Genomic DNA, 115343 nt, shown 5'->3' on the forward strand with positions numbered 1-115343 from the left:
AGCGAGGACGTCCCCGAAGAACGCACTGCCCCCCAGCCGGAAATCACCGAAGCTGATGATCACACTGCCCATTATCGCAATTACTGCGGACAGAATGGTTTTTACCGATATCTTCTCCTTAAAGAAGAAGTATGTACCTGCGAATGCGAATATCGGCTGCAGTGTCACCAGAACGGTCGAGCTTGCAACCGATGTATAATTCAATGATTCAAACCAGAAGATGAAATGGAACGCTAAAAAGATTCCTGCCAGGGTGGAAAAAACCCAATCCCTTTTTGTCAGAACCCTGATTTCCTTCCGGTATTTCAATAAAAAAACGGGAAGCATGAAGATCACCGAGAAAAACATCCTATAGAATGCGGTGACTCCGGCTTCAGCACTCACCAATTTTACAAATATGGCAGAAAGGGCAACAGAAATTACACCTATGATAATAGGGATTGCCGGATGGACAGCAGGCTTGTTCATGAACAACACTTCACTTTCTATCAATGACAGCGATTGAAAAAGATTGAGAATGGTTATAGCAATCAGTATAGCACAGCCGGTTGTTCTGCACATTCAGCAAATAAAACAGCCGGCTGCTGCCTGACCGGACTTTCCCATCTGGCTTGCTATACTATTGCCACTAGCGACTTAAAAGGAGACTGATGTAATGAATGGTTGGATCGGATTACTGAAAAACGGAAACAGATCCGCTCTCATGGCGGCAATCGTCAATTTAATAATCTCTGTATTGAAAGCAGGCGCCTTCTTTCTTACCGGCAACGTCGCAATGTATGCGGAGATGATGCACTCATTGGGTGACGCCGCAAATCAGCTGTTTGTCTATACGGGATCCGCTCTATCCAAAAAGGCCCCGACCCCGAAGTTCCCCAACGGGTTCGGACGTATCGTCAATCTGGTCTGCCTGGGCGCCGTCCTTGTCGTTGCCATTCTTTCCTATGAAACGATCATCGGAGGTATCCATCACATTTTGCACCCTGCGGAGAGCACCGGACTCCTCATTAACCTCGGTGTATTAGGGCTAGGCATTGTTCTGGAATCATTCGTGCTCTACAAAGCTTCCAAGGAAGTGATGCACGATGCAGGACTGGCCCATAATGGGATCTCTTCCCTACCAAAGAGCTTTGCTCATCTGTCCAAAGCGAAGCCCCCGACAAAGTTGGTATTCATGGAAGATCTGGTGGCAACGAGCGGAGGTGTCATTGCATTCATCGCTGTCCTGCTGGCCCACTTCCTCGGATGGACAGCAGCCGAAGGGATTGCATCCATCGCAATCGGTGGGATGATGTTTTACGTCGTCGGCAAGGTGTTCCTTGAAAACGCGCGCGGAGCAATCGGCGAGACGGATGAGGAAATGCTGGCCCATATCGCACATCTGGTTGCCGAAGACCCCGACATAGTCGACATCCAGCGTGTGGAAGTTGTGAAAGAAGGGGAAAGCCTGCATGTTGAAATCGTCGCGGAAGTCTCTACTGCCAATACAGTGGAATATGTGCTCGCTGTGAAAGATCGCCTGATGACTCTCGTGCTGTCACAGAAAGGAATACAGGACGTGATCATTTCGCTGATCGGTGATGACGGCATCCAGTCCTGGAACGACACGAACAGCTCCCGTCTCATCGAAAACCGAAAAAAATTACCAGAATAAAAAACGGACCGGATCGCCAAATTTTGAATTGGCGCCGGTTCGTTTTTTTATAGTGAATTTGTCAGAATCTGAACAACATCCTGTTTGGACAGCTTGGCGAAATTGCCGAGCGGGCCATTGACAGCTGCTTTTTCTGCCATCAGCTCGATTTTTGAATCATCGATGTCGTAGTCCGCAAGCTTGCGCGGCGCACCGATCGATGACCAGAACGCTTCCAGTTTCTCAATGCCTTCGATTGCTATTTCCTCATCTGACTTCCCTTCTGGGTCCACACCGAATGCATTCACTGCGAGCTGTGCGTACCGTTTCGGGTTCAGATGCATCGTATAGCGCATCCACTCAGGGAACAGGATTGCAAGTCCTCCGGCATGCGGGATGTCGTAGACTGCCGATACTGCATGTTCGATGTCATGGGTTCCCCAGTCACCTGTATACCCCATTCGCAGGAAGCCGTTCAATCCCCAGACGCCTGCGAGCATCATTGTCGCACGGAGCTCGTAATCATCGGGGTGATCGACGACTTGGGCGCCTGTACGGATAATCGTGCGGAGAGCACTTTCACACATCTCGTCCTGGAATGGCGTATTCGAGGATTCATTGAAATACTCCTCGAAGATATGGGACATTGTATCGACGATTCCATTGACTGTCTGATCACGGGGAACAGACATTGTATACGTCGGATCCAAAACGGAGAATTTCGGGTAGTTGAGGGGTGTTCCCCATCCGTATTTCTCTTGCGTTGCTTCGTTCGTTATGACCGAACCGGCATTCATCTCCGAGCTGGTCGCTGACAAAGTCAGGACAGTGCCGAATGGAAGTGCATCTTGCGGTGTCGCTTTGCGGACAACGAAATCCCATGGATTCCCGTCATACTTTGCCGCACAGGCGATGAGTTTTGTGCAGTCGATGACCGAGCCGCCGCCGACGGCCAAGATGACGTCGATTTCTGCCCGCTTACACAGATCGGCTGCCGCGATCGCTGTGGACAGACGGGGATTCGGCTCCACTCCGCCGAATTCATGGATCGTCATGCCGCCGTCTTTCAGGACATTCATGACATCATCATACACACCATTAGTTTTGATGCTCCCGCCGCCGTACACGACAAGCACTTTGTTTCCATATTGTTTCAGTTCGTCTGCCAAGTTGCTGACCTGTCCTTTTCCGAACAGCAGTTTGACAGGATTTTGGAATACGAAATTATCCATTTCCATCGCCTCCTCAGGTACCTTCTATTATGTTTCACAGCTTTCAGCGGTGCAACTGATTTGCATAGACCGCCAGACAGGAAAAGAGCGCCCCGGCAGCGGGACGCTCTTCTGTACTCCTTATGCCCATCCGCGGAAACGGGAGGCTTCCGCTGTTTTGCGGATTCCGATCATATAAGCTGCAAGACGCATGTCAATGCCGCGCGTAGTTGCCTGCGTGTAGACATTATCGAAGGCTGTGACCATTTTCTCGGTCATACGTTCACGCACGTCCTCTTCAGACCAGTAATAGCCCATGTTGTTCTGCACCCACTCGAAGTAGGAAACCGTTACGCCGCCAGCGCTTGCCAGCACGTCCGGAACGAGGAGGATACCGCGGTCCGTAAGAATCTTGGTCGCTTCGCTCGTTGTCGGTCCGTTCGCCGCTTCCACAACGATATTCGCTTTGATGTTGTGTGCGTTGTGCTCCGTAATCTGGTTTTCGATCGCTGCCGGAACGAGGATATCGCAATCCAGCTCGAGCAGTTCTTCGTTCGTCAGTGTGTTTTCGAACAGCGTCGTGACTGTTCCGAAGCTGTCGCGGCGGTCAAGGAGATAGTCGATATCCAAACCGTCCGGATCATGCAATGCACCGTATGCATCCGAGATACCGATGACTTTCGCACCTGCATCATGAAGGAACTTCGACAGGAAGCTTCCGGCGTTGCCGAATCCCTGGATGACGATCCGTGCACCTTTCATATCAATGCCACGGCGTTTCGCTGCTTCGTTGATGATGATTGTAACACCTTCAGCAGTCGCACGGTCACGGCCTTGTGATCCGCCGAGGACAATCGGTTTGCCTGTGATGAAGCCCGGAGAGTTGAACTCGTCGATCCGGCTGTATTCATCCATCATCCACGCCATGATCTGAGCGTTCGTGAAGACGTCCGGAGCAGGAATGTCTTTTGTCGGCCCCATCACTTGGGAAAGAGCGCGTACATAGCCGCGGCTCAGACGTTCCAGCTCACCCATCGACATTTCTCGCGGATCACAGACAACGCCGCCTTTACCTCCGCCATACGGGAGATCTACAATACCGGCTTTCAGCGTCATCCACATCGACAGCGCACGGACTTCGTCCAATGTCACGTCTGGGTGGAAGCGCACGCCGCCTTTTGTAGGGCCGACTGCATCGTTATGCTGGCCGCGGTATCCAGTGAATACTTTCACTTTCCCGTCGTCCATTTTGACCGGAATGCGGACTTCCGTCATGCGCATCGGTTCTTTCAGAAGATCATACATGCCTTCATCGTAGCCCAGCTTGTCAAGTGCCTCTTTGATAACAACTTGTGTAGATGTGAACAGATTCAGGTTTTCAGTCATTGGTTTGGCTCGCCTCTTTGTTTCATAATGGTTTTTCCTAGTTCATCGTATCATATCGGTCTGTCGAATTGGAAAGTTTTTTAGTTCGCAAAGACACTTTTGATCTTCTCGATTGCCCAGTCCAAATCTTCTTTGCTGATCACTAAAGGCGGCGCAAAACGGATGACTGTATCATGCGTTTCTTTGCAGAGCAGGCCAAGTTCTTTCAGTTTTTCACAATATGGCCGCGCTTCTTCTGTCAGCTCCATGCCGATGAAGAGACCGCGTCCGCGGACTTCTTTAATGACGTCGTTCTCGATCTTTGCGAGCTCGCTTTTGAAGTAGTTGCCGAGTTCTTCCGAGCGTTCAGCGAGTTTCTCATCCTGCAGGACATCCAGGGATGCGATGGAAACTGCGCACGCCATCGGGTTTCCGCCGAATGTCGAACCGTGTGAACCAGGGTTGAACACTTCCAGGACTTCCTTATCTGCAACGACACAGGAAATCGGGAACACGCCGCCGCCCAATGCCTTGCCGAGGATATACATATCAGGATCTACATCTTCCCACTCACATGCAAACATTTTACCAGTACGGCAAAGACCCGCCTGGATTTCGTCTGCAATGAACAATACATTGTTCTCCTTGCAGAGTTCGCGCGCTTTTTTCAAATAGCCTGCAGGAGGGATGAGGATTCCTGCTTCCCCTTGAATCGGCTCGATGATGAAGGCAGCTGTATTTTTCGTGATCGCTTGTTCAAGTGCATCAATATCGCCATACGGCACAAGCTTGATGCCCGGCAGCATCGGACCGAACCCGCGCTTGTATTCAGGGTCGGATGAAAGGGAAACAGCACCCATCGTCCGGCCATGGAAGTTGCCTTCGCAGCCGATGATCTCCGCTTTGTCCGCTTCAACGCCTTTGACATCATATGCCCAGCGGCGCGCTGCTTTGATCGCTGTTTCTACAGCTTCAGCTCCTGTGTTCATCGGAAGAGCCATTTCTTTGCCTGACAGTTCAGTCACTTTTTCATACCATGGGCCCAATTGGTCGCTGTGGAATGCACGGGAAGTAAGGGTTACTTTGTCTGCCTGGTCCTTCAGTGCCTGGATGATTTTCGGGTGACGGTGTCCTTGGTTCACTGCAGAGTACGCAGAAAGCATATCCATATATTTGTTACCTTCCGGATCCTTTACCCATACACCTTCGGCTTCAGAAATAACGATCGGCAGCGGATGATAGTTTGGTGCACCATACTTGTTTGTTTGTTCAATCACTTGTTGAGATACAGACATTCAAAATCCCTCCTCGGTTTGTTATGTAAAAGCAGCGCCTGCCCTGGGGCAGGCTGCTGTGATAGTTGTCTGATCAGCTTATTAGAACATTTCCGAAGTTGTCTTGCCCTGCATGTGGAGCTGCAGGTAATCCGGGCCGCCTGCTTTCGAGTCAGTTCCGGACATGTTGAATCCGCCGAATGGCTGGTATCCAACAATCGCGCCTGTGCAGCCGCGGTTGAAGTACAGGTTCCCGACATGGAAGTCTTCACGAGCCTGCTCCAAGTGTTCACGGTTCGTCGTGATGACTGCGCCTGTCAGGCCGTAGTCTGTGTCGTTCGCCATTTCGATAGCTTCTGTGAAGTCTTTCGCTTTCGCCAATGCGACGAACGGTCCGAATACTTCTTCTTTCATGATACGTGCATCAGGCTTGACGTCAGCGAATACTGTCGGTGCGATGAAGAACCCTTTTGAGTCGTCCCCTTCGCCGCCCGCGATGAGACGTCCTTCTTTTTTGCCGATTTCAACATAACCCATGATTTTATCGAAAGCATTTTTGTCGATAACAGGACCTGCGAAGTTCGACTGGTCCGCCGGATCTCCGTACGTCAATTCCTTCGTCAGTTCCTCGACACGGCCGACAACTGTGTCGTACACATCTTCATGGATGATGGCACGTGAGCAGGCCGAGCATTTCTGACCGCTGAAGCCAAACGCCGATTTGACGATGGACTGAGCAGCAAGTTCAAGATCCGCTTCGCTGTCCACGACAATTGTATCTTTACCGCCCATTTCAGCGATGACACGCTTCAGCCAGATCTGCCCTTCGTTCACTTTCGAAGCGCGCTCGTAGATGCGTGTTCCGACTTCGCGCGATCCTGTGAAGGAGACGAACCGTGTACGCGGGTGGTCGACGAGGTAGTCGCCCACTTCAGCGCCTGAACCCGGCACGTAGTTTACAACACCTGCAGGCATTCCTGCTTCTTCGAGCACTTCCATGAACTTGTAGGCAACAACCGGAGTTGTCGATGCAGGTTTCAGAAGAACTGTATTACCTGTCACGAGTGCTGCGACAGTTGTTCCGGCCATGATCGCGAATGCGAAGTTCCATGGGGAGATGACAACGCCTACGCCGAGCGGAATGTAACCGAAACGGTTGAACTCGCCCGGACGGCTTTCTACAGGGATGCCGTCTTTCAGCGTAAGCATCTGGCGGCCGTAGTATTCCATGAAGTCGATTGCTTCAGCAGTGTCCGCGTCCGCTTCGTTCCAAGGCTTCCCTGCTTCTTTCGTCAGAAGAGCTGAGAATTCGTGCTTGCGGCGGCGTACGATTGCAGCTGCTTTGAACAGGATATCCGCACGCATCTGCGGATCTGTCTTTCTCCATGTGCTGAACGTTTCGTCAGCGATTTTCATCGCCTTTTCCGCGATGTCTTTGCTCGCTTTGGATACGCGGCCGATTGTTTCTTCTTTGTTGGCTGGATTGAATGACACTAGCTTGTCATCTGTCATGATACGCTCTCCGCCTACAATCAGGGGATAATCTTTACCAAGGTAAGCTTCAACTGTTTTCAAGCCTTCCTCGAATGCTTTTTTATTTTCTTCCTTAGTGAAGTCTGTAAATGGTTCATGTTTGTAGGGAATCATGATAGTCCTCCTTTGAATTAGCGCAAAAAAAGTTTGCACTCCGTTCGTGATTACATTTATAATAATGCAAGATATTATTGCGCATTGCAAGTATTATTGTTTAAAACAGAGAAAAAGTTGGGCGGTGTCAATGAATGAACAGTTTCGACGAATCACTCTTCCCTTTCTATGAATTCGCTGTCCAGAATGCGGGAATCGGCATCCACGCTGTCAACAGTGATGGCCGGACGATAATCTACAATGACAAGATGAAAGAGATCGAAGGGCTGGAACTCGAGGATATCCGGGAGTTGTCCATCCTTGAACTGTTTAAATTCCGTCAGCAGCCGAGCACACTTATGGAAGTGCTGCAAAACGGAAAAGAACAGCTGAATATCAAACAGACGTACTGGAACCGCAATGAAACCGAAATCACGACCATCAATAACACCTATCCGATCGTCCAGGACGGACGGCTGATCGGCGCGATCGAATTGTCACATGACGTCACTGCACTCGAGAAGTTCGTCCTCCAGCCGCTGAAGAAGGACAGGGATCCCATCCTTCTCAACCATATCGTGGCTGAGTCGGAGTCCATGAAACGAATCATCGCGACGGCCAAGAAAGCGGTGCGCGCACGGCTCCCTGTTCTGCTCATAGGAGAAGCCGGCACTGGGAAAGACCTTGTCGCGCAAGGGATCCATCATGAGGTGCCTGATGAGGACTCATCGTTCTATACGCTATATTGCAATCGTTCGGATATGCAGGCCATCGAACGGCTGGCTGGAAAATTGGCAGAAGACGCACCGTTCACGTTATTTTGTGAACGTATCGACTTTCTATCCATCAAGCTCCAGCGAAAATTGCTGGAAATCCTTGAAACCTCTGAAGCAGGGTCACGGCAGTTCATCGCAAGTATCGGGGAAGATCCCGTGGAACTCATCTCCTCAGGTGTACTACTGAAGGAACTCTATTACTTCTTTGCCTCTTTCACGATCCGCTTCCCTCCTTTGCGGGAACGGACGGAAGATATCCTGCCCTTCGTCAGGAGATATTTGGCCAGACGCAGAGAAAGCTTCGGGACGGTCTTGGAAGACATCACAGAGGATGTACAGGATCTGTTCCTGTCGTACTCCTGGCCGGGAAATATGCGCGAGCTCGAAGTGCTGCTCGATGAGGTCGCGTCACTCGCCTCGTCGGAGACGATTATATCAGTGGATATGCTGCCGCTCCATTTCAGGAACAAGAGCAATGCATTGGAAACCGGCACAGCCCTTGCCTCCCCATTCCAGCCGGCAGGCGGCAGTGATTTCCTGCCGCTCGACAAGTTCTTGCGGGAAGCGGAATCCTACTATATACAGCGGGCGCTTGCCATGCATGACGGAAATATCACCCGCACAGCGAATGCCCTGTCGATGAGCCGGCAGAATCTGCAATACCGGCTGCGGAAAAACAAAAACGGAGGAGAGGCATGATGCCCCTTCTCCGTCTTCAATAGCCTGATTTGTCGATCCAGTCGCGAAGTTTGTCTTTCAGTGAGTTGAATCCTGTTTCGTCCTGCTCGTCGACCCGTTCTTGCAGCGACTTGCGGGGGCGGTTGTTTTTCTTAGCGGCAGCAGGCGGTTCCTGCAATGCCCGGATGGACAGACTGATCTTGTGATCTTGTTCATCAACATCCAAAATCTTCACGTTCACCTGCTGCCCTACAGCCAGATGCTCATGGATGTCCTTCACAAATCCGTATGTGATTTCGGAAATGTGGACGAGCCCCTGTGTCTGATCATCCAGAGCGACGAATGCGCCATAAGGCTGAATCCCCGTCACTGTACCTGACAGTTCCTGACCTGCTTCGTATTTACCTGTCATGCGAACAGCTCCCAATCGTGTTTTGACTATCTGAAATTGCCATAACGGCCACTATCAGTATAGCATCGGAACACTAGCGGGAGCAAAAGATAGTCACTTGACGGCCGTACTGCCTATTACGATATGATACATTTCGCTTCGAACTTCACAGCGAGCAGCTTATAGGAGATCTGCATGCAGTCTTCCAGCGGAATCCACAGACCGCAACAAGGTTCATAGACATCGCGGATCCGTTTTGCGAGATCACTCGGATGATCCAGGACTTCCAGTTCGCCCAGGATTATCGCGATCTCCCGTCCATACGCTTTCGGCCCCGCTAGGAACGGGTCCCATTCTTCCAGCAGAGCCGCTGCTTTTTTATTGATTTCTGCAGTTTGCACACCAAGTCACCTGATTTTTCTTTTTTATTTATGATAGCATAGGATTGTGAAAGAATACAGATGGTACAGGGGGAATACATATGACTGAATTTACGCAACTTGTCGAAAGACGGAATACGACGTCCATGAAGTGGGATCGGATGGATAGGATCTATGGCATTGAGAATACGGAGGACATCCTGCCGATGTGGATAGCGGACATGGATTTCAAGGCGCCGCAGCCTGTGCTTGACGCGCTTCAGGGACGGCTGGATCATGGCGTGTTCGGCTATTCATACGTGTGCGAGGGCTGTAAAGACGCTGTCCGGGAATGGTTTTCGAAGCGGCACGGCTTCGAACCGAAAAACGAATGGATGCTGTCCCATCATGGTGTCGTGCCTGCCATTGCTTCCGTCGTCGAGACACTGACCGAAGAAGGAGACACTGTCTTACTAACACCGCCTGTCTACCCACCGTTTTCCAGCGTGCCGAGCATGCAGCACCGGACTCTTGAAGAATGCCGGCTGACGGAAGGGGACGGACAGTATTCACTCGATCTTGAGAAATTGGAAGATTCTTTGAAGAAAAATGTCAGACTATTCATATTTTGCAATCCGCACAACCCCGGCGGGATCGTCTGGCCGGTCGATGTGCTGCAGGAAGTCGTCCGCCTGTGTGCAAAGTACGATACGCTCATTCTGTCGGATGAAATCCATGCGGACCTGGTCTTCGCTCCGCATAAGCATACGCCGCTGCACCTGGCAGCAGGTGACGACTACAAACGGATCATCACATGCGTCGCACCGACGAAAACATTCAACCTGGCCGGCATCCAGGCGGCGATGATGATCATCCCGGACGATGCGCTGCGTCAGAAACTGCAGGACAACGGCATGGCACACGGTCAGATGGAATTGAACGCCTTCGCCGGAACTGCGCTGCAAGCCGCCTACCGCCACGGCGAATCATGGCTCGAGACATTGCTCGACACGGTCTCGGGTAACATGGATTATGTGGTGGACACACTTCCTGCACAGGTCCCGGGCGTCCGTGTCACCAAACCGCAAGGCACGTACCTGCTGTGGATCGACTACCGGGGAACCGGCCTGTCGGAAGATGAGATGATGGACAAGCTCCTGAACAAAGGGAAACTTGCCCTCGAACCGGGAACGAAATACGGTGAAGCCGGCCGCGGGTTCCTGCGCATGAACGTCGCTGCATGCCGCTCCACCGTTGAGGACGGCGTCACCCGGTTTGTCCGGGCTATGGACTAAGAAGAAAGAAAACAGCATCCTCAGTCATGAGGATGCTGTTTTTGTCGTTCTCCGGCCTCGCGAGCTTCTCGCCGTTCGCGCAGGATCCGTTCTTCCAGTTCTTTCGTTTCCAGTTCCTGTTTCTTCGAATTCCGTCTGAACCAATAAAGCGTCAGCGCCATGAGGATCATGAAGAAGACAAAGGAAATGGCCGCTGGAATGTATTCCGTCTTGTCTTCCGGAAAGTAAAGGAAAGGCATCAGAATCGTCATCATGCCAAGCACTTCCTAACACTAAAAATTTACAAAATCCTTACTGGACGTCGATCGATTCAATCTTGACATCTTCGAGAGGCTTATCGTTACTGTTCGTTTTGACAGCAGCAATCTTATCAACGATATCCATGCCCTCGATGACCTGTCCGAATACGGTATGCTTCTGGTCGAGGTGCGGCGTGCCGCCCATTTCCCCATATGCTTCCGCGATTTCTGCCGGCCAGCCGCCTTGTTTCAGCTGCTCGACGGATGCCCCCATCAGCTTTGGCGCCTGCACGATGAAGAACTGGCTGCCGTTCGTGTTCGGACCTGCGTTCGCCATGGAGAGCGCACCGCGCAGGTTGAACAGATCCATTGTGAATTCGTCTCCGAATGAGCCGCCGTAGATGCTTTCGCCGCCCATTCCTGTACCTGTCGGGTCGCCGCCCTGGATCATGAAGTCCTTGATGACCCGGTGGAAGATGATTCCGTCATAGTAGCCTTCTTTTGCGTGCTCAATGAAGTTTTCAACCGTTTTCGGCACCTTTTCTTCAAAAAGCTTGATTTTGATCGGTCCCATTGTGGTATTCATCGTAATAAGACGTTCGCCTGCTGCTGTTTCTTTTGATAATTGCGGATACATGTGGGAATCCTCCTCAGGAATAGTGTTTTTCGGCTGTTCTGCCGTGGCTGCCTCTTCTTCGTCGGCTGTCTTCCCCTCTTTCGCCTGCTGTTGTCCGCATGCGGACAACACGAGCAACAGGACAGCCGTAAGTGCAACTATGCACAGTTTCTTATTCAATTTGCTTCACCCTGAACAAGTTTACCATATCCGGCGTTCAAACCGAACTGCAAGCACTTGACTTCCTTCGGGTGCCGAATTGTTCTATACTGAAAAAATACAGTTTGTACAGAGGGAAGGACTTCTATGGATATACAAAAACGAAATTTCATCATCATCTGGGTTTCCAACTTCCTCGTCGCAGGCACCATGACGATGATCATGCCCTTCTTATCTCTTTATATCGAGACGTTCGGGAACTATTCCGATGCCTACGTGCAGAAATGGTCAGGCCTTGTATTTGGTGCGACATTCATTACAGCGCTGATCATGTCCCCGATCTGGGGGCGGATTGCGGATAAGTACGGCTTCAAACCGATCCTCATTATCAATGGATTCGGGATTGCCGTCTCCGTCTTCCTGATGGGGTTCATCCATTCAGTGGAAGCTTTCTTCATATTACGCCTGCTGAATGGTGTCGTCACCGGCTTCATCCCCACCTCACTCGCATTCATTTCAGCTAATACGAAACGGGAAGAAGCCGGGAAACGCCTCGGGACCCTCCAGATGGGGAGTGTCACCGGGACGCTGTTCGGACCGGTGCTCGGCGGACTGCTGGCAGACGCATTCGGGTTCCAGTATACGTTTGTCATCACCTCCGTTTCCGTCATCATTGCAGCTTTGATCATCATCTTTGGTATCAAGGAAGAGCGGAAGGTGAAAAGCAGCCGGGCGGTTTCCTATTCACGCAAAACGATTCTCGGCGGGCTGCTGAAACACCGGCTCATGCTCAACGTTATGGTTGTGACGTCGCTGATCCAGATCGGGAATTTCAGCATCCAGCCGCTGCTGTCCCTGTACGTTTCCCACCTGACGACCTCCGAGGATGTGGCATTTCTGGCAGGCATCACGTTCAGCGCTGCCGGTGTCGGAAACCTGCTGTTCGCCCGGAAATGGGGCAAGCTCGGCGACCAGATCGGCTATGAGAAGATTCTCAGCTTCCTGCTCATCCTGTCTTTCCTCTTCATCATTCCGCAGGCATTCGTCGGCAGCCTGTGGCAGCTCGTCATCTGGCGGCTGCTGTTCGGTATTTCAATGGGCGGCATGATCCCGATCACGACCGCGCTGGTACGGCGGGAAGCCCCGATCGATATCCAGGGCGAAGTGATGGGCTACAATACGAGCTTCCGGTTCCTCGGCAACATCATCGGACCGATGTTCGGCGGGATTGTCAGCGGATTCCTCGGAATTTCATCAGTTTTCATCACGACCGGGGTCCTCTTCCTGCTCGGCTTCGCTTTCCTCTATTACGCGAAGCGGAAGCCAACCCAGGACTTCGAAGATTTCCTTGCCGAGTCCCAGGAGAAATAGATTTGAAATATAGCACACTCCACACGCCGGAGTGTGCTATATTTTGTTACAGTGAAACAATTTGAGGGGGAACAGACCGTGAGACAGCTGGCAGGAATCGCTGTTGCGCTGCTCAGCCTCCCGCTGCTCTTCTGGCTGCAGAATGCAGTTGCGGCAGAGTGGCAGGAAGCGAACGCGTATAAGGAACAAGTTGAAGAGACGATTGAACTTTCAGAGCCGCCCGTCACTATACCGATGACGTTATATGATCGGAACGGTGCACTGTTCGCGGAGGACTATTCGGAATGGCGGGATCCGCTGCCGATCGGGGAAATCCCACTATTTGCGAAACAGCTGTTCCTGGAAAGTGAGGACAAGGGGTTCTACGAGCATCGCGGATATGATGTTGCCGCGATTGCACGGGCCTTCGCAGTGAATGCCGCATCCGACGGGCTGACCCAGGGAGCGTCGACGATCACCCAGCAAGTGGTGAGGATGCGCTTCCTCTCCCCTGAAAAGACATATGAACGGAAATTCAGGGAAATCCTTTATTCGGCGGAACTCGAGAAACAGTCGACGAAAGAGGAAATCCTTGAGATGTACATGAATGAAATGTATTTCGGCAATCAAGTATACGGCATAGGAGGCGCCGCCACCTACTATTTCAGCAAACAGCTGAGCCAGCTGAACGAAGAGGAGACCGCATTCCTGGCGGCGATTCCGAACAACCCGTCGATGTATGACCCGCTGCGTCATTTCGATGCCGCGAAAAAACGGCAGCAGCGACTGCTCGATGTGCTGGCAGCAGCCGGCGTCATTACAAAAGCGGAAAGTGAAGCGATCGGAAAACGTCCGGTCGTCCTGCAGGTCAAACGGAAGAACAGCAGATTTCCCGTTTATCATACATACGTGATGCATGAACTGAAACAGCTTGTGTATGAAAAAGAAGGATTCTCGGAGCGGCTGCTGAAGGCGGAAAACAAGGAGCAGCGGACAGCGATTCGGCAGCAGGCCGATCAAAAGGTATCGGAGGTCGTCGATTCCGGTGTGCAAATCGATACAGCGCTCGATCCGCTGAAACAGCAGAACGTCGAAGAGCGGATATCTTCCCTGCTCAATGGCCGGGGCATCCAGGCCGGGGCTGCAATTATCGATAACGACACACGCGAACTCGCTGCCCTGTACGGCGGCTATGGTTATCGTAAAGGTGATTTCAACCGTTCGTATCAGGCCGTACGCCAGCCCGGTTCCGCCATCAAGCCGCTGCTCGTCTACGCGCCTTACCTGGAAAGCGGGCCTTTCACGGAAAACTCACCGATCGACGGCAGCCCGATCTGCATCGGTTCCTACTGTCCCGAGAACTTCGGCGGGTATCAGTACGGCGTGACAACGCTGAAGAAAGCATTCAGCCGAAGCTATAACACGAGTGCCGTCCGGATCATGCAGCGTGTCGGTGCAGACAAGGCGTTCTCCTATCTGGAGCCGTTCCAGTTTGACCACTTCACGGCGAAGGACCGGCAATACACAGCTGCGCTCGGCGGATTCGAGCACGGGACCACACCTTATGAAATGGCGGACGCCTATACGAGCTTCGTCGACGGTACATACAAACCGTCCAGAGCAATCCGTTCCGTGAAGGACCGGAACGGAACGGTGCTGTACAAATGGGATGACATGCGTCAGACGGTCTGGTCAGCCAAGACCGCTGCCGCTGTCCGCTCGATGCTTGCGGAAACTGTGCGGACCGGCACGGCAAACGGGGTCCGGCAGACAACCGGCTACACTGGCGCGAAAACCGGAACGACGTCAGACTATAAAGATCTGTGGGTCGCCGGCATGGATGCCGATCATACAGCAGCTGTCTGGACAGGTGATGACCGGCCGCGCAGACTCCAGCAGGAAAGTGAACAGAAATTACATTTGCGTTTATTTTCCGCCGCTCTGTCAGACTAGCTGCCCATCGGCAGCTGGTCTTTTTCCATGCCCGGAATACTCGCGGAGATCCCATTATACAATCTGAGCAGTATATAGACGACGGCGAACAGCAGGACCGCCCATATGACAACCTCGAAGAAAATGACGCCGATAATCGTCATCATGGAAAATTGATGGTGCAGCTGATACGTACTGTAGATGAAATAGATGAATGCAGCCGCCAGAAAGACCGCACTCAGCCAGACGATGGACTGGACAGCGGCGACTGATGCCAATGCGCCGATGAAATAGATCAGTTTTCCGCCCCGTCCGTCAGGGAGCGGTATCCCCTTTTCATCATCGGCAGGACGGTTCCTGTAAAAGAACAGCATAGCCGTCTCATGTATTGTTTCCGCTATGAGTTTCAGCGCGCTGAAGACCATGAAATAGGCAAGTGCGTAGATGGTCAGCAGGAACAGTTTCATCTGTGTGTCCGTCAAAAATTCTAGAAGTCCGTTATACAGGCCGATCTCCCGGAAGATGCCGAGCGACCAGCTGACTGTATAGACGCCGAACGTCAGGCTGAATAGCATGATCGTGAAGAACGGCAAGTAACTGAATAAGTATGGATTTTTCATAATACACCTCTGCGGGCTTCTATTTTTCTCGGTTTTCCCAATGACTCTATAATATAGGAAGTGATTGACCTCCTGCAATTGTTTCTAAGTGCCGGCTGTGCATTCGGCCTGGTTTTGCGTTATACTTTAAAACAATGTCGACATCTAGTTAGCTTAGGAAAGGGGAAGTTTACGTGGAGTTTGTTTGGTTCATATTTCTGCCGGCAGCCGCTGCCCTGCTCATCCCGGCATTGTTCCGGCGTGTCACCGGCATCCACACAGGCTGGTTTGTCCTGGCTGTTCCGGCTGTGCTGTTCGTCTATTACAGCACATTCGTCCCGCATATTGCAGGCGGAGGACAGTCGGTCTCAGCGTTTGACTGGATTCCTTCACTCGGAATCTCATTTACATCCTATCTGGACGGGCTCAGTCTCCTGTTCACCCTCCTCATCACAGGCATCGGCACCCTGGTCGTCCTGTATTCGATCTTCTACCTGGATCGCCAAAAAGAGAATCTTGGGAACTTCTATGTATATCTGCTGCTTTTCATGACGGCGATGCTCGGTGTCGTCCAGTCTGATAATGTCATCTCGTTATACTTATTCTGGGAGCTCACTTCCATTTCCTCCTTCCTCTTGATCGGATACTGGTATAAGCGGGACGGTTCCCGTTTCGGCGCGCTGAAGTCGATGATGATCACGGTCGGCGGCGGGCTGATGATGCTCGGGGGATTTGTCCTTCTCGGAACAATGGGCGATACATATTCAATACGCGAACTGATTGTACGGCTGCCTGACTACGCGGGTGATCCGCTGTTCACGCTGGCTGCCGTCCTGCTGCTCCTTGGTGCATTCACCAAGTCTGCCCAGTTCCCGTTCTACATCTGGCTGCCGGATGCGATGGAGGCACCGACACCGGTCAGTGCGTACCTGCACTCGGCGACCATGGTCAAGGCCGGCCTGTATCTGGTCGCACGATTCACGCCGATTTTCGCAGACTCCTCCGTATGGATCTGGCTCGTATCGGGAATCGGCCTGCTCACCCTGATGTGGGGTTCTTTCTTTGCCGTGAAACAGACAGATCTGAAAGGAATCCTGGCGTTTTCAACAGTCAGCCAGCTCGGATTGATCATGTCGCTTCTCGGTGCCGGGGCGATCGCCTACCATACGGACGACAAAATGTTCCGGATTGCGATGTTCGCGGCGATTTTCCATCTTGTCAATCATGCCGTGTTCAAAGGGAGCCTGTTCATGGTGGCCGGTATTATCGACCACGAAACCGGCACGCGTGACATCCGTAAGCTCGGCGGGCTCATGAGTCTCATGCCGATCAGCTTCTCGGTCGCTTTCATCGGCGGACTGTCGATGGCCGGACTGCCGCCGTTCGGCGGATTCCTCAGTAAGGAGCTGTTCCTGGAATCCATGGTGAACTTGAAGAATTTCGATTTGTTCAGCTTCGATACGTGGGGCGTCCTGTTCCCCGTCATCGCCTGGATTGCAAGCGTATTCACGTTCGTCTACAGCTTCTACTTCGTCTTCAATACGTTCGCAGGGAAACGGAAAGCGGACAAGCTGCCGAAACAGCCTCACGAGGCACCGGCTGGCATGCTCGTTTCACCTGTGATCCTGGCAGTCGGCGTCATCGTGATCTTCTTCATCCCGAATGTGGTCGGCAAATGGCTGGTCGCGCCTGCAGTGGCAGCTGCCCAGCCGCAGCTCTACAGCTCACCTGCTGCTGCGGAAGTCCATGTAGCCGCCTGGCACGGGTTCGAATCCGTCCCTCTCTGGCTGACAGTCGGCGTCATCGTGTTCGGTTCCGTGCTGTTCGCATCGATTCCGAAATGGCGTGCGGTCTATGCGCTGCAGCCTGAAAAGCTTTCCCTGAATGGACTGTATAACGGCATCATGTCCGCTTCGGAACGCGGTATGAACAAGCTGTCACGCTCCTATATGACAGGGGTCATCCGGACGTACCTCATCTATATGTTCGCATTCCTGTCCGTGATGACGATCGTCATCCTGTTTGCAAAAGGGGCTTTCCGTCTCGATATGGACAGCCTGTCACCGATCACACTGTTCGCTGTCATGAACGCGATTGTGGCCATTCTCGGCGCCGGCATGGTCATCATGTCGAAAAACCGGATTTCCGCCATCATCGCTCTCGGTGCGGTCGGCTATTCCGTCGCTTTGTTCTTCGTCCTGTTCAAAGCACCTGACCTGGCACTCACACAGCTTGTGATCGAAACCATTTCCGTTGCGCTCTTCCTCCTGGCATTCCGGCATCTGCCGGCGATGAAGACCCATGGGGAGACAAAGCAGAACAAAGTGGTCAATGCGGTCATCGCAGGCAGTGTCGGACTTGCGATGACACTCGTCGCCATTTCGGCGCATTCCAACAAACTGATCGACAGCATCTCACAGTTCTATAAGGACACCGTCCACACGGAAGCGGGCGGCGGAAATATCGTGAACGTCATCCTCGTCGATTACCGGGGCTTTGATACACTGTTCGAAATTGCCGTCCTGTCGATCGCAGGCATTGCGGTGCTCGGCATGATCCGTCTCCGCCTTGCAGGAAAGGGGTCAGATGATGAGAAAAAATAACGTCATATTGCAGACGACGACCAAGGTCGCGTTCTTCATCATTTTCTTGTTCTCGATCCATATTTTCTTTGCCGGACACTTTGCCCCGGGCGGCGGGTTCGTCGGCGGGCTGCTGACGACAGGCGCAATCGTGCTTCTGCTGCTCGCGTATGATCTGGAGACGATCCAGGCGACGCTGCCGTTCAATTTCACAATTGTCATCGGCATCGGCCTGCTGCTATCGTTCAGCACAGCTGCCGGCTCGATACTGTTCGACGTTCCGTTTTTCACTCATGCATTCGGCCATTTCGACCTGCCGCTGTTCGGGGATACGGAGCTTCATACGGCGATGCTGTTCGACGCAGGGGTCTACCTCGTCGTCGTCGGTGCTGCCATCACCATCATCCAGTCGATCGGAGGGGATGACTAATGGAATTACTCATGGCTGTCACAGCGGGCCTGCTCTTCACAGCTGCCATCTACTTAATACTGTCCAGAAGTCTCATCAAGGTCGTGCTCGGTACTGGGCTGCTGAGTCACGGCGCCCATCTGTTCATCCTGACGATGGGCGGGCTCGGCGGCGATGCCCCGCCTGTTCTCGCTGACGGAGTGGATTCATTTGCAGATCCTCTCCCCCAGGCGCTGATCCTGACGGCGATCGTCATCAGCTTCGGGGTGACGGCGTTCATCCTCGTGCTGGCGTACCGGACGTATGCTGTCCATAAGACGGATGACCTCAGTCTGATGAAAGGAAATGATGAACATGATTAACCTTTTGTTGTTTCCGATCATCATCCCGTTCTTCACTGCGATCCTGCTGCTGTTCTTCAAGGAGCAAGTTCGCATCCAGCGGGTACTGACGGTTATCGGGCTCAGTGCCGGCATCGCTGCCGCACTTTCTCTTGTTTATAAAGTGAAACAGGACGGGATCCAGTCGATCACGCTCGGCAGCTGGCCGGCGCCGTTCGGCATCACGTTGGTATCCGATATGCTGTCCGCACTCCTCGTGACGACGACACTGATCATCACACTGATCATCGTCATCTACAGCTTCAGCTCGATCGGGCGTGAACGGGAGCGCTTTTTCTACTATCCCGCCATCCTGTTCATGATCACCGGGGTGAATGGCGCATTCACCACGGGAGACATTTTCAACATGTTCGTATTCTTTGAGGTGCTGCTGATTGCGTCCTACCTGCTGATCGTACTCGGCGGTGAAAAGCGGCAGCTCCGTGAGTCCATTAAATACATACTGGTCAATGTCATTTCATCAGCATTCTTCGTCATTACCATTGCGTATTTGTACTCAGTCGTCGGCACGCTCAACATGGCGGATATCGGCGATAAGATTGCAAGCATCGGACAACCGCCGATCCTATCGGTGATCGGTGTGCTGATGATGCTCGTCTTCGGCATCAAAGCGGGGATCTTCCCGCTGTACTTCTGGATGCCCGGTTCATATGCCGCGCCGCCTGTGCCGATTCTGGCACTGTTCGGCGCTCTGCTGACGAAGGTCGGCGTCTACGCCATCATGAGAATCGATACGCTGTTCTTTGTGAGTGACCTGGGCTTCACGCACACGATCCTGCTTGTGCTCGCCCTCCTGACCATTGCAGCCGGCTGTATCGGTGCACTCGCCTATTTCGACTTGAAGCAGATCATCATCTACAATATCCTGATCGCAATCGGTGTCATCCTGTTCGGCGTCGCGCAGATGAACGAACCCGGCATGCAGGGTGCCATCTTCTATCTGCTTCATGACATGCTCATCAAAGGGGCCCTGTTCCTGCTCATCGGCATTATCATCTATGTGACCGGGACATCGAATCTCCGCGAAATGGGCGGTCTCATCAAGACTCATCCGTCCCTCGGCTGGATGTACCTGGTTGCGGCCTTCGGGCTGGCCGGCATCCCCCCGCTCAGCGGGTTCGTCGGCAAGCTCCTGATCGTCCAGGGCGGTTTTGAACACGGCCGTCTGTTCAGCACGATCGTAATACTGGCTTCCAGTCTCGTCGTCCTGCTTTCCGTCATCCGGATATTCGTCTATGCGTTCTGGGGAGAACCGAAAGTCCTCAGGCCGTCAGACCGCAGCATATACCGCCGGATGATGTTTCCTGCAGTCCTGCTAGTCGCTCTGTCCGTTGCATACGGAGTCGGAACGGAGTGGATTTACCCGTACATCTCGGATGCAGCACATGTGCTGCTCAATCCGGACAGTTACATCACTGCCGTGTTAAAGGAGTAGATCACGTTGGCATTTCAAATCTTATTGAATTTCTTCATCGCAATTACGTGGGTGCTCATTACGGCGACTTTCACTCCATCCACTTTTGTCATCGGCTATTTGATCGGCGTCCTGCTGATCTTACTGACCCGGCGGTTTTTCCGGGACAGGCTTTACTTTTTCCGTCTGTGGGCATGTGTCAAGCTGACGGTCATCTTCTTCAAGGAACTGATCCTGTCGAATATTTCAGTCGCTATGCTCGTCTTGAGGCCTAAGCTGCATCTGCAGCCGATGATCTTCGCGATGCCGACGCTCCTCGAAAAAGACTGGCAGATCACTCTTCTGTCCAGTCTGATCACGCTGACACCGGGTACCATCGTCGTCCATGTCTCAGATGACCAGCGGACGCTGTATGTGCACGCCATCGACGTGGATGATGTTGACGAAGCCATCAATTCCATTCGGGAATCATTTGAAAAAGCGATACTGGAGGTGAGCCGGACATGAAGCTGTTCATATGGATCTGCCTGATCATCGTCTTCCTGTCGATGCTCGGAACGCTGGTGCGGGTCTTCAAAGGGCCTTCGACACCTGACCGGCTGATTGCACTTGACGGGATCGGTATCATGCTCATTTCCATCATCGCCCTGCTGTCCATTGCGTTCGACACGATGTACTTCATCGATGTCATTCTGCTGATTGCGATCATGTCATTCATCGGCACGGTATCATTCTCGAAATTCATCGAGAAAGGGGCGATCATCGACCGTGATATACGTCGCTAATCTAGTTATCGGGTTCTGCATAGCCGTCGGTGTGTTTTTCACAGTTGTCACGGTGGTCGGTATCCTGCGGCTGCCGGACGTCTATACACGGGCGCACGCCGCTTCCAAGAGCGCCACGCTCGGCGTACTCGGCATCCTGGTCGGGGTGTTCCTCCACTTCTGGTGGATCAAAGGGCATTTCAGTATCCAGCTTCTGCTCGGAAGTGTGTTCCTGTTCATCACCTCTCCGGTCGGGGGTCACTTGATGAGCCGCGCCGCCTACATGTCCGGCGTCAAGCCGACCGACCTTACCGTCGGTGACGACTTAGGTCAAGCGATCGGGGAACAGAAATCACATGAAGAAGAATGAAAAAGCAGCTTTCCGGTATTGTGCCGGGAAGCTGCTTTTTTCCGTCCTGCCGATACAGCAGGTATAGCCTATTTTAAGTGTCACCAATAGCCGTAAGGTGAGTACGGCGGATAATAGCTGTATGGGGAATATCCATATGGAGGATACCCTCCATACGGCGGATATCCTCCATATCCGCCTCCGTAGCCGCCTCCTCCGTATGGCTGAAACGCATTTCCAATGAAACTGCCGACGAGCCCCCCGAGGAACGGCGCACCGAATCCATAACCGAATCCGCCGCCTCCGTAGCCTCCAAAGGAATTACCTCGATAACGTGACATCGTCCTCCCCCTTTCCCACCTATCCTATTCAATGGGCTTACGGGGAGGCAGGCAGCTGCCTATTCCGCGTCCGGCTCTTCCTCCGCCAGGCGCTCGATGAATGTCGCAAGCGTGCGGGACATGACGCCGGTCGCCCCTTTCGGCCCGAGATCATGCGGTGCGCCTGCTTCTGACGTACCCGCGATATCGAGATGGATCCACGGGGTATCGCCTGCAAATTCGCCGACAAACCCCCCGCCGAAAATCATATGGCCGTCACGGCCAGGGGAATTGTTAAGGTCCGCCATATCGCTTGTGCGCAGACGCTTCTTGTCGTTTTCGGTGAGCGGCAGCCGCCAGACGAACTCGCCAGTTTCGAGGGAAGCTTCCATGAACGATTCGAAAAATGCCTCATCATTCGTTAAGGCACCCGTCTTATCCTTGCCAAGTGCGACGATGACGCCGCCTGTCAAGGTCGCGACATCGATCAGGCAGTCCGCACCCGACTGCTTCGCGTAAGTGACTGCATCCGCCAGAACCAGCCTGCCTTCCGCATCCGTATTGAGCACCTCGATCGTCTTGCCGGACAGGGACGTGATGACATCATCCGGTTTGAACGCATCACCTGATACCATGTTGTCTGTCGAAGCGATGACTGCAATGACGTTCTTTTTCGGACGCAGCTCACCGATGATCTGCATTGCGCCGAACACAGCTGCAGCGCCTCCCATATCTCCCTTCATGCCGACCATACCGTCTTTCGGTTTCAGCGAGTAGCCGCCGGTATCATAGGTGATGCCTTTTCCGACCAGTCCGACAACATCCGTCCAGTCCTCATTGCCGCCCGCATACTTGAGGACGATGAGCCGCGGCTCTTCGACAGACCCTTTGTTGACCGCAAGGATCGCTCCCATGCCGAGTTCTTCCATCTCCTCTTTCCCGAGCACTTCCAGTTCGAAATCATACCGTTCCGCCAGTTGTTCCGCATGCTCCGCCATCTTGACCGCTGTCAGGATATTCGGCGGTGTGTTGACGAGTGTCCGTGCGGAATTGACAGCTTCCGCATGCACTCTTCCCACTTCGGCTGCGGCCTTCAGCTCGTCCTCATCTGCCGTGCTGATCAGTTCAATTTCAGCGAAGCAGAAGTCCTTTTCATTCGACGTCGTTTTATAGTCATCGAATTGGTAGCTGCCCAGAAGCATTCCCTGGATTGCGGCAAATGCAGTGTCATCCGCTTCCAGTGTATCCGTTGTAAAGGAATCCGCCCAGATCGAGACATTTTCCGCTTTCCGTCCTTTCAGCTCTTTTCCGGCTTTCGCGAAGACTTCCAGCAGAATCTGGTCAGTCAGCTTCTTCGCTGGACCGAGGCCGATGAAGAGGACACGTTTGACCGCTGTACCGGAAGCAGCCGGCAGTTTTGTGACCGCTTTCAGATCGGTGGAGACATCCCCTTCTTTCACCCAATCCAGCAGACGTCCGCCGAACAGGTCATTCAGACTGTCCCATCTTTCCAAGTTTTCCGGATGTTCCGGCAGGCCGACGACGAGCACATCGAGCGCCGCCTGTTCGATTTCCTTGTTCGCAATGGTTGTTTTCATTTGACTACCTCCTCATTTTCATACATTCTAATTATATACCAGTTGAGGAGGAAACGAAAAAGATTCTTCGGGTTCCGTACTAATACAATGACTATTTCATACGAGGAGTGCCTGCATGATGATACTGAACAACGTCCCATTGCTCGTAGCGCTGTTTGGGATCCTTTTTGCCCAATTCGTCAAAATACCGATCCACTTCCTGCTGACGCGGGAGCTCGACTGGAAGCTGATGACGTCGACAGGCGGTATGCCAAGCTCCCACTCTGCGGCTGTCACGGCACTTACAACCGCTGTCGCCTATGAGCATGGACTCGATTCGTCCCTGTTTGCGGTATCGGCCATCTTTGCAGTGATCGTCATGTTCGATGCGACGGGCATACGGTATCAGGCCGGCCAGCAGGCGGTCATCATCAACGAAATGCGGAGGGACTTCCAAGTGTTCGTCAGTGAAGCGAAAGACTGGGTCCAGAAAGACGATGAGCAGAAGATGCAGGAACTCAAGACCCTTCTCGGCCACAAGCCGAATGAAGTGGCCGCTGGCGCGATCACCGGCATCCTGATCTCCGTTATCACCTATACCTTCATACTATGACAAAACGCCCGGACAAAGCCGTCCGGGCGTTTCGTTAAAACATCTGATAACCCTGCTTACGCAAGAGCTTGCTGACGATACCTGAGATGATCGCACCGAGCATTCCGCTCGACAGGATGACGATGTCGACGGTGTGGAGCGCCATCAGTTTCTCTCCGAGCAGGCTGAATGCATGACCCGGTTTCGTGATGTATTCATATGCCTTCACTTCATCTATGATCAGGATGACGACAATCGGGTAGATGACCGCCATGATCCACGACATGCGCAATAGCATATTCAGCAAAAAACCGATGCCGAAGAACATGACGATAAAGATGAGGACTGACAGGATGATCTCTGTGAGTGAAATTGTTCCCAAATCGATGACCTCCATTTTCCTTAGTCTAGTTTACCGGATTCCTCCCCCCCTTTCAACAGCCTGGACAACTGTCATGAAGTTGTCGAAAAAGCAAAAGACTTGGGGATCATACTGCAAACCGGCCCGTTTCCCTTCGCTGCAAAAGGCACGCTTTCCGCGGGGCGCCCTTGAGCCTCCTCATCGCTCCGCTTTTGCGGAGTCTCAAGACTGGCGCTGGTTCCCGCAGGAGTCGGCCTTTTTCCGCTCAGGTACACTCTGTTCACGCATTAGTAAATACTTGCAGCAAATAGAAAATGCGCAGAGGATGTAATTCCTCTGCGCATTTTTGCGTTCCTATCGAATCTCGTCAACTTTAAACTGCATGTCTTACAGGAAATCGAATTTCCCTTTTTTGAATGTCAGTCCGGCACCGCCGATCAAGTACAGCGCGCGGTTGTCGACCATCTTTTTCATGAACGAGGCTTTCGCGCCGGTCATCTTCTTGCCGAACGCGACACCGATCGCGTCACTTGAGCCGAGCGACGCAATGCTGCCCTTCAAGTCCGGCACAAATGGAGATGTCGGCTGGCCTTTCATGAGAGCTATGAGGTTGTTCGCACACATGTCGCCCTGCTGCATCGCGATCTGCGCAGTCGGCGGATACGGCCGGTTGACCTCTTCGTTGATCATCAGTGCGCAGTCCCCGACGATGAACACATCATCGTATCCAGGCGCGCGCAGGTCTTTTTCGACTTTGACACGGGCACGCATATTTTCGATGCCCGTTTCTTCAATAAGGCGGTTGCCGCGGACGCCTGCAGCCCAGACCACAGTCCCCGCCTCGATGAATTCGAATTCGTCCTCGCCCTTTTTGAGCTTGACGCCTTCCGGTGTCGCTTCGACGACCGGTGTGCCGATCGAAAACTCGATGCCTTTGGACTTGAGCTGGCGCACTGCATAATCGACGAGTTCCGGGTCGAATCCGGGAAGCACCATCGGCGCAGCCTCAACACAAAGGACTTTCACTTTGTCCGCCGGCACGTCGAATTCTTCACAAAGTTTCGGGATACGGTCCCCGAGTTCGCCAAGGAACTCGATGCCGGTGAACCCGGCGCCGCCGACGATGATGGTCAGACGGCTGTCGGACTTCTCTTCTTCTTGCGACCAAGTGGCGAACTGGTACTCGATATGCTCGCGGATCTGACGTGCAGCGTTTACATTGGCGATCGAAAGCGCATATCTGTCGAGACCCGGGATACCGAACGTCTCGCCTTCGAATCCGAGTGCGATGACGAGATAGTCGTACGTGAAGTCTCCGGCAGTCGATGCGACGGTCTTCCCGCTGACATCGATTCCTGTCACTTCCGCTTTGACGAATGTCACTTTATCCTTTTTAATGACGCGGCTGATATCGTACCGCACCTGCTCGGGGCTCAGTGTCCCGGCAGCTGCTTCATGGAGCCAGGTCGATTCGTAGTGGTAATCGTTTTTGTTGATGAGGATGATTTCGGCTTCGTCTGTTCCAAGTGACTTCTGAAGGTTCACTACAGTAGACAATCCGCCATATCCGGCGCCTAACACGAGGATTGTAGGTCTTTTCACGGCAATCGGTTCCACCTTTACATGTATGATGTGCCGGTTTGCAAAAATCGTGCGACCCTGCAATCCAGCGCGGTTATTTCGTTTCCACATATTATAGTAGCCTTTTTACCATGCCAATACAATAGCAGTTTCGGTTTCTTATGATTGCTGTCGAAATAAGTTCGGATGAACTTCACAATTCACGGAAGTGTATTTTGCGCTGAGCGGGCCCTGCACCCGGGCCATACGAAAAGCCCTCCGCCGGCTGACACCGGTGAAGGGCTTTCCTGAAATGCATCATGTGCAAATGGCCGATCAGTCGCAGCTCGCCGGCGCGCCGGCTTTCTTTGCTGTGCGGAATGAAGTCCCGCATCCGCATGATGCAATCGCATTCGGATTTTCGATTGTGAATCCGCCGCCCATGAGAGACTCCTTGTAATCGATTTCCGTTCCGGCCAGGATGTCGGTATCTTCGGAAGAGACGACAATCTGGATACCGTGCAGTTCAAGCATCTGATCCGTATCATGCTGTTCCTTGTCGAATCCCATGCCGTATGTCAGTCCGCTGCAGCCGCCGCCATTGACCGAGACACGGAGGAAAGAGCCTTCTTCCCCGTTATGCTCCATCATCTGTTTGACGCGGTATGCAGCTGATTCCGATAAGTTGATCAGTTGTGTCATATGATCTCCTCCTAATTTGTTTCTATTATATCAATATTAAAATTTCCAATCCAACAAAATCCCTTTGGTCCTGTCTGTTTGGTATACTGGGAAGGAATGCATGAAAGGATGATCTGCCATGGAAGTGACCCCGCTCTATGATAAGAAGATGACTTGCCTGAACTGCAAGGAGCACTTCACGACGACAAAGGTGCGGTCCCGGTTTGCAAGAGTCGCGTCGACCGATAGCGATTTCAAACCGAATTACAAGGACCGTGCCGTAAACCCCCTTTTCTATAATATTGCCGTATGCCCGGCGTGCGGCTTTTCGTTTACGGAGGACTTCGCTCCGTACTTTGCGCCGGGAACGAAAGAACAGATCGCTGCGGTCATCACTGCCGGCTGGCAGCCGCGCTCCCTCGGCGGCGAGCGGACACTCGAAGAAGCGATAGATGCCTATAAGCTCGGCTATCTGAGCGCAATGGTGAAACGGGAAAAAGCACTTACGATTGCGGGTATTGCAGTACGGACGGCCTGGCTGTACCGTGAGTCAGACAGCCAGGGAGAAGAAACACGATTTCTGAAATTGGCACGCAATCTGTACGAAGAAGCCTATTCCAACGACGATCATGCCGGCACGCAGATGTCGGAATCCCGTGTCCTCTATATGATCGCGGAACTCTCCTGGCGCATCGGTGATCGGGAAAAAGCGATCCAGCACTTCTCCCGCATCATCGAACACCAGCGGATATCCACGGAGCCTCAGCTCATTGACATGACGAAGGAGCGGTGGCAGGAAATCCGGAACGAAACGTAAAACAGGAACAGGCCCGGTCGGCCCATTCCTGTCAGGTTGCAGCGGAAGATCAGAATACTTGCTCCACTTCCACGACACCGGGCACTTCTTCGAGAAGCGCACGCTCGATGCCGGCTTTCAATGTGATCGTCGAACTAGGGCACGTACCGCATGCGCCAAGCAGGCGCAGTTTAACGATCCCGTCTTCCACGTCGATCAATTCACAGTCACCGCCGTCACGCAATAGGAACGGACGCAATTTATTCAAAACTTCCTGGACGGATTCGTTCATGGTAGCTTCAGTCATTGGTTGTAAACTCCCCTTTCCTTTATATTCATTATAAACTGGATCACCCGAAAAATCCATTGAAGAATCAGGAGGCGTTGTTGATGGAGACAAAACATGTCCTAGTTGAAGTATACGGTGCAGAGGTGGTCTGTGCAAGCTGCGTGAACGCACCGACCTCGAAAGATACGTATGAATGGCTCGATGCCGCAATCCGGAGGAAATATCCAGATCAGCCATTTGAAATAGTATATATCGATATCGATTCTGTCATTACGGATGCTCGGCAGGCCGATATTGCCGCCAAGGTGCAAGATGATGAGTACTTCTATCCGCTTGTTCTTGTCAATGAGGAAGTGGTCGGCGAAGGACACATCCAGCTGAAGCGGGTGTACCGGGAACTCGAGAAGAACGGTTACATCCCTGCCGGCTGAGTGATAATCGCGAATTTATAAATGAGAACAAAAAATCGCACGCTGCCGGCCGGCACGTGCGATTTTCTCTTCAGCCGTTATGCCATTTGTACATCCAGAGAACACCCGATTTCAGCAGCCGGGCGATCCTGCCTGTGACAGTGCGGTCAGCGAGATAGGCGAATCCCTGCTTCTTGCCGAGCGATCCCATGAATCCTTTCAGCTTGATATCCGGCATCGTGTCCGGCAGTTTTTCCCCATTCCACGTGTGGCGGAGCACCGTGACGATCTGTTCCGCCTGACCTTCTGCCAGCTGCGCGCTCGGCGCATGCGGGAGTGAGGCGATATCACCGACTGCATACACGTCTTCACGGCCCGGTATCTGATGATACTGATTGAGCACAACACGGTTGGACTTGTCTTTTTCGACATCGAGGTCACGAACCACTTTTGTCGGCTGGATGCCGGCAGTCCAGACGACTGCGTCGACTTCGATGCGGTCCTCGTGATTGAACAGGCGGTTTTCTTCCACCCTTGTAATGTTGGAGTTTGCAATGACGTCGACATCGTGCTTGTCGAACCAGCTCTGGATGAAATTACTCAGGCGCTCCGGAAAATCACGCAGGATCCGGGGACCGCGGTCGAACAGTTTGATGTTCAGATCCGAACGGCTTTCCCGCAGCTCGCTTGCCAGTTCTATTCCGCTGAGTCCCGCGCCGACGATCGCGACGGTGGCACCGCCGCTCAAGTTCAGCAGTTTCCTGTACGTTTCCCGGGACTGGCCGATCGTCTGGATGCTCGATGTATACTCTTGTGCACCCGGGACGTCATGGTAGTTGTCTTCACAGCCGAGTCCGATGACCAGCTGATCATAGGGCACTTTCCTTCCATCTGCGAGCAGGACGCATTTCTCATCCAACTCGATGGATGCAATTTCGCCTTCCGTCACTTTGAGCCGTTCGTGGGTCGGCAGCTGGACACGCACATCGCTGTCAGGGACTGTGCCGGAAGCGAGGGCATAGAATTCCGTTTTCAAGCTGTGGAAGGAGGTGCGGTCAACGAGCGTCACCTCGACATCTTCGGGCAGATTGCTGAGGATCCGGCTCAGGATTCTCATATTGCCGTATCCGGCGCCCAATAATACTAGTTTCTTCATAATAGTCTCCTTTGCCTGAGAGATTTCCGATCGTTCTTCATTCCTGAGTATAACAGTTTGTGACTTCCTTCACAATAAGGCAAGTGTTTTGACGGCTTCGGGAAAAAAGAGTACCATCGGATAAGGTGAGGTGATGGATGTGAACCCGATAGTGGAGTTCTGCATCAGTAATTTAGCGAATGGTTCTCAAGAAACCCTCGAGACGCTCGAAAGGGATCCGAATATCGACGTACTGGAATACGGCTGTCTCAGCTATTGTACACTTTGTGCAGAGTCGCTGTATGCCCTGGTGAATGGTGAAGTCGTCGAGGGGGACAGTCCCGCCGAGCTGACGGAAAATATTTATCAGTTCATCGAAGAGAACCCTCTTTTTTAATAGAACAAATGGAGAAGGCTGTCCTGCCGGGTCGTTGTTGCGACCTTACAGGACAGCCTTTTCAATTGTACGGCCTTCAGAATAACTGATGATCTTTCCAGTCGGCAAGTGATTTGAATACATGCGTAGGCTGTTCAGGTTTGCTGAGGACGAGCTCACGCGGTGTAACACCGCCTTCAAGATGGATCGTATCGATGCCGTACCGGATGCCCGACAGAATATCCGTATCATAATTATCACCGATCATGATCATCTCATCTTTCCGGACACCGCTCTCCTGGCGGATGAATTCCAGCATATATGATTCCGGTTTGCCGACGATGACCGGCGCCACACCTGTGGAGGACCGGACCAGTTCGGCAAACGCCCCGTTCCCCGGAACGAGCCCTTCTTTGCCAGGCACGGACAAATCTCCATTCGTCGCGATGAATTCAGCACCTGCCCGGATGGAAAGGCAGGCATCCGCAAGCTTGTCATACGTAATGCCGTGATCGATTCCCATGACCACCACGTCTCCGCCCCGGCTGACGGTCCGGATGCCCTTCTCCGCAAGCGCCTCTTCCAGCCCTGCTTCCCCGATCATCTGGATGGTCCTGCCGTGCAGCTCCCGTGCGCAGTATTCAGCAGCGGCAATGGCGGACGTCATAATATGCGATTCATCCGTCTCGATACCGAATGCCGCAAGCTTCCGAACGATCTGTTCGCGGGTATGCGAAGAATTGTTCGTGATGAAATACGCATCGGCTGAAGTGCCTGCCAGCGACTTGAGGAACGCGACCGATTCTTCGATCGGCTCGTTCTCTTTATAGACAGTGCCGTCCAGGTCGAAACAAACCGCCTTATAATGTGTCACTGGATGACTCCTCCGGAAGGAACGCGGACACAGGCCCGAGCTCGTTTTCGAGATAGGTCAGCACCCGCTCCGGGAACCGCTTGAGTGCCGGCAGGCTGCCTTCAAGTGTCTTCGTCACTGCGTCGAGATCGACGTGCGTGAAATCGCGGACAAGCATTTTGCGCAGGCCGATCACGTCTTTCAGCGGCCGGTCCATGTCAGGATCGATGACTTTCTCGTCGTTCATGATATCGATGATGTCATCATAGCTGCCGGGATCCCGCATGATGAAACCGTCGATCATCGAATTGCCGACATCGATGACGGATTCGATTACACTCTGGGCGATTCGTTCCAATGCAAGTTTCTTTAGGGAGCTGTCCTGCCAGCCGCTCTCCGATGAAAACTGAGTGAGCAATTCTTCCATATAGCCCAGTGTTTCACTGATCTTCTTCCTGTCGATAAAATACATACAGACGCCTCCAGTGTGTAAGTTTCTCTGCCACAGCAAACAGGCGCCGCCGAAGTTTCTGACTGACGCCTGCCGATCGATCATGAAGTTTTCTTAGTTGTCTCCGCAGGTCCGTCCTTCGGCTGCTGGGATGCATCCGGCTGCTCTTTCTTCACTTTGCCGATTTTCTTCAGGACGAAGTGCGCACAGCCGAAATTGCAGTACTCGTACAGATAGTCCTGAAGTGTACTTATTTTGGTTTCGTAGGTGGCCTTCGAACTGCGGTCATCGAAGAACCCTTTGAGCCGCAGCTGGCCATATCCCCAGTCACCGAGAATATAATCGTACTTGGACAGTATTTCGCTGTATCGGCTTTCCAACGCTTCACTATTGAACCCGTCACGGTGATTTTCGATCACTTCGAATTCAACCTGATCCAGCGTAATCCGCTGTTCTGTCATGCTGACTCAGCCTTTCACCGTCAAGGACTCCAGTTCCTCTTCGCCCTTGCGCTGGCGTTCCTTTGCCGCGCTGTTCACCTGTTCGTCCGCATGGTAGCTGGAACGCACGAGCGGACCGGACTGGCAGTGGGAGAAGCCTTTGCTCATCGCGATATCGAAGAGCTGCCTGAATTCCTTTGGCGTATAATATTTTTGGACAGCCAGATGTTTTTTCGTCGGCTGCAAGTATTGCCCGATCGTCATGATGTCCACACCGTTTGCACGGAGGTCATCCATCGTTTCGATGATCTCTTCCCATGTTTCACCGACACCGAGCATGATCGAAGACTTGGTCGGAATATCCGGATGCATTTCCTTTGCCCGGCGCAGCAGTTCGAGCGACCGGTCGTATTTCGCACGCGCCCGCACCCGCGGCGTCATCCGTCTCACCGTTTCGATGTTATGGTTGAGTATATCCGGCTTCGCATCCATCAGGCGCTTGATGTTGTCATACTCCCCGCCCATATCGGAAGGGAGCACTTCCACTGTCGTGAACGGATTCTTTCTCCGGATCGCACGGATGGTCTCCGCGAACACCCCGGATCCGCCGTCTTTCTGATCGTCCCGCGCAACCGCCGTCACAACGACGTGCTTCAGATTCATGAGCGCGACCGAGTCCGCGACCCGCTCCGGTTCTGCCAGATCCAGTTCGGTCGGCAGACCTGTTTTCACCGCACAGAAACGGCAGGCCCGTGTGCACGTATCCCCGAGGATCATGAACGTAGCTGTTCGCCGTTCCCCCCAGCATTCATGGATGTTCGGACAGCGTGCTTCCTCACAGACCGTATGCAGATTCTTTTCACGCATCAGCTTCTTCAGATCTGTATAGTTTTCATTCGTGTTCAGTTTGATTTTCAGCCAATCCGGTTTCCGGATGTGCTCTTTTTTCGTTCCCGTCCCAGGTGTGCAAGACATCGTGACATCGACTCCATTCCCTTTAAACATTTTCAGAATTCCCGCTTCAGTAAATGTACCATACTATCCGGCGGCGGACAACATACCGGACAGCGGGCTGCATGAGAAAAAGCACCCTGCGCAAGGGTGCTCTCCGCCGTTTTCCTTCTATCGTCAATGTCCTCCGAGATAGGCGTTCCTGACCTCTTCACTCGACTGCAGTTCTTCTGCCGTCCCGGACAGGATCACCCGTCCGGTCTCGATGACGTAGCCCCGGTCCGCAATCGATAATGCCAAGTGGGCGTTCTGCTCAACGAGCAGGATGGTCGTCCCGGCATCATTAATATCTTTGACCGTTTCGAAGATCGTTTTCACCATGAGCGGCGCAAGGCCCATCGACGGCTCGTCGAGCAGCAGCAATTTCGGTCTTGCCATGATGGCACGGCCCATCGCAAGCATCTGCTGCTCGCCGCCGGACAGTGTCCCTGCCGACTGCTTGCGGCGTTCGTACAATCTCGGGAAGATGTCGTACACTTTCTTGTAATCCTTCCCGATTTCCCCTTTGTCCTTGCGGAGGAACGCGCCGAGTTCAATATTCTCCTCCACGGACATTTCCGCGAATACCCGCCGCCCTTCCGGCACCTGCGACACTCCCATCTTGACGATGGACTGCGCAGGCTTCCCCTGGATGGCGGACCCGGTATACTCGATCGTCCCCTGTTTCGGTTTCAGCAGGCCGGACACCGTTTTCAGGAGAGTGCTCTTCCCTGCTCCGTTCGCGCCGATCAATGTGACGATCTCCCCTTCGTTCACCTCGAGCGAGACGCCTTTCAATGCATGGATGCTGCCGTAGTAGACATTCAGATCCTGGATGCTCAGCATGCTCATACGACTTCCTCCCCCAAATACGCTTCGATGACTTTCGGATTGTTCCGGATCTCAGCAGGCGTCCCTTCCGCGAGCAGCACACCGTGGTCCAGTACATAGATCCGTTCACAGATGCCCATGACCAGGTTCATGTCATGCTCGATCAGCAGGATGGTCAGCCCGAATTCCTTGCGGATGAACGCAATCAGATCCATCAGTTCCTTCGTTTCGAACGGGTTCATGCCCGCAGCCGGTTCGTCGAGCAGCAGCAGCTTCGGATTGGCCGCCAGCGCCCGTGCGATTTCCAGCCGGCGCTGTTTCCCGTACGGCAGGTTCATCGCCTTTTCGTCCTTATACTGGTCGAGTTCGAAAATCTTCAGGAACTCCATCGCCTTCTCTTCCATTTCATGTTCACTTTTGAAATAAGGCGGCAGCCGGAGCATGGAACTGAGTACGGAATCCTTGGCCAGCGAATGGTAGGCCACTTTCACGTTATTCAGGACGGACAGTTCGTCGAACAGCCGGATATTCTGGAACGTCCGGCTCATGCCGAGTCGCGTCACTTTGAACGGCGGCAGGCCGTTGATCTTCTTCCCGTCGAAAAAGATCTCCCCTTCAGTCGGTACATAAACGCCCGTCAGCAAGTTGAAACTCGTCGTCTTGCCGGCCCCGTTCGGACCGATCAGACCGACCAGTTCCCCTTTATGGATTTTCATATCGAATCCGGAAACAGCTTTCAAGCCGCCGAATTGGATGCCGGTATTCTGGACATCCAGTAAGATGTCACTGCTCATGCTGCCGTCCTCCCTTCGGCCGCATCCACATCTTCAAGTAATCGGTGAATTCCAGCTTGCCCATCAGCCCTTTCGGCCGGTAGAGCATGACGATGATCAGAACGAGACTGTAAAGGATCATCCGGGTTTCCGGGAAATCCTGCAGGAATGTCGAGACGACCGTCAGCAGGATAGTTGCCACGATCGCCCCTGACAGACTGCCAAGACCGCCCAGCACGACATAGATCAGAATATCGATCGATTTCAGGAACCCGAAGTTCGCTGGCTGGATAATATAGAAGTTATGCGCATAGAGCGCACCTGCCACGCCTGCAAAGAACGAGCCGATTGCAAATGCGAGTACCTTGTAGTACGTCGTGTTGATGCCCATCGCGTCAGCGGCGATTTCATTTTCCCTGACTGCGATGCAGGCCCGCCCATGCCTGGAATTTGTGAAGTTCACGATGACGAGGATCGTCACGAAGAGGCAGATGAATGTATAGGTCCACGTCGTCAGGTGGGTGACCTGCATTCCGGCCGCGCCGCCGACGTAATCGATGTTGAGGAACACGATCCGGATGATCTCCGCGAACCCGAGCGTGGCGATGGCCAGATAGTCTCCGCGCAGACGCAGACTCGGAATCCCGACGACGAGCCCGGCAAGCGCTGCGGCGATGCCGCCGATCAGGATGGCAGCGACGAACGGCAGGTCGAGTTTCATCGTCATGATCGCGGCGACGTACGCGCCGACCGCCAGGAATCCCGCATGGCCGAGGGAAAACTGTCCGGTGATACCGATGACGAGGTGCAGGCTGACCGCAAGCATGATATTTATTCCCATGAAGATAAGTGTATTGGAGTAGAAATTATTCAGGAAGCCTCCGCTGATCGCAAACTGGACAGCCGCATAGAAGACGATCGCCAGTCCGGCAAACACCCAGAACTGCTTAGATTTTTTCATCATTTCCTTTCACCTACACTTTCTCTCTTGTGTGTTTGCCGAAGATGCCGGAAGGCTTGAAGATCAGGATCAGAATCAGGATGATGAAGGCCGCCGCATCGCGCCACAGGGAGAACCCGAGCGCGCTGACAACCGTTTCCACGACACCGAGGACAAGTCCGCCTGCGACAGCACCCGGGATGATGCCGATCCCTCCGAGCACCGCAGCGACAAACGCCTTCAAACCCGGGATAACACCCATCAGCGGATCGATCTTCGTGTAATAGATTCCGAAGATGACACCTGCCGCGCCGGCAAGCGCCGATCCGATCGCAAACGTTGCGGAAATCGTGTTATCCACGTTGATGCCCATCAGTTTTGCAGCTTCCGCATCGTAGGAGACAGCGCGCATCGCTTTCCCGATCTTGGTCTTATGTACAACGAACTGCAAGATGATCATCAGGACAACAGAGACTGACAGAATCAGGATCGCCTGTGTACTGATCTGTGCGCCGAACAAATTGAATGTCTTATTCGCGAACACTTCCGGGTATGCAGCAGGCTGTGCGCCCCGGATGTAGATCACTCCGTTCTGAATGAGCAGGGACACGCCGATCGCCGTGATGAGCGCCGCAATCCGTGTTGCGTTTCGCAGACGCTTATACGCGACACGTTCTATGATGACGCCAATCACCGCACAGATCGCCATCGACAGGAGCAGTGCCGGAAAGAAGCTCAGGCCCCATCCGGTAATAGAAATGTAACCGATGAATGCGCCGATCATGAACACTTCGCCGTGCGCGAAGTTGATCAGCTTGATAATGCCGTACACCATCGTATAGCCGAGCGCAATAAGCGCATAGATACTGCCTAACGAAATGCCGTTGATGAGCTGCTGCAGCCATTCCATGAAGTCTCACTCCTTATTTCTCATCTGACTTCCATCCAAAAAAAGAAGGGGGAGGGAGTTCCCCCGCCCCCCTGATATTACGGATTCACCTTCGTATTGAACACTTGCTCGCCATCTTTGTATTCAAGGATGGTGGCCGATTTGACAGGATGGTGATTTTCATCGACGGAATACGTACCGGTTACGAGATCCAGTCCGTCCGTCTTTTCGAGTGCCTCTTTGATTTTCGTGGAATCTGCGCTGCCTGCCCGCTCAATTGCATCTTTCAGCAGGTACACCGTATCATAGCCGAGCGCATTGAAGGCATCCGGGGACTTGCCGTATTTCTCATTGAACTTATCGTTGAATGCTTTTACGGCTCCATCCGGGTCATCAGCTGAGTAGTGGTTCGTCGTGAATGTATTGTTGAGCGCATCCGCGCCTGCCAGATCCAGCAGTGTCGGAGAATCCCAGCCATCGGCGCCCATGAGCGGAACGTCGATGCCCATTTCACGCGCCTGCTTGACGATCAGTCCGACTTCTTCGTAATAGCCCGGGATGAAGATGAATTCAGGGTTCGCGGATTTGATACGTGTCAGTGTCGAACGGAAGTCCGAGTCTTTCGCTACATAGGACTCTTCCGCGATCACTTTCCCGCCAGCCTTCTCAAAGTCCTCTTTGAATGAAGCGGCCAGGCCTTTCGAATAGTCGCTCGAGTTGTCCGCATAGATGGCGACATTCTTCACGCCTAAGTCGTTATATGCGAAGTTCGCTGCGACAGTCCCCTGGAAAGGATCGATGAACGATGTCCGGAAAACATATTCGTTCACGTCGCCCTTTTCATTGACCGTGACGGTCGGGCTTGTGCCGGACGGACTGATGAGCGGTGTCTTATTGTCATTGGCGATCTGTGCCTGTGCGACTGTCGCACCGCTCGTTGCAGCCCCGATGATGACGGATACGTTTTCCTGTGTTGTCAGTTTGATAGCTGCGTTCGTTGCTTCCGCAGCATCGGACTTGTTATCGATTTTGACGAGCTTGATCTTTTGGCCGTCGATTCCGCCGTCGTCGTTGATTTCATCGACCGCCAGCTGGATGCCGTCCGCTTCGGATGTCCCATACGAGGCGACCGCTCCCGACAATTCGAGGTTCACACCTACCTTGATGTCGCCGCCGTCTTTCGAACCGGAAGCGCTGCCCTTATCTCCGTCTCCGTCTGAACAGCCGGCCAGGAGACCGACGCCAAGCGTCATTGCTGCCAGTAAACTCCATGCTCTTTTGAATTTCATTTCTCTTCCCCCTTATTTTTAACTATTCTGAAATTTGGACAGAAAGCAAAACACAAGGCGGATCAGCAGATTGTCTGCCGGCCGTTTCTGTCTGTAACCCTATTCTAGAACAAACTTCTAATTCAGTCTATACAAATTTTCATAATCTTATTACAAGATTGATAAATCAGCATTATCCCGTCATTCCTGTCCTCTGGATAATGGGAACTATTTCTAAATAACTAGTTGATGAATTCCAGGAAACAAGAAAAAAGGTATCCCCCACAACTATGGAAGAATACCTTTCACCTATTATTCAGCTGCAGGAGCCACTGCATTCTGACGGGACCGCATCGTCCAGAAAGTGAACAGGACTGCAAGGATGATCACGACAGCGATGAGGCCTATCCAGATCGAACCGGTCAGACCGAGCACGATATACCCTCCTGTTGCAATCCCCGCTGCGACAAGTGCATACGGCAGCTGTGTGGCAACATGGTCGATATGGTTGCTGCCAGCCCCTGTGGACGACAGGATCGTCGTATCGGAGATCGGCGAACAATGGTCACCGAACACTGCGCCCGCAAGCACTGCAGACAGCGCCGGCAGAAGCAGCTCAGGTGCAGCATTCACCATGATCGTCCCTGCTATCGGCAGCAGGATTCCGAACGACCCCCACGACGTGCCTGTCGAGAATGCCATCAGGCCGGCCAGGACAAACAATACGACCGGCAGGAAGCCGACGGGAATATTCGACTTCGAGACGGCTTCGGACAGGAACAGCCCAGTCTCCAGCAGGTCGATGAGATGCGTCAGCGACCAGGCCAGGATCAGGATCAGCACAGCCGGCAACATCGCTTTCACGCCGCTGACGAACGCTCTGCCGATCAGGCCGGCGGAAGCGGTCTCATTCACCTTGAACTGTGCGGCGTACAGGATGATCGCTGCAAGTATGCCGGCAGCACCGCCGAAGACCAGTGACAGAGGTACATCCGTATTTTCGAAAATCGTCCAGAGGTTGAGTTCCCCGCCGATCCGGAATCCCGTCACGATCATCGCTGTCAGAGTGACGGCCACCAGTGTGACAATCGGGGCGACTAGATCGCGCACATGACCGTGGGCATGCTCGGGAAACTCGTCTTTCAACTGTCCCGGTATCTCTTTTTCAGGATCGAACAGCTGGCCTGTTTCCTCTGCCCGTCTTTCGTGTTTCTTCATGGTGAAGAAATCGACATTCGTCCAGGCGAAGAAGAAGACCATGGCGAGTGTAGCGAGAGCATAGAAGTTCATAGGGGCCATCAGCAGGAAGGCCCCAAGCGGTGAATAGTTCACTGCTGTAGTTGTCGCCAGGATCAGCGTCAGCTGTCCGATCAGGAATGCCCCCCAGCTCGAAACCGGGGAAATGACGCAGACCGGGGCGGATGTCGAGTCGATGAAGTATGCGAGTTTTGCGCGTGAAATCTGATGGCGGTCGGTGATCGGCCGTGCAATCTGCCCGACTGCCAGTGCGTTGAAGTAGTCATCCACGAAGATGGCGATCCCGACAGCGACTGTCAGCAGTTTCGCACTCCGCCGCGTCCGGATGCGTTTCACAGCCCATTCGGCAAATGCCCGGCTGCCGCCTGACAGGCTGACGAGCGCGGTGATGACGCCGAGAAAGAGGATGAACACCATGATGTAAATATTGTACGTATTAAGTGCGCCATCGTCCCAGAAGGAGACAGCCAGTGCTTTTCCGAGCTGCATAGCCGTTTCCCCCGGTGCGAACGATGCGACGAGCAGCGCAGCCGACAAAATTCCTGCGCTCAGTGACAGCAGGACCCGCTTCGTTGTCAACACCATGACAATCGCAATTACGGGCGGCAGAATCGAAAGCCAAGTACCGATCATTCCAATTTCCTCCTTTGTTTTCGGGTATGCGGGAAAACAAAAAGCCGGCACCCGCTCACTTGTGAAAGTGTACCGGGCACCGGCTGTCTACATGTCGTTTGTTTGATAATCACGTTCGTTATCCAACTGACGATTGTAGCTCATCACGGACAATATAACGTCCATGACAGTGCCATTCCTGTTCGAAATGACCCCAACCGCAATGGAGATGACCTCCATACGGCTTCGGCAAAACTTCCTTTTTCACATGGTCTTCAACGTCACTCTCGCATGTGATACTCATAAGCAATGCAGCCTCTACCCTATCGAATATGATATTACCTTTTCAGCATACCAGATAGTGAAGGGACATGCAAGGGAGCTTACGGAGCATTCGTGTCGCCCATCGGCACTTCGATATTAGCCGGACTCTGTCCCCCCTTCGTGTAGATTTGAGGTACGACTCCCTGGATGATGCCGATCGCCACTGGGAAGGAATGCTCGACAGTACTCTGTTTTGTCGCCACCGGGATGATGATTTCAACATTGACTTCCAGGATTATGTTCACTTCCATATACACGTTGTTAATGCCGTATTCCGTGATTTTCGTATCGATATTGCCATGGACATCACCGATGATATGGAAACGGATCGGTATTTTCGGGCCAAGATTACCGAGCAGCGGAATGCCCGCCACCTGCCCGATCGGCACGAAAAAGACGACCCCGCCGTGTTTCTCCATTTCCTCAGTGTCAAAGTCGATCCCTTCCCCGTCCGGCAGCATTGCCAGATCTCCGGATTCCGCCCGGTCCAGATGCTCCTCCACAAGCTCATGGATCTCCGCCATGATCTGACTGATCGTCTCGGCATCGACTTTCATCGTCACGGTCTCTTTTGAATCGTTCGGGATATTGATGAGCACATCATTGACATCCAGGACACTGTCCGACCTGGATTGGATCGCCTGGCTGATGACGTGCGCCGCTATTTTACGTGTCTGCACCTCAGCATATTTCATGTAGACGGGTGTCAGTTTGGCATTCAGATAATAGAAACTGAAGACGATCGCCACCACTAACGACGGCAGGAGGATTTTGAGCCATCTGCCTTTCGATTTCTTCCGCTTCGGAACTTGCGTATGGAATCTCAAAAAGGCAGCACCTCCTTTTCATATCCTATGAAAGGGGGGTGCTGCCTATGTCAGTTTCCAAGCTGCCTGCCATACCAGCCGGCGATATCCCGGATCAGTTCAGGGACGAGATAATCGATCTTTTCGGACTTCATGTCCGGGTAGAAGAAGCCGAATGTGAACATGTCCAGGGTGGCCAGCTTATAGGTTCTATCCATCCGGACACGCTCGCTCCCTATGTACAGCAGGCCGTCTTCCATTGAAAGCCGGGTCTGGATCATGGCCCCCATCATCGTGCCCCGGAAGCCGAGCCCTCTCACTTCCGTACGGATCCATGAAGGATCATCCGAAATGATCCAATACTCGAGCAGTGCCCGGCCGGTCACCGTCATGACACAGGCATTGATGGGATGCGGCAGAACGCGGTGCAGATCGCGCAGCGTCACATCCCCTTCCGGCAGGCTCCCGAGAAACAGACCGGCATTGAATAGTGCGCAGTCCGCACCTGTATACGCCAGCAGCGCCCTTCCGAAGAAATCCGACAGGCCGCTCGGACCCGACAGATTCTGGCTGAGCGGACACGGGGACTTGAACACAGTTTCATCAAGCAGTTCCTCACCCGCCTGCAGGAAAAGTCCGAACGCCCGCTCCGCTGCCGGCGGAGCATTCAGCTGTTCAGCCGGTATGACGGCAGCTACCCTGTCCGTGATTTGTCCGGCTTCCAGCGTGATGCACATATGGCCGACATACTGCCCGTATTTGCCGGTGGCGGCGAGAAGGGTAGTTCCTTCCCATTCACCGCGCAGGAACAGGTGATGAGTGTGTGCACCGAGGATGACATCGATGTCCCCCGTCTCCGCTGCAAGTTTTCTGTCTTCATGGATCCCCAGATGGGACAGGCAGATGACCACATCGGATGTTTCTTTCAGCTGTTCCGCGAGTGTCTTCAGGATGGGCAGTGGCTCACTGACAGCCCAGCCGAGCTTCCCGTAGAAGGCTTCATAGACCGCTGTCGCCGCGATGACGGCAACTGAAGTGCCCTGTGCTGTCTCGTATTGTTCATAAGGGACTGCCCACTCCAGCGGACGGCCGCCCGCTTCCGACAGGTTTGCGACGATGACATCGAACGCCGCGTCATCGTACAGATGTGCAAGATCTTCCGGAGGCAGTGTGATCCCTTCATTGTTGCCGATCGTAACCGCATCGTAGCGGGCCCGGTTCAGCAATTCGGTATTCCCTTTCCCATGTGTCGCTTCCGTGAAAGGGTGCGAGCGGTCCACGAAGTCCCCGAGATCGAACACGAAGACCGATTCTCCAGCCAGCTCATGCTGTTTGCGCTGCTGGAGCAGATACTCGTGGATGCCCGGCCAGTTGTCAAAATGGCTGTGTACATCATTCGTATGATAGATATGGATCGTTTCCGTTTTCTGTGTAATGCCGATCATCCCCAGATTCCGTCAATGATTGAATTGACCCCGAACAGCAGAAGCAATATACGCAATACGACAACGAGCGCTTCGGAGCTCAGCTTCTTATTCAGCATCGAACCGACCGTGCCGCCGATATAGGCGCCCGGAATGACTGCGAGCGAATACAGCCAGGGCACATGGCCGAGATAGATATGCGTCCCTGAATTCACAAGCGCGGACAGGAACACCATGAGCATCGATGTGCCGACCGCCACGTGGGGCGGGAACAGGAACAGCAGGATCATTCCCGGCACGAGCATCGCTCCGCCGCCGATCCCGAAAAGACCTGACGTCAGGCCGATGAAAAAGGTGAATACGAGTGCGAACCAGATGGGATACCCGTACACATGGTCCTGACCCTGCGGATCGGTGAATGTGATCGGTTTGCCATGGTCGACGAACCAGCGGATCGGTTTTAAATATTTTTTCACAAGCAGAAGTGCCGCCAGGAAGATCAGCAGCAGCCCAAAATAGATATTGAATGAATTCAGATCGAGCCCTCTGTTGAAAAAGGCACCGACAATTGTCCCGGGAACACTCCCGGCGAAAAAGATGAGTCCGCTGCGGTAATCGACGGTCTTCGCTTTCAAGTGATACAGCGTGGACGACAGCCCGTTGAACACCATCATGATGACGGACATGCCGACGACCGTCTGCGGCGTCACATGCGGAATCCACCCGAGATCAATGCCGACGAGCAGTGTCACCGGCACGAAGATCGTCCCGCCGCCGAGCCCGACGAGCGAGCCGACGACGCCCGACAGCATGCCGATGGCAATGAGCAAAATATATTCCATTCCTATTCCCCCTCAAAGATGTCGAGCTGCTTCGGGGCAAGGTCTTCGAAGGAGAGGCCGAGCATCTGCTGGAACTGTTTCGCATTCCCGGCAGCATGCCCGCCTGAATTATTGTTGAAGATGACTGCCGTATACGCCGCGTGCTCAGACGCCTGCTCCACAGCCGCCTGGATCTCCTGTAGCTCCCGATCATTGTAATCATACAAATAGCGGACTTTCCGCCAGGCTTCCCGGCTGCCGCCAGGGTTTTTCCAGCCGGCGAGATTGCGTCCATGCAGCCGTACCATCGCCTTATCCGGATGCGTCACCCGGGGGATGAACGGCACACTGCCTTCCCCGGCCTGCGGTTCGTCGGTGATGACGTGGATCAGTTTGTTGTCGGACAGGAACTTGAACGTCTTTTCCCGCAGCTGCTCCGAATACCAGGACTGGTGCCTGAACTCGACAGCCAGATCGAACCCTTCCAGCTGCCCGCATATGTATCGTATTTCCTCGACATGCTCTTTGACACAATCGAACCAAGGCGGGAACTGTATGAGGATCATCGACAGCTTGTCCGCTTCCTCGAGCGGCTGCAATGACAGACGGAACAGCCGGAACATTTCCTCCTTCGATTCATACGGCAGCTCCCCGCGCAGATGACCGGTCATCCCCTGATACGCTTTGACGATGAACTGGAAATGATCCGGCGTCTCCCGTATCCATTTCCGGATATTGCGCTCCGGCTGAATCGCGTAAAATGTAGAGTCCAGCTCCACGATCGGAAAATGCGCGCTGTAATCGATCAGTTTGTCTTTGGCGGATGAGGTCGGTGCATAGACATCCGGATGGTCGCCCCAGCCCGTCAGGCCGATTTCTATCATGAGAATCCCTCCATTCTTGTCTTGTTCCTTACCCGTATCATATCATAACTAGTCGTCCTGGCCGGGCAGTCTGCCTGAACGCAGCAACAGCCGGCAGATCGGGATCCGCCGGCTCTCGTTACTCTTCTTTTACATAGACGGTCCAGCCATGGGCGGCCTTGATCAGCTCTGCCGCTTTCTCTGCACTGTCCCGGCTGCTGAATGTGCCCGTCACGAGCCGGTATGCGCTGCTGCCCAGCGGCTTTTGATTTTGCGGTGTCAAAACCAATCCGAAGTACGCAGCTATCGCGGAAGCTGCTGCCCTTCCTTGTGCCTGCAGTTTCTGCGAATTGCGGAGTGCAGCAATATCCGTCCGGGAATCCATGAACCCACCTTCCATAAGCACGGCGGGCATACGGGTCTCCCGCAGGACATGGAGATTCTTCTTCTTCACTCCCCGATCGCGCAGCCCCATCGCTTTCACGATCTCCGGCTGGATTAACCGGGCGAGCCGGACAGACTCTGGATTCGCATTCCGTGCATCCATCGTGTACGTTTCCACGCCGCCCCAATCGCCCCAGGAGCCTGTATTCGCATTATGATGGAACGAGATATACAGATCGGCCTGCTGTGCATTCGCTCGATCTGTCCGCTGTCTGAGCGGTATGTCCGCCATTCCTGATGGATCATCCACCCGTACGACTTCTACGTTTTCATATTGCAATAATGCCGTCTGTGCAGCCAGCAGAACCCTGTTGTTGAACAGCCATTCCTTCTCCCCGGCGGGCGACTGTTTCCCTGGGGTGCCCAGCCCATGTCCTGCATCCAATACAATACGAACCAAAGTCATCGTCTCCTTTCCTTCCTGCCCGTTATATAGGACCCTGCGGCGGAAAGGGATAGCGGCTGCCGGGCAAAAGCATCTGGACGGACAAATTGTAATCCTGAACCTGTCCGGGTTCCCAAATGAAAAAACCTCTGCACGGATGTGCAGAGGCAGGAGGGGGATCAGCCGATCGATCCTTCCATTTCGAACTTGATCAAGCGGTTCATTTCCACCGCGTATTCCATCGGCAGTTCTTTCGTGAATGGCTCGATGAAGCCCATGACGATCATTTCGGTCGCTTCCTGTTCGGAGATGCCACGGCTCATCAGGTAGAAGAGCTGCTCTTCCGATACTTTGGACACTTTCGCTTCGTGCTCGAGCGAGATGTTGTCGTTCAGGATTTCGTTGTACGGAATCGTATCGGATGTCGACTTGTCATCCATGATGAGCGTATCGCATTCGATGTTGGAACGGGCGCCGTCCGCTTTCCGTCCGAAGTGGACGATACCGCGGTAGCTCACTTTTCCGCCGTGCTGTGAAATCGACTTCGACACGATTGTGGACGAAGTGTTCGGTGCCAGGTGCATCATCTTCGCGCCGGCATCCTGATGCTGGCCTTTTCCGGCGATGGCGATTGATAATGTCATACCGCGGGCGCCTTCACCTTTCAGCAGGACTGCCGGGTATTTCATCGTCAGTTTGGAACCGATGTTGCCGTCGATCCATTCCATCGTCGCGTTCGCTTCACAGACCGCACGCTTCGTCACGAGATTGTAGACGTTGTTCGCCCAGTTCTGGATCGTCGTATAACGGCAGTACGCGTCTTTCTTGATGATGATTTCGACGACTGCACTGTGCAGGGAGTTTGTCGTGTAGACAGGTGCTGTACAGCCTTCCACATAGTGGACGCTTGCGCCTTCGTCGACGATGATGAGCGTACGCTCGAACTGTCCCATGTTTTCCGAGTTGATCCGGAAATAGGCTTGCAGCGGTGTATCGACTTTCACGCCCGGCGGCACATAGATGAACGATCCACCCGACCAGACAGCCGAGTTCAGTGCGGCGAACTTGTTGTCCGAATTCGGGATGACGGTGCCCCAGTACTGCTTGAAGAGTTCTTCGTTCTCGCGGAGCGCGGAGTCCGTGTCCTTGAAGACGATCCCCATGTCTTCGAGCTCTTCTTTCATGTTGTGGTAGACGACTTCCGACTCATACTGAGCCGACACGCCTGCCAGGTATTTCTGTTCCGCTTCCGGAATCCCAAGCTTGTCGAACGTCTGCTTGATCTCTTCCGGCACTTCGTCCCAAGAACGCTCAGTCGCTTCAGACGGTTTGACGTAGTATGTGATCTCGTCGAAGTTGAGCGAGTTCAGATCGCCGCCCCATTGCGGCATCGGCTTGCTGTAAAACAGCTCGAGGGATTTCAGGCGGTAGTTGAGCATCCATTCCGGTTCTTCTTTCATGCGCGAGATCTCTTCGACGATTTCTTTCGTCAGACCGCGCTCGGAACGGAATACAGATACGTCCTTGTCGTGGAACCCGTATTTGTAATCGCCGATTTCCGGCATTTGTTTAGCCATTTGCTATTCCTCCCGTTCATATCATTCGGAATCGTGTGCGATCCCTTTCTCCATTGCTTTCCATGGCAAGGTTGCGCACTTGATGCGGGCCGGGAATTTGGCCACACCCGTCAATGCCTCGATATCTCCGAAGTCGACGGTGTCGTCCACGTCCTTGCCGAGCATCATATCGGAGAATGCATGCGCTGCGTGAAGGGCATCTTCGGTATTCTTCCCTTTGACGAGCTGTGTCATCATCGAAGCGGAGGCCATCGAAATCGAGCAGCCTTCCCCTTCGAATTTGGCATCTTTCACGATATCGTCTTCCACTTGCAGAGTCAGATGGATGACATCGCCGCACGTCGGGTTGTTCATGTCGATAGTGACGTTGCCTTCGTCGAGCACACCTTTGTTCCTTGGTGTTTTGTAGTGATCCATGATGACCGATCGGTACAGCTGGTCGAGTTTTTCGTTTTTCATTACTGGAAATACTCCTTTGCCATGCGGAGGCCTTCTACCAGACGGTCCGCATCTTCTTTCGTGTTGTACAGATAGAAGCTGGCACGGGCGGTGGCTGAGACATCGAGCCATTTCATGAGCGGCTGGCAGCAATGGTGCCCGGCACGGACGGCAATCCCGTTCATGTCAAGGACGGTCGCCAGGTCATGCGGATGGACGCCTTCCAAGTTGAACGTGATGATGCCCGCACGCTTGCCCGCATCACGCGGACCGTAGATTTCGAGACCTTCCACTGATTTCATCTGTTCCATTGCGTAAGCGACCAATTCGTGTTCGTGCTGTTCGATTGCGTCCAGACCGATCGCCTGGATGTAATCGATGGCTGCCGCCATGCCGATCGCTCCGGCGATGATCGGCGTGCCGCCTTCGAACTTCCAAGGGAGCTCTTTCCACGTGGAATCATACAACCCGACAAAGTCGATCATTTCCCCGCCGAACTCCGTCGGTTCCATCGCTTCGAGCAGCGCTTTCTTTCCGTACAGCGCACCGATACCGGTCGGTCCGCACAATTTATGGCCGGAGAACGCCAGGAAATCGCAATCGAGATCCTGGACGTCCAGTGCGATGTGCGGAGCCGCCTGGGCTGCATCGACGACCATGATAGCATCATGGGCATGGGCGATCTCGGTGATTTCCTTGATCGGGTTCACGGTGCCGAGCACATTCGAAACGTACATCATGGAAACGATCTTTGTCCGGTCGGTCATGGCATCGCTCACTTTTTCGAGTGAGACGGTGCCGTCTTCCTCCAGGTCGATATATTTCAGGACAGCCCCTGTCGCTTTTGCAAGCTGCTGCCACGGGATGATGTTGGAATGGTGTTCCATATAGGTGATGATGATTTCATCGCCCTCCGAGATGTTGGCACGGCCGTAGCTGTCCGCGACCAAATTCAGAGCGGTTGTCGTTCCCCGCGTGAAGATGATCTCCTTATCGGAAGAAGCATTCAGGAACTTCCGCACGGTTTCCCGGGCACCTTCGTAATCTTCGGTTGCCCGGTTGCCGAGCGTATGGACGCCGCGGTGGACGTTGGCGTTATCGTATTTATAATAATGCTCCAGCACCTCGATGACCTGGCGCGGTTTCTGTGACGTCGCCGCGCTGTCGAGATAGACGAGGGGGAAGCCGTTCACTTCCTGGTCGAGAATCGGGAAATCATTGCGAATGTCCGGATTTAGCATTAGCGCACTTTCCTTTCAATTACCTCCGTCAGCTGTTTCTTGACGCCTTCAATCGGAAGTTTGCTTACAACCGGCTCCAGGAATCCGTGGATGACGAGGCGTTCCGCTTCGTGCTTCGAAATTCCGCGGCTCATGAGGTAGAACAGCTGCAGCGGATCGACACGGCCGACGGATGCCGCGTGGCCGGCAGTTACATCGTCTTCGTCGATCAGCAGGATCGGGTTGGCATCGCCGCGCGCCTTTTCACTCAGCATCAGGACGCGTGACTCCTGCTCGGCATTGGAGCGGGTTGCCCCTTTTTCAATCTTTCCGATTCCATTGAAGATCGAGGAAGCAGCATCTTTCATGACGCCGTGCTTCAGGATATGGCCTTCCGTATCCAGTCCCCAGTGGACGATCTCGGATGTGAAGTTCTGCTTCTGCGAACCGCGTCCGACGACGACGGACTTCATGTCGCAGCGAGAGCCGTTGCCGACGAGGTGTGTCAGGTTGTCGGAAATCGTGTTGCTGTCATTCATGAGACCGAGCGCCCAGTCGATACGGCTGTCACGGCCTGCGACACCGCGGCGGTTGACGTACGTCGTGAACCCTTCCGCGAGCACATCGACAGCACCATATGTGACAACGGCATTGTCGCCTGTGAACACTTCGGAGATGATATTTGCAAGACCTTCCGCATGCTCGACTGTGGACAGGTAGTTTTCCACGTATGTCACGGAGCTGTTCGCTTCCGCCACGACGATGACGTGGTTGAATAGGGACGCTTTCTCATCATCATGCAGGAACAGCACTTGGATCGGCTGCTCGACGACAACGTTCTTCGGCACATATACGAATACGCCGCCGTTCATGAGGGCCGCATGGAGCGCTGAGAGCTTGTGCTCGTCCACTTTGACGCCGTCCGTCATGAAATACTTCTTCACGAGGTCCGCGTGTTCCCGTGATGCAGTGAAGATGTCCGTCAAGATGACGCCCTGGCCTTTCAGATCTTCGGAAAGTGAAAGATAGGCAGGTGTATTGTTGTGCTGCACGTAAATGTTCTTCTGGTTCTCTGCATCGACAAGCAGCTTCGCATCTTCCGGAAGCTCACTCAGATCCGCATAGGCGCTGCTGTCGACCGCATGTACAGGAAATTCCGTGAAATTCCACTTGTCGATCTTCGTTTTGTCTGGTTTCGGCATTGGAAGTGCTGCCGCTTTTTCGAGCGCTTCCAAGCGGAGATCGGACAGCCATCCTGCTTCGCCTGTAGAGGCGGCATAAGAGCGGACGTCGTCTCCGGTCAATGCCAATTTCGTTTCAACCGTCATGTTCAATCGTCCTCCCTCTTACGCTTCTTGTTCTACTGTCTCTTCTTCGATACCGAGTTCTTCTTTGATCCAGTCATAACCGTGCTCTTCCAGCTTGCGTGCAAGTTCTTCGCCGCCTGATTTGACGACACGGCCCTGCATCATGACATGGACGTGGTCCGGCGTGATGTAGTTCAGCAGGCGCTGGTAGTGGGTGATGATCAGGCAGCCGAAGCCTTCGCCGCGCATTTCGTTGATGCCTGTCGAGACGATACGCAAAGCATCGATGTCAAGACCGGAGTCGATCTCGTCGAGTACTGCAAATTTCGGTTTCAGCATCATGAGCTGCAGGATCTCGTTACGCTTCTTCTCCCCGCCTGAGAATCCTTCGTTCAGATAGCGTGTTGCCATATCTTCATCCATTTCAAGGAGTTCCATTTTGCTGTCGAGTTCACGGATGAACTTCATGAGGGAGATCTCATCCCCCTCTTCACGGCGAGCATTGATAGCAGAACGGAGGAAGTCCGCATTCGTGACGCCTGTGATCTCACTCGGATACTGCATGGCCAGGAACAGACCGGCTTTCGCACGCTCGTCCACTTCCATTTCAAGCACATCTTCGCCGTCCAGCAGGACCGTACCTGATGTCACTTCGTATTTCGGATGCCCCATGATTGCGGACGCGAGCGTGGATTTACCTGTTCCGTTCGGTCCCATGATTGCATGGATCTCATTTGTATTGATGGTCAAGTTGACCCCTTTAAGTATTTCTTTGTCTTCGATTGAAACGTGAAGATCTTTGATTTCCAAAGTTGCCATTCCAATACCTCCAGTATGCGTAATAAGATGATTGCTCACCTTCTAATTATCATCATTCTAATCTTACCCCATCCCACCGTCCGTTGCAAATCATTGAGAATGATTATAAATAATATAAAAATCCTTTAATTCTTCGCGATCAGCAAGTATTTTCATTTTCAATTAAGTTTCACAGAGTGAGAATATAAGCCTTCATAAATTGGCTTAAAACCGCGGCTCAGACGCAAAAAACCGCTTCCTCCGAAAAGGAAACGGCTCGGGCCCGGTCATTTGGCCGGTGTTCTGTCTGAAAAGCTGTCGACGATGATGGCAAGGGCTCCGTCGCCCGTGACGTTCGTCGCTGTGCCGAAACTGTCCTGCGCCATGTACAGGGCGATCATGAGCGCAATCATCGACTCGTCGAATCCGAGCATCGATGCGAGAAGTCCGGTCGCTGCGACGACTGCGCCCCCCGGTACGCCCGGAGCTGCGATCATCGTGACGCCGAGCATGAAGATGAAGCCCAAATACGAAACGAAACTGATCGGTGCTCCGTTCATGAGCATGACGCCGATCGAGCAGGAGACCAATGTGATCGTACTGCCGGACAAGTGGATCGTGGCGAACAGCGGAATGGTGAAATCCGTAACTTTCGCGGACGCTCCGGTCTGCTTCGCCTGCCTGAGTGTCACCGGGATCGTTGCCGCCGAGGACTGTGTCCCGATTGCTGTGAAATAGGCGGGAGCCATCGTTTTCATCAGGCGGAACGGATTGCGCTGGGACACAGCGCCCGCCACGGTGTACTGGACTGTCAGCATGATCAGATGGAGCACGATGATCATGACGAACACGAAGATGAAGATCGACAGCACTTTCGCAACTTCACCTGTATAGGTCATGTTCAGGAAGATCCCGAAGATATGTATCGGCAGAAGCGGGATGATCACGACGCTGATGACTTTTTCAATGATCGTATTCAATTCCTCGAACACGCGGAGCATCGTCTTGCTGCCGATTGACGCCATGCCGATGCCGAGCACGAACGCCAGCAGCAGGGCCGTCATGACGCCCATGAGCGGTGTCATCTCCATTTTGAAGAAAGCGGCCGCGGCTTCCTTTCCCGTACTGATGGACTTATCCGACAGTCCATTGATATAGGAAGGCAGAATGGCCGTTGCCGCAAAGTACGCAAGGATTCCAGCCACGATCGTGGACGCATAGGCGAAAACGGTTGCAAGACCGAGCAGCTTGCCGGACCCCTTCCCGAGTTTGGCAATTCCCGGTGCGATGAACGCCAGGATGATGAGCGGCACGACGAAGTTCAGGAACCCGCCGAACAGCATATTGAATGTCGCAAACAGACGGGTGAAGTTTTTCGCGAACCCTTCCCCGATCAGCGGAGTCAAATAGCCGAAGCCCACGGCCAGGCCGATGGCGATGACAATTCTCCAGATGAGTCCTATCTTAAATTTCAAAACGCAAACCCCTTTCACTTGCTAAGTCGGTAAAGACCATTCCATCATACAATATATTCATCTATATTATTAGCCCGTAAACCTTTTTCTTTCTATTCAAAAAACCGCTCCAGCCGGATGAGCGGCTGCAGCGGTTTGGATAGCTATTATTTTTTTACCGGGACAACGGATCCCTTCCATTTGTCGAGGATGAAGTCCTGGATCTCTTTTGACGTCAGGACTTCGACGAGTGCTTTGACAAATTCTTTGTCTTCGTCCCCCGAACGGACGGCGATGATATTGACATACGGCGAATCGGAATCTTCAAGTGCAATCGCGTCTTCCAGCGGGTTCAGGCCTGCGTCGATCGCATAGTTCGAATTGATGAGGACTGCATCGCCTTCTTCGCTTTCATACATTTGCGGAAGCAGGGCCGCTTCGTAGTCCGCTTCGAACTTGAGGTTCTTCGGATTGTCCGTGATATCTTTCACTTCGGCTTTTGTCTTGTCGATACCGTCTTTCAGTTTGATGAGTCCTTGTGCTTCAAGCATTGCAAGGACGCGTCCGTGGTCTGCGACCGAGTTGCTGATCAGGATGGTCGCACCGTCCGGCAGTTCATCGAGGGACTTGTATTTCTTCGAATAGACACCGATCGGTTCGATATGGATACCGCCGGCATTCTTGAAATCATAGCCGTTGTCCGCAATCTGTGTCTCCAAATACGGAATGTGCTGGAAGTAGTTCGCATCCAGGTCCCCTGACTCCAGATCTTTGTTCGGAAGCACGTAGTCCTGGTATGTCTCGATTTCAAGATCGTACCCTTTCTCTTTTAGCAGCGGTTTCGCTTCTTCAAGGATTTCAGCGTGAGGCACGTTGGATGCCCCGACTTTGATTGTTTTTGATTCTTCGTCCGAACCGCCTGCGCTGCCGTTCTTATCATCTTTCGTACCGCAAGCCGCCAGTGCCAGAACGAGCACAGCGAGTAAAATACCTGTCAACAGTTTTTTCATCCATTCCACTTCCCTTTACTGTATTTTTATAATGCAGGCTGTGATGCCTGGTAATGCCGGATCAGCGTTTGTCGAGCTTTTTGACTGCCCAGTCCCCAGCGAACTGGAGGATGAAGACGACGATGAGGATGAGTACCGTGGACACGAGCGTGACGTCGGTGCGGCTCCTCTGGAAACCGTCCAGGAAGGCCAGTGTGCCGAGTCCGCCTGCGCCGATGATGCCCGCCATCGCCGTATAGCCGACGAGTGCAATCGCCGTGACCGTGATGCCCGAGATGAGCGCGGGCATCGATTCAGGCAGCAGAACTTTGAAGATGATGGTGGACGTCTTCGCCCCCATTGACCGGGCCGCTTCAAGCACCCCTTTGTCAATCTCCTGCAGAGCGATCAGCACCATCCGTCCGTAGAACGGCGCGGCACCGATGATCAGTGCCGGCATCGCCGCCATCGGCCCCCGGATCGTCCCGATCAGGTATTTCGTGAACGGAATCAGCAGGATGATCAGGATGATGAACGGGATCGAGCGGAAAATATTGACGATCGATCCTGTGAGCAGGTTCACAAGGCGGTTCGCCCACACATGACCCGGTGATGTCAGGAATAATAGGATACCGAGCGCAAGGCCGAGCACGAAGGTGAAGACGGTGGAAACGGACGTCATATAGAGCGTCTCGGCGGTCGATTCCCACATTTTCGCCCAATCGACGTTAGGCAGATACGTTTCAATCATTTCCCGAACACCTCCGTCTGGACACCCTGCTCATTTAAGTATCCGATCGCTTTGCCGATGGCCGCTTCTTCACCGGTCAGCTGCAGGATCAGCGTTCCATATGCGCCGCCGCGTGTCTGCGAAATGTTGCCCTGCAGGATGCTGACGTCAATCGGGAATTCACGGATCAGACTGGCGAGTACCGGCTGTTCGGTCCGTTCCCCGACGAACGCGAGCTTGACGAGTGTTCCGTCCGGATGGTCCTCCCGCATGAGCGACATGACTTTCTTGGCGTCCTCCGGCTCGGTCACCTGTGATACGAACCGCTTCGTGATCGCCTCTTTCGGCGCCTGGAAGATTTCCAGCACATCGCCTGTTTCGACGACACGCCCCTGTTCCATCACCGCCACCTCATGGCAGATTTTGCGGATGACGTGCATTTCGTGTGTGATCAGGACGATCGTCAGGCCGAGGCGCTCATTGATGCTCGTCAGCAGGTCGAGGATTGCATCGGTCGTCTCCGGATCGAGTGCGGAGGTTGCTTCATCGCAGAGAAGGACTTCCGGATCGTTGGCAAGTGCTCGCGCGATGCCGACCCGCTGTTTCTGACCGCCCGACAGCTGGGACGGATACGCATTCTCCCTTCCGCCCAGGCCGACCAGTTCGATCAGCTCGGCCGCTTTCCGTTCACGCTCCGCTTTCTTGACGCCGGCGATCTCGAGCGGGAACGTGATGTTCTCTTTCACGGTGCGTGACCAGAGCAGATTGAAGTGCTGGAAGATCATGCTCACCTTCTGACGGGCGGTGCGCAGTTCCTTTCCGCCGATCGACGACATGAGCCTGCCATTCACTTCGACAGAGCCCTCTGTCGGCCGCTCCAATCCGTTCAGCAGACGGATCAGCGTACTCTTGCCGGCGCCGCTGTATCCGATGATGCCGTAAATACGGCCTTCTTCGATCGTCAGCGTGACGTCATCGACGGCTTTGATACCGGACTCCACCGTGCCGAACCGCTTGTTGACATTCGTTAGTTGAATCATCCCACTCCACCTCATCGTTCATTCAAATAGATCATTCTGTCCGTATGACGCATAAAAACAAAAACACCTTTCTGCAGATTCACAGAAAGGTGTACGCAAAAAATTATGTGCGTTCAACCGATCTCTCATCTTTCAAAGCATGCGCTTTGCGTGACTTGGCACCATTTCAAATGAATTTGACGGTTGCCGGGCTTCATAGGGCACTTCCCTCCACCACTCTGTATAAGAGTCAGCTATTCAATTGGTTGCTACTAGTTATACCATAAGGGTTTCCGGGTGTCAACTGAGTTTTTCGAGGATATTCTGGACAGACCGGAAGGCGTAGACTTTCTGAACAGGCTGCCCTTTCCGCTGGATGAGCAGACAGGGCACGCTCTCGACCTGGTAGTCTTCTGCGATCTGTTCTTCATAGTTCAAGTCGGTTTTCCCGATGACGAGATCGGGTTTCAGTTCGGTCACGACGGAGAGGATTTTGGAAGCGACGGCGCATGTGCCGCAAAGAGGTGTGTATAAGTAGAACGCACACAGGTCCTCTTTGTCCGTGATCTCTCTCCATTCGCGGTACGACCATTGTTCCATATGGCGTCTTCCCCGCTTTCTGTTACATGCTGATCAAAAAGAAAAAACGCCGGAGCTGCCCGGCGTCTGTTTGCTGCTGTTATTCTCCGACAGTCATCTTGTCGTAGTCTTCCGCCGACATGAGCTCGTCGAGTTCTTCCGGCTTGGACGCTTCCACGACGACCATCCATGCGCCTTCATACGGAGACTCGTTGACGAGTTCCGGGCTGTCTTCGAGGTCTTCGTTGACTTCGACGACTTTGCCTGTGATCGGTGCATACAGTTCAGATACTGTCTTCACGGATTCAACGCTGCCGAACGGCTCGTCCGATTTCAATTCATCGCCGACTGACGGCAGTTCCACGAATACGATATCGCCGAGTTCGGATTGTGCGAAATGTGTGATCCCGATCCGGTATTTACCGTCTTCTTCTTTTACCCATTCATGCTCTTCGGAGTACTTCAAACCTTGTGGTGTGCTCATTCCATTTCCCTCCAGCTATCAAATTAAATGTCTAATTTCATATTGCCACAGCCGTCCGTGAAAGACAAGAAATGAACTCAGGATTTCCAGGTGTCTTCAAACGTCTGTTCCGAAAACCCGACTGTCGTCTTAGACCCGTCCGTCACGAGCGGGCGCTTGATGAGCATGCCTTCTGAGGCAAGCAGTGCCAGCTGTTCATCCTCGGACATTGCCGGGAGTTTGTCTTTCAGACCGAGTTCCCGGTACTTCTGGCCACTCGTATTGAAGAACTTTTTGAGGGGCAGACCCGACGTCTCCACCATCTGCCTGAGTTCACCAGCGGATGGCGGCTCTTCCACGATATTGGCAGCCGCATATGAAATGTCGTTCTCCTTCAGCCATTTCTCCGCCTTTTTACATGTCGTGCACTTCGGGTATCCGTAATACGTCACGTCCATTCCAGTCACCTCCATGGTGATAAGTGTACCGCAAAAACACCCAGACTGCCGAGCGGCAGTCTGGATGCTCATCAGGCCTATCCCTTATCAGACGACATAGCGTGCAGCATCGATCAGTTTCTCGGATGCTTCGCGCTTTTTCGCGATGATGTTGTACGGGTTGGACCGGGTCAGTTTGCGCAATGCCGACACCATCATGCGCTGGTTGTCGCCGTCCACTGCGGCGTACAAGGTTTCCTTCGCATCGCGCTCGATGGCGGCGAATGCTTCCTGGCAGATGATTTCCGTATACAGGACTTTCTGACGCTCTTTTTCCGGACCGTTCTTATCGACCGCCTTCTCCGCGCGCAGCAGTGCCGACTCCATGGCGAAGATGTTGTTCGCGATGTCCGCGATGTTGACAAGCACTTCCTGCTCTTCTTCGAGCTTCGTGCCGAAACGCTGCGCGGCAAGGCCGGCTGCAAGGAGACCGATCTTCTTCGCGTTCTTCACGAGCATCCGCTCCTGTGCGAGCGGCTCGTCACCGGGCTCTTCCGGCATCATCATAAGCAGCTCTTCCTGCAGGGCCTGGGCCTGCTGCAGCAGAGGCAGCTCGCCTTTCAATGCTTTCTTCATGAACGTGCCCGGTACGATCATCCGGTTGATTTCATTCGTACCTTCGAAGATCCGGTTGATGCGTGAATCGCGGTAGGCGCGCTCCACTTCGTATTCCTGCATGTAGCCATAGCCGCCATGCAGCTGGACCGCTTCGTCGACGATGTAATCGAGTGTTTCCGATCCGACGACTTTGTTGATGGAGCATTCGATCGCATACTCGGCAATCGCTGCAGCGATCGCTTTCCCGTCTTTCTGCTGCTCTGCCGTCATCTGGCTCTGCCGCTGTTCAAAATAACCGACTGTGCGGTAGATCAGGCTTTCCGTCGCGTACAGACGTGCCGCCATCGTTGCGATCTTCTCCTTCGTCAAGTTGAACGAAGAAATCGGCGTGTTGAACTGCTTGCGCTCGTTCGCATACGAAATCGCGAGTTCGAGTGCACGCTTTGCGCCGCCCACTGTCCCGACACCGAGCTTGTAGCGGCCGATGTTGAGGATGTTGAATGCGATAATATGGCCACGGCCGATCTCGCCGAGCAGGTTCTCGACGGGCACTTCCGCGTCAGACAGGATGAGTGTCCGTGTGGAGGAAGACTTGATGCCCATCTTCTTCTCTTCCGCACCGACCGACACGCCCGGGAATTCACGCTCGACGATGAACGCCGAGAACTTCTCGCCATCCACTTTCGCATAGACGACGAAAACATCTGCGAACCCTGCGTTCGTGATCCATTGCTTTTCACCGTTCAGAATATAGTGTGTGCCGGCGTCGTTCAGCTTTGCAGTCGTCTTCGCACCAAGCGCATCCGACCCCGAGCCCGGTTCCGTCAGCGCATATGCAGAAATCTTGTCACCTGCAACCGAGTTCGGCAGATACTTCTTCTTCTGCTCTTCGTTCCCGAACAGGACGATCGGCAGTGTCCCGATTCCGACATGGGCGCCGTGCGTGATCGAGAAGCCGCCCGCGACGGCCATCTTCTCTGAAATGAGTGCCGAGGAGATCTTGTCGAGACCGAGACCCTCATATTCTTCCGGTACGTCAGCGCCGAGAAGGCCGAGGTCCCCAGCCGACTTCAGCAGACGGACGGAATGCTCGAATTCATGGTTCTCGAGTTTCTCGACGACCGGCAGCACTTCGTTTTTCACATAGTCCTCTGTCGTCTTCGCGATCATCTTCTGCTCATCTGTATAGTCTTCCGGTGTGAAGACACGGTCCGGTGTAATATCCTCCGTCAGGAACGCCCCGCCTTTTACCAGCTCGTTTGTAGTTGTCTCACTCATATCGTTTTCCTCCTCATGTATTGGATAAGGTTGTCATAGTAATTCGAACACGCCTGCAGCGCCCATGCCGCCGCCAATGCACATCGTGACGACGCCGAACTGTTTCTTCTGACGCTTCAGTTCATTCATCATGCGGACAGTCAGGATCGTACCCGTCGCACCGAGCGGATGACCGAGCGCGATCGCTCCGCCGTTGACGTTCACCTTGTCGGTATCGAGACCGAGTTCCCGGATGACCTGCAGCGACTGAGAGGCGAATGCTTCGTTCAATTCCCATACATCGATATCGTCTTTCGTCAGGCCTGCCAGTTTCAGCGCTTTCGGGATTGCGGCGACCGGTCCGATCCCCATCACTTCCGGCGGGACACCCGCGACTGCGAAGGAGCGGAATTTCAGTATCGGTGTCAGCCCTTCGGCAAGAGCTTTTTCCCGGTCCATGACGAGGACGGACGCCGCTCCGTCTGACGTCTGCGACGCATTGCCCGCTGTCACAGACCCTGTGACGGAGAATGCCGGCCGCAGTTTCGCGAGGATTTCCGTCGTCGTCCCTCTTCTTACGCCTTCATCCATCGAGAACGTTTCGTGCTTCTCATCGAATTTGCCGCTGCTGTCCACGTACCCTTTCATGAATTCGACAGGGACGATCTCTTCGTCGAATTTCCCGGCATCGATCGCAGCGGCCGCCCGTTTGTGGGATTCCACTGCAAAGGCATCCTGGTCCTCACGGCTGACCCCATATTTTACGGCGACCTGCTCTGCGGTATGCCCCATGCCCATGTAATACTGCGGCGCCTCTTCCGCAAGTTTCGCGTTCGGACGGACCGTATTGCCCATCATCGGCACCATGCTCATCGACTCCGCACCACCTGCGAGGATTGCTTCCGATGCACCGAGCATGATCCGCTCGGCTGCATAGGCGATCGACTGGAGACCGGACGAACAGAACCGGTTCACTGTGATGGCGGGAGTCGTATCCGGGAGTCCCGCAAGCGCTCCGATATTGCGCGCCATGTTCATGCCCTGCTCCGCTTCCGGCATGGCACAGCCGATGATCAGGTCCTCGATCGGCCCGTCATAGCCGCCAGCGCGTTTCAGCGTTTCTTTTATAGTAAGGGCCCCGAGGTCATCCGGCCGTACTGTCGCGAGCGATCCTTTGCCCGCCTTCCCGACCGGTGTGCGGGAACCCGCAACGATTACTGCTTCACGCATTGTATTTCCTCCTCTGTTGATTGCTCTCTTTCCTTCAGTTGCGGAGCGGTTTGCCTTTGACGAGCATATGCTGCATGCGCGCCTGTGATTTCGGCTCCGCCACCAGGCTCAGGAAGGCTTCCCGTTCCAGATCGAGCATGTACTGCTCATCGACGAGTGTACCGTACGGCAGCTTACCGCCAGCGAGCACGTAGGCCAGTTTCTTCGCGATCTTCATATCATGATCGCTGATGAACCCTGACAGCCGCATGCCTTCCGCACCGAGCAGCAGTGTCGCATAGCCGGTCTCCCCGACGACCGGGAATTTCTCTTTTTTCGGCGGCTGGTAGCCGTTTTCCGCTAACGCGAGCGCTGCTTGTTTTGCGTCATAGAGCAGATGATCTGGATTCACACTGATCCCGTCCGCGAAATCGAGGAAGTTGTTCTCCCGCGCTTCCTCGGCGGAAGTGGAGACGTTCGCAAGCGCGATCGATTCGAACACTTTGTTCGCGATGTTCTGATAGTCGACCTGCACGCCCTGCGGCAGCCCTTTCAGATGCTTCAAGTAGAGTCCGACGTTGCCGCCGCCGCCCGGGATGAGTCCGACACCTGCTTCGACAAGACCGATATACGTCTCCATCGATGCCTGGATGTGCGCAGCCGGCAGACAGACTTCCGCACCGCCGCCGAGTGTCATCTGGAACGGCGCCGCAACGACCGGTTTCGTCGAGTACTTGATTTTCATCATCGCGTTCTGGAAGGTGCGGACGACGAAGTCCAGTTCAAAGATGTTGTCGTCCTGTGCTTCCATGAGAATCATGCCAAGGTTCGCGCCGACGCAGAAGTTCTTGCCCTGGTTGCCGATGACGAGCCCTTTGTAGTTCTTTTCGACTTCATCCACAGCAAAGTTGATCATCTGCATGATGTCGAGTCCGATCGCGTTCGACTGGGAATGGAATTCAAGCAGCGCAATGCCGTCGCCCATGTCGATCAGGCTCGCGCCGGAGTTCTTTTTGATGACACCGTGCTGCTTCTTGTACCGCTTCAAGTCGATCACTTTCTCATTGACCGGCACTTCCGAGTAGCCGTCGCCATCGAAGTAGTAGCGTGTATGGTCTTCTTCCTTATAGAACGTTTCATAGCCTTTGCCGAGCAGGTTCTGTACGAATTCCGGGATGGTGTCCCCTTCTTCTTTCATACGTTCGACGGACTTGGCGACGCCGATCGCATCCCATGTCTCGAACGGTCCCTGCGTCCAGCCGAAGCCCCACTTCATGGCATTGTCGATGGCGACGATATCGTCTGCAATCCGGCCATGCATTTCCGCGGAATACCGGAGTGTCGGCGCGAGAATATGCCAGAGCAGTTCACCGGTCCGATCATCTGCATAGACGAGCGATTTCACACGGTTGCCGAGGCCCTTCTGCTGTTTCGCCATCTCGATTGAAGGCGTTTTCAATTTTTTCGCCGGGCTGTACTCGAGCGTCGCCGAGTCGATCTCGAGGATCTCCTTGCCCTTTTTCAGGAAGAAGCCCTGCTTCGCTTTGGCGCCGATCCAGCCGTTGTCGATCATCTTCTGCATGAACGGCGGCAGTTCGAACACTTTCTGTTCGTCGCCTTCCGTCTTGTCGTAGGCGTTCTTCGCTACGTGCATGAACGTATCCAGTCCGACCACGTCAAGGGTGCGAAATGTTGCTGATTTCGGGCGTCCGATCAGTGTACCGGTAACGGAATCGACTTCCCCAACGGAATACCCACGCGCCTCCATTTCACGCAGCGTGACGAGCAGCCCATATGTCCCGATCCGGTTGGCGATGAAGTTCGGGGTGTCTTTCGCCAGAACAACACCTTTCCCGAGACGGTCCTCCGCGAACCGTGCCATGTAGTCGGTCACTTCCTGTGATGTCCGCTCAGCCGGGATCACTTCCAGCAAATGCAGATAGCGCGGCGGGTTGAAGAAATGGGTGCCGAGGAAATGGGTCTGGAAGTCTTCCGAACGGCCCTCGGCCATATCATTGATACTGATACCGGATGTATTGGATGTGACGATCGTTCCCGGTTTCCGCACACGGTCGATTTTTTCATAGAGTGACTTTTTGACAGCCAGGTTTTCCACAACGACTTCGATGATCCAGTCTGCGTCGGCCAGTTTTTCCAGGTCGTCTTCCAGGTTGCCGGGTTCGATGAGGGACAGATTCTTCTTCGATGTCAGCGGAGCCGGTTTCTGTTTCAGCAGTTTCTTCAATGCTCCGGCCGCCATCCGGTTGCGCACTGCCGGACTCTCGATCGTAAGCCCTTTCTTTTCCTCGTCATCTGTCAGCTGGTTCGGCACAATGTCGAGAAGAAGCACAGGGATCCCGATATTGGCGAGGTGCGCCGCGATTCCGGAGCCCATGACACCGGACCCGATGACCGCCGCTTTCTTGATATGATAAGCCAATTGAATGTCCTCCCTTAACGTTTGAATGAATACTCATTCATTTTATACGTAAAAAAATAGAAACCCCTTCTATGAATACAAGTCTAGCTCATTTCCAGCGTTTTCGCAATATTTAAATCTGAAAAACTTCCATCACTATGGGGAAGGCAAGTTCGTTCCCACTTACCGGTTTTCATTGTACACTGGGGGTATGAAAGGTAGGGATTGCAATATGGAATCAATCAAAACTTCAGAACAATTTTACGACATCATTTCGGATAAGTGCCGCTCCATCGTCAAGTTCCAGGCCGGCTGGTGCCCGGACTGCCGCGTGATGGACATGTTCATCGGACCGATCGAAGAGAAATACGACGAGTATGACTGGTATGACGTCGACCGCGACGTTCTCCCTGAAATCGCCGAGAAATACGATGTCATGGGCATTCCGAGTCTTCTTGTGTTCGAAAATGGCGAAAAGAAGGCGCATTTGCACAGTGCCAACGCGAAGTCCCCGGATCAGGTGACCGGGTTCCTTGAAGGGATCTCCATCTGACAGCACGCGCAACCGGATGTTTCGGCATCCGGTTTTTTCGTGCCATTTTTCCAAGTTCCTGTATAATAGGGGAGAACCATAGAAACTACACAGAGGTGTACCATGAATCCAACAGAAGAGATCCGGCAGTTGAAAGAGAAGATTGCCAATTATGAAGAGATCATCAGTGAGACGTCCGTTCCGATCATTCCTTCGATCGTCGAAAATACAATTCTTCTCCCCATCACGGGACATACAGACCAAAGCCGCTTCGAACGTATCCGGTCCACTGTCCTCGCATATACAGGCGACCACAGGGATATCGAATATGCCGTCTTCGACTTTTCCGGTCTCCGGCTGGACGAAGAAGATGGCCCGGAAGTCATGACAGCGGAACTCCGTCTCATGCAGGCCGAACTGCAGATGATGGGGGTCCGTCCTCTCATGGTCGGGTTCACACCTCCTTTCGTCCGCGAATTGACGAACGCCGGAGTTGCCGACCAGATCGAGTCCTATGCAAACTTCAAAGGCGCTCTCCAAGTCCTCATGAAAGAGAATGGACTGTCGTTCGCCAGGAACTGATAGGAGGTACCGCAATGCCGCTGTTAAAAGAATTCACGGGGAAATCCCAGTATGACAGCGATATCGGTCAAAAAATCCGCTCATCCGCATGCGGGCCCGTGACCGCTTCCCTGCTGCTGCGCTACGCACGCCACCCGCTCGGGGATGTGCCTGTGGATAAGCTGTACCGGCTTCTCGGGACAACACGGATCGGTCTGTTCACAGGCCGCTTCGTCCGCCGTCTGCGGAAACTGCTCGGCGCAGGCTGGACGGTCGAAAAATGCACCGTTGAAGAAGCCCTCTCCGAAATCGATGAAGGGCGGCCTGTTGCAGCGAAGTTCGATAAATGGCTGTCCCGGAAGTGGCGGCAGTCTGCAGCATTCGACTACCACTGGGTGCCGGTCATCGGTTACGAAAGAGCCGCTGGGGATATCCAGCTGGCCGTCCATGATAATGGCTCCCCCTCTTCACCGAGCCGCCTGCGGTATATTTCCTATAAGGAGAATGCGCCGGTACTGACGTTTGTGCGCATTGTTCCGCGCCGCCTATAGACCGCAGAATGGAAAACCGGACCTGCCTGGATCACTTCCATGGCAGGTCCGGTTTTCCTATGCGAGTTTCAGGACACGTGCTCGATTGCCGTTTTCAGATTCCCGAAGCTGCGGATCGCTCCGAAATCGAGGCCCAATCCGACCAGTGTCTGGGCAATGACCGGTGTGATGCCGCTCACGACGGGCGTTGTCCCTACAAGTGTCAGAGAATCGAACAGCGTGAACAGCTGCTGCGCAACATAGGTATCCGTCGTCTGGAGGCCCGACAGGTCGATAATGAGATATTCCAGTCTCATCCGGACAGCTTCCATCAGCACCCTTTCCTGCAGCACGGTGCTCCTGTTGAAATCGAGGACACCGATCAGCGGCAGGATGGCAGTCGTATCACTTATCGAAGAAATAGGTACAGACAATGCCTCGACCGCTTCCTGTGATTTCAGCAGCATCTCTTTTTCATACTGCACGAACGGGAGGCTGAAGTAATAGACGATGTCATTGACGATCCTGTCGAAGTCGGTTGTCAGGTCATACATCTCTTCCGCACTGATCCCCTGGTTCAGTCCTTCATGTTTCATAACGGTTCCAATATACTCGCGGTACTCAGGAACTTCACGGAGCATCATATCCAGTGAGATGATCTCCTTCTTTGCGAATGCCGTGCCGACTTCCTCACCCCAGCGTTTCAGCCGTTCACTCCGCTCTTCTTCATCCATCATCATCGCACTCGCATATAGTTTCACCAATTCCACACGGGCCGGATAGAGCTCGCCTTCCAGTTTCCGCATGATCGGGTACCGCTCGTTCTGGGCACGGGTGATCAGACCCGCCAGCTGTTCAGCGTTTCCGATCACTTTCTCACTCAAACGGATCAATAAATTCCTCATTCCGATCCCCTCCTGACTGTAATACCGGCTCGGATAACACCAGCTGATTGACAACACCGCGCAGGCCGTTGCCGGACAGCCTGCTGATGACCATGCTGTCATAAGACGGAATCATGAGGTCCTCCAGTGTTCCTCCGACGTCCGCTTCACAATGGATTTCCGCCAGTTCCCTGGAGATACGCAGCATGTCCAGGTTCTGCTCGATCTTGGTCCGTTCTGATTTGGTCAGCTTGTCCAGAGACCGGGCCACGTTCTCTGCTGTACCGTAGGTCTGAATCAGTTTCAAGGCGGTTTTCGGCCCGATCCCTTTGACGCCCGGATAACCGTCGCTCGGATCGCCGATGAACGCTTTGTAGTCGATGAACTGCTGCGGCGTCATCCCATACTCCTCGACAAAACGGTTTTCCGTATAGACATCATAGATGGAATGGCCTTTCTTCGTCAGGGCGATCCGGACATCAGGCGCCAGCAGCTGGAGCAGATCCTTGTCTCCGGATACGACGGTCAGCTGTGCCTCGGCTTTCCATCTTTTCACAAGCGATCCGATCAGGTCATCCGCTTCCATGCCGGCGATGCCGAAATTTGCCCAGCCCATGTCTTCGGACACCTGGCGGGCGAGATCGAATTGAGGCACCAGTTCCGGAGCCGGTGCGGGCCGGTTCGCTTTATAGCCATCATAGAGCTCGTTCCGGAACGTGACAGCTCCCATATCCCAGCAGACCGCCAGATGTGTCGGCCGGAAGACGGAGACGGCGGTCAGTGTATGCCGGACGAATCCCTGGACGCCGTTCGTCGGAATCCCCTGCTCGTTGTATTGGTATCGATTGTGCACAGCGGTCGCAAAGAATGAACGGAACAGCAGAGCCATTCCGTCAACGACCAGGATGTGCGGGCGCATGTCTGTCATGAGGCACTCTCCTTGGTTGTTAGATGCTGTTTTCATCATATCATGTTTGCACTGCTGGTGGCAGAAAGGTTTAGCCGGGCGGATGTCCAGACGGCGATGTGCGGGCTGCATAGGATAGAGCGAAGAGCGAATGAGTGAGAGGAGTTTTTGGATGAATCAGATGAACAGCGGTGACGGGCAGTGGTTTCCGCAGCTGCCGGAAGGCTATGTCCCGCAGCAGGTTGATTGGCAGATGGATTCGATGACAGCGAGGAACCAATGGAACCAGCCGGGGTGGGGCGACTGGCAGCAGCCGGGCTGGCACGGCAGTCAGCAGAATTGGCCGTGGGGCGGATGGCCGGGACAGCAGCCGGGCCATCCGTCTTATCCGGGGGGATGGCCGGGCACACCGTCCTATCCAGGGGGCCGTCCGGATCAGCCATCCCGACCAGGCGGCGGCCAGTCGCAGGGCGCTCCGCAGTCTGCACCCCCTTCGCAGACACCCGCCTATCCGGATCAGCAGCTCATGCGGGTCGACCCTGGCGGCATCCGCAACTGTATGTACCGCTACACGTACATCTGGACGTCCCGCCGGCGCGGTTTCTGGTTCTATCCGACCTTCGTCGGCCGGACATCGATCGCCGGCTACCGCTGGAACAGCCAGTGGCGCCGCTGGGAATATACCGGCTTCGACTTGGATCGGATCGATACGTTCACATGCATGTAACGCAAAAAGACCAGCCGCGGCTGGTCTTTTTGCGTTGGAGGGCGGGAATGGGCGGGTTGCTGGTTCGAAAGGGCGGGTTCCTATTGAGAACGGGCGGGTTCGGCGTGGGAACGGGCGGGTCTTGCGCAAGAACAGACACCAGCAGATTGAACACTCGCATGCTGACAATGTTCATCTCCGACAGAAAAGGCGGAGCACCAGCGGAGCCCGTCCATTCAATCTCGGTTTTGCCCGATAACCAGAGACGGGCTTGGCCGGTCGCGTTTATTTTTGCACGTACACATCTTTGCTGCCTTCTGATAGAACGTAAAACACCATCCGTGATGGAGGGTGTTCTGTTCGTTTGCCAAAGAGGTCCGCTTGATCCGGAACAAAATGCTGCAAGCCCGGATTCCCTCATTCCCCGCGGATTGCCCTTCTGACGGCGGAAGCGTCCGTGTCCGAATACCGGGCAGACCCCTTGCCGCCTGTCCTGGCGATGAGTTCGTTCAATTCGTTGTACGTCAGCCCGGAATTCGCGTTCAGCCGTTTCACTTCCTCGATGTCAGTGCCGGCCACCGTGTACTTCTTGCTGTTCTGCATAGCGATCCGCCTCCTCGTGAGCAGTGTTCCCGATAGTGGAAGTTCTATGAGCGCATGTGTGCGGTGATGTACGGCAGCCATGCTGAATTATCGGCAGGCGTCGGGTGGAGTTGTGAAGTTATGATCACTTTCCTCGGTTTTATGATCACTTTCCCAGATTTATGATCACTTTCTCTGTTTTATGATCATTTTTCCTGTTTTATGATCACTTCCCCATTTTTATGATCACTTCCCTCGATTTATGATCAAAGACCCAACTTAATAAGCACCCGTCAGTTATCGCACGTGCTTTCCCCTAACACAAAAACACCATCCGCGATGGATGGTGTTTCTGTAAAGGCCAGGGCAGCCTGCGGTTACTGCACTCCGTTGGCTGTGCTCTCTGCATCCTTCTTATAATCCAGCTCAGCCGGATCGGCCGGCGTGTAGTCTTCCGGTGTGTAGAACCGCAGCAGATCGCCGTTGACGACTTTGTCGGACAGCTGCAATCTGTAGGACGCTTCTTCTTTCAGCGCTTCTGCGGCTTCGTGCTGACTGTCGTCGAGCAGCTCGCCGGTTTTGTTGTCATACAGCTTTTCATTGATGGAATCGATAGCCGGGCTGATGAAATCACCATTCCGGAACGGCACCAATTCCTTATGCCCGTCAGACAGCAGGTCAGATCCGAACTGGATATAATCCTTCGATTCGATGCCGAGCAAGTGGAGCAGTGTCGGCAGCAGGTCTGTCTGACCGCCGTACGTATGGTCGATGCCGCCTTTCATGCCCGGCACGTGGATGAATAATGGTACACGCTGCAGCTGGGCGCCTTCGTATGGCGTGATCTCTTTTCCCATCACCTGGGCCATCGCCCGCTTATGGTTGTCGGAGATACCGTAATGGTCGCCGTACAGAACGATCATCGAGTTGTCATACAGGCCCATTTCCTTCAGCTGATCGAATGCCTGCTTGATGGCTTCGTCGGTGTAACGGGCTGTCTGGAAGTAGCCGTCGACACTTACATCGCCTGTCTGCGCCTTCTCGATCGTCGTCAGCTCCGGCTGGATCGTATACGGGAAGTGGTTGGCGACGGTGATGAACTTCGCATACAGCGGTTCGGGCAATTTTTCAAGGTACTTCTCGGATTGCTCATAGAACGGCTTATCGAGCAGGCCGTATTCCGCCATATCTTCCGGCTTGCTGGTGTCATAGTAGCTTGCATCGAAGAAATGGTCGTAGCCGAACTGTTTGTAGACTTCGTTCCGGTTCCAGAAACTGCCGTTATTTCCGTGGAAGACCGCTGACGTATAGCCATGGCTCTTCAGCAGATTCGGCGCCGCCTGGTACGTATTCTGCGCTTTTGTGATGAACGCGGAACCTTGCGGCAGGCCGAACAGCGAGTTCTCCAGCATGAATTCGGCGTCGGATGTCTTCCCTTGGCCGGTCTGGTGGAAGAAGTTGTCGAAGTACAGGGTATTCTTGTCTTTCGCCAGTGCATTCAAGTATGGGGTCACTTCTTCTCCGTTCATCTTATAGTCGATGAGGAAGTTCTGGAAGGACTCCAGATGCAGGTAAATGACGTTCATGCCTTTCGCTTTGCCGAAATACTCCCGATTCGGGCTCGCATAGTTCGACTGCGTGTAATTGATCACTTCGGCGATGTCACTGCTGTCCGCTAGTGCACGCTGCGACGAGGCCTTCGCCGTTTCGACAGTGTCGTAGATTGAGTAATTGTACATACCCAAGTATTTCACGATGTAGTTGCGGTCGAATCCGCGTGTCAGCAGCTGCGGACGGTTCGCTTCCGCGAGTCCCAGGTTGACGAGGGACACTGCCAGGGCGAACGCAACGATTGCGACAGCTTTCCGCCGGCCGACCCGGTCCGTCTCTTTCTTGACCTTGCGTGTGAACAGCAGGGCGAACATGACGAGAACGTCAACGAAGAACAGGAGGTCCGTCGGTTTCATGAGCGTCATGATACTGCCGCCCAGATCGCCGAAGTTCTGCGTCTGGTAGATTGTCGGCAGTGTGATGAAGTCACTGAAGAACCGGTAATACACGACGTTCGCATACAGCAGGAACGACATCAGTGCGTAAATGACGGTCAGTACTGTGTAGCGTCTCTTCCCTCTGAAAAGGAAGGCGATGCTCAGGAATAACAGGGCTGACCCCAATGGGTTGATGAGCAGAAGGAAATGCTGGAGCGGCCCTTCCACGCCAAGCGTGAATTGCGAGGCCTGCGTGAGATAGGTCTTCAGCCAAAGCATCACAACCGCCAACCCGTATATGCCTAAGAACTTATTCAAGAAGTTGTCCGTTCCGCTGGTCAGATCTTTCAAATTTCCCACCCGCCTTTTATATAGTCTCAATTGTCGGTTCAGTTTCATTTCGGAACAGTCCATTGTATGGACGCAGAGCATTTATCGGAGGTTTCCCCGACAATGAATTGTACCCCGAAACTGTCTTCCTGTCAATTACTAGGCTTTTGTTCGGCAGGAAGATACACCAGGTTTCTTGAAATGAACAGCTTCGGCGGATGGGATGCCAATACGGACTTTTCGCGGTGTGTTGAATGTCCAGCGGGAGCAATTTCAAAAAACCCCTGCAGGCTCATGTTCGTGAACGGAGTGCGGCGGCTACAAAATCCATATCTTCCTGGAACAGCCGGAGAAGATTCGGCCGGCGGCGCACCGCCAATGGATGATACGCTGCTGCGGTCGGGATCCCCCGCACCTCATGCCAGGCTCCGCGCAATGGTCTCACTTCTGCATCAGGTTCGCCAAAGAATGATTGGACCGCTACATTTCCGAGACAGAGGATCAGTTCCGGTCGATGGGCGGCCAGCTGCTGGTCCAAGTGCTGCATGCAGATGGACCGGGTCTCTTCCTTATCATACTTTCGCACGGGCCGCCGTTTGAGAATATATGTGACATACAGCTGGTCCTCCGTCATCCCCGCTTCGCGGACCGCGCGCTGCAATGTCTGACGCGTCGTGCACACCGCAGGGTTCCCCTCCCGATCTTCACGCGCACCCGGATTGTCCAGTATGATCATGACCGGCGCCCCGGGCGTCCCCTCTCCCCATACCATGCGGGATCCTTGGCGGTACAGTCTGCAGCATGTGCATCCTTTCTGATCGGCCGGCACTGGATCCTCCGGCCACAGGCAGAACTCTTCCAAATCGATCACCCTCCTTACTGGACAGGTTTCCCGGGGAACCCGAAGGTCAATCACCAAAGCGCCAAGTGGATGAAAGGGAATGTGAAACCGGCCTTTGGCTGCAGCCGCCGTGCTCCCTGCCTGGATCGGAAATCCGCATAGAAAAAAGACCGGCCGCGGCCGATCTTCTTCCTGATGGATCATCCGTGCTGGGCGCCGCTCAATTCCGCTGTAACCTGGCGTGCGGCCGCGCAGACTTGTTCGATGAGACTGTCGAGACGTTCTTCCTTGAAATCGTAGGCGAGCACCTCGGCACTGATTGCACCGACGGGCCGCCCTTCGAAGTCGAAGACAGGAGCACCGACAGCGATGGTCCCTTTCGTCTTCTCCCCATAACTGATTCCGTACCCCTGCTGCTTCACGACGGCCAGCACCTCCAGCAGTTCTGCACGCTTCTGTTCATCAGACACCAGCCGCTTCAGTATCTTCTGTACTTCGGTACTCGGCAGATTGGCGAGGATCGCTTTGTTCGCACCGCCGATATGGAGGGGAATCCGGGCACCGACACTGTCCTGGATCTTCACGCTCTTTGGACTGTCAATCCGTTCAATGATCATCGAGTAGTCACCTCGCGGAATATTCAGGTAGACGGTCTCCTCCACGCCGGCTGCGAGCTGTTCAAGCACGGGCCTCGTAATGTCCCGGACATCGAGCTTCTCGAACATCTTCAGTCCGAGTTCCATCCACCTGTAGCCCAGACTGAACTGTTTTGTTGTCTCGTCCTGGATGATCAGCCCGTGCTGCAGCAGGGACTGCGTGATCCGGTAGACCGTACTGATCGGAAGTTCCGTCTCTTCTGCGAGCTCTGCGGCAAGCCAGAGGTCTTTCCCGTCCGCAGACAGTGCTTCAATTAGTTTCATTGCCCGATCTATCGACTGGATCATCTTGTCAGCTCCGTTTCAATTGCCAGCGGGTGCTTTCCGGCTGTACCTTTCTGCCGCCCGCTCACCGCTCTTCTTATGAAGAAAGTCTTGTCTATTGAGTCTACAAGACATTGACTGTTGTGTAAATTATGAAAACCGGTTTGTTCGTAAAATAAGGAATTGACAGTGCCAGATAAGTAGGATTAAATAGTACTTGCGAAGTTATTCCGCATTACAGAATACATTCCACATTGCGGAATGTAAACGCTTTCTATTAGAGTTCCATTCATACGAAAAGGGGTTGGAAGTGTGGCAGAATTCACAAAACTGATTTCATCCGTATCAAACTTCATCTGGGGGATGCCGCTGATCCTTCTGCTTATCGGCGGCGGGCTGTTCCTGACCGTCCGGCTGAACTTCTTCCAGTTCCGTTACTTCCCACACATTGTGTCACAAACGTTCGGCAAGATCTTCGCCCAGTCGGATTCACCCGGCACCCTGACACCATTCCAGGCGACAACCGCTGCACTCGCTTCTACGATGGGTGCCGCCAATATCGTCGGCGTGCCGGTTGCTATCGCGCTCGGCGGTCCCGGCGCCATCTTCTGGATGTGGCTCGTAGCCCTGATCGGCATCGGCACGAAGTATTCCGAAGTTGTACTCGGCATCGAATACCGGGAGAAGAACAAGCACGGCGAGTATGTCGGCGGTCCGATGTATTACATAAAGAAAGGGCTCGGCTGGAAGAAGCTCGCCTCCTTCTTCGCCTTCGCCCTCATGATCGAAGTCATTGCAAGCGCAATGGTCCAATCCAACTCCATCGCGGCCACACTGAAAAGTTCGTTCAGCATCCCGCCGCTCGCTTCCGGGATCATTGTCGCCGTCCTGGTCATCCTGGTCACGTATGGAGGAATCCGGACCATCGGGAAAGTGTCCGAGAAAATGATTCCGGCGATTGTTGTGCTGTATTTGCTCAGCGTGCTGATCGTCCTTGCGGTCAACATCAAGGAAGTGCCAGCTGCGTTCGGGCTGATCTTCCAGCACGCCTTCACCCCGATCTCGGCAGCCGGCGGATTTGCAGGGGCCGGAGTCGCTGCAGCAATCCGTTGGGGGCTCGCACGCGGCCTTTATTCCAATGAAGCGGGTATGGGAACCGCGCCGATCGCACACTCTTCCGCCATGACTGATCATCCGGCCAAGCAGGGGTTCTGGGGGATTTTCGAAGTCATCGTGGATACGCTGATCGTCTGTACACTGACCGCCCTCGTCGTTCTGACGTCCGGCGTCTGGAAAGGGATTGCAGCGGATGACGCTTCGACGATGGTGGCCGCTTCATTCGCGCCTGTCTTCGGCGAATCGCTGAGCGGATTCATCATCTCCGCAACGCTTTTCCTGTTCGTCATCACGACAGTCGTCGTCATCATCTTCTACGGTGAAAAGCAGGCGGAATTCCTGTTCGGCACTGCTTTCTCTAGAGTCATGCGCTTTGTCTATATCATTGCCATCGTCATCGGAGCGGTCGGCGGTCTGCAGTTCATCTGGCAGTTCCTGGATCTGCTGCTGGCAGCGGTCGTCATCCCGAACCTGATCGCCGTCCTCTTCCTGAACGGAAAAGTGCGGGAAATCACGAAAGATTATTTCACGAACCTATATCCGAATAAGAAACGACACTAATTTGAAGCAGGAGGTATTTGCTATGTACGCATCCATCCACCCACTGACAACGGAACAGAGACTTGAGGCGATTACGAAACATCTGGTCGGCATCCCGAGCATCAACGGCACATCAGGGGAAGTCGAAGTGGCGGGAGAGCTCTTCCGGATCCTGAGCTCCTTCCCCTACTTCCAGGAGCATCCCGAACACTTGTGGATGCAGCCGGTCGAAAATGATCCGATCGGACGCAAGAATGTCTTTGCGTTCGTCGAAGGGAAGTCGTTCTCGAAAAAGACGATCATCTATCATTCCCATATCGACACGGTCGGCGTGGAAGACTTCGGCCAGCTGAAAGACAGTGCCTTCTCGCCAGATGCGCTCGCGGAGTTCTTCAGCTCCTACGAAAACGATGATGAACTCCGGCGGGACGCCCAGTCCGGTGACTGGATGTTCGGCCGCGGTGCCGTCGACATGAAGAGCGGCGCAGCAGTCCACATGGTGAACCTCCTGCATTTCTCCGAGCATCGCGACGAGCTGGAAGGCAATCTCCTGCTCCTGCTGAACGGCGACGAGGAAAGCGAACACCGCGGCATCATCGGAGCGCTCGCCGAATTGAACAGGCTGCAGGCGGAACAGGGCCTCGAGTATGCGCTCGCCATCAACACGGACTTCATCACCCCGCTCTATGACGGCGACCCGCACCGGTATATCTACACTGGCGCGGCGGGCAAGATCCTGCCTTGCTTCCATATATACGGCCGTGAGGTGCATGTCGGCGATACGCTGTCCGGCATCGATCCGAACTTCATCGCTGCGAAACTGACAGAGCGCTTCCACAACCGGTACGAACTCGCGGAGCAGATCGAAGGCGAACTCGTCCTGCCGCCGACCTGCCTGTACCAGCGGGACACAAAAGACATTTATACCGTCCAGACTGCCTCGAGCAGCCATCTGTACTTCAATTACTTCGTCTACGAAGACACGCCGGGTGAGATCCTCGGCAAGCTGCTGAGGGAAACGAAGAATGTCTGCGCGGAAACCGAGCAGTATTTGCAGGAGCAGTTCCAGCAGTATATCCGCTTCACCGGTCTGCCGACACGCGACCTGTCATGGGAGATCGATGTCGTGACGTACGAGGAGTACATGCAACAGCTGATCGAACAGGGCATCGATGTCCAGCCGATCATCGAACAGGCGATTGCAGACAGCAAATCGGACGACTTCCGGGAGATCAGTTTCGAAATCGCCGGCGCCCTGCAGGAAGCGGACCCAGCCAAGAAAGCGCGCGTCATCGTGTTCTTCGCGCCGCCGTTCCTGCCGCACAACTATTTGAAGACGGACGTTGCGCGCGACGCGGCAATCCAGGAGACGCTGACAGCGATTCTGGCGGAAGCATCGGCTGCGACCGGCGAACAGTTTGCTTTGAAGAAGTTCTTCCCCTATTTGGCGGACGGCAGCTTCCTGTCCATCCACGAGACGGAAGACGAGCTGGCTCCCCTGCTTAACAACCTGCCGGAATGGGAGACATTCTTCCCGATTCCATATAAGGCGATCCAGGGGCTCGACATCCCGTCCGTCAACATGGGCGTCTACGGCAAGGACGGCCACAAATGGACCGAGCGCCTGTATAAGCCATACTCGTTCGGCGTGCTGCCGGGCCTGATCCGGACTGCGACGGTGGCGCTGCTCGCACAGGCTGCGGAATCGGGGCTGCAGCCGGCTTGATGGACTGATTGTGACGAAATATGAAAAAGCTGACCTTTCGGGGTCAGCTTTTTTGTGTGGTTGGACAAGCCGGGACGTGCCGGATGGGTTTATGAGCGGTTTGGCGCGGGTTATGATCACTTTTTCGGGTTTATGAGCGGTTTCCGCATTTTATGATCATTTTTCAGGGTTTATGAGCGGAATGACGGATTTATGATCACTTTCCACGGTTTATGAGCGAAATCCATAGGTTTATGATCACTTCCCCCTCATCAGCAATTGCTGTATGAATTTTGCTGGTTTTATCACAACTTTTTCATTCACTGTTTGCCTCATATCCATACTTCCTGCCATTTACCTATCTTCCCAAAATAGTTTTATGTAAATTGGTGTTTGTCCATCCTAGATTAGTGGTAAAAAAGTAGTAACGAACTCAATTACAGGCCCGGAACTACTAATGAGAGGAGTTTTCATAATGGCTTCACGATGGATCAAACTAGCGAGCCTCTACTTCATCACCGGAATCGGACTCGGTCTGTTCATGTCCGCAACCATCCAGCTGAAATGGGCAGCGGCACACGCTCACGTCAATTTGGTCGGATGGCTGTCGGCTGCGGTCATCGGCCTGGTCTACGCGACTTATCCGCGAGCGGGACGGAGTGTGCTCGGAACCTGGACGTTCTGGCTGTATCAGATCGGCCTGCCGTTCCTGCTGGCGAGCATGTTCATGGTGCAGATCCCGAGCACCCGGGGGTTCGCCCACGTCATCACATTTTCGGGCGGCGGCGCGTTGGCTCTCGGCATCGTCCTGTTCATCGTAAACGTGTTCATGAATGTGCATGATGAGGATCTCAGGCATACGTGACGGTGCGGTCCCGTGTTTCAATCAATTCGCTGCGCTAAAACTTTGCAGGGACCAAGCTGATAGGCTCGGTCCTTTTTTGATTGTTCCGGTATGTACTTGTGCAGAATGACAGACTGCGTTCCGGCACTAGTCCTAGTCATGGAAAACCCCGTCATTGATTGTCAGTCAACCACTGCTCCATAATCCCTGCCGCATACTTACGTTCACACGTATACCAATCCTCTATCAGTCCAAGCTCATATGCCGCTTCTTGGAACTGCCGGAATGGTTTGCGACCCTCTAGTGCCGCCAACAATGCCCCAACTGAATTCCTTTCTGTCTGCTTTTGCGCAAATTCGGCTCTTAGCTGGTACATCTCAGCAGACGTGGACACTGGAACTTCCACTGCCATTTCATACTCTTCGTCATCCAAGTCGATCTCAGGTTCGCCCGTCAGTGACGTCGGCGCATCCAGCAAGATGCGCTCCGTGCGCCGGTCGAAAAGATAGTGCATCTCCCCCTGCACTCCTTCTAAATAGATATCTGTTAGTTCATCGATCAGTTTCATGGAATCCTCCTTTTGAGAATATCTGTGCGAGACGTTTTTCAAAGTTCGGCGGTTATCATATATCCGTTCTGCAAGCCTTCATGCATTATTGCGAGCTGGTACATGTTGCAATTCCATACAACCGGTTCGCCCGCCCGGTTGCCCCCCCCCTGAAGGGACAGCTGCCCGCCGATAAGATGATACTATAACGGCAAATTCATGTTAAGACTTTTCTTATCGCCCTCCATATTTCCGCCAAATTTAAGTGTCTGCTTTTCAAATGGCCTATTATTCTGATTTTAACTAGTATACTGAAAGTAACGAGTTACCAGGAAACGAGGCGGCCGCTCCCCCATAGGGCTGACTGCCGCAAACAGGAGGAATTATTATGGATGAAAAAGGCATCATGTCTTCCCCGCATACAGTGCCGGCCATTCTCGACATGGACGCCACGGAAACAGCAAGAGCCATCAGAGCAGGTGAGCTGACCTGCACCCAAGCAGTCGGTGCGTACGTCAACCACTTGCAGAGGGTGAACCCGCACATTAACGCCATGGTGGAAGACCGCTTCCAGCAGGCGCTCCAGGAAGCTGAGGAGAAAGACCGGCAGCTCGCAGCCGGGGCAGCCGCCGGTGAACTGTTCGGCGTGCCGATCAGTGTGAAGGAAGCATTCGACACAGCCGGCATGAAGACGACGGGCGGCCTGCTTCACCGTCAGCACATAGTGGCGGAGAAGGATGCCGAAGTGGTCAGACGGCTGAAGCAGGCCGGGGCCATCATCCTCGGCAAGACGAATACGCCGGAACTATGTTTCTGCCAGGAGACCGACAACAACCTGTATGGCCGCACCAACAACCCATGGGACCCGGCCCGGACAGCCGGCGGCTCGAGCGGAGGCGAAGGTGCTCTTCTTGCGGCAGGCGGCGCCGCGGTCGGCATCGGCTCGGATATCGGCGGCTCGATCCGGTTCCCGAGCCATTTCAACGGCGTCATCGGCTTCAAAAGCGGCCGGTTCCAAGTGTCCGGCGACGGCTCATTCCCTGCAGTCGGCGTCCCGATCCAGGAGCGGATGATCGGCTTCGGCCCGATGGGGAAGTCGGTCCGTGACATGCGCCTGCTGTATGGCCTTATCGCCGAGCAGTCAATGGAGGAACGGCAGACAGACGATTTGAAGATCGATGTGCTGCCGCCGGCCGGCCCCTATCCAATGTCAGGGAAAACGGCAGATGCACTCAACCAAGTGGCGGCGCACCTCAAACAGGACTTCCCCGTTGCGCGCAAGGAGCCGCCCTACTTCCGGGACAGTGCCCGCTTGTGGCAGGAGATGATGTCGTTCGACGGCGCATCCGGCATGCGGGACATCGCCCTGCCCGGCAAAGGGGCGAACGCCATAAAGGAATTCGCCAAAGCCAAACTCGGCAGACGATCCGCCATCCATCCGTATCTTTCGTGGGCGATCATCGGCGCCACCCTGTTCCGTCCCTCTGCCAAACGGCGGGCGGAAATCGATGCCATCATCGAACAAGGAGACCGTGAGCTCAACAGCTATCTCGCCGACCGCATTGTCGTGTTCCCTGTCTACCACACCGGCGCTCCGCTCCACGGCCGGATGTATAAGGAGATCTTCTCCCTGCGGAAAGGATTTTTAAAGTATATGCCATTCACCGGCTATGCGAACGTCTGGGGACTGCCGTCGCTTGTTGTGCCGGTCGGCAGAGATGAGGATGGTATGCCGATCAGCGTTCAGCTGATGAGCAGGAAAGGGAATGAAGAGCTCTTGTTTCAAGTTGGGGAACTGTTGGAGCGGGAGTTTGGTGGGTACCGCAGATGTTTGGGGATTGGTGAGTGATGCCGGGCTGGCTGGCCGCTCAGAACAGGGCGTTATGATCACTTTCCGAGGATTATGAGCGGATTTCCATGTTTATGATCGCTTTCACAGGTTTATGAGCAGAATCCGAGATTTATGATCACTTTACCGGTTTTATGAGCGGAATCGGGGAGTTATGATCACTTCCAGAGATTTATGAGCGGAACGCCAGTGTTTATGAGCACTCCTGCACTTGTATGACTGCTCCCGTCATTTCAACAGTAGTCCAAACAAAAACACCACCCTCGGCGGGTGGTGTTTTGCCATATTACTATGGAGACGGCGGGAGTCGAACCCGCGTCTTGTAGGAATGTCGTCATATCAAGGTTTTACAGGGCTTGTTTTCCCTTATAAAAATCTTTGACTATGGTTTTGACTATGTTTATAAAAATTTGCTTACGGAGACAAGAATTATTAATCGATTTCTTGAAGAAGGATTCTCTTTCTATTATAACGGTGAAAACTTCAAAGACCACCCTAACAGTTTAATTCCCTACTTACACCTACCACTTTCTTGGCCTACTTTTCCGTCATCATTCATCTTCTAAATAGTACGCTGATCGATTTACAATTTCGACGAAACTCATTTCCTCTGTCTTAAAAGGCTCATATCTTTCATCAATCAGGCCTTCCTCGTGAAGTCTTGTAGATACAATTTCAATCCACTATTCATTCAATATTACTCTAACCACGATCGACTATAAATGTCTGCTATTATGTCTTTGACTATGGTAGCTGAAATATCTTTACCCATAACCTTCACAACCTTTATATCGATAAATGAAATATAAACTTGGGATCTTCCCCTGTAAATCTATTTATCAATTACTTGTATTAATTCAGAGTAAGTGATTATAGGGTATTCTAACTTCTTATATCTCGATGTAAATAGTTTGTTAGTTACCATATATGGTATAACTTTATAATCTGATTCCTCTAACCCTATTTCAGATATAACTTTACTAAGATTACCCCTCATATAATCAATTCTTCTTTGAAACTTCTCATCATCTTTATGTTGAAAGAAGAAGCTCTTTTGTTGCATTTGATCTTCATAAATTGATCCTACTTTTTGTAGAACTTTGCTTTCAATTACCCATATTTCTCTTTTTGTTTGGTTAACAGCAAAAACATCATAGTCACCTAAGTAATCAGGAAAGTTGCTTTTAGGATATCTAAATGCCAATTCAAAATCAGAAAAAACAGGGTGAAATCCCTTTTCAGTAAATACATTAGCTATATCCTTCACCATCTCATCTTCATATCTTTTCTTCCACTTAGTTAGTACATCTTTTACACTTTGTAAGCCTATTTCATAAGGTGGATACCAATCTAATAATCCACTTCTCCAAGATGTAGCTAATTGTTTAATAACAACTGGAGAAAATATATATTTGCCGTCTTGAATTATAAGAGGATTAACGTCAAATCTGTCTTTACGATTTTCTCGGTCCCAAAATGGTAAAACATCATGATTTGATCCATTCAGAAAATTTAATTTACTACAATCAAGTGTAATAAAATGTAAAGCATTTTCAACTTCTTCAATATCCTTATGCTCTAATAACAGATTAAGGAAATCACTTATTAGGTCATCCTTTGGAACTTCGAAAACATTTGGATATATCTCCTCCACAAATGGCTTCTCTACGACTTCTAGCTGCAGGTACTCAAGCAAAGAAAATAATAAGCTCAATTCTATTCCTGTATCCTCTAAAAAGGCTTTTGAACATTGAATCAGGTAACCTTTATCTATTTCATCATTTTTAATTGTGTAATCTTTTTGCCCATACTTTCGCAGGATAATTTCCTCATACTGCAGCCTACTATATTGAGACAAAACAGTATCGACCTTGTATTCATGATCAATTTGAATAGAAACATCAAGATCCGAGAAGTAGCAATTATCGGCATTGTCTTGTAGTACCACTAGCCAATCAGCAAAAGCCAATAAATTTTCAAATTCATCATTATTACAGTCAGAACTGTTTTCTTGATGTTGAATTGCAAGGTTACTCTCTAAAAGATACTGAGCCGTCCTTAGGTTCCGCCTATATTCTTCCCGAATACTTCTTGTTTTCTCCTCAAATTCACTTAGAACTAAAGGATCTAAGTCTTTAAAGCTTGAGTATCGTTTGAGGTTAATAATTATTCCATGCAATTGAGTAGAATAATAATTTAATACTTTATTGTGTAAGTTAATTTTGTTGTATTTTGATATTTGATTTTCAAAAACCCTTACAATTTCTGTTTGCATTTTTCTTATAGCTTTAGTTGCTTTTCTTCCACTATATTTTCCAGTCTCTACCCCCGCTCTGAAACAAACCTTTGCAATTTCTTTCCTTGCTTTTACATAGCTTTGTGGCTCTATTTTAATATCTGGTGCAATCTCAGAATAATAGTAATCTAGTTCTACTGTAAATACCCCAACTTCTTTTTTTAGTGAAGAATCATTCTTGACTATCGCCTCCAACCTTTCAAAAGATGATTGCATATATTCTTTTAAAGGAAAAATCAACTCTAAGAAATATGCCGATTCTATACTTTTATCACTAGCATTCATTATGTCGGACATTAATTTATCTGAATTTACAGCGTATCTAATAATTATTGTATCCCCTCCGACATAAATGTCACTATAGACATATTTTTTATCCTTGTCCAAAGTGAATTCAGAGTGGTCAACCCCTTTTGCATAATGCATGGGCATATACATAACTTGCAATATTCTTCCCTTTAGAAGTGAAGACGAGGCAAGTATTCCACCATATCTATTAAATATTCGCTGATTTAACTCATCAATTGTTCTTATCCCAGTATGATTATCAGGTGTGAAGTCATCTTTTATAAAAAACTCGACGTTGTGGGCAAGGAAGAGAAAAGTTGATGCTCCAATCATCTTACCCTCTCCCCCAAAGCCACGACATCCCTTGTGATCAAAATTAGAATATCCCAAATCCGCTTCTCTAACTTTCCATTCAAGTGGATTAGCAAACATTTCAGATTGTAAACCAAAAGGGTAATTGTTCAGATTGTTTATAAAGTATTCAAACACGTAATGATCTGCACTTCCGTATGATACAGAAATTAAATTAAACTCAATTGCACCAGATGAAATGTGTTGATGTGCATTTTTCCAAGAAAAAAAGAGATTACTTTTCCCACCGATGGCCATTATACGGGCTTGTTCTGTTTGTTCATATTCAATAAAATCCAACAACTCATCAAAACTTTCCATAAAGCCCAACATATAAAACAAATCAAGAGCAGAACATGAGAAATATTCTGAAGCATTACCAAACACCGCACCATGTGCAGAAATATCAGTGAAGGGTTCAATCAACAAAATATAAACTGGCATATTAGCTAAAACATCAAATGCATATCCGCCTCTTAGTTCTTTTCTATATAGCGTTTCACAAATGCGCAGTTGATTTCTTGCATGCAATGAATTTATTAGAACAATTTCATCATTGATGCTATCAACATTATCAAAGTCTCCTTTATTTATCGCAACTAACACTCTGTCATTACTAACAGTCATAAACGCCAAATGATTGTCAGTGCTGGGTTTCCCCGTGCTTTTATTAAAAATTTTAGGCGCGATAAGTACTCGTGACCTAGTATTATCCGAAAAGTTAAAGGCATTTTCTATCAGATTACTAAGTGTTAAGTTGATATGGCGATTGTATTCCTCCGCTGTTGCCAATGAAAGAAGCCTTTTATAAAAGTCTACCATTATTGAAGTATTAAAAAGTGGATAGTAATTTCCCTTATATACGAAAAAATGGCGCATTTCAATTGGGCCTTTTTGATATCCCATTATTTGAGACGCTTGGTTGGCATGCTCTATAAATACCTTTGAATTTAAAAGAGAATTGACAGAAAGCCAAAATTGCTCTGAAGGAACTTCAAAAGCAATATCATAGTTTTCATTATATGAAGTATTACTATCAGCAAGCCAATCAATTATTAAACGGTTATAATGTAAAATAATTTTAAGGGCATCTGTCATTTCGGTAACTTTTGCCAGGACAGGCATAAAATTCATTACACCAAACACCTGCTCATGACCAGTACCAAGTATTACTGGAAAAGTCTCACCATCAACAATAATTTTCACTTCTCCAAAATCATTTAATGTCAAATCTTCTCTATGTGTGATTGGTAAATACATAGCAATCGCATTAAAAAATGCTTTGAATTCCGAATACTCCTTAATATTTCGTTTTCCGAACTCTTTAATATTACTTAATGACTGATTTAGCGTTAATGTTTGAGCCAACGCAGAACGATTATCTGCCCATGAATTAATACTGAAAATAGCACTTGTTACATCTTCAATGTTATATTGAGAAATAATTTCCTCAAGTTCCTTTGAATTATCTTTAATGTATTCAAAGTCTGACTCAGAATTTTCAATTGGTATGGTATTTACATTGGAGAATTCACGACCAGATTTATTAATACAACACTTTTTATATTTCTTTCCACTTCCACAAGGACACGGATCGTTACGCCCAACTTTCATTTTTATTACCCCCAATCGTATAATCAGGTTTGTTTTACAACCTCTATAATCACTTTCTATGGTTCAAACAAAAATGTCAGCCATCCTAGTTCTATTTTATAACTTTACCTAGAAATGACTGACATCGTTGTTATGATCAATATTCGCCTTTGGACTCCACTGGATTCGCTAAAACATCTTCCTTACACTTCCGACCTCAATGTTTTATAAACATCCGCAGCAATAAATGCATAGACAGTTTTAAAGTAGGAATCATCTGCCCCAATTAATCGTTGATAAGCTTCTGTATTCTTTGTGTATTCATCCATTACCCGATCAAGGAATACGTCTTTAAACAAGCTATTTTCAAACATTTCTTGGCTATTATTTTTAGCCATGTTCACTATTTTCGCATCTTTTACTTCTGTGAATGCCTTGTGCAAAGTTTCTACAATTACTCGATCTTGTGGTGAGAAATCATTTGGGAACCGTTCGTTAATTCGGTGAATAATCTCTTCTAACGAATCTCGTTCTTCTACCGGCTTTACGTTAGCATTAAATTCTTCAGGGTGCTTTAATTCTCCGCCCTTTTCATTTTCTGCAACCAGCAAAATCTCACCTTCAAAATCTTTTTGAAGCTTGTAATACTCAAGTTTTATTTTATCTTCAATATCTACTTTTTCACGTTTTTCTTTCGGGATAAATTTTAATAAATAACCTGTATAAATACTTTCTTCTAAGAGTTCCATGTCAAATGTGCGATCCAGCTGCGAGACATAGTTATACCACTTTCCAAAGTTACGCAAAGTCACCCTAAATTCATATTGTGTATCATCGGGTAAGTCTTCATAACGCTTTATAACAGGCATAAATAAACTAGACATGCGACCTAATAAACGCTCGTCCTGCCTCTTTTGTGCTTGTTTGACTAACTTCATTACCTGTGCAATATCATCGTCATTATACAAAGCGAATTTACGTAATTTACTCTGTGTATCGTATATTAAGTTCAAATTCACTTCTTTTTGTAGCGTTGTTGATTCATAAAAAGGTTGGAAAGCTTCTAATATTTCATCCTCTGTGTTAACGAAGTCTAAAATAAACGTATCTTTCTTTCCTTGCATTGTTCGGTTTAAGCGTGATAATGTTTGAACTGCTTTTACACCGCGCAGCTTTTTGTCAACAAACATTGTATGAAGTAATGGTTCGTCAAAACCTGTTTGATATTTCTCAGCGACTATTAATAAGTTGAAATCGTCGCTATTAAAGGCTACTTTCAGTTGGTTTTCTTTAATGCGTTCGCCATCTTTTGTTATGTTCATGCCTGGTTCTGTATATTCATTATCATCATCTGTAACAGAACCTGAAAAGGCGACAAGTACATCAAGATCTGTATAACCTTTTTCTTCAATATACGCTTTAAACTCTTTCATATAGCGAACAGCATGTAATCGCGATGGTGTAACAATCATCGCTTTAGCTCTTCCACCAATCGCTTTTTTTGTTACTTCCCTAAATTGCTCAATCATCACTTCTGTTTTCTGGCGTAATACCCAGGGATGGAAAGATTGATAACGCGCAATTGCACGAACTGCTTCAGTTTTTGGTAGCTCAGGATTATCTTCTATTTCCCTTGCAATTTTATAGGATGTTTTATAGGTCATGTAATTGCTTAACACATCTAAAATAAATTCTTCTTCAATTGCTTGTCTCATACTATAAATATGAAACGGTGCAAAGCTTCCATCAATTTGCTTTGTCCCGAACATTTCAATCGTTTTTTCTTTTGGAGTGGCTGTAAATGCAAAGAAACTTAAATTCTTATGCTGACCTTGGGATAATAACGTATTCACAAGCTGATCTTGATCATCTAACGTTTGATCTTCAATACCTTCTTCAATTTCTTGATACTCTTTTAACGAGGCCGCTTTATCTGCAAGCGCTTGCTTTAATTTTTGCGCGCTACTACCTGTTTGCGAGGAGTGAGCTTCATCAACAAGTATCGCAAATCTTCTTCCTGCCGCCTCATCAACTTCATCATAAATAACAGGGAACTTTTGTAAGGTCGTGATAATAATTTTCTTTTTATCGTTAATTGCATCTTTTAAATCTTGAGATGTTTTATTATCGCCAATCACCTCTACCTGACCCGTTGTATGTTCAAAACTTGTAATTGTATCTTGTAATTGTCTATCTAGCACTGTCCGGTCTGTAACAATTAATACGGAGGAATAAATAGGATCATTATTTTCATCGTGTAAAGAAGCAAGATGATAAGCGAGCCATGCAATACTGTTTGATTTTCCTGATCCTGCCGAATGTTGAATAAGATAATTTTTCCCCGAACCATGCTTTTCCACATCTTGTACAAGTTTGTTGACAACGTCTAATTGATGAAAGCGGGGAAAAATTAAAATATTCTTCTTCGCTTCGAAATTCATAAAGCGTTCAAGAATATCCATAAACTGATTGCGATTTAATACCTGTTCCCATAAGTACGCTGTCGGGTAACTTTCTTCGTTATGGGGGTTTCCTTTTCCTCCTACTCGACCAGCACCATTTGAACCTTGGTTAAAAGGCAAGAAATATGTTTTATGTTTTGCTAGTTTGGTCGTCATATATACTTCGTAATGGTCAACAGCAAAATATACTAAAAAACGTTTATTAAATTGAAATACGATTTCATTAGGATCACGATCATTTTCAAACTGTACTTTTGCATGTTCAACTGTTTGTCCTGTGTATTGGTTCTTCAATTCCAAAGCGACTAAGGGTATTCCATTGACTGCAAGTGCCATATCAATCGTATTTCGGTTATTGTATGCAAATTGACGAATACATTGAAAATGATTCGATTTAAACTGCTCAATATTTTCATAACTTAAAGATGAAACAGGCCGAAAATAAATCACTTGTAAAGTGACACCACGATCTCTGACACCTTTTCGAAGGACATGTAACATGCCATGCGCATTAACCTCTTCATTAAATCGCTTTATAAATTTCTCTTCAGCATCTTCATGGTAAATCCTTACATAGCGCTTCCAAGCTTTTGGTTGTGTTTCTTGAACAAAAGACACTAGTAAAGAAGTATCTAATCCATTTTGTGGATTATAATTTGTATCTTTGAAGGCGACTGATTCCCAGCCACCTTCATTTGTTAAGCTTGTTTCGATATCTTTTTCAAAACGAACTTCCTTATTTTCAAGCACCAAAAAGACCTCCTCATACTTCTATTTTACCAGTGACATATTCGTAGATAAGAGATTTTTTGTATTGTTCAAGTTCTTCAATTACTCTTTCTTTATCTTGGATTAAAGTATCAATTCTTTTTGTATGTTCATTTAAATAAGATACAATCTCTTGTTGCTCTTTTAAGGAAGGTATAATAATAGGGAGTTTTTTCAATAATGGTTGACTCAAGGATGCCCTAGTAACTAAATTCATCTCCTTGGCAAAGAAATCCCTTATAAAAGATGCCTCTAAATAATATCTTGCATACTCAGAGGCGAATGGAATATTTTCAGTTGGTCTAAATCGTATTAAAAAACCAGCAAAAGTTGCTTGGTCGATACTATGTAGACATACTGAAGCCATTCCTACTTCTTCAATAATTTCCGAAGTACGAGTAAAAAATATATCTCCTTTTTTAACCGAATAAATTTCTTGATCATTCTCTGTTGATTTCACTAATCCTTTTACTGAATAAGGAAGCACCCTATTGTGATAAACATCTCCATAACTAACAAAAGGGTAACCTTCGCCAAAATAATCCCCTGATTTACTAATTCCATTTTGGAGCATCCCCAGATACCCTAATGGAATAATATTATAGTTACTTTTTACTTTTCCTATAACTTCAATCCCACTATCTATCATTTCAACATTAGGATTTAATCCTTTTGTTACTGCTTCCGTGATAATCGATTGTTTGTATTTTTTTAACTCTTCAACGGATTGTCCGGTATTAATGATAATGTCATTAATATTTTTCATTTTTTCTTCCAATAGTATAATTATCTCATCCTGAATTTCTTTAGGTGGTAACATAAACGGTAATTTCTTTATATCGTTAAAAGTAACATTTTGACGAACACCGCTTCCCATCCCATAAAAACCTTTAACTATATCAAATGAATGTAGTAATAAATGAATATATTTTGGATTTATTACATTTAAATCTTTAGGTCGTATCGTTATATAAGCCGAAGTTATTATTCCCTTTTCAGTAACATATCCTGTTCTTAGGCTGGTTTGATCATTTTGCAAGTCTGTCATTCTAAGCACTATATCACCGGGATGTACAATGTTATAGCTGCTAAAATTTGCAGGCAATAAACCATCTGAAGTATTTATGTCTCTCCTTATAACAGAACCATACGATAGAGATAATAAATTACTTTCCAATAAATCGTTGTTTTTATCTTTAACCTGGTTAAAATAGTTGCCGATTTTTCTATACTTCCAGCCCTTTGGAAATTCCCCAATCCATTCAATTCCCGAGTCTTTTATTTCCCTAGTCAACATTACTCACATCCTTACCTGATAGCGCTTGGAAATTCGCAACGATTGATTCTTCTAGTTTTTTAATACGTTCAGCAATCATTTCAGAAGGCTCAGGTGGTGTGTATTTATAAAACAATCGTGTAAATGGAATTTCATAGCCGACCCTGTCTTTACTTCGATCCATCCATGCATCTGGGCTAAATGGCAGTACTTCACGTTCAAAGTAATCATCAATATCCTCTTTTAAAGGAATTTCCTCTGCATCCCGCAAATTAGTATCTGCTGCTGGCTTGTTTTGCTTGAAGATAACATTTCCTTCTTCATCCCGTTGTGGACTTTCGACTGTTACCCGCGTGAAACCAAGCTCTTCATTTTCAAAAACTTTAGATTCAACTACCCGTTCATCTAAAAAATATTCTTTGTTATCGAATTCTCCATATGCTTGCACAATCTTATCTCTGCATTCTTTTGAGATATCAACGCGCTTCTCTCCAATGTTTTTCCGACGCTTTTCAAACATATTAGATGCATCGATTAATTGGACTTTTCCTTGACGCTCAGGTGACTTGTTCTTTGTAATGATCCATATATATGTTGAGATACCTGTATTGTAAAAAGAGTCATTTGGTAACTGTACAATCGCTTCTAACCAGTCATTTTCTATGACGTGTTGACGAATTTTACTCGGACCACTACCAGCAGCTCCAGAAAATAATGCAGAGCCATTATGAATAATCGCCATTCTTCCTGTTTCTTTCAATTTAGAAATCCCATTTAACTGGAATAGTAATTGTCCATCACTGATACTTGGATGACCTACGCCAAAACGGCCACTTTCTCCAAGTGCATGTTCAGCTTTTACTGCTTTTTCATCTCTTTTCCAATCACTTCCAAAAGGCGGATTTGATATACAATAATCGAATTCATAACCTTTAAAGCCGTCATTTGATAGCGTACTTCCTAATACCATGTTGTCGGGATTTCCTCCACGAATCATCGTGTCCGCCTTAGCGATTGCATATGTTTCAGGATTTAATTCTTGCCCATACGTTCTAACTTCTGCATTTTTACTGAAATCGTGAATCCGTTCTTCCATAGCTGATAACATTTGCGAAGTCCCCATAGTTTGGTCATAAATCGTTTTCACGACATCTTGACCTGTCAATGTTTCTTTATCTTCTACTAACAACAAATCAGTCATTAAATAAATAATATCCCGACTCGTAAAATGTTCCCCTGCCTCTTCGTTATAGCTCTCTGAAAACTTACGAACCAACTCTTCGAATACATATCCCATATCTGTACTTGTTACTTTATCTGGTCCTAAATACGACTCTTTTTTATTGAACTCTTGAATAACGTGAAACAGTGCATCGTTGTTTGCCAAAGTGGAGATTTCATTGTCAAACTTAAAATTTTCTAGTATATCCTGCATATTTTCCGAAAAGCTGTTTAAATAAGCCCGAAAATTAGTCTCTATATTTGCCGGATCTGCTAATAACGTATCAAACGTATATACGCTCGTATTATAAAATGAATAACCCGAAGCCTGTGTCAAAAAGCGATGTCGGAACGCTTCATTCATCTCTTTATACTGATCCGATGCCTTCAATACTTGTTCTCTAGTTGGTAGTAATGTATCATGCAAACGTTTAATGACCGTCATAGGCAATATTACTTTCCCATATTCATGTGGTTTATATAATCCTCTTAAAATGTCAGCAACATTCCAAATGAGATTTGCTTGTCTTTGTACATTAGTAGTCGTTTGTGTATTACGATCTTGTTCAACCATTTTTTTCTTCCTCTCTCAGCTTCTGTGGCTATTTCGCTATACTTATTCTAACATATTTAATGAAAAGCCTTAACAACACACTGGCTAAATAGTCTTATGAGATTAGTACTTTCCCTAACATTCATTCACGAGTTACTCCGATTAACTCCAAATCATTTTTTTATTGGTAAATATTGAACGAATGGACTCTCTAAATAGACTTCAGGGAAATCGAAGCTAATTTTTCCCCCAGATCTAACATCATTATATTTTGGTGATAACAACGGCTTCTCAATGAAGGACATAAATTCAACCTTAATCGGACATTTAAAACCTTAATAAATAAAAGACAATCTCAAAATAAAATAATTCCCGACAAATTCAATGTTGCGGGTCTATGGACAAAATGCTACGGCCTTTTAGGAACTAAATTTATATACCTATTTTCATGCCCCTAAAGTGACCGTTCATGACGATGAACTGACCAGATATGGCAATAGCATTTATTCTTACGCGATTAGGATTTATATTAGTACCGATAAATTAGAAAAGGGGGGCATCGAGATATGAAAACAAAAAGCTCAGTAAAGAGAGGTGGAAGAACGCCAAATTTTTGGGGACGAGCTAAGAGTAAGCTAACTCAAGGCTTTAAAGATAAGATTTACAGTCAGTACTATAGCGAAGAGACATTGTATATTTACTGCGACTGTTCAATGAATGGAGAAGGATATAGGATGTCTATCGCATGCTCCTATGTACAAAGGGGTTCTGTAACTGTCAGTAGTCACATTATTGATTTACCAAGCGATTGTAGAGGTAAAAATATATACGGAGAACTAGAAGCTCTACTTGCAGGTCTAAAGGAATTTGAGCAGCATATTGATAGATTTAATGAAAATGTAATAATTTATTCGGATGTCGATCATATAGATCACATTTTTAGCACTCAAGCGACATTCAAAATAGACTCTTTAATGAAGCAGCAAAAGGCATTGATACAACTTTTAAATTTGAAGCGTTCGGAAAATCCCGATCTTAATATATCTGTTGAATACCTATCGATTGACTTTAAAAACTATAATCCCTTCGCAAAAAGCGCTCATAATGCAGCAAGAAAACTATTAAACATGCCTACGTCGTCATTTTGTAGATAGGAACGTGTAATGGCCTAACCCAATTCTCTATCAAACACTACCAACAACTGAAAGGAGTATATTATCTATGTGTTTTTTATCGGACGAACCAGATATTATTGGTCTGTATATCAATCAAAATCTAAAGGTTCGAGTTCAAAAAATAATTGAATATGGAATAGAAGTCACCACCGATGTCTATGTCAAAAATCAACTTGTATTTCCAAATATAGAAAATTATTTACACGAACCCAATAAAACATATCAATGGCTTAAACGTGTTTTAGATAAGTACCTACTTGAACCTATTACGACTCATGGATTACGTCATACGCATTGTTCGTTGCTATTTGAGGCGGGTGCGACTATTAAAGAAGTCCAAGTTCGCTTAGGACATAAAGACGTGAAAACAACGTTGGATGTCTATGCGCACGTTACGAAACAAGCAAAAGCAAGCACGATTGAAAAGTTCAATAACTATCTATCGAACTTAATTTGACTTTTGACTATGGTTTGATGAATTTCCGTTGATCATTCGATTTCACAAAGCCTGATTTTATCGATGTTTCGGCCCTGTTTTTGACTATGGTTTTGACTATGGATTGACTATGTTTTGACTATATTTCGTTGAAATCAAATGAAATCGTATGACACTAAAAAACGCCACAAACCTTGATATGACAAGGTTTATGACGTTCAATGAAACTCCATGATATTAAACTATGGAGACGGTGGGAGTCGAACCCACGTCCAGAGGCTCCAATACGTAAACGTCTACGCGTGTAGTCTTTCTATTTAGGTTCGCGCACCCGTATGCCGGAAGACGAGGCGTCTGGGGCGCTATCTCGTGAATCTCTTCTGGACTGCCTCGAGACGCAGCAGCCAGCGTATCCCACTATAGGTTGAGCCTTACAGCGCCACATGGGCGATGGAACCATAAGGCAGATTCAACAGCTTACGCTGCGAATGCTAGGTTGTTGTTTGTTTTGCCTGTTATTATTAAGGTCCGTTTCTGACGGAGACGAGCCTCCGACGCGCAGCTCACGCTCAGACCACCCCTGTCGAATCCGTAACGTCCCCGTTAAAGGGATGTCCGGGAAACGTCCGGGGTCACAGCAGTCTCCTGCTGATCCCGAGACTTCGGAACTGACTTTCTGTACCCAGTATACCAAAATCACAGGCTGACTTCAATAGTTCTGTTTGTCTTTCAGTGCACGTGCCATTTCCCGATTGGCTTCCTTCTTCTTCAGGTCGGCCCGCTTATCGTAAAGTTTCTTCCCGCGTCCGACGCCGATCAGCACTTTTGCGAAGCCGTCTTTGATGTACATCTTCAGCGGCACGATCGCCGTCCCTTTTTCTTTCGTCTGACCGATGAGTGTCGCGATCTGTTTGCGATGCATGAGCAGCTTTCGGGAGCGCACCGGATCGTGGTTGTACCGGTTGCCCTGCTCGTACGGGCTGACGTGCATGTTCGAAATCCACGCCTCATTGTTTCGGATCAGCACGAACGCGTCGCGCAGCTGCACTTTGCCGTTGCGGATCGACTTGATCTCCGTGCCTTCGAGGACGATGCCCGCTTCGATCGTCTCTTCGATGGCGTAGTCGAAATTCGCCTTCTTGTTGACGGCGAGCACTTTCCCTTTACCTTTCGCCATGGCCCTTCACCTCCCGCGAACGGAATGGCCGCCTGGCCACTCCGCTCACTTTCGTTTTCTCGGTTTCTGTTTCTTGTTCTTCTTCGCGACGCCTTCATAGAAGCGTTTCTTCTGGCTGCCGCCGTTCTTCTTACCAGGTGCTCCCCCGCTGTCTTTCTTGCCGGAGCCGTTTGGTTTTCCGGACTGACCGGACTGTCCGGACTTGCCGGATTTGCTGTCGCCGCCTGATTTGCCGCGCGCATGGATCACTTTCGGCGCTTCTTTCCGCGTCCGGTGGAATTTCTGCTTCATGTCGGCGATCTCGAAATCGATTGACGCCTCTTCCGGTTTCACAGCCGCCACCCGCACGGTGACTTCATCGCCGATGCGGTATTGCTTGCCCGTGTGCTCACCGATCATCATCATCGACCGGTCGTCGAAGCGGTAATAATCGTCCGTCATGTAGCTGACGTGCACGAGTCCTTCTATCGTATTCTCGAGTTCGACGAATAATCCGAAGTTCGTGACGGATGAAATGACCCCTTCGAACTCCTCACCGACTTTGTCCACCATGAACTGCGCTTTCTTCAGTGCATCGGTATCGCGTTCCGCATCGACTGCGCGGCGTTCCATCTCGGATGAGTGCTCCGCGATTTCCGGCAGCTCCGCATCCCAATGGGCGATCGTCGTCTGTGAGACATCCTTTTCGAACAGGTACGTCCGGATGAGCCGGTGGACGATCAAGTCCGGATAGCGGCGGATCGGTGATGTGAAGTGTGTATAGAAATCCGTCGACAGGCCGAAGTGTCCAAGACTCGCCTGATAATACTTCGCCTGCTGCATCGAACGCAGGAGCATCGTCGAGATGACCGTTTCTTCCGGAAGGCCTGCAACCGATTCGGTGATCTCCTGGAGCGCACGCGGATGGATCTTATTGCCCGCCCCTTTGACGAGAATTCCGAAGTTGGTCAGGAACTCGAACAGCCGCTGCAGTTTCTCCGTCTTCGGGTCTTCGTGGATCCGGTACATGAACGGCACCTGCATCCAGTGGAAGTGCTCTGCGACAGTTTCGTTCGCCAGCAGCATGAACTCCTCGATCATGCGCTCCGCAATCGTCCGTTCCATGATCTTGATGTCGACGGGCCAGCCTTCGTCATCGACGATGATCTTCGATTCCTTGAAGTCGAAATCGATGGCACCGCGGTCTTCCCGCTTCTGGCGCAGGATCTTCATGAGATCTGCCATATCCATCAGCATCGGTACGATCTCTGCATATTCTTCACGCAGGGCTTCGTCTTTCTCTTCCACGATTTTATAGACGTTCTGGTACGTCATCCGGTAATCGGAATTGATGACACTCGGGTAGATCTCGTGGTGCGTCACTTTCCCGTTATGGTCAACCGTCATGCGGCACGTCAATGTCAGACGGTCCACATGAGGATGGAGTGAACAGATGCCGTTCGACAGCTTGTGCGGCAGCATCGGGATGACGCGGTCCGTCAAGTAGACACTTGTCCCGCGCTCATATGCTTCGTTATCGAGCGGTGAGTGTTCCGTCACATAATAGCTGACGTCCGAAATATGGACGGACAGTGTATGCGTGCCGTCTGCATTCTTCTCGAGCGAGATTGCGTCATCCAGGTCCTTCGCATCCGCGCCGTCGATCGTGATCGTCAGCACGTCGCGCAGGTCGGTCCGCTTGAACCAATCTTTTTCCTGGATTTCCGCCGGCACGTTGTCGGTCTGCTTCATGACGTCGTCCGGAAATTCGATCTCGATGCCGTGCTTGTAGATAATCGAGAGTATATCGACACCCGGATCGTTTTTGTGGCCGAGGATCTGGATCACTTTGCCCGTCGCCGATTTCCGGTCGCTTGGGAATTCAGTGATCTCCACGACGACTTTGTGGCCTTCGATCGCGCCTAAGTTGTCGCCTTTTGCGATGAAGATATCCATCGGCAGTTTCTTATCGTCCGGGATGACGAAGCCGAAGCCGCGGTTATCCTGGTACGTTCCGACCACTTTCGTCGTCTTGCGCTCCGCGATGCGGATGATGCTGCCTTCCCGGCGGTCGCCGGATGAACCGTTCGCCACGCGGACAAGGACCGTGTCGCCGTTCATGGCGGTATTCACTTCCGTCGGCGGGATGAAAATATCATCCATCCCCTCCGTCTCCGGTGTCACAAAGCCGAATCCCTTCGCATGGCCGATGAACTTCCCGCGCACGAGATTCATGCGCTCCGGCAGGCCGTAGCGGTCCGTCCGCGAGCGGATGACCACACCTTTCTGCTCCAGGTGGACGAGCATCTTGACGAGTTCCTTGAATTCCGCCGCCTGTTCCATGCCGAGCAATTCCTGGATTTCCTGCACGGTCAGCGGCTTATATGCATCCTCTTTCATAAGTGATAAGATCTGCTGTTCCAATTGTTGTTCGAATGTATCCAATTCGCACCCCTCCTTACTCACTAGTGTTGCCTGAACGCCTCTTGTTTACTCTTCCCAGTCAAGCGACTCGAGAAACGCAAAGACATCTTCATGAAGCTGTTCTTTTTCTTTGCCGAGCGTGATGACATGTCCCGAGTTCTTGTACCAGGACTGCCGTTTGTCCGGAGATTCGATCGTCTCGAAGATGACATCCGCCGACTCCGGATCGATCACCTCATCGTGCACGGACTGTACGACGAGCGTCGGTGCATAGATCAGATCCAGTCCGCTGCGCACGTCCGCTATGAGCTGCTGTAGATCGGCCAGGGACGGCATCGTCTGTCCGCGGAGCGCCTCCACTTCTTCTTCGATCTCCGCTTCGGATTTCCCTTCAATTTTCTTATACTCGCCAGCGTACCGCAGCACACCTTCATACATGAGATCCGTCGAGCGCATTGACATCGGGGCATTCATCGTCACAATCCCCTTCACCGGCATCTCACTGCCGAGTTTCAATGAAAACACACCGCCAAGCGACAACCCGGCAACCGCGATCTGGTCATATCCCGCTTCCCGGAGCGTCCGGTAGCCTTCGAGCACATCCTGCCACCACTCATCCGGTCCGGTATGTATCAACTCTTCCGGCGCCACACCATGACCTTTATAATGCGGCGCCAGCGACGTATAATTCTTCTTCTCCAAATACCGCCCGAGCATCCGGACATCCGCCGACGTCCCCGTGAACCCGTGCAGCAGCAACACCGCCCGCTTCCCATGCTTAAAGAAAAACGGCTTCGCCTGTCCAATCTTCATCCAAAACGACCCTTTCTGTTATGAACACTTTTGAAGTTGTTACACAATCCAGTTGCTTGGAGCGGAAGGCGGCGACTCCGAGGGGATCAGCACGAGCTGAAGACCCCACAGCTGCGTAGCAGCGAGGAGGCTGAAGCCGTGCCCCCCGGAAAGCGTCCGCCTGCAGCGCAAAGCAACCGCTTACGTTGACACCCTGCCAAATAAAAAAGCCCAGCCGTACTGATGGCCAGGCGGAAATTGCTGTTCGTTTATATTTTCATAATTGCAATCGCCAATACAAAGAACACAACGGACAAAATGATGGTAACGCGCTGAAGGACCAAGTCCAAGCCGCGTGCCTTCTGTTTCCCGAATAACTGTTCCGCTCCGCCGGAGATGGCTCCTGACAGACCTGCACTTTTCCCTGATTGCAGCAGTACAACGACAATTAGTGAAAGTGAGACGATCACGAGCAATGTCATTAACAACGCATGCATACTATTGCACCTCCTGAAACTAGCTCAACTGCCCTTACTAGTTTACCAAACTATGGAGCATCCGACAACCGCTGTTTGCAGCAGTTGTCGGAATGCTTCAAAAAAGATCACTTCAAGTTGTAGAACGTGTCTTTTCCGAGGTACTGGGCTGTTTCGTCGAGCTGGTCATCGATGCGCAGCAGCTGGTTGTACTTCGCGACGCGATCCGTACGGGACGGCGCACCGGTCTTGATCTGCCCGGCGTTCGTTGCCACGGCGAGATCTGCGATCGTCGTATCTTCCGTCTCACCCGAACGGTGCGAAATGACCGCTGTATAGCCGGCGCGCTTCGCCATTTCGATCGCATCTAATGTCTCTGTCAATGTGCCGATCTGGTTCACTTTGATGAGGATCGAGTTGCCGACGCCTTCTTCGATTCCGCGTGCAAGCTTTTTCGTGTTTGTGACGAACAGGTCATCACCCACGAGCTGGACACGCTTACCGAGACGGTCTGTCAGCAGCTTCGTGCCGGCCCAGTCGTTCTCATCGAGGCCGTCCTCGATCGAGATGATCGGGTACTTATCCACAAGGCTCTCGTACCAGTCCACCATCTCTTCGGACGTCTTCTCGATGCCTTCTCCGGCAAGCTTGTACTTGCCTTCCTCCGCGTTGTAGAACTCGGATGCTGCCGCATCCATCGCCAGCATGATATCTTCGCCCGGCTTGTAGCCCGCTTTTTCGATCGCCTCGACGATCGTGGACAGTGCGTCTTCGTTCGACGACAGGTTCGGAGCGAATCCGCCTTCGTCCCCGACTGCTGTGTTCAATCCTTTTTCCTTCAGGACGGACTTCAGGCTGTGGAAGATCTCAGCACCCATACGCAGCGCATGGCGGAACGACTCCGCGCCGACCGGCATGATCATGAATTCCTGGATGTCCACGTTGTTATCCGCATGCTCGCCGCCATTGACGATGTTCATCATCGGGACAGGCAGCTGTTTTGCGTTGATGCCGCCGATGTATTGGTAGAGCGGGATGTCCAAGTAATCCGCCGCCGCATGGGCAACCGCCATCGAAACACCTAGAATCGCGTTCGCGCCGAGCTTGCCTTTGTTCTCGGTACCGTCCAGCTCGATCAGTGCTTTGTCGATGACGACCTGATCGAGGACAGAGTAGTTGTCTTCGAGGGCATCCGCGATGACTTCATTCACATGATCGACCGCTTTCAGGACGCCTTTCCCGAGGTAGCGGCCTTTGTCGCCGTCACGCAGTTCCACTGCTTCGTATTCACCGGTGGAAGCACCGGACGGGACGATGGCACGGCCGAATGCGCCGCTTTCCGTGAATACTTCCACTTCGACTGTCGGATTGCCCCGTGAGTCAAGAACTTCCCTTGCTTGAACAATACTGATTACCGGCATGCAAATCTCTCCCTTTAGTTAAAATAATGGCGTTCCTGTCATTTCTTCCGGCTGTTCGATTCCCAGCAATTTTAGCATGGTTGGTGCCAGGTCTGCGAGAATCCCGCCCGCTCTGAGCTCGATTCCTTTTTTCGTGACGATGACAGGGACCGGATTGGTCGTGTGCGCTGTCATCGGATTGCCTTCCGGCGTGATCACTTCATCCGCATTGCCGTGGTCCGCTGTGACGATGGCCGCGCCGCCCTTCTGCTCCAGCAGCCCGACAATCCGGCCGACGCATGCATCCGTCGTTTCAACCGCTTTCACGGTCGGCTCGAGAAGCCCGCTATGGCCGACCATATCAGGGTTTGCAAGATTGAGGATGAATGCATCGATCCGGTCGTTCTCGATCTCTTCGATAAGTGCATCCGTCACTTCATAGGCGCTCATCTCGGGCTTCAGATCATAGGTCGCAACTTTTGGTGAAGCGATCAGGATCCGTTTTTCACCGTCGAATTCCTCTTCCCGGCCGCCGCTCATGAAGAACGTTACATGAGGATACTTTTCCGTCTCCGCGATCCGCAGCTGCCGCAAGTGGTTGGCGGACAGCACTTCGCCGATCGTATTCTTCAGATCCTGGCTCGGAAAGACCACTTCGGAGGCCACTTCTTCACTGTATACTGTGAATGTCACGAATTTCAGGTCGGTGAACGGCTTCACTGGGAACCCGTCGAACCCGTTCTGCGTAAATGCACGTGAGAGCTGGATCGCCCGGTCCGGACGGAAATTGAAGAAGATGACCGCATCGCCTTCGCTGATACGGACGGCTTCACCGCCAGCTTGCTGTACGATGAACGGAACGACGAATTCATCGGTCACTCCCGCATCATAGGACGCCTGGACACCTTCTTCCGCCGTTTTGTACCTTGGGCCTTTATCATTGACCATGACATCATAGGCCAGCTGGACACGGTCCCAGCGCTTGTCCCGGTCCATCGCATAATACCGTCCGGACACCGAAGAGATTTTGCCGATGCCCGCTTTTTTCATCACTTCTTCCGTCCGCTGCAGGAACGCCATCGCCGTTTTCGGTCCGACATCCCGTCCATCCAGGAACGCATGGACATAGACGTCTTCCAGTCCGTGCATAGAGGCGAGTTCCAGCAGTGCGAACAGATGCTCAAAATGGCTGTGTACGCCGCCGTCCGACAGCAGTCCCATGACATGCAGCGCGCTGCCGTGATTTTTCGCATGGTTCACAGCGGACAGAAGCGCCTCGTTGTCGAAGAACTCCCGCTCACGGATCGATTTGTTGATGCGCGTCAGACTCTGATAGACGATCCGGCCGGCGCCGATATTCAAGTGGCCGACTTCGGAATTCCCCATCTGCCCGGGCGGCAGGCCGACCGCTTCTCCGCAGGCGGTCAGCGTAGAATGCGGATACTCCTTCCACAGACGGTCATAGTTCGGCTTCGAAGCATGCGCCACAGCATTTCCGGCAGCTGTTTCGCGCAGTCCGAAACCGTCCATGATGATGAGTCCGACGGGTCCTTTACTCATGGGAACCCGCCTTCGCAAGTTCGGCAAACGAGTCCGGATCCAGGCTTGCCCCGCCGACTAGCGCGCCATCAATGTCGCTCTTCGCCAGCAGTTCTTTGATATTGGCAGGTTTTACGCTGCCGCCGTACTGGATGCGGATCGCTTCTGCAGTTTCTTCGGAGAAGATCTCCGCAAGAACAGTACGGATATGCGCGCACACTTCGTTCGCATCCTCCGCAGTTGCCGTACGTCCTGTGCCGATCGCCCAGACAGGTTCATAGGCGACGATGGATTGTTTCGCATCCTCTTCACGAACCCCTTCGAATGCCTTCTTCACCTGGCGTCCGACCACTTCCGCTGTCTCTTCGGCCTCACGCTGTTCAAGTGTCTCACCGACACAGACGATCGGCGTCAGACTGTGTGCGAAAGCCGCTTTCACTTTACGGTTCACACTCTCGTCCGTTTCGTTATAATACTGCCTGCGCTCCGAGTGGCCGAGGATGACCAGTTCAACACCGATGCTTTTCAGCATGACAGGGCTGACTTCGCCTGTGAAGGCTCCCTCGTCTTCCTCATGCATCGTCTGTGCACCGATTTTGACTGGCAGCTTCTCCGCTTTTCCGGCAAGTGCCGCCAAGTATGGGGACGGCGGACAGATGACGAGTTCGGCCGCTCCTGTGCCGTCCAGTCTGCTTTCCAATGCATTCATGAAGTCCATTGCTTCCTGCATCGTCTTGTACATTTTCCAATTTCCTGCAATGATCGGTTTTCTCATGACTTGTCCCTCCTCCTTAAAGTCGGTCGTCCAGTGCTGTCACGCCAGGCAGTTCTTTCCCTTCCATGAACTCCAGGGAAGCACCGCCGCCTGTCGAGATATGATCCATCCGGTCAGCGACATCAAACTTTTCAACCGCTGCTGCGGAGTCGCCGCCGCCGATGATCGTGAAGGCATCCGTCTCCGCCATCGCCTGCGCCACTTGTTTCGTGCCTTCGGCAAACGGCGCCATTTCGAATACGCCCATCGGTCCGTTCCAGATGACGAGCTTCGAAGCCTTGATGACATCGGCATACTGTTCCGCCGTTTTCGGACCGATATCGAGCCCCATCCAGCCAGCTTCGATGCCGTCGATCGGAACAACTTTCGTGTTTGCGCTTTCAGAGAACGTATCCGCCACTTTCACGTCGATCGGCAAATAGAGGTTGACCCCTTTTTCCTTCGCCTTCTGAATGAAAGATGCCGCAAGATCGATCTTGTCCTCTTCCAATAGGGAGTCGCCGATCCCGTGTCCCTGCGCTTTCGTGAAAGTATACGACAGACCGCCGCCGATCAGCAGATTATCGACCTTATCCAGCAGGTGGTCGATGACGCCGATCTTGTCTTTCACTTTTGCGCCGCCGATGATCGCAGTAAACGGCCGTTCCGGATCGGATAAGGCTTTACCGAGGATGCTGAGCTCTTTTTCCAGCAGGAGCCCCTGGACACTCGGGAGATACTCCGCGATGCCTGCAGTTGTCGCATGTGCCCGGTGAGCAGCGCCGAACGCATCATTGACGTAGACATCCGCCAGACTTGCGAATTGCTTGGCAAGCTCCGGATCGTTCTTCTCCTCGCCCGGGTGGAACCGGACATTCTCAAGCAGAAGCACGCCGCCGTCGGACAGCTCTGAAATGCGGGATTCCACTGCAGCTCCTGTCGATTCATCAAGCTTCACAACGGGCTTTCCGAGCAGTTCTTCCAGCCGCTCACCTGCTGCAGTCAGACGGAACTCGTCGTTCACCTGGCCTTTTGGTCGTCCAAGATGACTTGCGAGGATCACTTTCGCTCCCTGTTCGGACAAATACTGGATCGTCGGCAGCGCCGCACGGATGCGGGTATCATCGGAGACCTTTCCGTTTTCCATCGGTACGTTGAAATCGACGCGGCAGAATACACGCTTCCCCTTCAAGTCCATGTCTTTCATCGTCTGTTTCGGATTCATGGGAACAAGCACTCCTTTACGGCAAATGTAGTTGTGAAAAAAAAGGAGGAACGGGGCAATGCCGTTCCTCCTGCCCATCTATTCAGTATAATCGGTCACAATCCGATAAGCCAGATTTTATGTGTCTGTATGGATCTGTGGCCAGGTTGATCAGAGACCTTTTTCGTTCATATACAACGCAAGGTCGATACAGCGTGCAGCGTATCCCTGCTCGTTGTCATACCAGCTGATGACTTTCACCATGCTGTCCTGCAGTACCATTGTCGACAATCCATCGACAGTCGATGATGCATGTGTACCGTTATAGTCTTTCGACACAAGCGGCAGATCGCTGTAGAACAGGTAGCCTTTCAATTCGTTCTCAGAAGCCTCTTTCAGTGCGCTGTTCACTTCTTCGACAGTGACATCCTTGCCTAATTCCGCAACGAAGTCGACGAGCGAAACGTTCGGTGTCGGCACACGGACTGCCATTCCATCCAGTTTGCCCTTCAGCTCAGGGATGACTTTCGTCACGGCAGAAGCCGCTCCCGTAGTTGTCGGGATCATCGACTCGGCAGCTGCGCGGGCACGGCGATAGTCCTCATGCGGCAAATCGAGGATCCGCTGGTCGTTCGTATACGAGTGGATGGTCGTCATCATGCCGCGTTCCACGCCGAATTTGTCGTTCAGCACTTTGACGACCGGCGCCAGGCAGTTCGTTGTGCAGGATGCGTTGGAGACGAACTTGTCTTCCTTCGGATCATACTCCTGCTCATTGACGCCCATGACGAGTGTTTTGACATCGCCTTTCGCAGGTGCTGACAAGATCGCTTTCTTTGCACCCGCATCGATATGCTTCTGCAGACCGGCTGCGTCACGGAACACACCTGTGCTTTCCACGACGATGTCGATACCGAGATCTCCCCACGGAAGGTTTGCCGGGTCTTTTTCTGCATAGACACGGATCTTTTTGCCATTCACGATGATGTGGTTCTCATCAGAAGAGACATCCGCATCGAGGATACCGTGCACCGAGTCGTATTTCAGAAGATGTGCAAGCATTGGGGCATTCGTCAGGTCGTTGACTGCCACGACTTCCAATTCGTCATGTACCAAAGAGTCTCTCATCACAATACGTCCAATACGTCCAAATCCGTTAATCGCCATTTTTACTGTCATCTTGAATCCCTCCAGAGTTTTGTTTATATAATAATGGGTTACGCAGCGTCAGCCGCGGAGCCATTTGGTAACAGTCTTCTCACGTTCGTCAGATGAAATTCATGAGTTCCCTTGCTGCCCCTTCGTCGGTGATCAGTACGGTCTGTTTCGCGGCAGCATGCAGGTAGGACAAAATCGCTTCCGCCTTTTCCGAGCCGCCCGCAACCGCCAGAATCAGCGGGATGCGCTTCAGGTCGTCCGTCTGGATGCCGACTGTCCGCAGATGATGTACAATCTCGCCCTCGCGGTTAAAGTAGTAGCCGAATGCTTCGCCCTTTGCCCCGCGGGCGGCGAGGAGGCGGCGTTCGTCTTCGCCGGACTCCCGCATGACAGCCATCTTCTGGGCATCCCCGATGCCGTGCAGGAGACAGTCGGCCGAGCTGTATAAGTCCATCATCCGCTGTGCACCCGGCTCTTTCAGGAAGATGGCATGTGCTTCTTCACTGAGTGATTCCGGATAGTACAGCGATTTGTAGGAAGCGTTGCATGTCTGGGCGAACGTGGCGGCAATGACGTTGGCCTGCAGGCCGATATCATCGCCGACACCACCCCTCGCCGGGATGAACAGCGTATCCTCCGCCCCCGGATAGCAGCTCAGATGCTTCGGGATGGAAGCCAGTGTGCTGCCGCCAGTAACTGCGACGACCCTGCCCTTGCCGATACGGCTGCTGAAAACAGAAGCCGCCTCAGCACCGAGCAGTTCGTTCGAAGCACCGATTTCCGAGCTGTCCCCTTTGACGATATGGACATCTTTGATGCCGAACGTCTGCTTGATGCGCTTCCCAAGGATATTCCGTTCGTACTGCAGTTCGATCAGGGGTTCGAGATCGTACAGGACGCTCTCCCCTTCCGCAGTGATGCGCGCCCCTTCTTTCGCCACCTGGATCAGGTGCTGGTCACGGAGTGCCTCCATGACGGAACGGGTTTCCCGTTCCGAGAGGCCGGCTGTCTCCGCAAGCGGCCGCCTGCCGATTGGGCCGGATGTCTTGATGAGCTTCAGCACAAGATACCTTTGCTGGAGCGCGGCCATCATGTCAGGGACCAGCTTTTCCTGCGCCTCCACAATAACCGGTTTCAGAAAGACTCCTCCCTTCGTTTCGCTCGCTTGCCTAGGACTGATTTTGCCCTGAATGGTTTAAAAACGTCCCACTGAAGTCAAAAAAATAGAATAGCTTTATACTCCAACTATACATCCTATTCCCCCATTGCACAACTGTAAACATCAGTCGCCGAAAAGAAGGACAAGATCGGCATACCCGATGTTCCCATAGCAGAGGACGCGTCCTTCGTTCTCGACAACCGGAATCATCAGCATATATTGCTCATGCTTATCATCATCGTCCTCGATATTGACGGATGTCCAGGTCAGCGGATACTCCTCGCTGACAAGCTGCATCATCTGCTCTGCTTCATCGCACAGCGTACAGCCCGGTTTCGTATAAAAGGTCACATGCATGGGTTTCCCTCCTGTCTGTATCCAGTGTAAAAGCAAAAAGCGATGCGCGCAACATCGTTCGCTGCACACACCGCTTATTCATCAGAAGCTACGGCCGGCGCCGCCTCCGCCGCCTGAGCCGCCGCCTCCGAATCCTCCGAAGCCGCCTCCGCCGGAACCGCCGCCGAAGCCGCCTCCTGAGCCGCCTCCAAACGAACCCGGGAAGAAGATCGGGCCGACACCGCGGCTTCTGCCTCCTGGCCCGCCGCCGCGTCCGCCTCCTCCGCCTCTTCCGGAATTAGCGAATATCTGGATGAGGATGAACGCGATGACGATTATCGGTACAATCGGGATGCCTCCTCCTCCTCCGCTGTCGCCTTCGTCAAATGTTGCGACAGGGAGTTCTTCACCATTCAGATCATACTCTTTAGCGATTTCATTATAGAAAGCTTTGTAGGCTTCCAAAATCCCTTTGTCAAACTCGCCATTCTTAAGATAAGGCATTGCGACTTCATCAATGATGCGGCCCACTTTCCCATCAGGAAGAGCGCCTTCCAAACCGTATCCTACCTCAAGACGAATGTGTCGTTTACCCGATTCATCCGGTTCGCTGGTGACCACAAGAAGAGCTCCGTTATTCTCCTCTTTACTGCCAAGCTGGAATTCACGCAGCTTATTCAGCGAAAATTCGTCGATTGGCCGTCCCCCGGTATCTGGTACAATGAGCACCGCCAGTTCGGCACTGGTAGCGCTGTACAGTCGCTTGCCGTAATCATCCAGTTCTCTTTTCACATCTTCTGAAAGTATTCCCGACTTGTCTTGGACAATGTCTACACCACGTGCATCAGCTGACGGCAGGATAGCTGCCGATAGCATCAGGAGCATGCCGAGCAGGGCAAGTGCCCGGGCAGCTGTCCGTTTCATTACTCATCGTCCCCGAAGTCGACGCTCGGCGCCTGTTCGGCACCTGCTGCCGCTTTAAAATATTCCTTCTTGTCAAAGCCGAATACCGATGCAACGAATTTGCCCGGGAAACGCTGCACTTGCTTATTGTAGGATGCGACTTCTCCGTTGTAATCCTTGCGTGCGACGGCGATCCGGTTTTCAGTACCCGCCAGCTCATCCATCAGCTGGGTGAACTGCTTGTCGGCCTTCAGCTCCGGATAGTTCTCAGTAATGGCAAGAAGGCGGCTCAGTGCCCCCGACAGCTCATCGTTCGCCGCTGCCTGCTCTTCCGGTCCGTTCGCCCCCGCCAGTTTCGAGCGGGCATCCGCGATGTTCGTGAAGACTTCCTTTTCGTGCTTCGCATAACCCTTGGCTGTGTTCACCAAGTTCGGAATCAGATCGACCCGCCGCTGCAGCTGGGTTTCGATTTGTGAATAGGCCTGATCAACGTTTTCTTCCGATGTGACAAACCTGTTGTAGCTCGGAACTAATATTAATCCCAGTACAACAATGATTCCGATGATGATGCCAATCGGCCCTAATAACTTTTTCATTTTGCCAGCCCCCTATAGTGTTTTCCTTTCAGGAGTTTACCCGTACTGATGAGCACTCCAAACGTTCGGTCTATAAGGTAATACGGCCGGCAGCCCGAAAAGTTCCGGGTTGCATGCAAAAACCCCTGATTGTGAACATAGGCTGTTCACGATCAGGGGGTTCTGTTGTTCTGATGTCCTCGGCGGGAGTCGAACCCACATTTTAAGCTTCGGAGGCTTACGTGCTATCCATTGCACCACGAGGACGTTTTGTTTTCTTGTTTAGCGGACAAATAATAGTATACTTGCTGAGAAGCCGAAATGCAACAGGTAATTTTCAAAGCGTTATATTTGACCTTTGTTGACCATACTCTGTATGATTAAGACATGGTTAAGCGGGGCACCGTTTTAACATACGACCATCTTCATTCATCAAAAGGAGGAACGGAACATGAACTTGATTCCTACAGTTATTGAACAGACGAACCGCGGCGAGCGTGCGTATGATATTTACTCCCGCCTGCTGAAAGACCGCATCATCATGCTCGGCAGCCAGATCGATGACAACGTGGCAAATTCCATCGTTGCCCAGCTGCTATTCCTGGAATCCGAAGACCCGGATAAGGACATCTCGATCTACATCAACAGCCCGGGCGGCAGCATCACTGCTGGTATGGCGATCTACGATACGATGCAGTATATCAAGCCGGACATCCAGACGATCTGTATCGGCATGGCCGCTTCCATGGGATCTTTCCTATTGGCAGCAGGTACGGAAGGAAAGCGCTATGCTCTCCCTAACGCCGAAGTGATGATCCACCAGCCGCTCGGCGGCGCGCAGGGTCAGGCGACTGAGATCGAGATCGCTGCAAAGCATATTCTCTTCATCCGTGAAAAGCTCAACAAAATTTTGTCGGAACGCACCGGCCAGCCGATCGAAGTGATTGAAAAGGATACGGACCGCGACAACTTCATGACCGCTGAACGTGCGAAAGAGTATGGTCTCATCGACCACATCATTACGCGCAGCGACATGCGTGAATCGGAAAGCAAGTAAAGGAACAGACAAGGCGTCCCGTCAACCGGGACGTTTTTTTCTGTTCACGCTTCCCCTTCGATGAACGCAGTCAGCGTCGCAGCTGCCTGTTCTTCATCTGCTCCTTCTGTGATCACCTGGACCGTGCTGCCCTGGGCGATAGCCAGGCTCATGACGCCCATGATGCTTTTGGCATTGACCTGCCGCTCATCCCGCTTTACATAGACATCCGAAGTAAACCGGTTCGCCTCCTGCACGAACAGGGCCGCCTGTCTCGCCTGCAGGCCGGGTTTAATCTTCACTTCTGCTGTTTTTTCGATCATTTCCCTCTCTCCTATCCGTTACGTTATTCCGCCCACCCGCACTTTTTCGGCGATTTCATCGATTTTGCGGAGCCGGTGGTTGACCCCCGACTTGCTGACGGGTCCTCCGGAGAGCATCTCTCCGAGCTCCTTCAGCGTAACATCCTGATATTCCACACGCAGATGCGCAATTTCCTGCAGACGGTCCGGCAGCGATTCCAGGCCGATTGTCGACTGGATGAGCTTGATGTTCTCCACTTGGCGCTGGGCTGCTCCGATCGTCTTGTTCAGATTGGCCGTCTCGCAATTCACAAGCCGGTTCACGCTGTTCCGCATGTCACGCACAATCCGGATATCTTCGAATCGCATGAGGGCGACATGCGCCCCGATCAGGCTCAGGAAGTCCGCAATCTTTTCCGCTTCCTTCAAATACGCCACGAACCCTTTTTTCCGTTCGATCGACTTTGCGTTCAGCTGGTAGTCGTTCATGAGCTCCACAAGAGCGTCGGAATGCTCCTGATAGAGCGAGAATACCTCGAGGTGATAGGATGACGTCTCCGGATTATTGACGGAGCCGCCTGCCAGGAAGGCTCCGCGAAGGTAAGCCCGTTTGCAGCAGTCGTTCGGGATGATGTCTTCCGAAATCTTCTGGTTCGACTGGAATGTATTCGTCAGGATGTCGAGATCGTCCAGTAATTCCCGTGCTTCTTCCCGGATCCTGCAAATATACACATTGTTCTTCTTCAGACGCATTTTCCGGCGTACGAGCAGTTCCACTTTGAATGTATATAACTTCTTCAGATTGGAGTACAGCCGTCTCGCAATGGCAGCGTTTTCCGTCTGCACATCCAGCATGATCATCTTATTGGAAAACGACAAGACCCCGTTCATGCGGATGAACGCGGCGATTTCCGCTTTCGTGCAGCAATCTTCAGTTTCGATCTGCGTCAGTTCTTTCTTTGTTTCCGATGCGAAAGACATGATCTTCCCCCTTTCCCGGCGGTGGTCACGCCTCTTCTTTGCATGGTTCTTCTGCCAGTATGTCCTCCATGAACCACCGGGCCACCTTATCGGCATCGTGCAGCACACGGCCGTCTTTCGCGAATGCGATGTCCTCCTGTACGATTTGGGGAACGAGTTCTGCAAGCCTGTCCAGATCGCACTCGACCGGCCAGGAGGTGACTGCCTGGCCGGCTGCTGTCAGTACCGGCATAAGGTCCTTGCTGTTCAGCAGGACGGCATCCAGGAACGGCTCCCCGACATGATCGTACAGCGCAGCGACATGTTCGGACGCCGTGTATCGGTACGTTTCCCCTTTTTGGGTTGTCAGATTGCCGACATAGACTTTCCTCGCAGCGCTCAGCAGCACGGCATCCCGGATATCCTGCACAAGGAGCGACGGAAGGATGCTCGTATACAGGCTGCCCGGTCCGACGATGATCAGGTCCGCTTCGCGTATCGCGCGGAGCGTCTCCGGCAGCGGTTCAGCATCCTGCGGTGACAGATAGACCCGGCGGATCTTCCGTGCGTACATCGGGATCTTCGATTCGCCAGTGACGATCGTGCCGTCCTCCAGCTCAGCGTGCAGTGTTATACGTTCATTGGCCGCCGGCAGCACTTCCCCTTTTATGTTCAGCACTTGGCCCATCTTTTTGATGGCCGTAGCGAAATCACCTGTAATATCAGTCATCGCAGCAAGCATCAGATTGCCTAATGAATGGCCATCCAGGCTGTCCTGGGCAGTGAACCGGTATTGGAACAGCTCTTCAATCAGCGGTTCCACATCTGAAAGCGCTGCCATCACTTTTCTTACATCCCCTGGCGGCGGGATATCATACTGATCCAGCAATCGGCCGGAGCTGCCTCCATCATCTGCGACTGTCACGACCGCTGTCAGTTCGAGAGGATGTTTTTTCAATCCTCTCAAAAGTGTGGACAGTCCCGTGCCGCCGCCGAAAACCACTACTTTCTTGCGTATTGCAGAAGGCTTCATAACGTCAGCCCTTTCTTTTTTCAATATGCTGATGGGTCACATAAGTTGTATAGTCCTCTTTGAACAGGTTCCCGAAATACTCCGCAAGCGTGACGGAACGGTGCTGTCCGCCTGTGCAGCCGAATGCGATGACCACCTGCGACTTGCCTTCCTGCTTATATTGAGGGATCAGGAACTGGAACAGGTCCGTCAGCTTGCTGATCAGCGTCTGGGTATCGTCCCATTTCAGGACATAGTCATAGACATCCTGGTCGAGACCGGTCTGAGGACGCATCGCTTCGATATAATAGGGGTTCGGCAGGAAGCGTACATCGAACACGACATCCGCATCGATCGGCATCGCATGCTTGAAACCGAACGATATGAAGTTCAGCGTGAAGTTCTCCCCTTCTCCTGCCGAGAACTCCTTGATGATCTTTTCACGGAGTTCCTTCGGTTTCATGACGGACGTATTGAAGATCGACTTGGCGCGTCCTTTGATATCGCTTAAGAGACCCCGTTCTTTCCGGATCCCTTCGAGCGGCTGCCGGCCGTTTGCCAGCGGGTGGGACCGTCTCGATTCTTTGTATCGGCTGACGAGTGTTTCATCATCCGCTTCGAGGAACAGGATCCGGGTCGTCACATTGTCCATCCGGTTGACACTGTCCAGTGCATCCAGAAGCGCGTCGAACAGACCGCCGCCCCGCGTGTCAATGACAGCTGCGATTTTCGGTTTTTTATCCGAGGATGCCAGCATCAGGTCGAGAAACGTCTCGAGCAGCTCAGGCGGCAGGTTATCGATGCAGTAATAGCCCATGTCTTCGAAACTCTGCATGGCGACCGATTTTCCGGCCCCCGACATGCCTGTGATGATGACCAGTTCCAGTTCCTCCGTAAATGCCTCATTATCCATCCGTTCAATCACCTTCCATGGAGTGTTGAATTTTTTCATCCAGCAGGACGAAATCTTCCGTGTACGTGAATGTGCCGTACTGCATACCCGGTTCTGACACTGCAAAGAGGAGATTTGTGCGATCCCCTTCCGCCATCGGCAGCGTGCGCAGCGCTTCTTTCGGATGCCATTCGAGCTTCCCTTCCACGGTATCCTCCATCGGCGTGCCGATCAGGTCATGGCCGGTGAATGTATAGAGCATCCACTCATCCACTGTTTCGTCCCCTCTGCGGATCACCATTGTGTAGATGCCTTTCAAATGGGGGTCCACAGGAGTCGCTCCTGTCTCTTCCGTGAATTCACGGATGGCTGTCTCGACGATCGATTCCCCTGCGTCCATTTTCCCGCCCGGAGCGACGTACCAGCCTCTCCGTGGTTTTTTGAGCAACAGTACCTGACCATCTTTTTCTACTAGCAGATTAACAATTCTTTGCATACACGATGCCTCACTTCTTTTGTTCACATAGTTTTAAGTATAATCGATTTCATAGGAAAACGACACAAAAAGAAGCTGCCGGCAACGTACTTTCCGGCAGCCTTCAAAAGTATTTAAAAATAGGGGGTCAATCAACACTTTTAGTATATCCCTTTTATATTGCGAGAACATTACAAACACATTAATGTTGCGTTAAGGAAAGACTTTTACACTTTGGTTTCGAGGGCGTCGTTCAATTCCTCGACGTATTTCTGGCAGGACTGGGCTGCAATACTTCCGTCACCTGTCGCTGTCACGACTTGACGGAGAAGTTTTTCACGGACGTCGCCTGCGGCGAAGATGCCCGGAATTTCCGTTTCCATCACTTCGTTCGTCTTGATGTACCCATGCTCGTCAAGGATTCCGAGATTCTTGAATGGTGCGGTTATCGGGTCAAGTCCGATGTAGATGAACATACCTTCCGTCTTGAATTCCCGCTCGGAGCCGTCTTTCGTGGAGACCAGTGTCACGGAATCGACCTTGCCGTCTTTTCCATGGACCTCTTTGACAGTCGTATCCCAGATGAAATCGATCTTGTCGTTTGCGAAAGCGCGTTCCTGAAGGATCTTCTGAGCCCGCAGTTCATCGCGTCTGTGGATGATTGTCACTTTGCTCGCGAAACGCGTCAGGTACGTACCTTCTTCGACTGCCGAGTCTCCGCCGCCGACGACGATGATCTCTTTGTTTTTGAAGAATGCGCCGTCACAGACCGCGCAGTAGCTGACACCGCGGCCGGTCAGTTCAGTTTCGCCCGGGATGCCCATCTTGCGGTACTCAGCACCTGTCGTGATGATGATACTCTTTGTTTTATACTCTTTCCCGCCTGCGGTGATCGTCTTGTATTCCTTGCCGTCTTCGATGCCGCTTACGTCCCCGTATGCATACTCCGCTCCGAAGCGTTTCGCATGGTCGAACATTTTAGTGGAAAGATCCGGCCCGAGGATCGACTCGAATCCCGGATAGTTTTCAATTTCTTCCGTGCTTGCCATCTGGCCGCCCGGCACACCGCGCTCCAGCATGAGCGTATTCATATTCGCGCGGGCAGTATAGACGGCTGCAGTCATACCTGCAGGCCCTGCGCCGATGATCACTACATCATAGATTGTTTCAGCTGACATTCAAGCTCCTCCTCTTTCGGTAGTTCTTCTGTCCAAATCGTATAAGTTTTTCGATGTTCCATCAACTAATCTGCCTGTACTCCAGGTGTTCCGGCTTACTCAGGAGAAGTTCGGCAGGAAGGTGAATAACTCGCCGACGTACTTGGTCAGTGTCTGCGTACTGATTCCGTACTGTTTGGAGATGCCTGTCTTGGTGATCCCTTTGGCGCGGGACGAACGGAACATATAATCAGCAGCCGCAGCAATCGCGGGAGGGTTCTTGAATGGGTATTGTTTCTCAAGGCCGATTTCAAACAGGGAGAACCACATCTGGAACAAGTGAGTTCCCTGACGGTCAAGCGGTCTGTTCTGTTCATACAGGTACTCCGTCGCCGCCATCGCCCGGTTGAACGCCTTATCGGCCGCCGTGTCTTCCACGAGCTGATAGTCAAGGCTGCCTGCCAGTACAAACTTCTCGAGATCGGACAGTTTTTCTACGTCAATGTATGCCGGATGGGCGATGATCTCCTGTTTGTGGATCGACTTCCCAAGTAGGAAAAACCCGAACATCCGCTCACTCCTGTACATATTGCCGATCTTTTCAAGGAGGAATTGCTTGTCCTGCACATAGCTTGAGTCGTCCTCTAATTTCTGCAGATCCGCATCGAGCCATGGTTCCAGCCCTTTCTTCGATGGGTCGAGTTCGATCAGCCGGGCGAATGCCTCCTCCGCCTGCTTGCGGCGTCCCGAGAAAAAGGCCGCTTGCGACAGCCAGAAGAAAAACCCTTCGTCTCCTTCGAAGCCTTTCCGCTGGATGCTCCTGAGCCAGTAGTAGGCTTCCGGGTGGCAGCCGATGAGGGCGAACGTCGCGCCGAGCTTATATCTGTGATCGAACTGGTACGGGCGGATCTTTTTCAGCAGATCGATGAGCGGCATCAGCTTCTCCTGATCGCCTTCATAATAGTAGAAGACCGCCAAGTTGCACAGTGCATGCACATTTCCCTTGTCATTCTTCAGGATATCGTACAGCAGCTCCCGGGCATCCGCTGTCTCCCCGCGGTAGAAATAGGCGAGCGCCAAGTTATTATACGTCGTCCAGGACTCCGGATAATCGGCGATGATGTCCTCGAGTACACCAACGGCTTTATCGAATTCCCCCGACTCCATCATCCGCCGGGCTTTTTCCTGAAGCAGCAGGACCTCTTCGTCCTCCGGGTTCTCTTCCGCCAGGAACGCAGCTTCCTGTTCGGCGAATTCGATGATCTCCTTCGCTTCCTCGTACAGTTCCCCAGACGGCGCCCTTTCGGTGTATTGTTCCGCAAAGAGGCGTGCTTCCCTCAGCATACCGAGATGCGCATGCACTTCCGCAAGATAATAGACGACATCCGCGTCCTGCGGTGCTAATTCAAATGCCTGCAGCAGCAGTTCAAGTGCTTCATCGAACCGTCCCTCCTCCATGACCATAACACCGTATTGCGTCAGGATCCGGGGGTCGGAAGGACTCAGTTCGGCTGCCCGCTTCAAGTATTTCAGCGCTTCCTGGAACTGCTCCTTCTGGATTTCGGTCAGTGCCCGGGCGTAATAGAAGTCACCATTCGGGACAAATGGGATTATGTTAGTTGTGTTTTGATGCTGATTTTTATCCAAACAGATTCCTCCGAAAAAACAAGAAGGAACGATTGAGGACGCCCCTTCTTGCAATGTGTCTTCAGTATACCATATCTTCTTTCCCTCAATGCTAAACCTTCGGGACATCCGTCTTCCGCCTGGCAGCTTCTTCTTCTGTGAAGATGATGCGGACAGGGTTGCCACCCGCCATGGCGCCCGGCGGAATATCTTTGTTGACGAGCGACGCAGCGGACACAACAGCTCCGTCGCCGATAGTCACGCCAGGGAGGATCGTGCAGTTCGCTCCGATCATGACCCTATCGCCGATGATGACATCCCCGATCCGGTATTCATCCGTCAAATACTCATGCGCAAGGATTGTTGTGTTAAAGCCGATGATCGTGTTGCTGCCGATGCGGATCCGTTCAGGAAACATGACATCCGGAAATACCATGAGGGCGAACGCGGTCCGATTTCCCACTTCCATACGCAGGAATGTCCGGTACAGCCAGTTCTTCATGCGGAAAAACGGCGTATAGCGGGCGATCTGGATGACCGCGAAATTTTTCGCGACTTTGGCGAACGACACGGTCTTGTACAGATTCCAGAGTGAGCTGCCTTCCCACTTCACCGGATACCGCTCCGTCTTCCTCATTGCGCGGGCACTCCGGTAATCTCATACAGATCGGATATGTGGGTCAGCATAAAGTCGGGATTCCAGGTCCACAGAAATTCCGGCCCCTTCGCAGACCAGGCGACGCCGGCAGTCCGGACGCCCGCGTTCTTCCCGCCTTCGATATCATGGGAATTGTCCCCGACCATGAGCACCTCGTCTTTCGATGCGCCGAGACGCTCGATCGCCAGAAGCAGCGGTTCGGGATCCGGCTTTGCGTTCGTAACATCATCCAGTCCGACGACGGTGTCGAACAGGCGGCCGATACCGATGAGTTCAAGCCCTTTCCAAACCATATCATTGCGTTTCGTCGATACGATCGCCATGCGGATGCCATGCGCTTTGAGCCGCGTCAGCACTTCCGTGACCCCGTCGAATTCGACTGCGAGCCGGTCATGATTGGCCATGTTCCACTCGCGGTATTCTGAAATCATCTGATCCGTCTTGGCCGGATCGATGCTGTCGAATGTTTCCTTAAGCGTCGGACCCATGAACGGAAGGAGATCCGGACGCGTATAGCGGCCCGGATAATGGAGTTCCAGCAGCTGTTCGAATGACTGCAGGATCAGTTCGTTCGTATCAAGCAAGGTTCCGTCAAAATCGAACAGGATGGTCGTAATTGGTTTATCCATGAACAGCATCTCTCTCTTTCTCTAATTTCTCCTGCAGCCGGTTCCGCCAGAAAAAAGCGACTGCAATCGTCAGGGCGAATGCAGTGACGATCCGGATGAGCAGCAGTGGCCATACCGGGATGCCGAGCGGCACGAACAGCAGCGTATCCTCGATGACGGCGTGGCAGGCCACGAGGAAGACGAACGACAGCGTCGCGTCCCGATTGCTGACGCCGTCTTCCTGGACAGCCTGGATCATGACGCCTGCACCGTACGCCAATCCGATGACGAGACCTGCGACCAATGTCAGCGAAGCATTCGGCTGGACGCCGATCAGCTTCGTCACAGGCGTGAACCTGGATGAGAACTTCTCCAAATAGTGGCGGTCCTTCAGGAACTGGACGATGATCATGAGCGGTATGACAATCAGCGCAAGCTGGAGTACACCGAACGAGGCCTTTTGCAGACCGAGCAGGAAGATGTCCAGCCAGCCTTCCGGCACAGCGGTCACTTCAGGGGACAGCCCATATTGCGCCAGTTCCCCGCCCCCGCGCCAGACGAGATTGATGACGATGCCGGACAGCGCCGCCAGCCCAAAGCGGACGGTGAGCACGATCCACAGTTTGACGCCGACTTTCAAGGCGACCCCTGTTTCAATGAAAATATTGTGTGCGAAACTGAGCATGACCGCGAGAATGAAAACTTCTTTCACCGTCAGGTCCAGCGACAGGATGCCGGCGATACCGGCGTATAAGTTCAATGCATTTCCGAGTACGAGGGGGATTGCCGCCTCCCCGCTCAGTCCGAATAAGTTCATGAATGGGGAAATCAGCTTGACGATCCAGGGCAGTATTGGCGTATGCTGCAGGATGACGACCAGAATGGTGATCGGAAAGATGATCTTTCCGAGCGACCAGGTCGTTTTCAGTCCCGCTTGTGTCCCTTTCCGCAATGTTGTTGTGCCAGCATTAGTTGTCATTGTACCTCACATCCGTCTTCATGATGAACCGCCGGTAGACAAACAGGCCGATGCCGAGAAGGACACCAAGGATCGATACAACCTGTGCCGCCCGCAGCCCTCCGCCGTACAAGCTGTCCGTACGCATGCCTTCGATGAAAAACCGCCCGATCGAGTACCAGGTGATGTAGAAGAAGAAGATTTCGCCCCGTTTCAGATTCACCCTCCGGAGCAACAGGATGATAGCCAGGCCGACAAGGTTCCATAATGATTCGTACAGGAAGGTCGGGTGATAGGTCACGCCGTCGATCGTCATCTGGTCCATGATCCAGTCCGGGATGATCGTATGCTCAAGGAACGCCTGGGAAACCGGTCCTCCATGTGCTTCCTGGTTCATGAAGTTGCCCCAGCGGCCGATGATCTGGCCGATCAGCAGGCCGGGCGCCGTGATATCAGCGACTTTCCAGAAGGAGACCCCCCGCTTTTTCGTGAAGATGACCGCCGTGATGATTGCGCCGATCAGCGCACCGTGGATGGCGATGCCGCCTTCCCAGATTTTGATGATATCAGCGGGATGGTCCTTATAGAACTCCCACGAAAAGACGACATAATAGATCCTTGCTGAGATGATCGAGATCGGAACTGCCCAGATCAGCATGTCTGTCAGCAGGTCGGGGTGCATATGCTGGCGCACCATTTCTCTTTGCACGAGCAGGAATGCCAGCACGATTCCTGTCGCAATCAGTATGCCGTACCAGCGTACGTCGATAGGTCCAAGCGAGAATGCAACCGGATCGATTGCCAATAATGTAGTCATTTACTCAGAAAACCTCTTTTCTTGCGCAGCCTCGGATTTCTGCCGGATCACTGCATCCAATTTGTTCGTGAACTCTTCGGCGGCATTGATGCCGAGTGTTTTCAGCCGGTAATCCATGGCGGCCACTTCGATGATGACAGACAGATTCCTGCCCGGGCGGACGGGTACGACGAGTTTTGTCACTTCCGAGTCCATGATCCTCATCTTATCATCGTCCAGTCCAAGCCGGTCGTACATTTTGTCGGGATCCCACAGTTCCAGCTCAATCGCCAGGACGATCCGTTTGTCGTCTTTGACAGAACTTGCCCCGAACAAGGTCATGATATCGATGATGCCGACACCCCGGATTTCCAGCATATGCTGCAGAAGCGGCGGCGGATTGCCGATCAGTATGTTTTTGCCCACTTCCCGGATCTCCACCGAGTCATCTGCCACCAGCCTGTGCCCCCGCTTCACGAGCTCCAGTGCTGTCTCGCTTTTCCCGACGCCGCTTTTCCCGGTAATGAGCACACCGACCCCGTATATATCGACCAGCACACCGTGGACAGTCTCCATCGGAGCGAGCCTGCCCGCGAGGAAATTCGTCAGCATCCCGGACAGCCGGGTCGTCTGGATGTCCGATCCGAGAACGGGGACCGCATTCCGATCGGCTGCTGAAGCCAGTTCCGGTGGGAGCTCCACACCGTGTGCCAGCACGACGGCAGGAGTTTCCGGTGTACAGAGCAAATGCATCCGTTCTATCCGGTCGGCTTCCGGCAATTTTTCAAAAAATGAGATCTCGGTCTTCCCCAACAGCTGCAGCCGGGTCCTCGGATAGAAATCGAAATAGCCGGCCATTTCAAGACCGGGTCTTGAAATATCACTCAAGTCTATTTCCCGCTCGATCCCTGCCCCGCCAGCCAGCAGATCGAGATTGAAACGCTGACGCATCGCCTGTACAGATACACCGCCCATTTGACAGCCACCTCCGCTAACATAGATTGTCTACGCATTATTCTACCATTGTATGCACGGTTGTGAAGGCAATTTCGCTTCTTCTTTTTCCAGTTCCGCCTGCCGCAAGAAAAAAAGCTGCCCCCGCAAGAGTCCTGGACGGGACTGTCACGGTGCAGCTTTTTATGCAATCATTTGGATTCGCTATTGTAGCAGACAAGGATGGAGCCCGTCTTCGACTCTGCGAACGTATGGAGCAGCGCTTTTGAATCGTCCGTCTCCTTTTTGAAGTTCATCGAACGGTGGAGCAGCTGTTCCTGGTTGGCCGTCTTTTCAACATCAGGCAGCTTCACACTGATACTGCCGATCGATGATTTCAGATTCCCGACCAGCGATTGGTCATTCGGCACATACAACTCAATATTGCCGCCGACGCTCTTCACATCAATCTTATCAGCCTTGTCGTGGGTAGTCGTGACGGAAATGGAACCGTTCAGAGTCCGTGCCGTCGTCTCCTTCACCTTCCCATCGACATAGACCAGACCATTGACAGTCTGAGCATCCAACTCGTTGGCATCGAATCCGAGCAGCCGGATTTCTCCGTTCAGCGTTTCGGCTGCCGCTTCCCTGCACTTCACGTAGGACATGCTGACTTTGCCGTTCGCTGTTTTCACGCGAAGGGTGTCCGCCTCCAAATTGCGGATGTCAAAACCGCCATTCAGCATCCGTACGGAAATCTTCCGGTACAATTTGCTTGGGACGGTCAGCATCGTGTTGACCTGGACCATCTTCGAGCTGCTGGCGACATGGAATGACTGAGCATCCGCTGTGCAGACCAGTTTGTCCAGGAATTCACGTTTCGCTTCTTCTTCCGTCTGGCTCGTGAATGTCTTGACGGAAAACGCTGCTGTGATTTCATCCCCCTCCCCGGGTATGATGGAGCACTTGCCATTATCGATATCGAGAATCAGCTCCTCGATATCCTTTCCGTCCTCTTTCACCGTATGCTCGAACGTGACGGCATTGCCGAATGGGTTTTCCATGTCGAACTGCTTCACTTTCTGGACAGCTGTCTGCATGAACTGCATGAACTGTTCCCCGGCCTGCGACAGGTCTCTCCGTAGATCTTCCATGAACTCGTCAGCAGATGCTCCGTCCCACCGTTTGCCAGATGTATTTTGTTTGCTCTTCGGCTCTTCCTGCTGTTGCGACCGCTGCTGTGTCTGTTCTTGTTCTTGTTCCTGGCTGTCGTCCTCAGCTGGCTCAGGACCTGCGGCCGTACTGCCTGTCTGCTGTCCGGGTACTTCCTGGTGCGAAAGTGCTTCCAGCAGGGTCAGAGCTTCATCCGTTGAGATCGTCCCATTTTCGAGCATATTCAAAATGCGTTTTCGTTCATTCTGCATTTTTTCCGCCTCCTTGTGGAATGATGGTGCCTCGGTTCTGTCTACTAATACGGTTCAGATGCGAAAAAGTTTCACGACACCGGATTCTGGGCGTGTTCCACACGCTGCGCCATGCGGTTCCGATCTCTTTCCAAGATAGGTTTCAAGTATTGGCCGGTATAGGATCTTTTATTCTCCGCCACCTTCTCGGGTGTGCCGGTTGCGATGATCTGGCCGCCTTTGTCCCCGCCTTCAGGGCCAAGGTCGATAATATGGTCGACCGTCTTGATGACATCCAGGTTGTGCTCGATGACCAGTACAGTATTGCCCGTTTCGACGAGACGCTCCAGCACTTTCAGCAGTTTTGCGATGTCATGGACATGGAGGCCGGTCGTCGGCTCATCGAGAATGTAGAACGACTTCCCGTTCGAGCGTTTGTGGAGTTC

112 protein-coding genes, 1 tRNA gene, 1 other RNA gene and 2 riboswitches (2 of these 116 running past the window's edge) are annotated in these 115343 nt (G+C 51.8%); of the genes, 27 read left to right on the forward strand and 87 right to left on the reverse strand.

The features are described from left to right. Positions 1 to 468 carry the 5' portion of a DMT family transporter gene (locus BN1190_RS03675; RefSeq protein WP_040285986.1) on the reverse strand. The gene continues 417 nt to the left of window position 1, outside the view, so the window shows 468 of its 885 coding nt (coding positions 1-468); the start codon lies at positions 466 to 468; the stop codon falls past the left edge of the window. A 187-nt stretch (positions 469 to 655) separates the two neighbouring features. Here BN1190_RS03675 and BN1190_RS03680 point away from each other — a divergent pair, with 187 nt between their 5' ends. After that, a complete protein-coding gene (locus BN1190_RS03680; protein WP_040285692.1) occupies positions 656 to 1654 on the forward strand; it encodes a cation diffusion facilitator family transporter in 999 nt (332 codons plus the stop codon). Between the two features lie 47 nt (positions 1655 to 1701). Here the strand turns inward: BN1190_RS03680 and BN1190_RS03685 are convergent, their stop codons facing one another. From BN1190_RS03685 to pruA, 4 genes are all read right to left on the reverse strand, one after another. Continuing rightward, positions 1702 to 2865 carry an iron-containing alcohol dehydrogenase gene (locus BN1190_RS03685; protein WP_040285693.1) on the reverse strand — a complete coding sequence of 388 codons (1164 nt, stop codon included), beginning with the start codon at positions 2863 to 2865 and terminating at the stop codon, positions 1702 to 1704. A gap of 120 nt (positions 2866 to 2985) precedes the next feature. Beyond that, positions 2986 to 4230, reverse strand: coding sequence for a Glu/Leu/Phe/Val family dehydrogenase (locus BN1190_RS03690; RefSeq protein WP_040285694.1), 1245 nt, complete (start codon positions 4228 to 4230; stop codon positions 2986 to 2988). Positions 4231 to 4310: 80 nt separating this feature from the next. After that, on the reverse strand, positions 4311 to 5504 hold the full coding sequence (locus tag BN1190_RS03695; protein WP_040285695.1) for an ornithine--oxo-acid transaminase: 1194 nt from the start codon (positions 5502 to 5504) through the stop codon (positions 4311 to 4313). An 81-nt stretch (positions 5505 to 5585) separates the two neighbouring features. Continuing rightward, positions 5586 to 7133 carry an L-glutamate gamma-semialdehyde dehydrogenase gene (gene pruA, locus BN1190_RS03700; protein ID WP_040285987.1) on the reverse strand — a complete coding sequence of 516 codons (1548 nt, stop codon included), beginning with the start codon at positions 7131 to 7133 and terminating at the stop codon, positions 5586 to 5588. Between the two features lie 131 nt (positions 7134 to 7264). On the opposite strand from pruA, the gene BN1190_RS03705 reads away from it, so the two are divergent. Then, positions 7265 to 8584 (forward strand): sigma-54-dependent Fis family transcriptional regulator, encoded by a 1320-nt coding sequence (locus tag BN1190_RS03705; RefSeq protein ID WP_040285696.1) that lies wholly within the window; start codon positions 7265 to 7267, stop codon positions 8582 to 8584. Between the two features lie 16 nt (positions 8585 to 8600). Here BN1190_RS03705 and yugI read toward each other — a convergent pair whose 3' ends face one another. Further along, positions 8601 to 8975, reverse strand: coding sequence for a S1 domain-containing post-transcriptional regulator GSP13 (gene yugI, locus BN1190_RS03710; protein ID WP_040285697.1), 375 nt, complete (start codon positions 8973 to 8975; stop codon positions 8601 to 8603). Between the two features lie 116 nt (positions 8976 to 9091). Continuing rightward, positions 9092 to 9355, reverse strand: a complete 264-nt coding sequence (locus BN1190_RS03715; RefSeq protein ID WP_040285698.1) for a DUF1871 family protein — start codon at positions 9353 to 9355, stop codon at positions 9092 to 9094. A gap of 80 nt (positions 9356 to 9435) precedes the next feature. Here BN1190_RS03715 and BN1190_RS03720 point away from each other — a divergent pair, with 80 nt between their 5' ends. Continuing rightward, positions 9436 to 10608 carry a MalY/PatB family protein gene (locus BN1190_RS03720; RefSeq protein ID WP_040285699.1) on the forward strand — a complete coding sequence of 391 codons (1173 nt, stop codon included), beginning with the start codon at positions 9436 to 9438 and terminating at the stop codon, positions 10606 to 10608. 20 nt (positions 10609 to 10628) lie between these two features. Here BN1190_RS03720 and BN1190_RS03725 read toward each other — a convergent pair whose 3' ends face one another. Both BN1190_RS03725 and BN1190_RS03730 read right to left on the reverse strand, forming a co-directional pair. Continuing rightward, on the reverse strand, positions 10629 to 10862 hold the full coding sequence (locus BN1190_RS03725; protein WP_040285700.1) for a hypothetical protein: 234 nt from the start codon (positions 10860 to 10862) through the stop codon (positions 10629 to 10631). A gap of 37 nt (positions 10863 to 10899) precedes the next feature. Then, positions 10900 to 11484 (reverse strand): peptidylprolyl isomerase, encoded by a 585-nt coding sequence (locus BN1190_RS03730; RefSeq protein ID WP_040285988.1) that lies wholly within the window; start codon positions 11482 to 11484, stop codon positions 10900 to 10902. A 285-nt stretch (positions 11485 to 11769) separates the two neighbouring features. On the opposite strand from BN1190_RS03730, the gene BN1190_RS03735 reads away from it, so the two are divergent. Further along, on the forward strand, positions 11770 to 12993 hold the full coding sequence (locus tag BN1190_RS03735) for an MFS transporter (protein WP_040285701.1): 1224 nt from the start codon (positions 11770 to 11772) through the stop codon (positions 12991 to 12993). Positions 12994 to 13071: 78 nt separating this feature from the next. Then, positions 13072 to 14925 (forward strand): transglycosylase domain-containing protein, encoded by a 1854-nt coding sequence (locus tag BN1190_RS03740; RefSeq protein WP_040285702.1) that lies wholly within the window; start codon positions 13072 to 13074, stop codon positions 14923 to 14925. Here the strand turns inward: BN1190_RS03740 and BN1190_RS03745 are convergent. Further along, the gene (locus BN1190_RS03745; protein WP_052461678.1) at positions 14922 to 15524 is read right to left on the reverse strand and encodes a DUF5366 family protein; all 603 of its coding nucleotides are present in this window, start codon (positions 15522 to 15524) and stop codon (positions 14922 to 14924) included. The two genes, BN1190_RS03740 and BN1190_RS03745, sit on opposite strands and share 4 nt — an antisense overlap. 173 nt (positions 15525 to 15697) lie before the next feature. Between BN1190_RS03745 and BN1190_RS03750 the strand changes: the two genes are divergently transcribed. From BN1190_RS03750 to mnhG, 7 genes are read left to right on the forward strand one after another with little or no spacing between them, the layout of a single operon-like run. Next, positions 15698 to 18106 (forward strand): Na+/H+ antiporter subunit A, encoded by a 2409-nt coding sequence (locus tag BN1190_RS03750; protein ID WP_040285703.1) that lies wholly within the window; start codon positions 15698 to 15700, stop codon positions 18104 to 18106. Continuing rightward, entirely contained in the window at positions 18093 to 18515 is a 423-nt protein-coding gene (locus BN1190_RS03755; protein WP_040285704.1) for a Na(+)/H(+) antiporter subunit B, read from the forward strand. The genes BN1190_RS03750 and BN1190_RS03755 overlap by 14 nt, the downstream gene beginning before the upstream one ends. After that, positions 18515 to 18856, forward strand: coding sequence for a Na(+)/H(+) antiporter subunit C (locus BN1190_RS03760; protein WP_040285705.1), 342 nt, complete (start codon positions 18515 to 18517; stop codon positions 18854 to 18856). The genes BN1190_RS03755 and BN1190_RS03760 overlap by 1 nt, the downstream gene beginning before the upstream one ends. Beyond that, positions 18849 to 20330 (forward strand): Na+/H+ antiporter subunit D, encoded by a 1482-nt coding sequence (locus tag BN1190_RS03765; RefSeq protein WP_040285706.1) that lies wholly within the window; start codon positions 18849 to 18851, stop codon positions 20328 to 20330. The genes BN1190_RS03760 and BN1190_RS03765 overlap by 8 nt, the downstream gene beginning before the upstream one ends. A 6-nt stretch (positions 20331 to 20336) precedes the next feature. Further along, entirely contained in the window at positions 20337 to 20816 is a 480-nt protein-coding gene (locus tag BN1190_RS03770; RefSeq protein WP_040285707.1) for a Na+/H+ antiporter subunit E, read from the forward strand. Then, positions 20813 to 21094 carry a Na(+)/H(+) antiporter subunit F1 gene (locus BN1190_RS03775; protein WP_040285708.1) on the forward strand — a complete coding sequence of 94 codons (282 nt, stop codon included), beginning with the start codon at positions 20813 to 20815 and terminating at the stop codon, positions 21092 to 21094. The genes BN1190_RS03770 and BN1190_RS03775 overlap by 4 nt, the downstream gene beginning before the upstream one ends. Continuing rightward, entirely contained in the window at positions 21078 to 21443 is a 366-nt protein-coding gene (gene mnhG / locus BN1190_RS03780; RefSeq protein ID WP_082023255.1) for a monovalent cation/H(+) antiporter subunit G, read from the forward strand. Before BN1190_RS03775 ends, mnhG begins: the two co-directional genes overlap by 17 nt. Positions 21444 to 21523: 80 nt before the next feature. Here mnhG and BN1190_RS03785 read toward each other — a convergent pair whose 3' ends face one another. Together BN1190_RS03785 and BN1190_RS03790 are read right to left on the reverse strand one after the other, a co-directional pair. Next, complete coding sequence (locus BN1190_RS03785; RefSeq protein WP_082023256.1) at positions 21524 to 21763, reverse strand: hypothetical protein; 240 nt, start codon at positions 21761 to 21763, stop codon at positions 21524 to 21526. Positions 21764 to 21822: 59 nt separating this feature from the next. Then, on the reverse strand, positions 21823 to 23340 hold the full coding sequence (locus BN1190_RS03790) for a leucyl aminopeptidase (protein ID WP_040285711.1): 1518 nt from the start codon (positions 23338 to 23340) through the stop codon (positions 21823 to 21825). Between the two features lie 115 nt (positions 23341 to 23455). Between BN1190_RS03790 and BN1190_RS03795 the strand changes: the two genes are divergently transcribed. Beyond that, on the forward strand, positions 23456 to 23932 hold the full coding sequence (locus BN1190_RS03795; protein WP_040285712.1) for a divergent PAP2 family protein: 477 nt from the start codon (positions 23456 to 23458) through the stop codon (positions 23930 to 23932). Positions 23933 to 23966: 34 nt separating this feature from the next. On the opposite strand, the gene BN1190_RS03800 is transcribed toward BN1190_RS03795, so the two are convergent. From BN1190_RS03800 to BN1190_RS03810, 3 genes are all read right to left on the reverse strand, one after another. Next, positions 23967 to 24239 (reverse strand): YuiB family protein, encoded by a 273-nt coding sequence (locus BN1190_RS03800; protein WP_425313922.1) that lies wholly within the window; start codon positions 24237 to 24239, stop codon positions 23967 to 23969. 420 nt (positions 24240 to 24659) lie between these two features. Further along, positions 24660 to 25874 carry an NAD(P)/FAD-dependent oxidoreductase gene (locus tag BN1190_RS03805; RefSeq protein ID WP_040285991.1) on the reverse strand — a complete coding sequence of 405 codons (1215 nt, stop codon included), beginning with the start codon at positions 25872 to 25874 and terminating at the stop codon, positions 24660 to 24662. Between the two features lie 294 nt (positions 25875 to 26168). Next, positions 26169 to 26534 carry a HesB/IscA family protein gene (locus BN1190_RS03810; RefSeq protein ID WP_040285713.1) on the reverse strand — a complete coding sequence of 122 codons (366 nt, stop codon included), beginning with the start codon at positions 26532 to 26534 and terminating at the stop codon, positions 26169 to 26171. A 118-nt stretch (positions 26535 to 26652) separates the two neighbouring features. Between BN1190_RS03810 and BN1190_RS03815 the strand changes: the two genes are divergently transcribed. Next, a complete protein-coding gene (locus tag BN1190_RS03815) occupies positions 26653 to 27330 on the forward strand; it encodes a DUF2225 domain-containing protein (protein ID WP_040285714.1) in 678 nt (225 codons plus the stop codon). A gap of 49 nt (positions 27331 to 27379) precedes the next feature. Here the strand turns inward: BN1190_RS03815 and BN1190_RS03820 are convergent, their stop codons facing one another. Beyond that, positions 27380 to 27676 (reverse strand): NifU family protein, encoded by a 297-nt coding sequence (locus tag BN1190_RS03820; RefSeq protein WP_425313919.1) that lies wholly within the window; start codon positions 27674 to 27676, stop codon positions 27380 to 27382. Between the two features lie 23 nt (positions 27677 to 27699). Between BN1190_RS03820 and BN1190_RS03825 the strand changes: the two genes are divergently transcribed. After that, the gene (locus BN1190_RS03825) at positions 27700 to 28029 is read left to right on the forward strand and encodes a YuzD family protein (RefSeq protein ID WP_040285715.1); all 330 of its coding nucleotides are present in this window, start codon (positions 27700 to 27702) and stop codon (positions 28027 to 28029) included. A 70-nt stretch (positions 28030 to 28099) separates the two neighbouring features. On the opposite strand, the gene BN1190_RS03830 is transcribed toward BN1190_RS03825, so the two are convergent. Then, entirely contained in the window at positions 28100 to 29164 is a 1065-nt protein-coding gene (locus tag BN1190_RS03830; protein ID WP_040285716.1) for an NAD(P)/FAD-dependent oxidoreductase, read from the reverse strand. Positions 29165 to 29303: 139 nt separating this feature from the next. Between BN1190_RS03830 and BN1190_RS03835 the strand changes: the two genes are divergently transcribed. Further along, positions 29304 to 29540, forward strand: coding sequence for a YuzB family protein (locus BN1190_RS03835; RefSeq protein ID WP_040285992.1), 237 nt, complete (start codon positions 29304 to 29306; stop codon positions 29538 to 29540). Positions 29541 to 29616: 76 nt separating this feature from the next. Here BN1190_RS03835 and BN1190_RS03840 read toward each other — a convergent pair whose 3' ends face one another. The 30 genes from BN1190_RS03840 to BN1190_RS03985 form a co-directional block, all read right to left on the reverse strand. Next, positions 29617 to 30393, reverse strand: coding sequence for a TIGR01457 family HAD-type hydrolase (locus tag BN1190_RS03840; RefSeq protein WP_040285717.1), 777 nt, complete (start codon positions 30391 to 30393; stop codon positions 29617 to 29619). Further along, a complete protein-coding gene (locus tag BN1190_RS03845) occupies positions 30380 to 30844 on the reverse strand; it encodes a DUF86 domain-containing protein (RefSeq protein WP_040285718.1) in 465 nt (154 codons plus the stop codon). Before BN1190_RS03845 ends, BN1190_RS03840 begins: the two co-directional genes overlap by 14 nt. A gap of 80 nt (positions 30845 to 30924) precedes the next feature. Further along, the gene (locus tag BN1190_RS03850; RefSeq protein WP_040285719.1) at positions 30925 to 31284 is read right to left on the reverse strand and encodes a YutD family protein; all 360 of its coding nucleotides are present in this window, start codon (positions 31282 to 31284) and stop codon (positions 30925 to 30927) included. Between the two features lie 6 nt (positions 31285 to 31290). Next, positions 31291 to 32238: a lipoyl synthase gene (lipA, locus tag BN1190_RS03855; RefSeq protein WP_040285993.1), complete on the reverse strand. Its 948-nt coding sequence runs from the start codon at positions 32236 to 32238 to the stop codon at positions 31291 to 31293. Positions 32239 to 32391: 153 nt separating this feature from the next. Then, a complete protein-coding gene (locus tag BN1190_RS03860; protein ID WP_040285994.1) occupies positions 32392 to 33099 on the reverse strand; it encodes an ABC transporter ATP-binding protein in 708 nt (235 codons plus the stop codon). Between the two features lie 2 nt (positions 33100 to 33101). Next, entirely contained in the window at positions 33102 to 33878 is a 777-nt protein-coding gene (locus tag BN1190_RS03865) for an ABC transporter ATP-binding protein (protein ID WP_040285720.1), read from the reverse strand. Next, positions 33868 to 34818 carry a branched-chain amino acid ABC transporter permease gene (locus BN1190_RS03870; protein ID WP_040285995.1) on the reverse strand — a complete coding sequence of 317 codons (951 nt, stop codon included), beginning with the start codon at positions 34816 to 34818 and terminating at the stop codon, positions 33868 to 33870. The genes BN1190_RS03865 and BN1190_RS03870 overlap by 11 nt, the downstream gene beginning before the upstream one ends. 13 nt (positions 34819 to 34831) lie before the next feature. Next, complete coding sequence (locus tag BN1190_RS03875; RefSeq protein WP_040285721.1) at positions 34832 to 35707, reverse strand: branched-chain amino acid ABC transporter permease; 876 nt, start codon at positions 35705 to 35707, stop codon at positions 34832 to 34834. Between the two features lie 77 nt (positions 35708 to 35784). Then, the gene (locus tag BN1190_RS03880; protein WP_040285722.1) at positions 35785 to 36975 is read right to left on the reverse strand and encodes an ABC transporter substrate-binding protein; all 1191 of its coding nucleotides are present in this window, start codon (positions 36973 to 36975) and stop codon (positions 35785 to 35787) included. Positions 36976 to 37266: 291 nt separating this feature from the next. After that, a complete protein-coding gene (locus tag BN1190_RS03885; RefSeq protein WP_040285723.1) occupies positions 37267 to 38844 on the reverse strand; it encodes a Na+/H+ antiporter NhaC family protein in 1578 nt (525 codons plus the stop codon). A gap of 128 nt (positions 38845 to 38972) precedes the next feature. Further along, a riboswitch (Lysine riboswitch) is annotated at positions 38973 to 39152 on the reverse strand. A 54-nt stretch (positions 39153 to 39206) separates the two neighbouring features. Next, complete coding sequence (yunB, locus tag BN1190_RS03890; RefSeq protein ID WP_040285724.1) at positions 39207 to 39974, reverse strand: sporulation protein YunB; 768 nt, start codon at positions 39972 to 39974, stop codon at positions 39207 to 39209. A gap of 50 nt (positions 39975 to 40024) precedes the next feature. After that, complete coding sequence (locus BN1190_RS03895; protein WP_040285725.1) at positions 40025 to 41398, reverse strand: bifunctional metallophosphatase/5'-nucleotidase; 1374 nt, start codon at positions 41396 to 41398, stop codon at positions 40025 to 40027. Next, a complete protein-coding gene (locus BN1190_RS03900) occupies positions 41395 to 42219 on the reverse strand; it encodes a sulfite exporter TauE/SafE family protein (protein WP_040285726.1) in 825 nt (274 codons plus the stop codon). Before BN1190_RS03900 ends, BN1190_RS03895 begins: the two co-directional genes overlap by 4 nt. A gap of 2 nt (positions 42220 to 42221) precedes the next feature. After that, on the reverse strand, positions 42222 to 43082 hold the full coding sequence (locus BN1190_RS03905; RefSeq protein ID WP_040285727.1) for a DUF72 domain-containing protein: 861 nt from the start codon (positions 43080 to 43082) through the stop codon (positions 42222 to 42224). A gap of 118 nt (positions 43083 to 43200) precedes the next feature. Further along, positions 43201 to 43905: an N-acetylmuramoyl-L-alanine amidase family protein gene (locus tag BN1190_RS03910; RefSeq protein WP_052461679.1), complete on the reverse strand. Its 705-nt coding sequence runs from the start codon at positions 43903 to 43905 to the stop codon at positions 43201 to 43203. 164 nt (positions 43906 to 44069) lie between these two features. Then, positions 44070 to 45467 carry a Fe-S cluster assembly protein SufB gene (gene sufB / locus BN1190_RS03915; RefSeq protein WP_040285729.1) on the reverse strand — a complete coding sequence of 466 codons (1398 nt, stop codon included), beginning with the start codon at positions 45465 to 45467 and terminating at the stop codon, positions 44070 to 44072. 21 nt (positions 45468 to 45488) lie between these two features. After that, entirely contained in the window at positions 45489 to 45926 is a 438-nt protein-coding gene (gene sufU / locus BN1190_RS03920; RefSeq protein ID WP_040285730.1) for a Fe-S cluster assembly sulfur transfer protein SufU, read from the reverse strand. Next, entirely contained in the window at positions 45926 to 47146 is a 1221-nt protein-coding gene (locus tag BN1190_RS03925; RefSeq protein ID WP_040285731.1) for a cysteine desulfurase, read from the reverse strand. The genes sufU and BN1190_RS03925 overlap by 1 nt, the downstream gene beginning before the upstream one ends. Further along, on the reverse strand, positions 47146 to 48453 hold the full coding sequence (sufD, locus tag BN1190_RS03930; RefSeq protein WP_040285996.1) for a Fe-S cluster assembly protein SufD: 1308 nt from the start codon (positions 48451 to 48453) through the stop codon (positions 47146 to 47148). Before sufD ends, BN1190_RS03925 begins: the two co-directional genes overlap by 1 nt. Before the next feature lie 18 nt (positions 48454 to 48471). Then, on the reverse strand, positions 48472 to 49251 hold the full coding sequence (sufC, locus tag BN1190_RS03935; RefSeq protein ID WP_040285732.1) for a Fe-S cluster assembly ATPase SufC: 780 nt from the start codon (positions 49249 to 49251) through the stop codon (positions 48472 to 48474). A 266-nt stretch (positions 49252 to 49517) separates the two neighbouring features. Beyond that, the gene (locus BN1190_RS03940; RefSeq protein WP_040285733.1) at positions 49518 to 50705 is read right to left on the reverse strand and encodes a dicarboxylate/amino acid:cation symporter; all 1188 of its coding nucleotides are present in this window, start codon (positions 50703 to 50705) and stop codon (positions 49518 to 49520) included. A gap of 146 nt (positions 50706 to 50851) precedes the next feature. After that, entirely contained in the window at positions 50852 to 51694 is an 843-nt protein-coding gene (locus BN1190_RS03945) for a MetQ/NlpA family ABC transporter substrate-binding protein (protein WP_040285734.1), read from the reverse strand. Between the two features lie 61 nt (positions 51695 to 51755). Then, positions 51756 to 52424 carry a methionine ABC transporter permease gene (locus BN1190_RS03950; protein ID WP_040285735.1) on the reverse strand — a complete coding sequence of 223 codons (669 nt, stop codon included), beginning with the start codon at positions 52422 to 52424 and terminating at the stop codon, positions 51756 to 51758. Next, positions 52421 to 53443 (reverse strand): methionine ABC transporter ATP-binding protein, encoded by a 1023-nt coding sequence (locus BN1190_RS03955; protein ID WP_040285736.1) that lies wholly within the window; start codon positions 53441 to 53443, stop codon positions 52421 to 52423. Before BN1190_RS03955 ends, BN1190_RS03950 begins: the two co-directional genes overlap by 4 nt. Positions 53444 to 53565: 122 nt before the next feature. Beyond that, a riboswitch (SAM riboswitch) is annotated at positions 53566 to 53672 on the reverse strand. Positions 53673 to 53722: 50 nt separating this feature from the next. After that, entirely contained in the window at positions 53723 to 54022 is a 300-nt protein-coding gene (locus tag BN1190_RS03960) for a thioredoxin family protein (protein WP_040285737.1), read from the reverse strand. Between the two features lie 79 nt (positions 54023 to 54101). Next, positions 54102 to 54485: a glycine cleavage system protein GcvH gene (gene gcvH, locus BN1190_RS03965; RefSeq protein ID WP_040285738.1), complete on the reverse strand. Its 384-nt coding sequence runs from the start codon at positions 54483 to 54485 to the stop codon at positions 54102 to 54104. A gap of 77 nt (positions 54486 to 54562) precedes the next feature. Beyond that, positions 54563 to 54922, reverse strand: coding sequence for an arsenate reductase family protein (locus BN1190_RS03970; RefSeq protein WP_040285739.1), 360 nt, complete (start codon positions 54920 to 54922; stop codon positions 54563 to 54565). An 87-nt stretch (positions 54923 to 55009) separates the two neighbouring features. Further along, entirely contained in the window at positions 55010 to 56797 is a 1788-nt protein-coding gene (locus BN1190_RS03975; RefSeq protein ID WP_040285740.1) for an acyl-CoA dehydrogenase family protein, read from the reverse strand. A gap of 33 nt (positions 56798 to 56830) precedes the next feature. Continuing rightward, on the reverse strand, positions 56831 to 58006 hold the full coding sequence (locus BN1190_RS03980; protein ID WP_040285741.1) for an acetyl-CoA C-acetyltransferase: 1176 nt from the start codon (positions 58004 to 58006) through the stop codon (positions 56831 to 56833). Between the two features lie 34 nt (positions 58007 to 58040). Beyond that, positions 58041 to 60425, reverse strand: a complete 2385-nt coding sequence (locus BN1190_RS03985; protein ID WP_040285742.1) for a 3-hydroxyacyl-CoA dehydrogenase/enoyl-CoA hydratase family protein — start codon at positions 60423 to 60425, stop codon at positions 58041 to 58043. Between the two features lie 211 nt (positions 60426 to 60636). Here BN1190_RS03985 and BN1190_RS03990 point away from each other — a divergent pair, with 211 nt between their 5' ends. From BN1190_RS03990 to BN1190_RS04000, 3 genes are all read left to right on the forward strand, one after another. Continuing rightward, a complete protein-coding gene (locus BN1190_RS03990; RefSeq protein ID WP_040285743.1) occupies positions 60637 to 60957 on the forward strand; it encodes a thioredoxin family protein in 321 nt (106 codons plus the stop codon). A 102-nt stretch (positions 60958 to 61059) separates the two neighbouring features. Continuing rightward, positions 61060 to 61518: an STAS domain-containing protein gene (locus BN1190_RS03995; protein WP_040285744.1), complete on the forward strand. Its 459-nt coding sequence runs from the start codon at positions 61060 to 61062 to the stop codon at positions 61516 to 61518. A 14-nt stretch (positions 61519 to 61532) separates the two neighbouring features. Further along, positions 61533 to 62048 (forward strand): C39 family peptidase, encoded by a 516-nt coding sequence (locus tag BN1190_RS04000; protein ID WP_040285745.1) that lies wholly within the window; start codon positions 61533 to 61535, stop codon positions 62046 to 62048. A 68-nt stretch (positions 62049 to 62116) separates the two neighbouring features. Here BN1190_RS04000 and BN1190_RS04005 read toward each other — a convergent pair whose 3' ends face one another. Both BN1190_RS04005 and BN1190_RS04010 read right to left on the reverse strand, forming a co-directional pair. Next, positions 62117 to 62932 (reverse strand): STAS domain-containing protein, encoded by an 816-nt coding sequence (locus BN1190_RS04005; protein ID WP_040285746.1) that lies wholly within the window; start codon positions 62930 to 62932, stop codon positions 62117 to 62119. Beyond that, positions 62904 to 63839, reverse strand: a complete 936-nt coding sequence (locus tag BN1190_RS04010; RefSeq protein ID WP_082023258.1) for a 5'-3' exonuclease — start codon at positions 63837 to 63839, stop codon at positions 62904 to 62906. The genes BN1190_RS04005 and BN1190_RS04010 overlap by 29 nt, the downstream gene beginning before the upstream one ends. 151 nt (positions 63840 to 63990) lie before the next feature. On the opposite strand from BN1190_RS04010, the gene BN1190_RS04015 reads away from it, so the two are divergent. Continuing rightward, entirely contained in the window at positions 63991 to 64545 is a 555-nt protein-coding gene (locus tag BN1190_RS04015; protein ID WP_244898669.1) for a hypothetical protein, read from the forward strand. Positions 64546 to 64941: 396 nt separating this feature from the next. Here the strand turns inward: BN1190_RS04015 and BN1190_RS04020 are convergent, their stop codons facing one another. The 4 genes from BN1190_RS04020 to BN1190_RS04035 all read right to left on the reverse strand — a co-directional run bounded on the left by BN1190_RS04020 (position 64942) and on the right by BN1190_RS04035 (position 69209). Continuing rightward, positions 64942 to 65127 carry a hypothetical protein gene (locus BN1190_RS04020; RefSeq protein WP_040285747.1) on the reverse strand — a complete coding sequence of 62 codons (186 nt, stop codon included), beginning with the start codon at positions 65125 to 65127 and terminating at the stop codon, positions 64942 to 64944. Positions 65128 to 65483: 356 nt separating this feature from the next. Continuing rightward, positions 65484 to 67445 (reverse strand): LTA synthase family protein, encoded by a 1962-nt coding sequence (locus BN1190_RS04025; protein WP_040285748.1) that lies wholly within the window; start codon positions 67443 to 67445, stop codon positions 65484 to 65486. Positions 67446 to 67716: 271 nt separating this feature from the next. Next, complete coding sequence (locus tag BN1190_RS04030) at positions 67717 to 68286, reverse strand: uracil-DNA glycosylase (RefSeq protein WP_040285749.1); 570 nt, start codon at positions 68284 to 68286, stop codon at positions 67717 to 67719. 179 nt (positions 68287 to 68465) lie between these two features. Next, complete coding sequence (locus BN1190_RS04035; RefSeq protein WP_040285750.1) at positions 68466 to 69209, reverse strand: IclR family transcriptional regulator; 744 nt, start codon at positions 69207 to 69209, stop codon at positions 68466 to 68468. A gap of 288 nt (positions 69210 to 69497) precedes the next feature. Between BN1190_RS04035 and BN1190_RS04040 the strand changes: the two genes are divergently transcribed. From BN1190_RS04040 to BN1190_RS04050, 3 genes are all read left to right on the forward strand, one after another. Continuing rightward, a complete protein-coding gene (locus BN1190_RS04040; protein ID WP_040285751.1) occupies positions 69498 to 70862 on the forward strand; it encodes an alanine/glycine:cation symporter family protein in 1365 nt (454 codons plus the stop codon). Positions 70863 to 70884: 22 nt separating this feature from the next. Then, positions 70885 to 72567 (forward strand): M20/M25/M40 family metallo-hydrolase, encoded by a 1683-nt coding sequence (locus BN1190_RS04045; RefSeq protein WP_052461680.1) that lies wholly within the window; start codon positions 70885 to 70887, stop codon positions 72565 to 72567. Positions 72568 to 73021: 454 nt separating this feature from the next. Continuing rightward, complete coding sequence (locus BN1190_RS04050) at positions 73022 to 73411, forward strand: hypothetical protein (protein WP_040285752.1); 390 nt, start codon at positions 73022 to 73024, stop codon at positions 73409 to 73411. A gap of 151 nt (positions 73412 to 73562) precedes the next feature. On the opposite strand, the gene BN1190_RS04055 is transcribed toward BN1190_RS04050, so the two are convergent. After that, positions 73563 to 73958: a UPF0158 family protein gene (locus BN1190_RS04055; protein WP_040285753.1), complete on the reverse strand. Its 396-nt coding sequence runs from the start codon at positions 73956 to 73958 to the stop codon at positions 73563 to 73565. Positions 73959 to 74325: 367 nt separating this feature from the next. Between BN1190_RS04055 and BN1190_RS04060 the strand changes: the two genes are divergently transcribed. Next, on the forward strand, positions 74326 to 75786 hold the full coding sequence (locus tag BN1190_RS04060) for an amidase (protein WP_244898670.1): 1461 nt from the start codon (positions 74326 to 74328) through the stop codon (positions 75784 to 75786). An 832-nt stretch (positions 75787 to 76618) separates the two neighbouring features. Here the strand turns inward: BN1190_RS04060 and BN1190_RS15185 are convergent. The 4 genes from BN1190_RS15185 to BN1190_RS04080 form a co-directional block, all read right to left on the reverse strand. Next, positions 76619 to 80335 (reverse strand): YecA family protein, encoded by a 3717-nt coding sequence (locus BN1190_RS15185; protein WP_040285754.1) that lies wholly within the window; start codon positions 80333 to 80335, stop codon positions 76619 to 76621. A 182-nt stretch (positions 80336 to 80517) separates the two neighbouring features. Further along, a complete protein-coding gene (locus tag BN1190_RS04070) occupies positions 80518 to 83526 on the reverse strand; it encodes a type I restriction endonuclease subunit R (RefSeq protein WP_040285755.1) in 3009 nt (1002 codons plus the stop codon). Positions 83527 to 83539: 13 nt separating this feature from the next. Then, a complete protein-coding gene (locus BN1190_RS04075; protein ID WP_040285756.1) occupies positions 83540 to 84841 on the reverse strand; it encodes a restriction endonuclease subunit S in 1302 nt (433 codons plus the stop codon). Beyond that, positions 84831 to 86615, reverse strand: a complete 1785-nt coding sequence (locus BN1190_RS04080) for a type I restriction-modification system subunit M (protein ID WP_040285757.1) — start codon at positions 86613 to 86615, stop codon at positions 84831 to 84833. The genes BN1190_RS04075 and BN1190_RS04080 overlap by 11 nt, the downstream gene beginning before the upstream one ends. Before the next feature lie 545 nt (positions 86616 to 87160). Between BN1190_RS04080 and BN1190_RS04085 the strand changes: the two genes are divergently transcribed. Together BN1190_RS04085 and BN1190_RS04090 are read left to right on the forward strand one after the other, a co-directional pair. Continuing rightward, positions 87161 to 87748, forward strand: coding sequence for a hypothetical protein (locus BN1190_RS04085; RefSeq protein ID WP_040285758.1), 588 nt, complete (start codon positions 87161 to 87163; stop codon positions 87746 to 87748). A gap of 67 nt (positions 87749 to 87815) precedes the next feature. Then, on the forward strand, positions 87816 to 88226 hold the full coding sequence (locus BN1190_RS04090; RefSeq protein WP_040285759.1) for a tyrosine-type recombinase/integrase: 411 nt from the start codon (positions 87816 to 87818) through the stop codon (positions 88224 to 88226). 221 nt (positions 88227 to 88447) lie between these two features. Here the strand turns inward: BN1190_RS04090 and ssrA are convergent. The 15 genes from ssrA to BN1190_RS04165 all read right to left on the reverse strand — a co-directional run bounded on the left by ssrA (position 88448) and on the right by BN1190_RS04165 (position 102348). Then, positions 88448 to 88807, reverse strand: a transfer-messenger RNA (tmRNA) gene (gene ssrA, locus BN1190_RS04095). A gap of 107 nt (positions 88808 to 88914) precedes the next feature. Then, positions 88915 to 89382 carry an SsrA-binding protein SmpB gene (smpB, locus tag BN1190_RS04100; protein ID WP_040285760.1) on the reverse strand — a complete coding sequence of 156 codons (468 nt, stop codon included), beginning with the start codon at positions 89380 to 89382 and terminating at the stop codon, positions 88915 to 88917. A 45-nt stretch (positions 89383 to 89427) separates the two neighbouring features. Next, positions 89428 to 91761 (reverse strand): ribonuclease R, encoded by a 2334-nt coding sequence (gene rnr / locus BN1190_RS04105; RefSeq protein ID WP_052461714.1) that lies wholly within the window; start codon positions 91759 to 91761, stop codon positions 89428 to 89430. Positions 91762 to 91851: 90 nt separating this feature from the next. Further along, positions 91852 to 92598, reverse strand: coding sequence for an alpha/beta hydrolase (locus BN1190_RS04110; protein ID WP_040285762.1), 747 nt, complete (start codon positions 92596 to 92598; stop codon positions 91852 to 91854). A gap of 248 nt (positions 92599 to 92846) precedes the next feature. Beyond that, positions 92847 to 93074, reverse strand: a complete 228-nt coding sequence (gene secG, locus BN1190_RS04115; protein ID WP_040285763.1) for a preprotein translocase subunit SecG — start codon at positions 93072 to 93074, stop codon at positions 92847 to 92849. A gap of 107 nt (positions 93075 to 93181) precedes the next feature. Then, entirely contained in the window at positions 93182 to 94474 is a 1293-nt protein-coding gene (gene eno, locus BN1190_RS04120) for a phosphopyruvate hydratase (RefSeq protein ID WP_040285764.1), read from the reverse strand. 18 nt (positions 94475 to 94492) lie between these two features. After that, on the reverse strand, positions 94493 to 96013 hold the full coding sequence (gene gpmI / locus BN1190_RS04125) for a 2,3-bisphosphoglycerate-independent phosphoglycerate mutase (protein ID WP_040285765.1): 1521 nt from the start codon (positions 96011 to 96013) through the stop codon (positions 94493 to 94495). Next, positions 96006 to 96767 carry a triose-phosphate isomerase gene (gene tpiA, locus BN1190_RS04130; RefSeq protein ID WP_040285766.1) on the reverse strand — a complete coding sequence of 254 codons (762 nt, stop codon included), beginning with the start codon at positions 96765 to 96767 and terminating at the stop codon, positions 96006 to 96008. Before tpiA ends, gpmI begins: the two co-directional genes overlap by 8 nt. A gap of 16 nt (positions 96768 to 96783) precedes the next feature. After that, positions 96784 to 97971 (reverse strand): phosphoglycerate kinase, encoded by a 1188-nt coding sequence (locus BN1190_RS04135; protein ID WP_040285767.1) that lies wholly within the window; start codon positions 97969 to 97971, stop codon positions 96784 to 96786. Between the two features lie 150 nt (positions 97972 to 98121). Next, a complete protein-coding gene (gap, locus tag BN1190_RS04140) occupies positions 98122 to 99129 on the reverse strand; it encodes a type I glyceraldehyde-3-phosphate dehydrogenase (RefSeq protein ID WP_040285768.1) in 1008 nt (335 codons plus the stop codon). A gap of 88 nt (positions 99130 to 99217) precedes the next feature. Further along, positions 99218 to 100201 (reverse strand): sugar-binding transcriptional regulator, encoded by a 984-nt coding sequence (locus tag BN1190_RS04145; RefSeq protein ID WP_052461715.1) that lies wholly within the window; start codon positions 100199 to 100201, stop codon positions 99218 to 99220. Positions 100202 to 100390: 189 nt separating this feature from the next. After that, a complete protein-coding gene (locus tag BN1190_RS04150) occupies positions 100391 to 100624 on the reverse strand; it encodes a glutaredoxin family protein (protein WP_040285770.1) in 234 nt (77 codons plus the stop codon). A gap of 81 nt (positions 100625 to 100705) precedes the next feature. Then, positions 100706 to 101527, reverse strand: a complete 822-nt coding sequence (locus BN1190_RS04155; RefSeq protein ID WP_040285771.1) for a TPM domain-containing protein — start codon at positions 101525 to 101527, stop codon at positions 100706 to 100708. Then, positions 101527 to 102102, reverse strand: a complete 576-nt coding sequence (locus tag BN1190_RS04160; RefSeq protein ID WP_040285772.1) for a LemA family protein — start codon at positions 102100 to 102102, stop codon at positions 101527 to 101529. Before BN1190_RS04160 ends, BN1190_RS04155 begins: the two co-directional genes overlap by 1 nt. A gap of 174 nt (positions 102103 to 102276) precedes the next feature. Beyond that, a tRNA-Arg gene (locus BN1190_RS04165) sits at positions 102277 to 102348 on the reverse strand. A 160-nt stretch (positions 102349 to 102508) separates the two neighbouring features. On the opposite strand from BN1190_RS04165, the gene clpP reads away from it, so the two are divergent. Then, on the forward strand, positions 102509 to 103138 hold the full coding sequence (gene clpP / locus BN1190_RS04170; protein ID WP_276327486.1) for an ATP-dependent Clp endopeptidase proteolytic subunit ClpP: 630 nt from the start codon (positions 102509 to 102511) through the stop codon (positions 103136 to 103138). A gap of 44 nt (positions 103139 to 103182) precedes the next feature. Here clpP and BN1190_RS04175 read toward each other — a convergent pair whose 3' ends face one another. From BN1190_RS04175 to uvrA, 14 genes are all read right to left on the reverse strand, one after another. Next, complete coding sequence (locus BN1190_RS04175; RefSeq protein WP_040285774.1) at positions 103183 to 103440, reverse strand: HPr family phosphocarrier protein; 258 nt, start codon at positions 103438 to 103440, stop codon at positions 103183 to 103185. Positions 103441 to 103458: 18 nt separating this feature from the next. Further along, complete coding sequence (gene whiA / locus BN1190_RS04180; RefSeq protein ID WP_040285775.1) at positions 103459 to 104400, reverse strand: DNA-binding protein WhiA; 942 nt, start codon at positions 104398 to 104400, stop codon at positions 103459 to 103461. Between the two features lie 25 nt (positions 104401 to 104425). After that, positions 104426 to 105412 carry a gluconeogenesis factor YvcK family protein gene (locus BN1190_RS04185; RefSeq protein ID WP_040285776.1) on the reverse strand — a complete coding sequence of 329 codons (987 nt, stop codon included), beginning with the start codon at positions 105410 to 105412 and terminating at the stop codon, positions 104426 to 104428. A gap of 4 nt (positions 105413 to 105416) precedes the next feature. Then, positions 105417 to 106304, reverse strand: a complete 888-nt coding sequence (gene rapZ / locus BN1190_RS04190) for an RNase adapter RapZ (RefSeq protein ID WP_040285777.1) — start codon at positions 106302 to 106304, stop codon at positions 105417 to 105419. Positions 106305 to 106308: 4 nt separating this feature from the next. Next, on the reverse strand, positions 106309 to 106779 hold the full coding sequence (locus BN1190_RS04195) for an NUDIX domain-containing protein (RefSeq protein ID WP_040285778.1): 471 nt from the start codon (positions 106777 to 106779) through the stop codon (positions 106309 to 106311). A gap of 206 nt (positions 106780 to 106985) precedes the next feature. After that, positions 106986 to 107936: a thioredoxin-disulfide reductase gene (gene trxB, locus BN1190_RS04200; RefSeq protein WP_040285779.1), complete on the reverse strand. Its 951-nt coding sequence runs from the start codon at positions 107934 to 107936 to the stop codon at positions 106986 to 106988. Positions 107937 to 108035: 99 nt separating this feature from the next. Beyond that, positions 108036 to 109562: a tetratricopeptide repeat protein gene (locus BN1190_RS04205; RefSeq protein ID WP_040285780.1), complete on the reverse strand. Its 1527-nt coding sequence runs from the start codon at positions 109560 to 109562 to the stop codon at positions 108036 to 108038. 91 nt (positions 109563 to 109653) lie between these two features. After that, positions 109654 to 110178 carry an acyltransferase gene (locus BN1190_RS04210; RefSeq protein WP_040285781.1) on the reverse strand — a complete coding sequence of 175 codons (525 nt, stop codon included), beginning with the start codon at positions 110176 to 110178 and terminating at the stop codon, positions 109654 to 109656. Beyond that, a complete protein-coding gene (ppaX, locus tag BN1190_RS04215; protein ID WP_040286001.1) occupies positions 110175 to 110828 on the reverse strand; it encodes a pyrophosphatase PpaX in 654 nt (217 codons plus the stop codon). Before ppaX ends, BN1190_RS04210 begins: the two co-directional genes overlap by 4 nt. Next, positions 110821 to 111786, reverse strand: a complete 966-nt coding sequence (locus BN1190_RS04220) for a nucleoside recognition domain-containing protein (protein WP_040285782.1) — start codon at positions 111784 to 111786, stop codon at positions 110821 to 110823. Before BN1190_RS04220 ends, ppaX begins: the two co-directional genes overlap by 8 nt. Next, entirely contained in the window at positions 111776 to 112582 is an 807-nt protein-coding gene (gene lgt / locus BN1190_RS04225) for a prolipoprotein diacylglyceryl transferase (protein WP_040285783.1), read from the reverse strand. Before lgt ends, BN1190_RS04220 begins: the two co-directional genes overlap by 11 nt. After that, the gene (gene hprK / locus BN1190_RS04230; RefSeq protein ID WP_040285784.1) at positions 112583 to 113536 is read right to left on the reverse strand and encodes an HPr(Ser) kinase/phosphatase; all 954 of its coding nucleotides are present in this window, start codon (positions 113534 to 113536) and stop codon (positions 112583 to 112585) included. 170 nt (positions 113537 to 113706) lie between these two features. Continuing rightward, the gene (locus tag BN1190_RS04235; RefSeq protein ID WP_040285785.1) at positions 113707 to 114918 is read right to left on the reverse strand and encodes a DUF4097 family beta strand repeat-containing protein; all 1212 of its coding nucleotides are present in this window, start codon (positions 114916 to 114918) and stop codon (positions 113707 to 113709) included. 71 nt (positions 114919 to 114989) lie between these two features. Further along, positions 114990 to 115343, reverse strand: partial view of an excinuclease ABC subunit UvrA gene (gene uvrA / locus BN1190_RS04240; RefSeq protein WP_040285786.1) — the end only. It continues 2520 nt past the right edge of the window; 354 of the gene's 2874 nt are visible here — the last part of the coding sequence; the start codon falls outside the window, past its right edge; its stop codon occupies positions 114990 to 114992.

Source organism: Sporosarcina koreensis, from assembly GCF_000826145.2.
Taxonomy (GTDB): Bacteria; Bacillota; Bacilli; order Bacillales_A; family Planococcaceae; genus Sporosarcina; species Sporosarcina trichiuri.

Coding starts and splice junctions, on each gene's coding strand:
- BN1190_RS03680 (WP_040285692.1), top strand. CDS start 656: ATGAATGGTTGGATCGGATTACTGAAAAACGGAAACAGATCCGCTCTC.
- BN1190_RS03685 (WP_040285693.1), bottom strand. CDS start 2,865: ATGGATAATTTCGTATTCCAAAATCCTGTCAAACTGCTGTTCGGAAAA.
- BN1190_RS03690 (WP_040285694.1), bottom strand. CDS start 4,230: ATGACTGAAAACCTGAATCTGTTCACATCTACACAAGTTGTTATCAAA.
- BN1190_RS03695 (WP_040285695.1), bottom strand. CDS start 5,504: ATGTCTGTATCTCAACAAGTGATTGAACAAACAAACAAGTATGGTGCA.
- BN1190_RS03705 (WP_040285696.1), top strand. CDS start 7,265: ATGAACAGTTTCGACGAATCACTCTTCCCTTTCTATGAATTCGCTGTC.
- yugI (WP_040285697.1), bottom strand. CDS start 8,975: ATGACAGGTAAATACGAAGCAGGTCAGGAACTGTCAGGTACAGTGACG.
- BN1190_RS03720 (WP_040285699.1), top strand. CDS start 9,436: ATGACTGAATTTACGCAACTTGTCGAAAGACGGAATACGACGTCCATG.
- BN1190_RS03725 (WP_040285700.1), bottom strand. CDS start 10,862: ATGATGACGATTCTGATGCCTTTCCTTTACTTTCCGGAAGACAAGACG.
- BN1190_RS03730 (WP_040285988.1), bottom strand. CDS start 11,484: ATGTATCCGCAATTATCAAAAGAAACAGCAGCAGGCGAACGTCTTATT.
- BN1190_RS03735 (WP_040285701.1), top strand. CDS start 11,770: ATGGATATACAAAAACGAAATTTCATCATCATCTGGGTTTCCAACTTC.
- BN1190_RS03745 (WP_052461678.1), bottom strand. CDS start 15,524: ATGAAAAATCCATACTTATTCAGTTACTTGCCGTTCTTCACGATCATG.
- BN1190_RS03755 (WP_040285704.1), top strand. CDS start 18,093: ATGAGAAAAAATAACGTCATATTGCAGACGACGACCAAGGTCGCGTTC.
- BN1190_RS03760 (WP_040285705.1), top strand. CDS start 18,515: ATGGAATTACTCATGGCTGTCACAGCGGGCCTGCTCTTCACAGCTGCC.
- BN1190_RS03765 (WP_040285706.1), top strand. CDS start 18,849: ATGATTAACCTTTTGTTGTTTCCGATCATCATCCCGTTCTTCACTGCG.
- BN1190_RS03775 (WP_040285708.1), top strand. CDS start 20,813: ATGAAGCTGTTCATATGGATCTGCCTGATCATCGTCTTCCTGTCGATG.
- BN1190_RS03785 (WP_082023256.1), bottom strand. CDS start 21,763: ATGTCACGTTATCGAGGTAATTCCTTTGGAGGCTACGGAGGCGGCGGA.
- BN1190_RS03790 (WP_040285711.1), bottom strand. CDS start 23,340: ATGAAAACAACCATTGCGAACAAGGAAATCGAACAGGCGGCGCTCGAT.
- BN1190_RS03795 (WP_040285712.1), top strand. CDS start 23,456: ATGATGATACTGAACAACGTCCCATTGCTCGTAGCGCTGTTTGGGATC.
- BN1190_RS03800 (WP_425313922.1), bottom strand. CDS start 24,239: ATGTTCTTCGGCATCGGTTTTTTGCTGAATATGCTATTGCGCATGTCG.
- BN1190_RS03810 (WP_040285713.1), bottom strand. CDS start 26,534: ATGACACAACTGATCAACTTATCGGAATCAGCTGCATACCGCGTCAAA.
- BN1190_RS03815 (WP_040285714.1), top strand. CDS start 26,653: ATGGAAGTGACCCCGCTCTATGATAAGAAGATGACTTGCCTGAACTGC.
- BN1190_RS03820 (WP_425313919.1), bottom strand. CDS start 27,676: ATGGATTTTTCGGGTGATCCAGTTTATAATGAATATAAAGGAAAGGGG.
- BN1190_RS03825 (WP_040285715.1), top strand. CDS start 27,700: ATGGAGACAAAACATGTCCTAGTTGAAGTATACGGTGCAGAGGTGGTC.
- BN1190_RS03830 (WP_040285716.1), bottom strand. CDS start 29,164: ATGAAGAAACTAGTATTATTGGGCGCCGGATACGGCAATATGAGAATC.
- BN1190_RS03845 (WP_040285718.1), bottom strand. CDS start 30,844: ATGTATTTTATCGACAGGAAGAAGATCAGTGAAACACTGGGCTATATG.
- BN1190_RS03850 (WP_040285719.1), bottom strand. CDS start 31,284: ATGACAGAACAGCGGATTACGCTGGATCAGGTTGAATTCGAAGTGATC.
- lipA (WP_040285993.1), bottom strand. CDS start 32,238: ATGTCTTGCACACCTGGGACGGGAACGAAAAAAGAGCACATCCGGAAA.
- BN1190_RS03860 (WP_040285994.1), bottom strand. CDS start 33,099: ATGCTGAGCATCCAGGATCTGAATGTCTACTACGGCAGCATCCATGCA.
- BN1190_RS03865 (WP_040285720.1), bottom strand. CDS start 33,878: ATGAGCAGTGACATCTTACTGGATGTCCAGAATACCGGCATCCAATTC.
- BN1190_RS03870 (WP_040285995.1), bottom strand. CDS start 34,818: ATGAAAAAATCTAAGCAGTTCTGGGTGTTTGCCGGACTGGCGATCGTC.
- BN1190_RS03875 (WP_040285721.1), bottom strand. CDS start 35,707: ATGGAATGGCTGCAGCAGCTCATCAACGGCATTTCGTTAGGCAGTATC.
- BN1190_RS03880 (WP_040285722.1), bottom strand. CDS start 36,975: ATGAAATTCAAAAGAGCATGGAGTTTACTGGCAGCAATGACGCTTGGC.
- BN1190_RS03885 (WP_040285723.1), bottom strand. CDS start 38,844: ATGATCGGTACTTGGCTTTCGATTCTGCCGCCCGTAATTGCGATTGTC.
- BN1190_RS03895 (WP_040285725.1), bottom strand. CDS start 41,398: ATGATCGGCATTACACAGAAAACGGAAACGATCCATATCTATCATACG.
- BN1190_RS03900 (WP_040285726.1), bottom strand. CDS start 42,219: ATGGAATATATTTTGCTCATTGCCATCGGCATGCTGTCGGGCGTCGTC.
- BN1190_RS03905 (WP_040285727.1), bottom strand. CDS start 43,082: ATGATAGAAATCGGCCTGACGGGCTGGGGCGACCATCCGGATGTCTAT.
- sufB (WP_040285729.1), bottom strand. CDS start 45,467: ATGGCTAAACAAATGCCGGAAATCGGCGATTACAAATACGGGTTCCAC.
- sufU (WP_040285730.1), bottom strand. CDS start 45,926: ATGAAAAACGAAAAACTCGACCAGCTGTACCGATCGGTCATCATGGAT.
- BN1190_RS03925 (WP_040285731.1), bottom strand. CDS start 47,146: ATGCTAAATCCGGACATTCGCAATGATTTCCCGATTCTCGACCAGGAA.
- sufD (WP_040285996.1), bottom strand. CDS start 48,453: ATGACGGTTGAAACGAAATTGGCATTGACCGGAGACGACGTCCGCTCT.
- sufC (WP_040285732.1), bottom strand. CDS start 49,251: ATGGCAACTTTGGAAATCAAAGATCTTCACGTTTCAATCGAAGACAAA.
- BN1190_RS03945 (WP_040285734.1), bottom strand. CDS start 51,694: ATGAAAAAACTGTTGACAGGTATTTTACTCGCTGTGCTCGTTCTGGCA.
- BN1190_RS03950 (WP_040285735.1), bottom strand. CDS start 52,424: ATGATTGAAACGTATCTGCCTAACGTCGATTGGGCGAAAATGTGGGAA.
- BN1190_RS03955 (WP_040285736.1), bottom strand. CDS start 53,443: ATGATTCAACTAACGAATGTCAACAAGCGGTTCGGCACGGTGGAGTCC.
- BN1190_RS03960 (WP_040285737.1), bottom strand. CDS start 54,022: ATGGAACAATGGTCGTACCGCGAATGGAGAGAGATCACGGACAAAGAG.
- gcvH (WP_040285738.1), bottom strand. CDS start 54,485: ATGAGCACACCACAAGGTTTGAAGTACTCCGAAGAGCATGAATGGGTA.
- BN1190_RS03970 (WP_040285739.1), bottom strand. CDS start 54,922: ATGGACGTGACGTATTACGGATACCCGAAGTGCACGACATGTAAAAAG.
- BN1190_RS03975 (WP_040285740.1), bottom strand. CDS start 56,797: ATGAGTGAGACAACTACAAACGAGCTGGTAAAAGGCGGGGCGTTCCTG.
- BN1190_RS03980 (WP_040285741.1), bottom strand. CDS start 58,006: ATGCGTGAAGCAGTAATCGTTGCGGGTTCCCGCACACCGGTCGGGAAG.
- BN1190_RS03990 (WP_040285743.1), top strand. CDS start 60,637: ATGGAATCAATCAAAACTTCAGAACAATTTTACGACATCATTTCGGAT.
- BN1190_RS03995 (WP_040285744.1), top strand. CDS start 61,060: ATGAATCCAACAGAAGAGATCCGGCAGTTGAAAGAGAAGATTGCCAAT.
- BN1190_RS04000 (WP_040285745.1), top strand. CDS start 61,533: ATGCCGCTGTTAAAAGAATTCACGGGGAAATCCCAGTATGACAGCGAT.
- BN1190_RS04005 (WP_040285746.1), bottom strand. CDS start 62,932: ATGAGGAATTTATTGATCCGTTTGAGTGAGAAAGTGATCGGAAACGCT.
- BN1190_RS04010 (WP_082023258.1), bottom strand. CDS start 63,839: ATGACAGACATGCGCCCGCACATCCTGGTCGTTGACGGAATGGCTCTG.
- BN1190_RS04015 (WP_244898669.1), top strand. CDS start 63,991: ATGAATCAGATGAACAGCGGTGACGGGCAGTGGTTTCCGCAGCTGCCG.
- BN1190_RS04020 (WP_040285747.1), bottom strand. CDS start 65,127: ATGCAGAACAGCAAGAAGTACACGGTGGCCGGCACTGACATCGAGGAA.
- BN1190_RS04035 (WP_040285750.1), bottom strand. CDS start 69,209: ATGATCCAGTCGATAGATCGGGCAATGAAACTAATTGAAGCACTGTCT.
- BN1190_RS04045 (WP_052461680.1), top strand. CDS start 70,885: ATGTACGCATCCATCCACCCACTGACAACGGAACAGAGACTTGAGGCG.
- BN1190_RS04050 (WP_040285752.1), top strand. CDS start 73,022: ATGGCTTCACGATGGATCAAACTAGCGAGCCTCTACTTCATCACCGGA.
- BN1190_RS04055 (WP_040285753.1), bottom strand. CDS start 73,958: ATGAAACTGATCGATGAACTAACAGATATCTATTTAGAAGGAGTGCAG.
- BN1190_RS04060 (WP_244898670.1), top strand. CDS start 74,326: ATGGATGAAAAAGGCATCATGTCTTCCCCGCATACAGTGCCGGCCATT.
- BN1190_RS15185 (WP_040285754.1), bottom strand. CDS start 80,335: ATGAAAGTTGGGCGTAACGATCCGTGTCCTTGTGGAAGTGGAAAGAAA.
- BN1190_RS04075 (WP_040285756.1), bottom strand. CDS start 84,841: ATGTTGACTAGGGAAATAAAAGACTCGGGAATTGAATGGATTGGGGAA.
- BN1190_RS04080 (WP_040285757.1), bottom strand. CDS start 86,615: ATGGTTGAACAAGATCGTAATACACAAACGACTACTAATGTACAAAGA.
- BN1190_RS04085 (WP_040285758.1), top strand. CDS start 87,161: ATGAAAACAAAAAGCTCAGTAAAGAGAGGTGGAAGAACGCCAAATTTT.
- BN1190_RS04090 (WP_040285759.1), top strand. CDS start 87,816: ATGTGTTTTTTATCGGACGAACCAGATATTATTGGTCTGTATATCAAT.
- smpB (WP_040285760.1), bottom strand. CDS start 89,382: ATGGCGAAAGGTAAAGGGAAAGTGCTCGCCGTCAACAAGAAGGCGAAT.
- rnr (WP_052461714.1), bottom strand. CDS start 91,761: ATGAAAGAGGATGCATATAAGCCGCTGACCGTGCAGGAAATCCAGGAA.
- BN1190_RS04110 (WP_040285762.1), bottom strand. CDS start 92,598: ATGAAGATTGGACAGGCGAAGCCGTTTTTCTTTAAGCATGGGAAGCGG.
- secG (WP_040285763.1), bottom strand. CDS start 93,074: ATGCATGCGTTGTTAATGACATTGCTCGTGATCGTCTCACTTTCACTA.
- eno (WP_040285764.1), bottom strand. CDS start 94,474: ATGCCGGTAATCAGTATTGTTCAAGCAAGGGAAGTTCTTGACTCACGG.
- gpmI (WP_040285765.1), bottom strand. CDS start 96,013: ATGAGTAAAGGACCCGTCGGACTCATCATCATGGACGGTTTCGGACTG.
- tpiA (WP_040285766.1), bottom strand. CDS start 96,767: ATGAGAAAACCGATCATTGCAGGAAATTGGAAAATGTACAAGACGATG.
- BN1190_RS04135 (WP_040285767.1), bottom strand. CDS start 97,971: ATGAATCCGAAACAGACGATGAAAGACATGGACTTGAAGGGGAAGCGT.
- gap (WP_040285768.1), bottom strand. CDS start 99,129: ATGACAGTAAAAATGGCGATTAACGGATTTGGACGTATTGGACGTATT.
- BN1190_RS04145 (WP_052461715.1), bottom strand. CDS start 100,201: ATGATGGCCGCGCTCCAGCAAAGGTATCTTGTGCTGAAGCTCATCAAG.
- BN1190_RS04150 (WP_040285770.1), bottom strand. CDS start 100,624: ATGCATGTGACCTTTTATACGAAACCGGGCTGTACGCTGTGCGATGAA.
- BN1190_RS04155 (WP_040285771.1), bottom strand. CDS start 101,527: ATGAAACGGACAGCTGCCCGGGCACTTGCCCTGCTCGGCATGCTCCTG.
- BN1190_RS04160 (WP_040285772.1), bottom strand. CDS start 102,102: ATGAAAAAGTTATTAGGGCCGATTGGCATCATCATCGGAATCATTGTT.
- BN1190_RS04175 (WP_040285774.1), bottom strand. CDS start 103,440: ATGATCGAAAAAACAGCAGAAGTGAAGATTAAACCCGGCCTGCAGGCG.
- whiA (WP_040285775.1), bottom strand. CDS start 104,400: ATGTCTTTCGCATCGGAAACAAAGAAAGAACTGACGCAGATCGAAACT.
- BN1190_RS04185 (WP_040285776.1), bottom strand. CDS start 105,412: ATGAAGCCTTCTGCAATACGCAAGAAAGTAGTGGTTTTCGGCGGCGGC.
- rapZ (WP_040285777.1), bottom strand. CDS start 106,304: ATGGATAATGAGGCATTTACGGAGGAACTGGAACTGGTCATCATCACA.
- BN1190_RS04195 (WP_040285778.1), bottom strand. CDS start 106,779: ATGCAAAGAATTGTTAATCTGCTAGTAGAAAAAGATGGTCAGGTACTG.
- trxB (WP_040285779.1), bottom strand. CDS start 107,936: ATGTCAGCTGAAACAATCTATGATGTAGTGATCATCGGCGCAGGGCCT.
- BN1190_RS04210 (WP_040285781.1), bottom strand. CDS start 110,178: ATGAGGAAGACGGAGCGGTATCCGGTGAAGTGGGAAGGCAGCTCACTC.
- ppaX (WP_040286001.1), bottom strand. CDS start 110,828: ATGGATAAACCAATTACGACCATCCTGTTCGATTTTGACGGAACCTTG.
- BN1190_RS04220 (WP_040285782.1), bottom strand. CDS start 111,786: ATGACAACTAATGCTGGCACAACAACATTGCGGAAAGGGACACAAGCG.
- lgt (WP_040285783.1), bottom strand. CDS start 112,582: ATGACTACATTATTGGCAATCGATCCGGTTGCATTCTCGCTTGGACCT.
- hprK (WP_040285784.1), bottom strand. CDS start 113,536: ATGGGCGGTGTATCTGTACAGGCGATGCGTCAGCGTTTCAATCTCGAT.
- BN1190_RS04235 (WP_040285785.1), bottom strand. CDS start 114,918: ATGCAGAATGAACGAAAACGCATTTTGAATATGCTCGAAAATGGGACG.